Origin of the sequence: Klebsiella sp. RCJ4 (genome assembly GCF_009025755.1) — a bacterium.
In the GTDB taxonomy this organism is placed as follows: domain Bacteria; phylum Pseudomonadota; class Gammaproteobacteria; order Enterobacterales; family Enterobacteriaceae; genus Klebsiella; species Klebsiella michiganensis.
The window spans coordinates 1-99890 of record NZ_WCIN01000001.1 but is presented as its reverse complement, the minus strand read 5'-3'; the positions used below and the strand labels follow the sequence as shown (position 1 = coordinate 99890).

Genomic DNA, 99890 nt, shown 5'->3' with positions numbered 1-99890 from the left:
TCTGCGAACTGCTCCCGGGGGCGGCGCTTAACGCGCCTTGCCCGGGCTACAGGTTCACCGCCGACTTCAGGCCGGTAGCCCGGATAAGGCGCAGCAGCGCCGCAATCCGGGACAGACAACAGGAATATTATTCGATACCTTTGCTGCGCAGATAATCTTCGTAGTTACCGGTGAAGTCCACAACGCGCTCCGGCGTAATTTCAATCACTCGGGTCGCCAGCGAGCTCACAAACTCACGGTCGTGGGAAACAAAGATCAGGGTGCCCTGATACATCTCCAGCGCCATGTTCAGCGATTCGATCGATTCCATATCCAGGTGGTTGGTCGGTTCATCCATCACCAGGATATTCGGTTTTTGCATCATCAGCTTACCGAACAGCATGCGGCCTTTTTCGCCACCGGAGAGCACTTTCGCCGGCTTCTTGATATCGTCCTGGCTGAACAGCAGACGACCCAGGATGCTGCGCACCGCCTGCTCATCATCGCTTTCCTGCTTCCACTGGCTCATCCACTCGAATACCGTCAGATCGTTTTCAAATTCATATTCATGATCCTGCGCGTAGTAGCCAATCTGCGCGTTCTCAGACCATTTAACGGTACCGTTATCGGGCGTCAGATCGCCGACCAGGGTTTTCAGCATCGTGGATTTACCCACGCCGTTGGCGCCCAGAATGGCAAGCTTCTCCCCCACTTCCAGCAGCAGATTGACGTTTTTAAACAGCGGGCCGTTATCAAAGCCTTTCGCCAGCGCTTCCACTTCCAGGGCGTTACGGAACAGCTTCTTATCCTGCTCAAAGCGAATGAACGGGTTCTGACGGCTGGACGCTTTCACTTCGTCCAGCTTAATTTTGTCAATCTGACGGGCGCGCGAGGTCGCCTGGCGAGATTTAGAGGCGTTGGCGCTAAAGCGGCTGACGAAAGATTGCAGGTCGGCAATCTGCGCTTTTTTCTTGGCGTTGTCCGCCAGCAGACGTTCGCGCGCCTGGGTCGCCGCGGTCATGTACTCATCGTAGTTGCCCGGGTAAACGCGCAACTCGCCGTAATCCAGATCCGCCATGTGGGTACAGACCATATTCAGGAAGTGACGGTCGTGCGAAATGATGATCATGGTGCTGTCGCGATCGTTGAGGGTCTGCTCCAGCCAGCGGATGGTGTCGATGTCCAGGTTGTTCGTCGGTTCATCAAGCAGCAGAATGTCCGGGTTAGAGAACAGCGCCTGCGCCAGCAGCACGCGCAGCTTCCAGCCGGGAGCGACTTCGCTCATCGGGCCGTAATGCTGTTCAACCGGGATGCCGACGCCGAGCAGCAGTTCGCCGGCGCGCGCTTCAGCGGAGTAGCCGTCCATCTCGCCGTACAGCACTTCCAGGTCAGCCACTTTGTAGCCATCTTCTTCGCTCATCTCCGCCAGGGAGTAGATGCGATCGCGCTCCTGCTTCACTTCCCACAGCTCGCCGTGGCCCATAATGACCGTATCCAGCACGCTGAACTCTTCAAACGCAAACTGATCCTGACGCAGCTTACCGATACGCTCGTTCGGATCGAGGGAGACGTTGCCCAGCGTCGGCTCAAGATCGCCGCCGAGGATCTTCATAAAGGTGGATTTGCCGCTACCGTTGGCGCCAATCAGGCCGTAACGGTTGCCGCCGCCAAATTTGACGGAAATATTTTCGAACAGCGGCTTACTGCCGAACTGCATGGTGACGTTGCTGGATACTAGCACGGGGTTATCCTGAAAATAGAGAATGAGAAGTGTGATGAACCAGACATTATGCCAGCAAATGCTTCACTTTTCACGGGGCGTTATAAAATCATCAATGACGCCTGTGTTAGGGTCATGTCATATTGCGCGGTTACACTGCTTAATGCGTAATTTTTTACCTTAATCTGGAAGGAACCTATGACCACACTCTCCCGCCATCCGGCTTTCTTATCGCTGCAGGGCGGTATCAACTTTCGTGACCTGGGCGGCCAGCGTACCGCCGACGGCCGTCGCGTGCGTACCGGGAAGTTATTCCGCTCCGGCTCGCTGCATATGATGACGGCAGATGACCTCACCCATCTGGACGCGATCCCGCTTAGCCGGGTGATTGATTATCGCGACCCGGGCGAAGTGAATCGCAGCCCCGATAAGCTGAACGAAGCGGCTCACTACCTCAACGCCCCGGCGAATCCGCACGTTCGCGACGTCAACGCCAAAGTCACCGAGCTTAACGCCGCCACCCTGAACGCCCTTAATGGCGAGCAGTTTATGCTGGCGCTCTACCGCCAGCTGCCGTTCAATAACGCCGCTTATCGCCAGCTGGCCGGTTGGCTGATGGAGCCTTTCGACGGCGCGCTGCTGCAGCACTGCGCGGTGGGAAAAGACCGCACCGGCGTTGGCTGCGCGCTGACGCTGTTCGCCCTCGGCTGCGATCGTCATACGGTCATGGAGGAATATCTGCTTACCCAGGGCATGCTGACGCAGGTCGAAGATTTCATGCTCCAGTCCCTCGGTAATGCGCTGACCCCCCGCGGCCGGCAAAACCTGGCGGAAATGATGACGGTGCATGAGTCCTACCTTGCCGCCGCGCTTTTGCAAATCGACGAACGCTACGCCAGCGTCGATGCCTGGCTGGAGAAAGAGTATCAGCTCACGCCGCAGGCGCGAGAAGCGCTCCAGTCGCGGCTTCTGGAGGGGTAATCCCCTCCCGTTTTCAGGCTGCAGAGCCCGCGTTGACGGGCTACACTCAGGGTCACAGGAAAAAAATGTGATTTCGTACACATCTCATTTACCTGTTTGCCGGAAAGCACATATAATGCGCTCCCATCGACTTCCTGTTTAAACTGACAAAGGCCTGTGCGGCATTAACATCGCCCACGACATAAAGATTATGAAATTATCAACACTCTTCGCGGCAGCCTTCGCCATCGTGGGCTTTTGCAACACAGCTTCTGCTGTAACCTACCCTCTGCCCACCGACGGCAGCCGTCTGATTGGCCAGAACCAGGTGATCACCATTCCGGAAGGCAACAAGCAGCCGCTGGAATATTTCGCCGCTGAATACCAGATGGGTTTATCCAACATGCTGGAAGCCAACCCGGGCGTGGACACCTTCCTGCCGAAAGGCGGCACCGTGCTGAATATCCCGCAGCAGTTGATCCTGCCGGACACCGTGCATGAAGGTATCGTCATCAACAGCGCGGAAATGCGCCTCTACTACTATCCGAAAGGCACCAACACCGTCATCGTGCTGCCGATCGGCATCGGCCAGTTAGGCAAAGACACGCCGATCAACTGGGTGACGAAAGTTGAGCGTAAAAAAGCCGGTCCGACCTGGACGCCTACCGCCAAAATGCACGCTGAATATGCCGCAGCCGGTGAACCGCTGCCGGCCGTTGTTCCTGCCGGCCCTGATAACCCGATGGGCCTGTACGCGCTGTATATCGGCCGCCTGTACGCTATTCACGGTACCAACGCTAACTTCGGCATCGGCCTGCGCGTCAGCCACGGCTGCGTGCGTCTGCGTAATGACGATATCAAATTCCTGTTTGAAAACGTGCCGGTCGGCACCCGCGTTGAGTTTATCGATGAGCCGGTAAAAGCCACTACCGAGCCTGACGGCAGCCGCTTCATTGAAGTTCACAACCCGCTGTCCACCACGGAAGAGCAGTTCCAGGGCGGCGAAATCGTGCCGATTAACCTGACCAAATCAGTACAGGCGATTACCAGCCAGACTGACGTAGACCAGAGCGTGGTCGATCAGGCGATCCAGAACCGTTCCGGTATGCCGGTGCGTCTGAACTAAAACGCATCGCGCAGAGTGGCGGGCCCGGTGCCCGCCATTTTTTTATCCGTTATTGACCAGAATAATTCCGCCGTGGTCGTAGCGATAGTGGCAATGGGCATACTCCAGCGGCGTACCGTCCTCCAGATAGATCACCTGCTCCACCTCCAGCACCGGGTCGCTCGCTTCGCAGTTGAGATGCTCCCTGTCCAGCGCCTGCGGTTTCATCGCCCGCACCACCCGATACGATCCCATCATCTTCAGCCCCAGCGTCTCCTGCACGTAGCGAAATACCGAGCTTTCGAGATGCGTTTTATTCAGTCCGGGCACCAGCGCAACGGGCATCACGGTGAGGTCCAGCGACACGGGTTCCTCGTTGAGCAGCCGCAGGCGGACGAAATCATAGACCGGGGCATCGGCGTCAATCAGGAACGAGCTTTGCTCTTTTTCCGACGGAAAACGCAGCTCGAAGCGAATCACCCGGCTGGTCACTTCCCCTACATGCTCCCAGGTTTTGGTGGCGCCAAAATAGTCGCTGCCGGGCAGCTCCCACTGCGAAAGCTGGAGGAAGTTTTTGCGCACGAAGGTTCCCTGCCCCTTACGGGTGTAGATAAGGCCTTCGACAATCAGCTGGCGCATCGCCTGCTGGATGGTCATCCTGCTGGTGCTGAACTCCGCCGCTAAGGCGAACTGGTCGGGTAACGGCGCGCTGGCGGGATACTGCCGGCTGATAATACGTTTTTTGATTTCCCGCGCGATACTCAGATATTTGGCCGTCATTCCCGGATCCTTTTACGTGTCTGATAGTGGCTGGCGGGCAGAATATACCATCTGCCCGCGCGAGGCGCCGCTACATCTCTTCGCCGTGACTGCGGATGGCCCGCTTCAGCCAGGCATAGCTTTTCTTCGGGACGCGCTTAAGGTCCTTAAGGTCGTGGTTTTCACGGTTCACGTAGACAACCCCGTAGCGCTTGCGCATATCGCCCTGCGAACTGAGAATATCGATTAACCCCCAGCCCAGATAGCCAATCACCCGCGCGCCGTCCTCAAACATCGCCTCTTTCATGGCGTTGATATGGTCGCGATGATAGGCGATGCGGTAATCGTCAGCGACCGGATTTTCGCCATCCCAGGACTCAATCACCCCGATGCCGTTTTCAATCGGGAATACCGGCAGACGCCAGTCGTTGTAGTAGCGGGCAATGATGGTGCGAAAGCCCAGCGGGTCAATCTGCCAGCCCCACTCGGTGGCCTGCAGAAAGTCATTCTTTTTATCGCCAAACTGCATGTAGTGGTTCACCGGCGTGCCCGGCGGGATCGGGTCGCTATCCAGCGCCTTGCTGGCGTAGTAGCTAAAGGCCAGATAGTCGATTTTAACCTGCGCCATCAGCGCCAGATCCTCTGCGCGGTAGATATCCGCAAAGCCTTCACGGGCGACAACGTGCATGACCTCCGGGCTGTAGCCCTCTCCGGCGAAGGCGCGCAGCAGGTTCTGATTTAAAAACTCATCGAGCTGCTGGGCGCAAAGGATATCGCGCGGTTTGCAGGTCGCCGGATAGACCAGCGCGTGGGCCAGCATGCCGCCCATCAGGCACTGCGGCTTCGCCTGGTGCAGATACTGCGTCAGGTGCACGTGGGCCATCATCACGTGGTGCTGGATCTGATACAGCTCGCGCAGGGTCTTCTCGCCGCGCATATAGCCTGAAATCAGAAACGCGTCCGGCATGTGGTAGAGATTCTGTTCATTAAAGGTCAGCCACCAATTCACCTTGTCGCCAAAGCAGTCGATCATCTTCTGCCCGTAACGAATAAAGGCTTCCATCACCCGACGGTCGGTAAAACCGTTGTAGCGTTCAGCCAGCGACAGCGGCATATCGAAGTGATAGAGGCAGATCATCGGCTCAATGCCGCGGGCAAGCAGTTCATCGATAAACTGGTGATAAAAGGCGATACCTTCTTCATTGAACTCACCGTCGCCTTCCGGGCAAACGCGGCTCCAGGCAATCTGGAAGCGGTAGCAGTTCATGCCCAAATCCTGCATCAGGTCGAAGTCTTCCCGGTAGCGGTGGTACGAGTCGGTTGCCACCTTCCAGTCGGACGCAAATTCCGCCGGCTGGCGGATATCGTAAACCGACATCCCCTTCCCGCCCTCATTCCACGCCCCTTCGGTTTGCATACTGGAAACCGAGTTACCCCATAAAAAATCTGCCGGTAGTGTTCTGTTCATCGCTCGCACCTATGACTAGTCATATTAATTTCATGACTAGTCATATTAATTTCATGACTAGTCATATAAACGAAATTCTCCCGTCAGGCAAAGTCCAGGATCGCGTTTTGTGAGCGCAACGGATAAAAAACCGGATCGCGAAACAGACGATCCGGCGTGCAAGAGAGGAAGTTACTGCTAGGCGAGCTGGTCGCGGCGGTATTCGCCCTGGCGCTCCAGCATCCAGCCCGGATACTCTCGCGGCAGCGCGCTGACCGCGTCAAGCCGCGCCAGTTCATCATCATCCAGGGCAATGCTGGTCGCCGCGAGGTTATCGGCGAGCTGCTCAGCGCGCTTTGCGCCAATAATCACGCTGCTTACCGTCGGCTGATGCAGCAGCCAGGCCAGCGCGATTTGCGCCACCGAAACGCCCTTCGCATCGGCAATCTCGCGCATCACATCAATGCAGTCAAAAGCCCGAGCTTTATTCACCGGCGGGAAATCAAACTCCTGACGGCGGCCGCCGCTCGCCGAGTGCCCATCGCGATCGTACTTACCGCTGAGCAGCCCTCCCGCCAGCGGGCTCCAGACCATCAGGCCCAGGCCTTCGCTCTGCATCATCGGCACCAGCTCGCGCTCCAGATCCCGTCCGGCAAGGGTGTAGTAAGCCTGCAACGAGGCAAAACGCGCCAGCCCCAGACGTTCGGAAATGCCCAGCGCTTTGACTATCTGCCATGCCGCCCAGTTCGACACGCCGATATAGCGGACGTGCCCGTGCTGCACCAGGTTATCCAGCGCATACAGCGTCTCTTCGATCGGGGTTGCCGGATCGAAGCCATGGAGTTGATAGAGATCGATATGATCGAGCTGCAGGCGACGCAGGCTCTCCTTCACGCTGCCGATGATGTGATAGCGCGAACTGCCGCGCGAGTTCACGCCTGCGGTGCCGGTTTCGCCAAACACTTTGGTCGCCACGACGACGTTTTCACGCGGCACTTTCAGATTCTTCAGCGCCTGGCCGGTAATCTCTTCCGAGCGCCCTTCTGAATAGACGTCAGCGGTGTCGATGAAGTTGATGCCCGCATCCAGCGCGCTGCCCACCAGCTGCTCTGCCTCCGCCTGGCGCAGCTGCCCCACTTTCCCCCACAGGCCGCCTTCGCCGCCGAAGGTCATGGTGCCGAGGCACAGCTCAGAGACAAAAAGGCCGGTATGGCCCAGTTTTTGATAACGCATAGGACTCTCCTTCAATCAGGGTGATTCACCATCGTGAATAAAGTTATACCCCGGAAAAGGAGAGCGCGAATATGGCGTTTCTGTCCGTTTCTTGCCCAATTCTCTGAAAATCAGAGCTGCAGCAATCCGTACCCCACCAGCGCGGCCCACAGCAGCATGGGCAGAGAGTAGATATGGAAACGCCACCAGATACGGCGATCGCCAGCCATGCGCAGCGCAATCAGGTTTGCCAGAGAGCCTGGCAGCAGGCCGAACCCGCCGACGTTTACCGCCCAGGCCAGCAGCACCGATGGTGGAACGTAATTGAGCAGCAAAATGGTCGCCGGGACGTTGCTGATAAACTGCGACAGGCCAATCGACGTCAGCCACAATCCGCCTGCCGAGAGCTGGCCGACGCCGTTAAGCGCATGCTGGAGAGCCGGTAGCTGGGTCAACAGGTGAACGTCAATAAACATCGCCATGAAGACCAGCAGCAGCGTCCAGTCGACGTGGATAATGACCGCCCGCGCCAGCAGCAAAAAACCCAGCGCGATCAGCGCCAGTCCCCACAGCTCCTGCTTCAGCTCTAAGGCGGTCAAAAAGACCCCATAGAACGCCAGGCAGCTCCAGACCAGCTTTGGCCGCCAGGAGGGCGCCCTGTCGCTACTCTGATAGTCGAGACGCTTCGCGGGGAAACAGAACCAGCACAGCGCCAGCAGGGTGAGCATCATCGCTGCCGCCAGCGGCAGCATCTGGCCGATAAAGGCCGGAAAGGAGAGGCCCGAGCGCCCCCAGAGAAGAATGTTTTGCGGGTTACCGATGGGCGTTAACAACGACCCGGCGTTCACCGCCAGCGCTTCAAAAATGATGAGACGGCTTGTCGGGATGGCGCACCATTTTTTCAGAGTCAGCGTGAGCGGCACGACGATGAACAGCGCCACGTCGTTAGTTAAGAAGGTGGATAGCAGCGCGGCCGCCAGCACCATAAAGATGGCCAGCTGGCGCTCGGTCACAAAGCGGCGCGCCATTTTGCGACCTATTACGTCAAAATAGCCGCTCAGTTCAATACCTTTGGTCAGTAGCATCAGCCCGCTAAGGGTGATAATCGTATGCCAGTCAATGGCGTGTAGCCAGCCTGCAGGGGCAAACGGAACAAAAAAGCTTAAAACAACGCCGACGATCAGCAGCAGATGCAAAAAACGGTCGCGGATTAGCGACTGAACAAAGACGAGGTTCATTCTCCCGGTGACCCCTGCTTGAGGGTAAACTGTTTAAACATCGCCAGCGTCTCTTCGCTGACGTGGTGCTCCATGCCTTCGGCGTCGCGACGCGCAATTTCCGGGCTAACGCCGATCACCAGTAAAAAGTTCTCGACGATCTGGTGGCGTTCGCGGCTTTCATGCGCCAGCTTCTCACCTTCCGGGGTTAAAAAGATCCCCCGCCATGGGATCTGTTCGATCAGCCCGACGCTGGCCAGTCGTTTTAACATTTTCGCAACCGTTGGCTGCGACACCCCAAGACGCGCGGCCATGTCCACCTGACGGGCTTCCCCCACCTCCATAATCAGATCGGAGATCAGCTCCACGTAGTCATCAATCAGCTCCCGACGATGCGCCTCGCGCACCTGACGAAACCCCTCAACGTGTTCTTCGACATTCACTAGCTGCGTCACTTTTTTTGTTATTGGCTTACCTGCGCGACGGTTCATTGTGCTTCCTCATTCCTGTGACGCATCAAGCATCATATAAAAGGATCCCTATTGTAATGGATCGCGCACAGAGAACAAAAAATTAACGTTTTAGCCATAGCTATAAAATATAGCCTGTGCTATATCTGTATGTAATACACACATCCTTCAAGGAGTGAAGGACGAAGTTACAGGAGGTCGAGATGAATGAATTCAAGAGGTGTTTAAACGTGTTTACCCATTCTCCTTTTAAAGTACGGTTAATGCTTGTCGGTATGCTGTGCGATCTGATCAACGGCAAGCCCCAGCAGGATAAACCCAACAACTAATGCGGCGTCGCGGTACGCCGCTTCATTTTTCTGTCATAATTTCCCGTCAAACTGGCTGATTACTCAGCGCTTCAGCAACTTTTTTCAAGTTTTGTAAGCTTTCTCCCAAAACAATCCGTTATGGATAGTTGACCTTAACATTTGCAAGCCCTATCTTTTGTCAGCCCTGCCACTACTGCGGCTCGCAGAGACCCTCTTCACGCACTGTCCAGCAGGTTTTACCCCTTGATGCCAGGGGACGCACATGGCTCTTTTTTTGATTGTTTACTATGAATGTCACGCTGAAAGAAACGCTGGTCGCCCGCGGACTGGTACTGAACCCATGGACAGGATTCTACTTTTTACAATCGCTGTTTATTAACCTGGCGCTGGGCTACGACTTTAGCCTGCTCTATACCGTTGCTTTTACCTGCGTGCTGCATCTGCTGTGGCGCAGCTTTCCGCGCGCGCAAAAAGTGGCGATCGGCGCCTATTCGCTGCTGGCTGCCATGTACTATCCTTTCGGCCAGGCCTACGGCGCGCCCAATTTCAACACGCTGCTGGCGCTGCATGCCACAAACATCGAAGAGTCCACCGAGATCCTGACCATTTTCCCGTGGTACAACTATCTGCTGGCCGTGTTTATCTTTGCGCTCGGCGTGATTGCCGTACGGCGCAAGCCGGACGCGTCGGCGCGATGGGGGAAAATGGAGACGCTGGGGCTGCTGTTCTGCACCGCTATTTTCTTTCTCCAGCCGGTGCAAAACCTCGCCTGGGGCGGCGTCTTTAAGGTTATCGACACCGGCTACCCCGCCGTACGCTTCGTTAAAGATGTGGTGGTGAATAATAATGAAGTGCTGGATGAGCAGGCGCGAATGGCGCAGCTGGCGAATATGAAAGACAGCTGGCACGTGCTGGCGGTAAAGCCCAAATATCATCTGTATGTGGTGGTGATCGGTGAGAGCGCGCGTCGCGATGCGCTCGGCGCCTTTGGCGGCCACTGGGACAACACCCCGTTCGCCAGCTCGGTAAAAGGCTATCTGTTCAATGACTACGTTGCCGCCAGCGGTTCAACGCAGAAATCGCTCGGTTTAACCCTCAACCGGGTGGTCGATGATAAACCGCAGTTTCAGGATAACTTTGTCACCCTCGCCAACCGCGCCGGTTTTCAGACCTGGTGGTTCTCGAATCAGGGGCAAATTGGCGAATACGATACGGCAATTGCCAGCATCGCCAAACGCGCGGACGAAGTTCAGTTCCTCAAGAACGGCGATTTCGAGGCCAATAAAAACACTCAGGATGAGCAGCTATTAAAGTTGACCGCGCAGGTGCTTGCCACCCGTCGCACCCAGCCGCAGCTGATTGTCCTGCATTTGATGGGTTCGCATCCGCAGGCCTGCGACCGCACCAAAGGGAAATACGCGGTTTTTGTTCAGTCGAAAGAGACCTCCTGCTATCTCTACACCATGACGCAAACCGATACGCTGCTGAGCGATCTTTATACTCAGCTACAAAACTCGGGCGAAACCTTCTCGATGACCTATTTTTCCGATCACGGTCTGGCTTTTAAAGAGCGCGGGAAAGAGGTGCAGTATCTGGCGCACGACGATAAGTACCAGCAGAATTTCCAGGTCCCCTTTATGGTGATCTCCAGCGATGATAAAGCGCATAAGGTCATTAAAGCGCGGCGGTCCGCCAACGACTTCCTCAGCTTCTTTTCACAGTGGACCGGCATCAGCGCTCAGGAGATTGTCCCGCGCTATCGTTTTATCTCGGAACAGAAGGCCGGCCCCATCTACATCACTAACTTCCAGCTAAAGAAAGTGGACTATACCCATCTGGGTACCGACGCGTTTACCGTCAATTAACAGAGTCGCGTGAACCGCAGGCAAAAAAAATCCGCCCCTTGAGGCGGATTTTTTATATCACCGGAGTGATTAGAAGCGGTAACCTACGCCAGCAATCCAGGTGCCAACGTCAACGTTACGAATGCGAGACTGCTCGTAGGAGAAGTCCAGAGCAACGTTTTCGATCGGGTTGAACTGCAGACCAGCACCGTAAGAGAAACCGTAGTCGCTCATGTCAGATTTGTTCGGGTAGCTGTTGTCCTGGAATTTACCGTAACCAACACCCACTACGCCGTAGATGCTCGCCCAGTCATTCAGACGGTAAGCCGGACCTGCGGTGATGCCGTAGTACTGACCTTTTTTGTAAACGCCAGACTCAGAACGATCTTTTTCGGTGTAGGTGAAAGAACCGATAACACCCAGCGGGTTGTTGTCTTGCTCGTAGCGGTACTTCAGGTTAAAACCGCCTGCTTTGTTCGCTTCACCCTGCATGTCGCTCTGCGCGTAGCCACCGGTAACGGTAGAAGTCGCAGCGAAAGCAGTGGTACCTACGGATGCAGCCAGAACAACGGCCAGTGCTGAAAAACGTGCAATTTTATTCATAACCACCTCAAATGTGTTTCTAATAAGTCCTAAGCATTAAATATAACAAAAACTTTTGGGAAACTCTTTTCACTTTACATTGTCTAACGTACTTTTTCATGTAACTAAAGGTTTCTACGTTTCTATAACAAACTGGAAAACAAACCTTTTTTACAAATATACTCCTATTAAGGCTCATAAAGCGCCAGACGTGTATCCAGATTATTCCTAATCTTCTGGTGAAATTATCTTCAACCCCGCGCTATTGTACTGCTTTTACACCCCTTTTTTTCAACATTAGCTCAACCGGCGCGGGGTAATTCATTTACACTGGAACCTTTACCGCATTTGACAAAATTGACAGGAGAAAGGATGCCCGGCTCGTCCCGCAAAGTACCGGCATGGTTGCCGATACTGGTTATTTTAATTGCTATGATTTCGATCCAGAGTGGCGCCTCGCTGGCCAAGTCACTCTTCCCGCTGGTGGGTGCGCCAGGCGTTACCGCCCTGCGCCTCGCGCTCGGCACCTTCATCCTGGTGGTTATCTTCAAACCCTGGCGCCTGCGCTTTGCCCCGGAGCAGCGCCTGCCGCTGCTCTTCTACGGCCTGTCGCTCGGTGCGATGAACTACCTGTTCTATTTATCGATTCAACGCATTCCGCTAGGCGTCGCCGTCGCGCTGGAATTTACCGGCCCCCTGGCGGTGGCGCTCTTTGGCTCCCGTCGCCCCCTCGACTTCGTCTGGGTGGCGCTGGCGGTGCTCGGGCTCTGGTTTCTGCTGCCGCTGGGGCAAAGCGTGGCGCAGATCGATCCCATTGGCGCGCTGCTGGCCCTCGGCGCTGGCGCCTGCTGGGCGGTCTACATTCTGACCGGCCAGCGTGCCGGCGAAGAGCATGGCCCCGCAACGGTCGCTATGGGGTCGCTGATCGCTGCGGTGGTCTTCGTCCCGATGGGGATGATCCAGGCCAGCGATACGCTCTTTCAGTGGGGGCTATTGCTGCCGGGACTGGGGATCGCCATTTTATCGACCGCGCTGCCCTACTCTCTGGAAATGGTTGCCTTGACCCGCATGCCCAGCAAGACCTTTGGCACCCTGATGAGCATGGAGCCGGCTCTCGCCGCGCTTTCCGGAATGGTGTTTCTTGGCGAAACGCTAACCGCGACCCAAACGCTGGCGCTGGGGGCGATTATTCTTGCCTCGATGGGATCCACGCTGACGATGCGTCGGGAAACGAAGATACAAAAGGTCGACATCAGCTAGCGAAAAGGAGCTGATTGACGAGAAAATCAATCATCTCCTTAATTTATAGACTATTTTTCCTGACTAACAGCCCTGCGCTATCAGACCGATAGAGACTACCGCCGCTGCAAAGCTCAAATCCGTTGCTATACTTAATTCCGCAAGTTATTGGGATGAGACGCTCCGAATAATTCGAATTTGAAGTATGACGAGTACAAATATCAAGAGGATATGACACTATGAGTACCGCAAAACTGGTTAAAACTAAAGCAACGAATCTGCTCTATACCCGTAACGACGTCGCTGATAGCGCGAAGAAAGCGACCGTTGAGCTGCTGAATCGCCAGGTGATCCAGTTCATTGACCTGTCTTTGATTACCAAACAGGCTCACTGGAATATGCGCGGTGCAAACTTTATTGCCGTTCATGAGATGCTGGACGGCTTCCGCACTGCGCTCGTCGACCACCTTGATACGATGGCAGAACGTGCCGTACAGCTTGGTGGCGTAGCGCTGGGTACAACTCAGGTCATTAACAGCAAAAGCCCGCTGAAAAGCTACCCGCTGGATATCCATAGCGTCCAGGACCATCTGAAAGAGCTGGCCGACCGCTATGCGATCGTCGCCAACGATGTGCGTAAAGCCATCGATGAAGCCAAAGATGAAGATACCGCTGATATCTTTACCGCCGCTTCCCGCGACCTGGATAAATTCCTGTGGTTCATCGAAGCCAATATCGAGTAAGGCCAACTGCCGTCAGCCACGCTGGCGGCTTTTTTTTCTTTCCACTTCCCGCCGCGCACCACTTCAGTGCATGAGAATGTACAAAATACGCGCAAAAGTAAATCAATTGTAATAATCACCTCACACAATCGTTACGCCGAGATTGTTTTAACATCAGGGTTTGCGTTAAAAATGCTCTTGTTATGCGATGCCTTTATGACGCACCAAAACGGCGCCCCATATCGGTGCATTTAACGTTATCCGTTATCAAAATTGTGCAACAGGCGCCTTCCTGCTTGTTATAAAACAACAGGTTGTAAAAGTGGCATGATTTTTTCATAAGGCAACTCGTTCTCGCAGGGGATCGTCCCGTGGATATAAAAGGAAATGCTATGAAGTCTGTATTTAAAGTTTCACTGGCTGCACTGACCCTGGCTTTTGCGGTTTCTTCTCACGCCGCTGATAAAACACTGGTTGTCGCGACCGACACGGCGTTTGTACCGTTCGAATTTAAACAGGGCGATAAGTATGTCGGTTTCGACGTTGACCTGTGGGCTGCCATTGCGAAAGAGCTGAAGCTTGACTACACCCTGAAGCCAATGGACTTCAGCGGTATCATTCCGGCGCTGCAGACCAAAAACATCGATCTCGCGCTGGCGGGGATCACCATCACCGACGAACGTAAAAAAGCGATCGACTTCTCTGACGGCTACTACAAAAGCGGCCTGCTGGTCATGGTTAACGCGAATAATAACGATATTAAAGATGTCAAAGATCTGAACGGTAAAGTGGTTGCCGTGAAGGGCGGCACCGGCTCCGTTGATTACGCGAAAGCCAATATCAAAACCAAAGATCTGCGCCAGTTCCCGAACATCGATAACGCCTATATGGAACTGGGTACCGGTCGCGCTGATGCGGTTCTGCACGATACGCCAAACATCCTTTACTTCATCAAAACTGCGGGTAACGGCAAGTTCAAAGCGGTAGGCGACTCGCTGGAAGCGCAAAACTACGGTATCGCCTTCCCGAAAGGCAGCGACGAGCTGCGTGAAAAAGTGAACGGCGCGCTGAAAACGCTGCGTGAGAACGGCACTTACAACGAAATTTATAAAAAATGGTTCGGTACTGAACCCAAATAATAATTAGCGATACTCTCTTCCAGGCCTGCTGTGGTCTGGTAGACCTGGAGCTCTCCGGGCTACCCGTCAGCAGGCCTGAATAGTTTTCTCAGGGGGTTTTCCTCTGTTTTCGACACGGTAACAGGAACACATTATGCAGTTTGACTGGAGTGCCATCTGGCCCGCCATCCCAATTTTACTGGAAGGCGCCAAAATGACGCTGTGGATTTCGGTCCTCGGCCTGGTCGGCGGTCTGATAATCGGTCTGGTGGCCGGTTTCGCCCGCTGTTTCGGCGGCTGGATTGCCAACCACATCGCGCTGGTCTTTATCGAAATCATCCGCGGCACCCCAATTGTGGTGCAGGTCATGTTCATCTACTTCGCCCTGCCGATGGCGTTTAGCGATTTACGCATCGACCCGTTCTCGGCGGCGGTGGTGACTATTATGATCAACTCCGGCGCCTATATTGCGGAAATCACCCGCGGCGCGGTGCTGTCGATCCATAAAGGCTTCCGGGAAGCCGGCCTCGCGCTGGGCCTTTCTCGTCGGGAAACTATCCGCTACGTGATCCTGCCGCTGGCGCTGCGCCGTATGCTGCCGCCGCTGGGCAACCAGTGGATTATCAGCATCAAAGATACCTCGCTGTTTATCGTCATCGGCGTGGCCGAACTGACCCGTCAGGGCCAGGAAATTATTGCCGGTAACTTCCGCGCACTGGAGATCTGGAGCGCCGTTGCGGTTATCTACCTGATCATCACCCTGGTGCTGAGCTTTGTTCTGCGTCGTCTTGAAAGAAGGATGAAAATCCTGTGATTGAATTTAAAAACGTTTCCAAGCATTTTGGCCCAACCAAGGTGCTGCATGATATCGATCTGAAGATCAACCAGGGCGAAGTCGTGGTGATTATCGGGCCGTCCGGTTCCGGTAAATCGACCCTGCTGCGCTGTATTAACAAACTTGAAGAGATTACCAGCGGCGATTTGATCGTCGACGGTCTGAAGGTCAACGACCCGAAGGTTGACGAGCGGCTGATTCGCCAGGAAGCCGGGATGGTGTTCCAGCAGTTTTATCTGTTCCCGCACCTGACGGCGCTGGAAAACGTGATGTTCGGCCCGCTGCGCGTTCGCGGTGCCAATAAAGCGGCGGCGGAAAAACTGGCGAAAGACCTGCTGGAGAAAGTGGGCCTCGCGGAACGTGCGCACCACTATCCTTCTGAGCTTTCAGGCGGACAGCAGCAGCGCGTGGCCATTGCCCGGGCGCTGGCGGTTAAACCCAAAATGATGCTGTTTGATGAGCCGACTTCCGCGCTTGACCCTGAACTGCGTCATGAAGTGCTGAAAGTGATGCAGGATCTGGCCGAAGAAGGCATGACCATGGTTATCGTTACCCACGAAATCGGCTTCGCCGAAAAAGTGGCGTCGCGCCTGATTTTTATCGATAAAGGGCGTATTGCGGAAGATGGCGATCCGCAGATGCTGGTGAATAACCCGCCCAGCCCGCGCCTGCGCGAGTTTTTGCAGCACGTAGCCTGATGCCCCCCGGCTCTCCCTTCGCGGGAGAGCCGCTTTCCAGAATCACTGCGTTGAGAAAGTCTCCTCTCCTGTTAAGAAAGACAAACGTGCAAGGGATCAATTGATATTATTCTTATTAAACATAATAACCCGGAGTTATTAAAATCATCCACATCAAAAGTCATTGAATAGCTATTATCTACACCGTGGATATATGAAGTCTGCTCTTCGCCAATAATTATCCCTTTATAAACTTTTCACTCCTGCATTCTCCACCGACTCCCCCCTCTTCAGTTCAGCATGACGTAAAAGCATTCATATTCTTTTTGTGATGAGCATCAAAAACAAAATCATTTCACAATAAAAAGTAAAAATATCATGCTTCTATAGCTAAACAGCTTTTCTTAGCCGCACCGTTTATTAGGGAATGATGAACTATGAACCGAAGCTTTAATATCGTCTGGAGCGCTACACGTAATATGTTTGTCGTCGCGCCGGAATTTGCCAGCAGTAATGGACGCCTTCTCAGCCATACCCGAATCAACGTTCTGGCGGCATCATTTTTATGCGTGTCTGGCGTCGCCCTGGCGGAAGACCGCACTTTTACAACTTATAATTCTGGTGAATATAAATTAAGCGGAACCTATCTTTCCAGCAACCACGACCCCAATAGCAGAGGAACAACTGCAATCTCAGCATGGGGTTGGGGTAATGAGGAAATTGTTATCAGTGACGAGGGTGTAGTCACGATCAGGACCTCAGGTTCGCAAACTAATGGCATATACATTGACGGAGCCAATAGTAGCCTAACGCTTGATAATCAGGGTTGGTCAATACTCACCGCGGGCAATAGCTCATCGGCGGTGACCGCAGTTTCAGGAGCCCAGATATCCCTCAGCGGCGGTTCAATCGCTACCCAAGGTGAAAATTCGTTTGCAGTATCTACTTCTGATGCTAACAGCATAGCCACCCTCAATGATGTCACGATTACGACAGCAGGGGACCGGGCTGGCGGTCTGATTGCCTATGATGGTGGAAAAATTGCGCTGACGGACGGCAGTATCTTCACTGAAGGATATTCAGCAACCAGCGTCCTTGCATCTTCATCAGAAAGCATCATTGACCTCGATAACGTATCTGTTTCATCGGCAGGTGACTGGAGTACTGCGCTATCAGCCAACAAAGGCGCTCATGTTACAATGACAGGCGGTAGCGTAGCCACTGCAGGGATATATTCACATGGAGTGACATCCTATAACAACAGCGTAGTTACGCTGAAAGACGTGACGATTTTAACCTCGGGTAACAATTCTGACGGCTTGTCAGCAAGCTTCAATGGCTCTATCAATACTACAGGTGGCAGTATTACAACAACAGGTGATTATGCTAATGGTATCTATTCTGGGGATGTGGATAGCCCAATCGACCTGAACAGCGTCACAATATCTACCTCGGGTGAGTGGTCTTATGGATTATTCTCACGTGGAAATATCGTCATGAGTGATAGCAGCATACAGACTAGCGGAAACTACTCTGATGGTGTCAGAAACAGCAGCAATATTCTTTTGCAACTCAGCAATGTCAATATATCAACTAAAGGTGATAACGCTTTGGGACTGTTTACCAACAGTGGTGATATTCACTTAGTAAACAGTAAAGTGACCACGTCTGGCGATCATGGCTATGGAATTGCGTTGGATAACGCGAATGTCTATCTGGATAATATTGACGTACTGACTCACGGTGAATTTGCTTATGGATTAGAAGCTGACAATACAAGCCAAACCACCCTAAATAATTCTCACCTGGAAACCTCAGGTAACGAGGCTCATGCAACCTATGCATATTTTGCCAAAATATTACTTAATGATGTCGATATATTAACTTCAGGTTCTATTGCTGCCGGAATATACTCCCGGGAAGGCAGTCACATTACGGTAACGGGCGGAAGCATTAAAACCATTGGAAATAATGCTAACGGAATCGATGTTTACCATTCAGATGTTGAATTAAAACAGATATCGATAGAAACTCAGGGGAAATATGCCCATGGACTCAGAATCAGTGACAAAGGAACACTTACGGGTGATGATCTAAATGTGTTCAGTAATAGAGCATCTGGTGTATTACTGGACAAAAGCTGGAATTCGGCATCGGCATCATTAACGAATAGCCAGATAACTGGCGATAGCGCGGCCTATTATCTGGATTCGTCATATGCTTATTACGACGATGAGGTCAATTCGCTAAATATCACCGGCGGCAGCGTTACCGCCACAGCAAAGGACGGTAGTGCATTTTATGTCAATGCAGGTGCCGCAGATATTACCGTTGATAATCTGCAAAACGTCAGTGCGGCAAATCTGCTGACGGTTAATGATAACAACTGGAATAACGTTATATTCCGCGCCAAAAATGACAGTACCCTAAGCGGTGCCATTCAGGCCGGAAACAGCAATGTCACGGTCGACCTGGACAAAACCAGCCTCTGGAATGTTCGCGGTGATTCCGCTATCGGCAATCTTACCAACGCTGGCATCATTAATCTCAATACTGCTTCAGGTTCTCTTTATGCAGCGAAATTAATGCTCACCGACAGCAGCGTACTCAACATACAATTGGATCGCGGCGTTGGTGAACCGGTTATTGTCACAAGCTACAGCAGCCTTAATGGGGCGTTGAATATTAGTGGCATCGGTAATATTAATAATTCATTAATAACCACGCCGTACACATTTACGCTTATTAGCGCAGAAAATGAAATCAACGGAGACTTCAATAATTTCACCGTTGCCGGAATAGATGCGAAAGAAACCGACTTTTTAACCATAGATGGACGAATTAATCCTGACAATAAAGCGCAATATGAGTTAGTCACTGCACTTTCCTGGTATGCAGATAAACACAATGCCGCAACCGATGCGCACGGAACCTTTACGCTAAGTGCAGCGAACGGCGAATTTACAGTAAATAATCATCTCGATGATGTCACAAATACGCTAGCCTCAACCAATAGCAGCGGCTGGGATGGGAAATCACTGACTAAACTGGGCGACGGTACGTTGATTCTCTCCGCGGCCAATACCTACAGCGGTGATACTCACGTTAAAGAGGGCACCTTATGGCTGGAAAACAGCGGAATAATTGGAGCTGCTGGAAGTAAGCAAAAAATTAACATCGCATCAGCAGCTCGTTTCGGCGGCAGCGGCATTGTTAATGGTAACGTCTTTAATAGCGGCAATCTTGCCATGAGCAAAAGCGGAGAGGTTGGCAACAACCTGACCATCAATGGCGACTATACCGGCAATAACGGCAACCTCTTTTTCAATACCCGGTTAGGTGGCGATAACTCGTTAACCGATAAACTGACGATCTCCGGTGATTCAAACGGTAATTCTACCGTGTATATCACTAACGTGGATGGCAAGGGTGAATTGACGAATAAAGGTATTGAATTAATTGATATTTCAGGAAATTCAAACGGTGTCTTCACCCAGGGAAATCAGGTCCAAATTGGCTTGTATGAATACCGTTTGTACAAGGATACCGGAGACTGGTATCTACGCTCGCAATCAAACGCACCTGTAGATCCTAAACCTGATGACGGCAATGACGGCAACGTCGACCCGGTTAAGCCTGATGACGGCAATAACGGCAACGTCGACCCGGTTAAGCCTGATGACGGCAACAACGGCAACGTCGACCCGGTTAAGCCTGATGACGGCAACAACGGCAATATCGACCCGGTGAAACCCGATGAGGGTAACCATGGCGATACCACCCCATCAGGTTCGCATCAATATCGCGCTGATATAGGGGCATATCTTGGTAATCAGTGGATGGTGCGCAACTTGCAAATGCAAACGCTTTACGATCGCGAAGGCAGTCAGCTTCGTACCGCTAATGGCAATATGTGGATGCGGTTTAAAGCTGGACGTGCCGATTCCCAGGCCGTTAGCGGCAACGTTGATATTAACAACAACTACTCTCAAATCCAGATAGGCGGGGACATACTCGCCTGGGATAACGGTGAACAAAGCCTGGTCACAGGCATTATGGGCAGCTATATCAATGCCGATACTGACAGTACCGGTAATCGAGGTATGGATGGCAGTCAACTGTCAGCCAGCGGCAACGTTTCCGGGTACAACGTAGGCATTTACTCGACCTGGTTTGCCGATTCCCAAACGCACCGAGGGCTATACATTGACAGCTGGTACCAGTACGGGATGTATAGTAACACAGTGAAAAACGGGGATATTGGCTCAACGGACTATGATTCCCACACCCATACGGCCTCGCTGGAAGCGGGATATCGATACGACATCCCTCTGAAAGAGGGACAACAGATTAGCCTGACGCCACAGGCGCAAATCATCTGGCAGAATTATTCTGCTGATACCGTTATCGACAAAGGAAGAACGCGAATTGATGGGCAAAGCAGCAGCAGCTGGGCCTCCCGCCTCGGTCTGCGCGTGGATGGCAAGCTATATAAAAATCGCACCTCTGTCATTCAACCCTTTGCTGAAGTCAACTGGTTGCATACCAATGATGATATCTCCGTTGCATTTAATCATGCTGACGTTCAGATGGATTTACCGGCAAATCGCGCCGAACTCAAAGCGGGAATTGAGGTGAATCTCAATAATCAGTGGAGCGTAACAGGAATGGTGACGGGTCAGAAAGGCAGCAATCATTACGACGACCTTAACGGCAGCCTCAACGTCCGATACAGCTGGTAAAATACATCCCCCGGCTCTCCCTTCGCGGGAGAGCCGCTTTCCAGAATCATCCCAACCTCGCTCTGCGGATCTCATCTTCTATACTTATTGGTTTGAGATGCAATGGAGGTGCCTGTGCCGCGGATTTTGTTACTGCTTGCCCTACTCTTCACCGCTCCGCTATGGGCCGCGACGCTGCCCGGCGTTCCGGCAACCACAGCGGACCCGTCCAGCAGCAGTGAACCCGATGTGGCGCAGAAGAAAGCGGCCTACGGCGCGCTGGCCGACGTGCTTGAAAACGCCGACGCCCGTCAGGAGCTTATCGAGCAGCTGCGGAAAGCCGCCGCCACGCCGCCGCCGGACAGTACGCCGAAGCTGACGCCGCCGGAAATAAAAGACGAGACCACGGTGCTGGAGAACGTCACTCACATCAGCCGCGAATACGGAGAGCAGCTCTCTTCGCGCTTCTCCCAACTGTGGCGCAACATCACCGGTTCTCCGCACAAACCGTTTAATTCTCAGACTTTCACCAACGCCGCCTGGCATTTCCTGCTGCTGGCGGGCCTGGTCTTTGCGTTCTGGTGGCTGGTACGCCTGGCGGCCCTGCCGCTGTATCGCAAGATGGGCCACTGGGGACGGCATAAAAACCGCGACCGCAGCAACTGGCTTCAGCTACCTGCAACGATCGCCGGCGCGTTTATTTTTGACCTGCTTCTGCTGGCGCTCACGCTCTTCGTGGGCCAGCTTTTAAGCGACCGCCTGAACGGTAACAATCCCACCATCGCCTTTCAACAAAGCCTGTTTCTCAACGCCTTCGCGCTGATTGAATTTTTCAAGGCCATTCTGCGGCTTATTTTTTGCCCCCGCATCCCGGAGCTACGCCCGTTTAACCTCAGCGATGAAGCGGCGAAATACTGGAACCTGCGTCTCAGCGCGCTGAGCAGCCTGATTGGCTACGGGCTCATCGTCGCGGTGCCGATTATCTCCAACCAGGTCAACGTACAGTTCGGAGCGCTGGCCAACGTGGTGATTATGCTGTGCATTACGCTCTGGGCGCTGTACCTGATATTTCACAATAAGAAATTGATTACCCAGGGGCTTATCCATCTCGCCGACCGCTCGCTGGCCTTCTTTAGCCTGTTTATCCGCGCCTTTGCGCTGATCTGGCACTGGCTGGCCTGCGCCTATTTTATCGTGCTGTTTTTCTTCTCCCTGTTCGATCCCGGCAACAGCCTGAAATTTATGATGGGCGCGACGCTGCGCAGCCTGGCCATCATCGGCGCCGCCGCGCTGGTCTCCGGTATTCTGTCGCGCTGGATTGCGAAAACCATCACCCTGTCGCCGGAAACCCAGCGCAACTATCCCGAACTGCAAAAACGGCTGAACGGCTGGATCTCCGCGTCGCTGAAAGCCGCGCGTATCCTGACGGTCTGCGTGGCGATCATGCTGCTGCTCAGCGCGTGGGGGCTGTTCGATTTTTGGCAGTGGATGCATAACGGCAGCGGGCAAAAAGCGGTCGATGTGCTGATTCGTATCGCGCTGATCCTCTTCTTCTCGGCAATTGGCTGGACGCTGCTCGCCAGCCTGATTGAGAACCGGCTGGCATCGGATATTCACGGCCGCCCGCTGCCCAGCGCCCGCGCCCGAACGCTGCTGACGCTGTTTCGCAACGCGCTGGCGGTGGTCATTAGCACCATTACTATCATGATCCTGCTTTCGGAAGTGGGCGTGAACATTGCCCCGCTGCTGGCCGGCGCCGGCGCGCTGGGCCTGGCGATTTCGTTCGGCGCGCAAACCCTGGTTAAAGATATTATTACCGGGATTTTTATCCAGTTTGAGAACGGCATGAATACCGGCGATCTGGTGACCATCGGGCCGTTAACCGGGACGGTAGAACGCATGTCGATTCGCTCCGTCGGCGTACGCCAGGATACTGGCGCTTATCACATTATTCCGTGGTCTTCGATAACCACCTTCGCCAACTTCGTGCGCGGGATCGGCTCGGTGGTGGCCAACTATGACGTTGATCGACAGGAGGATCTGGATAAGGCCAACCAGGCGCTGAAAGACGCGGTCGCGGAAGTGATGGCGCAGGAAGAGATTCGCGGGCTGATCATTGGCGAGCCCTCTTTCGCTGGATTGGTGGGCTTAAGCAATACCGCCTTCACCCTGCGCGTCACCTTTACCACCCTGCCGTTGAAGCAGTGGACGGTAAGGTTCGCCCTCGACACTCAGGTGAAAAGGCATTTTGACCTCGCGGGCGTGCGGGCGCCGGTACAAACTTACCAGGTTCTGCCGATGCCGGCACCGGCGGGACCGCCGGCACCCGCCGAGCCCACGTTATAAAGCGCGGCGACGTTTGGCTTCGTCCATAAAGGTCCAGGCGATAAAGCGGCTCTGCTTATTCCCCTGGGCCATCTCTTTTTTCACCACTTTCACCGCGCCGACGTCGGTCAGCGCACGGTAGAGCGGCGGCAAATTGTCGCCGCGAGAAACCAGGGAGGTAAACCACTTCACCTGACGGCCAAACTGCTGGCTCTCCGCAATCATCTGCGTAATAAACGCAACCTCGCCCCCTTCGCACCACAGCTCCTGCTGCTGGCCGCCAAAGTTCAGCACGCTCTCCTCGCCCAGTCCCAGGTTGCGACGTTTACGCTCACCGCCCGCCTGCGCGCTGGCGGCGGAATCATGGAACGGCGGGTTGCACAGGGTCGCGTCGTAGGTCTCATTTTTATGAATAATGCCGGTCAGAATCGCTTTGGCGTCTTTTTGACGACGCAGGCGGATCTGGCGAGTCAGGCCGGGATTGCCGTTGACGATAGCCTGGGCGCTGGCGAACGCGTCGGCGTTCACTTCGCTGCCGGTAAAACGCCAGCCGTACTCGTGCACGCCAATGAGCGGATAGATGCAGTTTGCGCCAACGCCAATATCGAGAATGCTGGCGTTGGCCGGGATCGTCCCGCTATCCAGCGCCAGCAGATCGGCGAGATGATGGATGTAGTCCGCCCTGCCCGGCACCGGCGGGCAGAGAAAGCCGTCGGGAATATCCCAGTGTTTCACCGCGTAGAAGTGCGCCAGCAGCGCTTTATTCAGCGCCTTCACCGCCAGCGGATTGGCAAAGTCGATGGTCTGCTCACCCACCGGGTTAAGGGTGATAAAGCCCTGGAGCTCAGGGTGGGCCTGGCACAGCGCGGGCAGGTCGTAGCGTTGTTGGTGACGGTTACGCGGGTGTAACCCCGGTTTCTGGGCTTTCATGGCAATCTCCTTTGAACAGCCGCGTAAGATACCCGTTGACGGCGGCGCGGTAAATAAGTGAGTCTGGTTATCTCTTTTTTTGTCACGGGTGTCGTATGTATTTCTACCAACCTTCGCACGGACACGGGCTGCCGCACGACCCGCTTAACGCTATTATCGGGCCGCGCCCCATCGGCTGGATAGCCTCCCTTGATAACAGCGGCCAGCGTAACCTCGCGCCGTACAGTTTTTTCAACTGCTTTAACTATCGGCCGCCGATTATTGGTTTTGCCAGCAGCGGCTGGAAAGATAGCGTACAGAATATCGCTGAGACTAAAGAGTTCGTCTGGAATCTGGCCACCCGGCCTCTGGCGGTCGCGATGAACGAAACCTCCGCCACCCTTCCCCATAATGAAGATGAATTCATCCGCGCCGGGCTGACTGCCGCTCCCAGCCGCATCGTCAGCGCGCCGCGGGTCGCCGAAAGCCCGGTAAACTTCGAGTGTCGCCTTTCACAATGCATCCAGTTAACAACCGCAGAAGGACGAGCGGTTGACACCTGGCTGGTGCTGGGCGAAGTGGTGGCGGTGCATATCGATGAATCGCTGCTGGAAGACGGAATTTACCAGACCGCCAAAGCCCAGCCGATTCTGCGCGCCGGAGGCCCCAGCGCCTATTATGGCATTGATGAAAGCCTGCGCTTTGACCTCGTTCGTCCGGACGCCCGCTAACCCTCCCACCCGGCCTGTACTAGCGCCGTTTTCCAGGCCGGGTAGCTGAATGCCATTTTCGCGCAACAACCTCGCCTGCCCGGTGCGCCTTTATGTAGAAAAAATGCAGCCAATGTAAATAAATGTATTTATTTTTTTATAAATGAGTGATAGAAATTCGCCTGATGTTTGATAATGATTATCACAATCATTATCAAACTCATTGCTTTTGTAAAAAATCACCTGCAGTGGTCGGGGCGAAGCAACGCTTCGTCTGCGGTCGTTATGGCCTAATTAAAATTATAAGTCACTTATTGATATGGAAAAAAATAACAATTTGCCGTTCAGCAGTTTTCACTCGCTCACTCTCTTCACCGGCTTATGCCTGAGTCTTTCTCCGACCGGCCAGCTGCTTGCCGCGGATAGCACTGAAAAAAATAGCGGCGAAACGCTGGTGGTCGAAGCGCAGACGCCATCGCTGTACGCGCCGACCCGCTCCGCCGATCCTAAATTTTCACGCCCGATTGCCGACACAACGCGGACGGTTAGCGTGGTCTCTGAGCAGGTGATGAAGGACCAGGGCGTCACTAACCTCACCGACGCGCTGAAAAACGTTCCCGGCGTCGGCGCTTTCTTTGCCGGCGAAAACGGCAACTCGACGACCGGCGACGCGATTTACATGCGCGGAGCGGACACTTCCAACAGCATTTACGTCGACGGCATCCGCGATATCGGCAGCGTCAGCCGCGATACTTTTAATACCGAGCAGATCGAAGTCATCAAGGGACCTTCAGGCTCCGACTACGGACGCAGCGCGCCGACCGGCTCGATCAATATGATCAGCAAACAGCCGCGCCTCGATTCCGGCATCGACGCCTCCGCCAGCGCGGGCAGCGCCTGGTTCCGACGCGGCACCCTGGATATTAACGAGGCCATTGGCGAAACCAGCGCGGTGCGTCTGAATCTGATGGGCGAGAAAACCCACGATGCGGGCCGGGACAACGTGAAAAACGAGCGTTACGGCGTCGCGCCATCGGCCGCATTTGGCCTCGGCACCGAAAACCGCCTGTATCTTAACTATCTGCACGTAACCCAGCACAACACGCCCGACGGCGGCATTCCCACCATCGGTCTGCCGGGCTATTCCGCTCCCAACGCCGGCACCTCGGCGCTGAATCACTCCGGCAAGGTCGCCACCAGCAACTTCTACGGCACCGACTCCGACTACGATGATTCCACAACCGATACCGTGACGATGCGCTTCGAGCACGACCTGAGCGACACGACGACGATTCGCAACACCACCCGCTGGTCTCGCGTGAAGCAGGATTACCTGATGACTGCGGTGATGGGCGGCGCGTCAAACATCACTCAGCCAAACCCCAACGATGTCGGCACCTGGACCTGGTCGCGCCTGGCGAATACCAAAGACATTAGCAACAAGATCCTGACCAACCAGACTAACCTGACGTCGACGTTCTATACCGGGGCCATCGGTCATGACGTCAGCACCGGTGTGGAATTTACCCGCGAAACCCAGACCAACTACGGGGTATATCCGCTCACGCCTCCGGCGGTGAATATTTATCATCCGAACAGCGATATCTCCATCGGCGGCCTGAACCGCAGCGGCGCCAACGCTAACGGACAGACGGATACCTTCGGCGTCTATGCTTTCGATACGCTGCAGATAACCCAGGACGTCGAACTTAACGGCGGGATCCGTCTGGATAACTACCAGACCAAATACGATAGCGCCAGCCTGTGCGGCGGTACCGGACGCGGTGCCATCGCCTGCCCGACCGGGGTGGCGAAAAATACCCCCGTCACCACCGTCGATACCTCAACCAGCGGTAACCTGGTTAACTGGAAGGCCGGCGCGCTGTACCACCTGACCGATAACGGCAACCTCTACGTCAACTACGCTGTCTCCCAGCAGCCGCCGGGAGGGAGCAACTTCACCCTCGCGCAAAGCGGCACCGGCAGCAGCGCCAACCGAACCGACTTTAAACCGCAGAAGGCCAAAACCAGCGAAGTCGGCACCAAGTGGGAGCTGATGGATAAGCGCCTGCTGCTGACCGCCGCCCTCTTCCGCACCGATATTGAAAACGAAGTCGAGCAGAACGACGACGGCAGCTATTCGCAGTACGGTAAGAAGCGCGTTGAAGGCTATGAGATCTCTCTGGCCGGTAATATCACGCCCGACTGGCAGGTTATTGGCGGCTATACCCAACAGCACGCCAGCGTTCGTGAAGGCGCGAATACCGCCCAGGATGGCACCAGCGCGCTGCCGTATACGCCAGAGCACGCGTTCACCCTCTGGAGCCAGTATCAGGCCACCGATGCGATCGCCGTCGGCGCCGGCGCGCGATACGTCGGCAGCATGCATCGCGGCAGCGACGGTGCGGTTGGCACGCCTTCCTATACCGAAGGCTACTGGGTGGCTGATGCCAAAGTCGGCTATCGCATTAACCGTAATCTCGACCTGCAGCTGAACGTCTACAACCTGTTTGATACCGACTATGTCGCCTCGATTAACAAGAGCGGCTACCGTTATCACCCGGGCGAACCGCGAACCTTCGTGCTCACCGCCAATATGCACTTCTGATCCACCCCGGGGCGGCTACGCCCCGTTTTCTCCGGAGATAAAACGATGATGTATCATATTCCCGCCGTTCTCAGCTCTCAGGAAGTGGACGATTTTATCGCTCAGCTGCAGCAGGCGGAATGGGTCGACGGGCGCGTGACGACCGGCGATCTGGGCGCCCAGGTCAAAAATAACCAGCAGGTTGATACCCACAGCAATCTTTACGGCGAACTTCAGGGCAACGTACTGGCGGCGCTGAATCGCAGCTCGCTGTTTTTTGCCGCCGCGCTGCCGAAAGCGATTTCCAGCCCGCTGTTTAATCGTTATCAGCAGAGCGAAACTTATGGTTTCCACGTCGACGGCGCGGTACGCAGCCAGGCGCAGGGAGGCTGGATGCGCACCGATCTTTCCGCCACGCTCTTTTTAAGCCCCCCGGAGAGCTACGAAGGCGGTGAGCTGGTCGTGAACGATACCTACGGACAGCATTCGGTTAAGCTCCCTGCCGGGGACCTGGTGCTCTATCCTTCAAGCAGCCTGCACTGCGTCACTCCGGTGACCTCAGGCGTTCGCGTCGCCTCGTTCTTGTGGGTTCAGTCAATGATCCGCGACGATAAACGCCGCAGTATGCTGTTTGAACTGGATGGCAATATTCAGAAATTAAAAAGCCGCCACGGCGAAAGTGACGAAGTCCTGTCTCTGCTTAATCTGTACCATAACCTGCTGCGCGAATGGTCAGAGATCTGAGCCTTGTCTGGTCATTTTTTACCCCCATATTCTCTATACTAAAGAGATGCGAGATAGCGAGGTGAACTATGGCATCAGGCTGGGCGAATGATGACGCGGTGCAGGAACAGATCGACAGCACCATCAACGACGCGATAGCTCGGGCGCGAAACGAACTGTCATCGGGGGAAAGCAACAAATTTTGTGAAGAATGCGGGGAGCCGATTCCTGAGGCGCGCCGACGGGCGGTGGCGGGGGTGAAGTACTGCGTAAAATGCCAACAGGAGAAAGATTTACATAACAATACATTTTCAGGATATAATCGCAGAGGCTCCAAGGATAGCCAGCTTCGCTGACCAATATTTACCGTTCATTACGCACATCGCGTTATCTTTTCGCGCACGTTTTTTGGCAAACGGCGTGGCAAAATGTGCCCTTCCAGCCCCCCGTTCGCCGCCCCGACCTGTTTCGCCGCCGCCGGCTAAAATAATTTATTAATATTCAATAAATTAATAGTCGTTCAAAAAATTAGATGAAGACTGTTAATTTCCTTCGATTTTATCTCCCGCTAAAAACCGTGATACTTATCACATCGACGGAACATCGTCCCCTATACAGAACAACCTGCGAGAGATTAACTATGAAAAACATCAAATATGCTGCCGCCGCTATCGCCCTTTCCGCTCTGTCTTTCGGCGCGTTCGCCGCTCAGCCGGTGACATCGGCTCAGGCAGAGAGCATGAACAAAATTGGTGTGGTTTCCGCTGAAGGCGCGACGACGCTGGATGGACTGGAAGCTAAACTGGCTGAAAAAGCCGAGGCCGCTGGTGCAACCGGCTATAGCATTACCTCCGCTAACAGCAACAACAAACTGAGCGGTACTGCGGTTATCTATAAATAATCGTCAGTTATCCCTGTAGCAACAGCAACACCCTGTAATGCCACTGTTTTAACCCTGTAAGATCCTTTAATACCCTTGCCTTGCCCGTCCATGCCACTGGACGGGCTTTTTTTTGCCTGCGATCCTGCGATAGGGTTACCAGCTCTCAGCCACCTTCGCCAGCCCCTGCTCCAGAGACAAGACCACGCCGGTGGCCAAAAGACAGCAGGCCAGCTGAATTTTCAACGATGACGGCAGCGGTTCGCTCCCGACCATACAGCGCTCGATCCAGCGCGCGGTCACTTCGGGATCTTTTGACTCCGGCAGGGCAACTGCCTGCGCAGCGGCGCCATCCTGACGCTCGTTAACCACCCGCGTACCGGTCTCATCAATCAGGCTAATCTGCGGGCAGCGCTGCGGGTTAGCGTAAACCTCGCCTTCGGTACCGTGCATCAGCAGCGCCCGGCCGCCGATCCCGGCAAAAAATTTCGCGACCCGACCGACGTACTCAGGGTGCGAAACGCTCGACAGGCGCAGCGCCGCATCTTCGGCAAACGGCGTCGCCAGCTTGGCCAGGGTGTGTGCGCTGTTACGCACGCCCATGCGCCAGCGCATCGCCAGCTGTTTTTCCAGCGGCGGACAAAATACGCCGACCGGAACGTAAACCGGCTGGTGACTATCTAACCGCGCCTGTGCCTGGCCCGCGTGAAGCGTTGCCGGGATCCCCATCAGGTCAAAAATGGTTTCCGTCAGCACGCGGGTGGGATCGTGGCTCACGCCGTGAACGATAACCGGGAAGCCGAGCTTATGCAGCAGGACGGCCAGCAGCGGCGTCAGGTTAGCCTGTTTACGCGCGCCGTTATAACTGGGGATCACAATCGGCATCGGCTTGCCGACCGGCGGCGTCAGCTTAATGGTGTGCTCCTGCATCGCTTCATAGAAGCCCTTCATCTCCGCTTCACCTTCGCCCTTGATGCGCAGGGCAATAAGAATGCCGCCGAGCTCAAGGTCAGGCACCTCGCCGTTAAGCATCCGCGAGTAGAGCGCGCGGGCCGTTTCCACGTCCAGGTCGCGAGCGTGGTTTTTTCCGCGCCCGACTTCTTTAACGATCTTGCTGTACTCCATTGCAGGCTCCTCTGAGCGTCTCACCACGTCGACATTGCACCGCTAACGCCGTTTGCGACGCGTCTGTTTTGTTTTAGTTTTTACTATAACCTCAGGGACGGCTGGCTGCTCTATCGGAAATATGGGTAATGCATTCAATAAACGCTTACCGTAGTTTTTGGTCAACAGGCGTTTATCATAAATTACCACCTCTCCCCAGCAGCTATGGCTACGGATCAGGCGGCCAACCTGTTGAATCAGGTTGAATGACGCGCTGGGCAGGCTCTGAACTTCGAACGGATAGCGGTTGAGGCTTTTGAGCCATTCGCCTTCGGTGATCACCACCGGGCTGTCAATCGGCGGGAAAGCGATCTTGTGGATATGCACCTGGCTTAACAGTTCGCCTTTTAAATCCAGGCCTTCCGCGAAGGATTGCAGCCCAACCAGTACGCTGCGCTCGCCGCCTTCAACGCGTTTACGATGCAGCTCGACCAGCCGGTAGCGAGGCTTATCCCCCTGAACCAGCAGCAGCAGGCGCAGATCGGTAACCTGTTCGAGAAACCGCTGCATCGCTCTTCCGCTGGCGAAGAGTACCAGCATGCCGAGATGCTTTTTGCTCTCAACCTGTTCCCGGAAATAGGCGGCCATCTCGGCAATATGCTGCTCTTCGTTATCGATAAGCGGTTCATAATGCATCTGCGGAATGACGATTTTACCCTGTTCGACGTGATTAAAGGGCGAATCCAGCGCCACAAAGCGGTCTCCCGCTTTCTCTTTCAGCCCGCTCATCTCCTGCAGACGCGAAAAGCTATTAAGCGAGCGTAGCGTCGCAGAGGTAACGACGATATGCGGGACGCTGCGCCACAGCAGCCTCTCAAGCTGATCGCTGACGCGGATCCCCACGCAGTGGAACCAGATATGCATCTGGCCATCCCGCAGGTCGCGGGTGACCCATTTGGTCACCGGCGCGCCGGAGGACTGCGCCAGCGATGCCAGCCGCCACAGTTTACTTTGGCTTTCAAACATCCCCAGCGCTCGGTTCATCTGCAGCAGAACCCGGTGCAAACGCACCACGTCGTGACTGCCGGTTTTTTCGCCCAGATCGTTAAGGAACAGCTCCGCCAGACCGCGCAGCGTTTCGGTGAGCTTCGCCAGCCGCTGGCAAATCTCCATCACTTCCTGCGGCAGCTCCCCCATCGGGAAGCGGTGCTCCGCCTCCTGCCCGGCCGGCATGTACAGATTGAGGATATTATTCAGGGAGGAGATAAGCTCATAGAGCTCCTCGCAATGCCCATTCAGACGCTCGGGATTCGCCAGCGGCGGCGTGGTTTTAGGGCGAAACTGCTCCATGCAGGTCGCGACCAGCTTCGTAAAAAGATCCAGCTGCAGGCGGTACCAGGGGGCGGTGATTTCCGCGCTCATTTCCAGCGCATCGCGGGCCACCTCCGGAAGATGGTGGCCTTCATCCAGCACCAGCAGCAGATGCTTCGGTTCCGGCAGCACCGCTTCGCTTTCCATCGCCGCCATCACCAGCGCATGGTTCGCCACCACCACTTCTGCTTCCTGGATTTCCCGGCGGGCGACAAAAAACGGACATTCGCGATAATAGTGGCAGTTGCGGTTCAGGCAGCTGGCTTTATCGGTGCTCAGGCGGCTCCATAATGAATCATCCACATTTTTATCGGTATGATCGCGCAGGCCGTCCCATTTGTAGCTATCAAGGTCCGCTTTCAGCGTCGCGCACAGCTTCTGTTCCGCCTGGTTGTTAGGCGTGAGTTCGTCATCAAGAAAGGCCAGTAAATCCTGCTGCGTTGGCTCGGTGCTGGCAAGCGCGGCCAGGTTACGCGGGCAGACGTAGCGCCCGCGGCCAAAGGCGGCGGTAAATCGCAGGTCGGGAATGATTTTGCGCAGCAGCGGCAGGTCTTTACTGTAGATTTGGTCCTGCAGAGCAACGTTGGCGGTACTGACCACCAGCGTTTTTTGTTCTTCACGGGCAATGGCGATGCCGGGAATCAGGTATGACAAGGTTTTGCCGACGCCGGTCGGGGCTTCTATCGCCAGATGTCGCCCCTCTTCCCCGGCGAGCGTCTTCGCCACATCGGCAATCATCTGCCGCTGCGGAGGACGGGGAATAAAGTCAGGGATTTGTTCCTGAAGCGCCTTATACCAGGCGGCGATTTGCGCTTTCAGCGCTGCGGTCAAAGCCATGAGAAAACCTGAATACTGTATAAACAGCCACTATTGTGCCATTTTTTAGCCGTCGGAAGGAACGTCTTTCTGAGCAAACTGGAATCACGCTCGAGGTTATGCTGAGCGAAGCGCGTCCGGGTAAGGAGTCTTACCCGGACAACCCATCAGTGGCTTAGCCGCGCGATCGCGGCTCTCGCCACAGGAGTGACGGGATAGTGTTACTCCGCCGCGGCGGGTTTGCGCGGGCGACGACGGCGAGGAGGCTTACCGTCCTGAGTTCGCGCTTTCGGCGCTTCGCCATCGGTACGACGCGGAGCGGACTGCTGACCGCGACCTTGCCCCTGGCCACCGCGGCCCTGACTCTGGCCACCGCGACCGCCGCCGCGCTGCTGCTGACGACCGTTCTGAATCGGCTCGGCTTTAATCGATGGATCCGGCTCGTAGCCCGCCAGGGCAATACGCGGGATCTCTTTTTTCAGCAAGCGTTCGATATCATGCAGCAGTTTATGTTCATCAACGCAAACCAGCGACAGCGCTTCACCCGTGGCCGCGGCGCGCCCGGTACGACCGATACGGTGCACATAGTCTTCCGGTACGTTTGGCAGCTCGTAGTTCACCACGTGCGGCAGCTCTTCAATATCCAGACCGCGCGCGGCGATATCGGTGGCCACCAGTACGCGAATGCCGCCGGATTTAAAGTCAGCCAATGCGCGGGTACGCGCGCCCTGGCTCTTGTTGCCGTGAATAGCGGCGCTGCGGATGCCGTCTTTATTGAGCTGTTCCGCCAGATGGTTTGCGCCGTGCTTGGTGCGGGTAAAGACCAGCACCTGCTGCCAGTTACCTTCACCGATCATCTGCGACAGCAGCTCACGTTTGCGCTTTTTATCGACAAAATGCACCAGCTGGCTCACCTGCTCAGAGGCGGTGTTGCGGCGGGCGACTTCGATCTCCAGCGGGTTATGCAGCAGCTTTTCCGCCAGCGATTTAATGTCATCGGAGAAGGTTGCGGAGAACAGCAGGTTCTGACGTCTGGCCGGCAGCTTCGCCAGCACCCGGCGAATATCGTGAATAAAGCCCATATCCAGCATACGGTCGGCTTCGTCCAGCACCAGCACTTCGACTTTGTCGAGGCTCACGGCGTTCTGATGTTCAAGATCCAGCAGACGACCCGGCGTTGCCACCAGGATATCGACGCCGCTGCGCAGCTTCATCATCTGCGGATTAATGCTCACGCCGCCGAACACCACCAGCGAGCGAACGTTGAGGTATTTGCTGTAATCACGGACGTTCTCGCCAATTTGCGCCGCCAGCTCGCGCGTTGGGGTCAGGATCAGCGCACGCACCGGGCGACGCCCTTTAGCATGCGGCTCCTTTTGGATCAGATGCTGAAGCAGCGGCAGCGTAAATCCCGCCGTTTTGCCGGTACCGGTCTGAGCGCTGGCCATCAGATCGCGCCCCTGTAATACTGCCGGGATAGCCTGCTGCTGAATTGGGGTTGGCTCAACGTAGCCCTGCTCAGCGACGGCGCGCAGGATTTCAGGATTCAGGCCAAGGGAATCAAAAGACATAACAACTCCGAACCGCCCCGGCCCGTCACAGGCGTAGTTTTCAGGGAGATTATTGCGAAAGAGATGGCAAAAACCACAATGCCATGAAGCTGCGCAGTCTAGCAGATTTTGTGACGAACCGCATAAAATCTGCCGAAAAGAATCCTCCGGCTAACAAACCACTGCTCCCCGTCCTGTCGATGAGAAGCGGCGATGGCGCTTCGCGCCAGGCGTCCCCGAAATAGCCCGTTTAATGCCTCGACGGGGAAACCGCGAACAAAAGCAGAGAAACGCCGCCGCAGAACGCGGCGGCGAAGGCGATTAACGCAGGCGATACTTAATTTTTTCGACCATCTTCGCGGTGGAGATGCCGTAGCGGTCGTGCAGCGTCGGAAGCGCGCCGGCCAGCAGGAATTCGTCAGGCAAACCGACGGTATCCAGCTCGCAGCGTACGCCTTTACGCATCAGCAGCGCGGCAACCGCCTCCCCCAGCCCGCCGACCGACGTGTGGTTTTCCGCGGTCACCACCAGACGGCCGGGCTTCGAAGCCTGCGCAACGATCGTTTTTTCATCAAGCGGTTTGATGGTGGGGACATGCAGCACCGCCGCGCTGATATTATCGGCCCGCAGTTTTTCAACCGCCTCGAGGGCGCGCATGGTCATCAGCCCGGAAGAGATAATCAGTACATCGTTACCGTCCTCCAGCAGCTTCGCCTTGCCCAGCTCAAACTGATAATCATATTTATCGAGCACCAGCGGCACCTTACCGCGCAATAGACGCATATACACCGGACCGTCGTGGTCGGCAATCGCCGGTACCGCCTGCTCTATCTCCAGCGCATCGCAGGGATCGACGATGACCATGCCGGGAATGCCGCGCATAATCGCCAGATCTTCCGTTGCCTGATGGCTCGGCCCGTAGCCGGTGGTCAGGCCCGGCAGCGCCGCGCAGATCTTCACGTTCAGATGCTCTTCGGCGATGACCTGATGGATAAAATCATAGGCGCGACGGGTGGCAAAAGCGGCGTAGGTGGTGGCGAAGGGAATAAATCCCTCCTTCGCCATTCCCCCGGCGGCTCCCATCAGCAGCTGCTCCGCCATTCCCATCTGGAAGAAGCGATCCGGAAAGGCCTGGGCGAAAATATGCAGATCGGTATACTTTGACAGGTCCGCGGTCATACCGACGATTTCCGGGCGCTGGGCCGCCAGCTTCGAGAGCGCGACGCCAAACGGCGCGGAAACGGTCGCCTGACCTTCATCAGCAATGGAGGCGATCATCGCCGACGTTTTTAAGCGTGGTTTACTCTGGCTCATTACAGCACTCCTTCCGGTTTGTTGGCGTCCAGCACCGCAATCGCTTTTTGCCATTCGTCGGCATCGACGCGGATAAAATGGTTCTTATCGCGGGTTTCAAGGAACGGCACCCCTTTGCCCATCAGCGTGTCGCATAAAATGACCCGCGGCTGGTTGCCCGCATGATTTTTCGCGTTATCAAAGGCGGCCACCACCGCCGCCAGATCGTTACCGTCCACGCGCTGCACGTACCAGCCGAAGGCGGCCCATTTTTCATGCAGCGGCTCAAAGCCGAGAATTTTGCGCGAATCGCCGTCCGCCTGCTGTTTGTTAACGTCAACGAGGTTAATCAGGTTAGTCAGGCCGTAGTGGGCCGCCGACATCGCCGCTTCCCAGGTTGAACCTTCGTCCAGCTCCCCATCCGACATAGAGTTAAAAACCCAGGATGCGCTGCCCTTCTTCTTCAGACCGAGCGCCATCCCGACGGCGATGGAGAGCCCCTGCCCCAGCGAGCCGCCGGACATCTCCATTCCAGGCGTATAGGTCGCCATGCCCGACATCGGCAGGCGGCTGTCGTCGGAACCGTAGGTCTCCAGCTCCTCTTCCGGGATAATTCCCGCTTCCAGCAGCGCCGCATAATAGGCGATGGCGTAATGGCCGTGAGAGAGCAGAAAACGGTCACGCCCTTCCCACTGCGGATCTTCCGGACGGTAGCGCATCGCGTGGCTGAAGGCGGTGGCCAGCACATCCGCATAGCCTAATGCCTGGCCGATATAGCCCTGTCCCTGGACTTCGCCCATTTGCAGGGCATAGCGACGGATACGCCACGCCGCCGCGGCAACTTGTTGTGTTTCTGTCATCTTCATCTGCTTGCCTCGCTTAGTGGATTAACATGCCGCCGTTCACGTCCAGGGTGATACCGGTCGAGTAGGAAGAGAGATCGCTGCCGAGGAACAGGGCGGCACGCGCGATATCCACCGCATCGCCCAGACGGTTCATCGGGATCCCGGCGAGGATATTGGCCGTCATGTCGTCGGTCAGCTTGCCGGCGGTAATATCGGTCTGAATCAGCCCCGGCGTGATGCAGTTTACGCGGACGTTATCCGGGCCAAGCTCGCGCGCCATCGCCCGCGCCAGGCCGAGCACACCGGCTTTTGCCGCGCTGTAGTGCGGGCCGCCGAAGATACCGCCGCCGCGCTGGGCGGAAACCGATGAGATACAGACAATGCTGCCCGATTTTTGCGCCCGCATTGCCGGAATAACCGCCTGCGACATCAGCAGCGTGCCGCGCAGGCTGACGTCCAGCACCGCGTCATAGTTGGCACGCTTAATTTCCATCAGCTTCAGCGGCTGGGTAATGCCGGCGTTATTCACCAGCACATCGACCCGGCCATATTTCGCCAGAATCTGTTCGATTGCCGCCTGCACCTGAACTTCATCGGCGACGTTCGCTGCCAGACCAAGATGGCCTTCGCCCAGAGCCGCCGCAGCGGCTTTGCTGGCTTCGCCATTGAGGTCGATAATGACCACGCTGGCGCCGTTCTCGGCAAATAATTTGGCGGTGGCAAAACCCAAACCGCGTGCGGAGGCCGCGCCAGTAATAATGGCGACTTTATCTTTTAATAACATATTTTCACTCCATGACATGACGTCATATTAATTAACAGAAATATTGCCGTTATTGTGGCTCATCGAGGAAAAGAATCACCACCAGACCTATTGCGGCGCAGATACCAAAATAGGTAAATACAGAATTAAAGCTGCCGGTCTGATCAAGTAAAAAACCGGCGGCCATCGGGGCGACAAAGCCGCCAAGGTTGCCGCCGCTATTAATAATAGAAGAGGCAATTGGATAGGTTTTACTGTCCGAAACGGCCATTCCGTAGGCGGTAAAAGCCGGCCAGCCAATATTCAAACAAAAACCGACAAAGAATAATCCAATACATACCGCCCAGGTGCTTGCTGGAATGTTCAGCATAATGAGCATCATGACCACGGTTGAAATCGCGGTGAACATCATGGTGGGTTTACGCCGGCGGCCTAACACTTTATCCGAGATCCAACCTCCGCCAATCGCGCCAATAAAGCCGCCGATGCACGGCATACTCGCCACGAAGCCCATACTCATCACGTCAAAACCGCGCTCTTTCACTAAATACAGCGGGATCCACGTTAATAACCCGTACAGCACGCTGACCATCATAAAATAGGCCAGACAGTCACCAAGAATATTTTTCGAGGTAAATAATCCTTTCGCCGTATCGACAGGCGCCATCTTTTTCACCCGAATAATTTTATCCAGCCAGGTGAAGCGGTCGGCAATTAATATATTTTCGCGGACGGCGTTTTTATCAGTTTCACGCCCGGCATTAATCTCTTCCAGTTCGCGTTGCGAAACAAATCCGCTTTCCGCGGGCGTTGACTTAACCAACAGGTACCACGCGACCGCCGCCACAATCCCCGGTATCGCAAAGGAGAAAAAGACCCATCGCCAGCCCCAGGTAACCGCGATCCACACCGCCAGCGGCGGTACGATTATCGGCGCAAACATGGTGGCGGCGATGTAGACGCCCGTTGCCGTGGCTTTCTCTTTCGGCGGGAACCAGTTATTAATGGTTGAAGCCAGCCCCACCGGGCACGGCCCTTCGCTAAGCCCCAGCCCCAGTCGCACCATCTTCAGGCCAAACACCGAGCTCACGGTGCCCATCAGCCAGGTAAAAGCGGAAAAGCCGAAAATAGACAGCGAGACCAGTCCCCGGGTGCCGCGTCTGGCAATAAAAAAACCGGCCGGGATCTGGCTTACCGCATAGCCGAGGAAAAACATGCTGGCGATGGCCCCGGCCTCAAAGTTGTTGATATGAAACTCGTCAATGATAAACGGCAGTACCGCGCCGATATTCGTTCTGTCGGCGTAATTTATGGCATACACCAGGAAAATCATCGTCAATACCACGAAACGATATTTTGTTTTTCTGGCGTCAGTACAGACAACAGTATCTATACGTGACATAGGGTATCCTCTTTATTTTTTTATGTTTTTGTCGCGACCCTTACCGCATCGCGCCCTGTTATCAGGCCTGTAGTTGCAATATAACAATCCCAAAAAGAAAGGGTATTCAAAAAAGCTCAATTGCGCGTGAGAAAAATTTGCTTCGTGACTGCACTCAAATTCCTGTCAATTATTTTTTTCGAGAGTTGTGCATTTAAAACTGTTAACTTCATCACGGATTGTGCCATCACTTATTTTCCGGCTGTGCTATGCTGACCATCATTTTCTGGGATAACGGCTGGACGTCCTTCTTTCTGAGTAAAAAAATCGCCTTGCGTTATTCCCCCCCCGCCGGAGGAAATCATGAACCAGCCGCTGCAGAATAAAAGCTTGCCGATGCCATCCTTACGTAATATTCAGGCATTTATTGAAGTGGCCGATACCGGCAGCCTGAACCTGGCGGCAGAGAATCTTAATATTACGGCCTCCGCGGTAAGTCATCAGATAGCCAGCCTGGAACAGTATCTGGGGAAAAAGATATTTTCCCGTAGCAGTAAAGGGATGGTATTAACCACAATTGGCGAAAAATACCTTAAAGAGGTTTCCGGGGCGTTAAATATTATTGGTCAGGCCACTAACCAGGTGATTAATGATATCCACCAGGATTATTTACGGATTCATTCCGCGCCGAGCTTTGGATTATTGTGGCTGATGCCCCGTCTGAATAAATTTCGCCAGGCCTGGCCGGAGCTTAAAATTAGCCTGACCTGCTCTTATGAAAGCATCCAGTTCTCCCGCGATAATATTGATATCGATATTCGCCACGGGCTCTCACAGTGGCCAACCCTGGTGGTCAAGACCATAAAAAATGAACGCGTGCTCCCCTTTAGCTCATCGACTTATTTAGCCGGCCGCGACGTTCAGTCCATTGAAGACCTGCTGGCCTGCGACCTTATTCATTCCGATAGCACGCTGATCGGCTGGAGCAACTGGCTGTCGTGGCATAAGGTTCGCGGCTGGAATAAAAACTTTATTTTTAATTTCGACCGCTCCTATATGAGTATTGAGGCTGCCCGGATGGGAATGGGGATTATTCTTGAGAGTAATTTGCTGGCCGGGCAGAGCGTGAGCCAACGCCACCTGGAACCCGTCTTTACCCGCGACGTCAGCATGCCGGTTAACGCGCATCACTTCGTTTTACCGCACCCGAATGAACAAAAAGAGAAAGTGAAGATCTTCTTTGCCTGGGTTGCCGAAGAGCTGAGTCGCGAAGGATTTCATATCTAGCAGCAAACGGTGGACAAACCGCCAACCTGCGCCTAGAGTTAATCAATCGATTGATTAACTTTTCTCGCGCGATGACAACCACTCCCACGACCAGTAAGGGCGAGCAGGCGAAAAGCCAGCTTATCGCCGCCGCAATCGCCCAGTTTGGCGAATACGGCCTGCACGCCACAACCCGCGATATTGCCGCCCAGGCCGGGCAGAATATCGCCGCCATTACCTACTATTTTGGTTCCAAGGACGATCTCTATCTCGCCTGCGCCCAGTGGATTGCCGATTTTATCGAGCACAATTTCCGCCCCCACGCGCAGGCGGCGGAAGCGCTGTGCGCTGAGCCTGTTCCGGATAAAGCCGCCATGCGCACCCTGATACTGGGCGCCTGCCAGAATATGATTTTGCTGCTGACCCAGGACGACACCGTCAATTTGAGCAAATTTATCTCCCGCGAGCAGCTGTCGCCAACGCCGGCCTACCGGCTCATCCACGATCAGGTGATTGCTCCGCTACACTGCTACCTGACCCGCTTAATCGCCGCCTATACCGGCCTTAACGCTGACAGCACGGAAATGGTCCTCCACACCCACGCGCTGCTGGGCGAAGTTCTCGCTTTTCGCCTTGGTAGGGAAACGGTGTTGCGCCGCGCGGGCTGGGCTGAGTTCGATCGGGACAAAACCGCGCAAATTATTGAGGTTATCACCTGCCATATTGATTTCGTTCTGGAAGGATTATCGCAAAGGAGTCTGGAGTCATGAAAAAACCGCTCATCGTCGTTGTGCTGCTTCTCCTGCTGGCCGCTGTCATTGGCGGAGGCTGGTGGTGGTACCAGAGCAGCCAGCAGAAAGCGCTCACGCTGTATGGCAACGTGGATATTCGTACCGTCAACCTCAGCTTCCGCGTGGGCGGGCGGCTGGCGTCGCTCAGCGTCGACGAGGGCGATGCGATTAAAGCCGGGCAGACCCTGGGCGAGCTGGACCGAGCGCCCTACGAGAATGCCCTGCAGCAGGCTCAGGCCAACGTTTCCACCGCCCAGGCGCAGTACGACCTGATGATGGCGGGGTATCGCTCGGAAGAGATCGCTCAGGCCGCCGCCGCGGTCAACCAGGCGCAGGCCGCTTACGACTATGCGCAGAATTTTTACCAGCGCCAGCTGGGGCTGCGCAAAAGCAGCGCCATCTCCGCTAACGACCTGGAAAACGCCCGCTCATCGCGCGATCAGGCCCAGGCGACGCTGAAGTCCGCGCAGGATAAGCTGCGCCAGTACCGCGCCGGTAATCGTCCGCAGGAAATCGCCCAGGCCAAAGCCAGCCTTGAACAGGCGCAGGCCGCGCTGGCACAGGCGAAGCTGGATCTGCACGATACCACGCTGGCCTCGCCGTCCGACGGGACGCTGATGACCCGCGCCGTCGAGCCGGGCAGCATGCTCAGCGCTGGCGGCACGGTGATGACGTTATCGTTAACCCATCCGGTGTGGGTGCGCGCCTATATCGATGAAAAAAACCTCGGTCAGGCCCAGCCGGGTCGCGAAGTGCTGCTTTACACCGATAGTCGCCCGGATAAACCCTACCGCGGCAAAATCGGCTTCGTCTCCCCAACCGCTGAATTCACGCCGAAAACTGTGGAAACGCCGGACCTGCGCACCGATCTGGTTTATCGCCTGCGTATTGTGGTCACCGATGCCGACGACGCGCTGCGCCAGGGAATGCCGGTCACCGTCACCTTCAGTCACGGAAACGGCCAATGAGCGAGGACGTGATTACGCTGAGCGGCCTGACCCGGCGCTTTGCCGGCATGGATCGCCCGGCCGTCGCGCCGCTGGACTGCACCATTCACTCCGGCTATGTGACCGGTCTGGTGGGCCCGGATGGCGCCGGAAAAACCACCCTGATGCGCATGCTCGCCGGGCTGCTGAAGCCCGACGCAGGCAGCGCAAAAGTGATCGGCTTCGACCCGATTGCCGACGACAGCGCCCTGCATGCGGTGCTCGGCTATATGCCGCAGAAATTCGGCCTGTATGAAGATCTGACGGTGATGGAAAACCTGACGCTCTACGCCGATCTGCGCAGCGTGACCGGCGAGGCGCGGGAAAAAACCTTCGCCAGGCTGCTGGAATTTACCTCCCTCGGCCCCTTTACCGGCCGGCTGGCGGGCAAGCTTTCCGGCGGCATGAAGCAGAAACTGGGCCTGGCCTGCACCCTCGTCGGCGAACCGAAAGTCCTGCTGCTGGACGAACCCGGCGTCGGCGTCGACCCTATCTCGCGCCGTGAACTGTGGCAGATGGTGCACGAACTGGCGGGCGACGGAATGCTGATCCTCTGGAGCACCTCTTATCTTGATGAGGCCGAGCAGTGCCGGGACGTTCTGTTGATGAACGAGGGCCAGCTGCTCTACCAGGGGGCGCCAAAAGAGCTGACGCAGACCATGGCCGGACGCAGCTTTTTGGTTTCCAGCGCCCGGGAGAATAACCGCCGCCTCCTCCAGCGTACGCTGAAGCTGCCGCAGGTCAGCGATGGCGTGATTCAGGGTAAATCGGTACGCCTGATCCTTAAAAAAGAGGCCAGCATCAGCGATGTACAGAAGGCTGGCGCTATGCCGCCGCTGGAGGTCGCCGAAACCGCGCCGCGCTTCGAGGATGCCTTTATCGACCTGCTGGGCGGCGCCGGTACTGCCGAATCGCCGCTGGGCAACATTATCCACACCGTGGAAGGCTCCCGTGAGGACACGGTGATTGAAGCGCAGACCCTGACCAAGAAATTCGGCGATTTTGCCGCCACCGACCACGTCGATTTTCAGGTCAAACGCGGGGAGATTTTCGGCCTCCTCGGGCCTAACGGCGCAGGAAAGTCCACGACGTTTAAGATGATGTGCGGCCTGCTGGTCCCCACCTCCGGGAAAGCGCTGGTGCTGGGCATGGACCTGAAAGTCAGCTCCGGCAAGGCGCGTCAGCATTTGGGCTATATGGCACAGAAGTTCTCGCTCTACGGCAACCTTTCCGTTGAGCAGAACCTGCGCTTCTTCTCCGGCGTCTACGGCCTGCGCGGACGGGCGCAGAACGACAAAATCGCCAGCATGAGCGAGGCGTTTGGCCTGAAAAGCATCGCCCGGCAGGCCGCCGACGATCTGCCGCTCGGCTATAAACAGCGCCTGGCGCTGGCCTGCTCGCTGATGCACGAGCCGGATATCCTGTTTCTTGATGAACCCACTTCCGGAGTCGATCCCCTCACCCGCCGCGAATTCTGGCTGCATATCAATAGCATGGTGGATAAAGGCGTGACGGTGATGGTCACTACCCACTTTATGGATGAAGCGGAGTATTGCGATCGTATCGGCCTGGTCTATCGCGGCAAACTGATCGCCAGCGGCACGCCGGACGATCTGAAGGCGCTGGCGGCGGATGATGAACAGCCTGACCCGACGATGGAGCAGGCGTTTATCACCCTCATTCACGACTGGGATAAGGAGAACGCCGGTGAGCGCTAAACTGCTATCGTGGCGGCGCGTACGCGCCCTGTGCGTGAAAGAGACGCGGCAGATTGTCCGCGACCCCAGCAGCTGGCTGATTGCGGTGGTCATCCCCCTGCTGCTGCTGTTTATCTTTGGCTACGGGATTAACCTCGACTCCAGCAAGCTGCGGGTGGGCGTGCTGCTGGAGCAGCAGAGCGAAGAGGCGCTGGATTTTGTCCATACCATGACCGGCTCCCCTTATATTGACGCCACCATCAGCGATAACCGCCAGGAACTGGTGCAGATGATGCAGGCGGGACGCATTCGCGCCCTGGTCACCCTACCGGTGGACTTCGACCAGAAGATGGCCCGTCCCGGCGACGACGCGCCGATCCAGCTCATCACCGACGGCAGCGAACCCAATACCGCTAACTTCGCCCAGGGCTACGTCGAAGGCATCTGGCAAATCTGGCAGCAGCAGCGGGCGGAAGATCGCGGTGAAACCTTCGAGCCGCTGATCGACGTGCAGATGCGCTACTGGTTTAACCCGGCCGCCATCAGCCAGCATTTTATTATCCCCGGCGCGATTACCATCATTATGACGGTGGTCGGCGCGATCCTGACCTCGCTGGTGGTGGCCCGCGAGTGGGAACGCGGCACGATGGAAGCGCTGCTGTCGACCGAAATTACCCGCGCCGAGCTGCTGCTGTGCAAGCTGATCCCCTACTATTTCCTCGGCATGCTGGCGATGCTGCTGTGTATGCTGGTGGCGGTGTTTATTCTCGGCGTGCCGTTCCGCGGTTCGCTGGTGATTCTGTTTTTTATTACCAGCCTGTTTTTGCTGAGTACCCTGGGCATGGGGCTGCTGATTTCCACCATTACCCGCAACCAGTTTAACGCCGCGCAGGTCGCGCTGAATGCCGCGTTCCTGCCGTCAATCATGCTCTCCGGGTTTATTTTTCAGATAGACAGCATGCCGGCGATAATCCGCGCGGTGACCTACGTGATCCCGGCGCGCTATTTTGTCAGCACCCTGCAAAGCCTGTTTCTGGCGGGCAACATCCCGGTGGTGCTGCTGGTGAACGTGATGTTTTTAATCGCCTCGGCGGTGATGTTTATCGGCCTGACGTGGCTGAAAACCAAACGGCGTCTGGATTAATTTGCCTGCGTGCTCCCCGGTACAAGGGCTGGCAAACGGGTAGCCCGGATAAGCGCAGCGCAATCCGGGGATCACAAAGAGAGAATATAAGATGTTTCATCGCTTATGGACGTTAATCCGCAAAGAGCTACAGTCGCTGTTGCGCGAACCGCAGACGCGGGCGATTTTGATTATGCCGGTGCTCATTCAGGTGCTGCTGTTCCCCTTTGCCGCCACGCTGGAGGTAACGAACGCCACCATCGCCATCTATAACGAAGACAACGGCAAGCACGCCGTGGAGCTGACCCAGCGCTTTGCCCGCGCCAAAGCCTTCACCCACGTGCTGTTACTGAAAAGCCCTCAGGAAATAAGACCGACCATCGATGAACAAAAAGCGCTATTGGTCGTGCGTTTCCCGGCGGATTTTTCGCGCAACCTCGACACCAACCAGACCGCCCCGCTCCAGCTGCTGCTGGACGGGCGCAACTCCAACAGCGCACAAATTGCCGCCAACTACCTCCAGCAGATCGTCAAAAGCTATCAGCAGGACCTGCTGGAAGGCAAAGCCAAACCGAACAATAGCGAGCTGGTGGTACGCAACTGGTATAACCCGAATCTCGATTACAAATGGTTCGTGGTGCCGTCGCTGATCGCCATGATCACCACCATCGGCGTAATGATCGTCACCTCGCTCTCCGTTGCCCGCGAGCGCGAACAGGGAACGCTCGACCAGCTGCTGGTCTCGCCGCTGGCAACCTGGCAGATCTTTATCGGTAAAGCGGTCCCGGCGCTAATTGTCGCCACCCTGCAGGCGACCATCGTGCTGGGGATCGGTATCTGGGCCTATCAGATTCCCTTCGCTGGCTCACTGCTGCTGTTTTACTTCACGATGATCGTTTACGGTCTGTCGCTGGTAGGATTCGGACTGCTGATTTCGTCGCTGTGCTCCACGCAGCAGCAGGCGTTTATCGGCGTATTCGTCTTTATGATGCCGGCGATTTTACTCTCCGGCTACGTTTCGCCGGTGGAAAATATGCCGGTATGGCTACAAAACCTGACGTGGGTGAACCCGATTCGTCATTTCACCGATATCACCAAGCAGATCTATTTGAAGGATGCGAGTCTGGAAATCGTGTGGGGAAGTTTGTGGCCGCTACTGGTCATAGCGGCCACCACCGGCTCGGCGGCGTATGCGATGTTCCGAAGAAAGATCGCGTAATACTCGTCATCGTTCAAGCCACAACTGCGTTGGCTCGCCTTGCTCCCCCCAGTCACATAGTTATCTATGCTTCTGGGGATTCGCTGCGTTGCCGCCTTGTTGTAGCCCGAACGATTTAGCGTATCTGTTTTTATCTTTCGCCAGCAGTGAAACCACCGCCGGACCGGCCAGTATTGCCAGCCCGGCGAGGGCCAGCAGCAGGTTATTGTGCAGCACGCGCGACAGCAGCCACAGCACGATCACCGCGGTACCGAAGTACCAGGTGGTGGTGAGTTCCTCAAGGAAATCACCGACGTCGCGCCAGCGCTCATCGTGATGGCGCTGCAAAAACAGCATCGACACTAACGTGACGCCGTACAGCACGCACAAACCTAATCCGACGCGCACCAGCGCGCCGCTCATCCAACCCATCACCAGTACTGCCACGACCAGTAGATGCAACATAATCTGCCAGCAACTAAGACCCGTTGCGACGCGTACACGTTGTTGCCACTTCATGGCTTCTCTCCTGAAGGATTTTTCTCTGCTACTCAGAGTACCGCACTTTACGGAAAATTCCGTATCACCGCATCTTTTTGTGACCTCTACTACACTATTTCCTACAGGAAAGTGACATTGCCCAGAGAAATAAGGACAAACAAATGCCGCGATTTTCGTTAAACGTGCTGACAATTAACACCCATAAAGGGTTTACTGCGTTCAATCGCCGCTTTATTTTGCCCGAATTACGCGAAGCGGTGCGCAGCGTCAGCGCCGACATTGTTTGCCTGCAGGAGGTGATGGGGGCGCACGAAATTCATCCGCTGCATATCGAAAACTGGCCGGATACCACCCACTATGAGTTTCTGGCCGATACCATGTGGAGCGATTACGCCTACGGCCGCAACGCCGTTTACCCGGAAGGGCATCACGGTAACGCGGTCCTCTCCCGCTTTCCCATTGAACATTATCAAAATCTCGATGTTTCGGTCGGCAACAGCGAAAAGCGCGGCCTGCTCTACTGCCGCATCGTCCCGCCGGAAAGCGGCATCGCTATCCATTTATTCTGCGTGCACCTGGGACTGCGCGCTCATCAACGCCAGGCCCAGCTGACGATGCTGGCGGACTGGGTGAACGGTTTACCCGCGGGCGAACCGGTGGTGGTAGCCGGTGATTTTAACGACTGGCGGCAGCAGGCGAACCGCCAGCTTAAAGCCCAGGCCGGGCTGGAGGAGATTTTTACCCGCGCCAGAGGGCGCCCGGCGCGCACTTTCCCGGTCAGCTTTCCGCTGCTGCGACTTGACCGCATCTATGTAAAAAACGCCCACGCCAGCCAGCCCAGAGCGCTGGCGTTAAAACAGTGGCGTCATCTATCCGATCATGCACCGCTTAGCGTGGAGATACATCTGTGAAATGCAGCTGGCAGGAAGGAAACCGCATTCGGCTATTAGAAAATGGCGATAACTATTATCCGGCGCTGTTTGCCGCCATCGGCCGCGCGCAGCAGCGGGTGATCCTTGAGTCTTTTATCTGGTTTGAAGATGACGTCGGCAAACAGCTCCATGCCGTTCTGTTAAAAGCGGCCCAGCGCGGCGTGCGCGTCGAGGTCTTACTGGACGGCTACGGCTCGCCGGATTTAAGCGAAAGCTTTGTGGGCGAGCTGACGTCGGCTGGCGTGATTTTTCGCTATTACGATCCGCGCCCGCGCCTGCTCGGCATGCGCACCAATTTATTTCGCCGTATGCATCGCAAAATCGTGGTGATTGACGACGTTACCGCCTTTGTCGGCGGCATTAACTACTCCGCCGAGCACATGACCGATTACGGTCCGGAGGCCAAACAGGATTACGCCGTACAGGTCGAAGGGCCGGTGGTGCTCGATATTCTGCAATTTGAACTCGAAAACCTCCCCACCAGCGAAGCGACACGACGCTGGTGGCAGCGGCGTCGGCATAAGCCTGAAATCAACCGCAACCCCGGCGAAGCGCAGGCGCTGTTTATCTGGCGGGATAATCAGGATCATCGCGATGATATTGAGCGTCACTATCTGAAGATGCTGACCAGCGCCCGCCGGGAAGTGATTATCGCTAACGCCTACTTTTTCCCCGGCTATCGGCTGCTGCACGCTATGCGCAACGCTGCCCGCCGCGGCGTGCGCGTTAAGCTCATCGTTCAAGGTGAGCCGGATATTCCGATTGTCAAATTCGGCGCGCGCCTGCTCTACCACTATCTGGTAAAAGGCGGCGTGCAGATTTTCGAATATCGCCGCCGTCCGCTGCACGGCAAAGTGGCGCTGGCGGACGATCACTGGGCCACGGTGGGCTCCAGCAACCTCGACCCCCTGAGCCTGTCGCTGAATCTGGAAGCCAACCTGGTGATTCACGACCGCGAGTTTAACCAGACGCTGCGCGATAATCTCAATGGCTTAATCCTTAACGACTGCCGCGAGGTCGATAAGCGCATTTTGTCGAAACGAACCTGGTGGCGGCTCGGCATTAGCGTGCTGGCGTTCCACTTCCTGCGCCACTTCCCTGCCTGGGTCGGATGGCTACCGGCCCATACGCCGCTGCTGTCGCGGGTTCAGCCCCCGGTACAGCCAGAAATAGAAACCCAGGACCGCGTGGACCCGGAAAACCAGGAGGTGAAATCCTGATGGCGAAATCTCACCCTCGCTGGCGGATGGCGAAAAAAATCCTGACGGTGCTCTTTTTTATCGCCGTCGCCGTTCTGCTGGTGGTCTATGCGCAAAAAATCGACTGGCAGGACGTGTGGAAGGTCATTCGCGATTACAACCGTACGGCGCTGCTCAGCGCCATCGGGTTGGTTATCGCCAGCTACCTGATCTATGGCTGCTACGACCTGCTGGGGCGCGCTTACTGCGGCCACAAGCTGGCTAAACGCCAGGTGATGCTGGTGTCGTTTATCTGCTACGCCTTTAACCTGACGCTCAGCACCTGGGTGGGTGGGATTGGTATGCGCTATCGGCTCTACTCGCGCCTCGGCCTGAGCGGCGCAACCATTACCCGTATCTTCTCTCTGAGCATTACCACCAACTGGCTGGGCTATATTCTGCTCGGCGGCATTATTTTTAGCTCCGGCATGGTGAAGGTGCCCGAGCGCTGGTATATCAGCCAGTCGTCGCTGCAAATTCTGGGCGTCGTTTTACTGCTGATTTCCGCGTTTTACCTGTGGGCCTGCGCCTTTGCTAAAAAGCGCCATCTGACGATAAAAGGCCAGCGGCTGGTGCTGCCGTCCTGGCGCTTCGCGATATTGCAGATGGCGGTTTCCAGCCTGAACTGGATGGCGATGGGGGCGATTATCTGGCTGCTGCTGGGCCCGCAGGTGGACTATTTTCTCGTGCTCGGCGTGCTGCTGGTCAGCAGCATTGCGGGGGTTATCGTGCATATTCCGGCAGGCATTGGCGTGCTTGAGGCGGTATTTATCGCCATGCTTTCCGGGGAAGAGATTTCGCGCGGCGCGATTATTGCCGCCCTGCTTGCCTATCGCGCCCTGTACTACTTCCTGCCGCTGCTGCTGGCGACCATCGGCTACCTGATTCTGGAGAGTCGTGCGAAGCATCTGCGGGAGAAAAACCAGCGCAAGCTGGCGGGCGAGTAGTCAAAAAAGCCCCGGTCGCGCATGCTGACCGGGGCTACAGGTTTACCACCGTCTGAGATCCGGGAACGAGTTAACGACGGTTGCCGAAAATGCGCAGCAGCATCAGGAACAGGTTGATAAAGTCCAGATACAGCGTCAGCGCCCCAAGAATCGAGTATTTGCGCAGCGTTGACGCATCGCGAACGTCAATCTGCTCGCCGATGTTTTTCAGCTTCTGGGTGTCATAGGCGGTCAGGCCGACGAAGACGATCACCCCGATGTAGGTCACCGCCCACATCAGCGCTTCGCTCTTCAGCCAGAAGTTAACCAGCGACGCCAGCAGGATACCGATAAGCGCCATAAACAGCATATTGCCGAAGCCGCTCAGGTCGCGTTTAGTGGTATAGCCGTAAAGGCTCATCACGCCAAACATCCCGCCTGCCACCACGAAGGTACTGGCGATCGATGAGTAGGTATAGACGAGGAATATACTGGATAAGGTGAGCCCGGTTAGCGCCGAATAGAGCATAAACAGGGTGGTCGCCATTCCCGCGCTCAGCCGCTGCACCATGCCGGAGAGCACGAATACCAGCCCCAGCTGGGCGATGATCAGGCCGAAAAAGGTTATTTTGCTGGAAAAGACAAACATCATCACCGCAGGGGTGTTGGCCGCAAACCACGCGATAAACGCCGTGAGCAGCAGCCCGACCGTCATCCAGCCGTACACCTGCGCCATATAAGTTTGAAGTCCGCTGCGACCCTGTACGATCGCCCCGGAACGAGGATATCTATCCATGACTGTCTCCTGATTAACGAAATTTATCTTCTAAGCGTACCACACTACCAGCGTTCTGCCGCTTCACGGTCGCTATCTCGCGCATCGACCCAGCGCTCGCCTTCCGGCGTCGCCTCCCGCTTCCAGAACGGCGCGCGGGTCTTCAGGTAATCCATAATAAACTCCCCCGCCGCAAACGCGCTACCGCGGTGGGCGCTGGTGACGCCGACAAAGACAATCTCCTCCCCGGGCCACATCTCGCCGATACGGTGAATCACCGTCACCCGGCCCAGCGGCCAGCGCTCGCGCGCCTGTTCCACAATCTCCGCCAGCGACTTTTCCGTCATCCCCGGATAGTGTTCGAGGGTCAGCGCTTTGACGCTGTCGCCAAGGTTGTGGTTGCGGACCTTGCCGGTAAACGTCACTACCGCGCCGTCTTCATCGCGCTCGGCCAGCCAGGGGTATTCGTCGCCGACCTTAAAGCGGTCATGGCTGACTATAATACGCGTCTGCGTCATGTTATCCCCCGGTAACCGGCGGGAAAAACGCCACTTCATCACCGGCCGCCAGCGGGTGATCAAACGTCGTCAGCGTCTGGTTTACCGCCGCCAGCAGCTTGCCCTCCTCCAGCGCCAGCGCCCAGCGGTCGCCGCGGGCGATCAGCTGCTGGCGAACGGCTTCAACCGTGGTCAGGCCTTGCGGATCGAGCTTCAGGGAGTCGGTGCCGAGCAGTTCGCGCACCTGGGCAAAAAAAAGAACCTTAATCATGGCTATCTTCCACTCTGAAATCGCCGGACTTGCCGCCGCTTTTCGCCAGCAGGCGCACCGGACCTATCACCATATCTTTCTGCACCGCTTTGCACATATCGTAAATCGTCAGCGCGGCGACGGAAGCGGCGGTCAGGGCTTCCATCTCAACGCCGGTTTTCCCGGTCAGACGGCACAGGGATTCGATACGCACCCGGTTATGCTCGGGCTGCGCCTGCAGATTGACTTCGACTTTGCTCAGCATCAGCGGATGGCAAAGCGGAATCAGCTCCCAGGTGCGTTTTGCCGCCTGGATCCCGGCAATGCGCGCGGTGGCAAAGACATCGCCTTTGTGATGGCTACCGTCGATAATCATCGCCAGCGTCGTGGCCTGCATTTCAACATAGGCCTCGGCGCGCGCTTCGCGAACCGTCTCCGCTTTCCCTGAGACATCGACCATGTGCGCTTCGCCGGCGGCGTTAATATGGGTCAACTGCGTCATAAATTACTTCTTAAGATGAGAGATAAAGTTGCACGGGCGCGTGCGCGCATCGAGCTGCGGCGCAATAATATTGTCCCATGCGGTACGACAGGCTTTGGTTGAGCCGGGCATCGCAAAAATCAGCGTGCGGTTCGCCACCCCGGCAACGGCGCGGGACTGCAGGGTCGAGGTACCGATCTCTTCGAAGGAGAGCATGCGGAACACCTCGCCGAAACCTTCCACTTCGCGGTCAAACAGCGGCAGCAGCGCTTCCGGCGCCTGGTCGCCGTCGGTAAAACCGGTGCCGCCGGTAATCAGCACCACCTGCACCTCATCGCCGGCAATCCACGCCGACACCTGGGCGCGAATGGCGTAGCGGTTCTCTTTCACAATCGCCTTATCGACGATGACGTGCCCCGCCTCCTCAGCCGCGTCGCGCAGCCAGTGTCCGGAGGTGTCGTCTTCTTCGCCACGTCGGCTGGAGACGGTGAGAATAGCAATACGGGTCGGGATAAACTCAGCGCTGGCCTGGCTCATCTGATCGCTCCTTAAAATGAATTATCCGCCAATATAGGACAGGTTCTGGGTAATACCGGTGTTGCCCTGATGCAGGAAGTGGGTCTGTTTTTTGTGCGTTAACGCCTCGGATATGCGCGCCTCCAGCGCCGGCTGCTGCTGCTCATCGGCGAGCAGATCGCGCAGATCGACGCCGCCTTCGCCAAACAGGCACAGGTGCAATTTACCCACGGAAGAGACGCGCAGACGGTTACAGGTGGCGCAGAAGTCTTTTTCATAAGGCATAATCAGACCGATTTCCCCGGCATAATCCGGATGGCAAAACACCTGCGCCGGGCCGTCGCTACGCTGGCGGATCTGATGGATCCAGCCGCGACGCAGCAGCTCATCGCGCAGCACCATGCCCGAGATATGATGGCGGCGGAACAGATCGCTGCCTTCGCCGGTTTCCATCAATTCAATAAAACGCAGCTGAATGCGGCGCGGCTGGATCCACGCCAGAAAAGTGTCGAGCTGGTGATGGTTAACGTCGCGCATCAGCACGGTATTGACCTTCACTTTTTCGAAGCCAGCGGCAAATGCGGCATCGATGCCGTCCATCACCTGATGAAACTTGTCCTGGCCGGTGATGGCGTGAAACTGACGCGCATCGAGGCTGTCCACGCTGACGTTAATCGCCGTCAGCCCGGCATCGCGCCAGCTTTCAACGTCGCGCGCCAGCCGGTAGCCGTTGGTGGTGACCGCAATCTGGCGAATAGAAGGGTTTTCCCGCACCGCGGCGATGATGTCGGTAAAATCGCGACGAAGCGAGGGTTCGCCGCCGGTCAGGCGCACCTTTTCCGTCCCCAGGGCGGAGAACGCGCGCGTCACGCGGCGAACTTCATCAACGCTGAGAAAGCCTTTATTGGTGACGGCGCCGGGCTTATAGCCATCGGGGAGACAGTAGGTACAACGAAAGTTGCATACGTCGGTAATTGATAAACGCAGATAGTAAAACTTCCGCGCAAATGCATCGGTAAGCTGTGAAGCCATAGACACCTTTCCAAATACGGGAGACGCGGTCATTTCTTTTCGCGCCCTGGTGGCAACCGAAGTTGTCACGGCCAAAGCACCATATCTTTCGACACAGGCACAGAGGCTAGAGTGTTAGTGGGTTACGCCGAATAGTAGCGCTTTAATAACGGTTATGCTATTTCCAGTTTCGTTATATAATCATGTACATATCGATACGATCGCGTATTTTCGCTACAGAATAGCTAAAAACCACGCTTTTGCATTGATGTCGGTCAGTTTGTCAGATTCAGCCCATCGTCTTTTAGGGGTAGATCGGTTACTGTGAGCCCGATAAATGGTTATAAGGGATTTTTATGCGCAATCGCACTTTCGCCGATCTGGATCGCGTGGTGGCACTCGGCGGCGGGCACGGGCTGGGCCGGGTAATGTCATCCCTCTCTTCGCTCGGTTCACGCCTCACCGGCATCGTCACCACGACCGATAACGGCGGCTCTACGGGGCGCATTCGTCGCGCGGAAGGCGGCATCGCCTGGGGCGATATGCGCAACTGTATTAATCAGCTCATCGCCGAACCCAGCGTGGCCTCGGCGATGTTTGAGTACCGTTTTAGCGGCAACGGCGAGCTTTCCGGGCATAACCTCGGCAATTTGATGCTTAAGGCGCTGGATCACCTGAGCGTACGCCCGCTTGAAGCGATCAATTTGATCAGGAATCTTCTTAAGGTCGACGCGTTTCTGATCCCGATGTCGGAACAACCGGTCGATCTTATGGCCATCGACCATGAAGGGCACGAAGTTTACGGTGAAGTGAATATCGATCAGCTTGCCAGCGTGCCGCGCGAGCTTATGCTCTCCCCGCCGGTGCCCACCACCCGTGAAGCGATAGAAGCCATCGCCGAAGCCGATTTAATCCTGATTGGCCCCGGCAGCTTCTATACCAGCCTGATGCCGATTCTGCTGCTTGATGAGATGGCGAAGGCGCTGCGCCGTACGCCCGCGCCAATGGTGTTTATCGATAACCTCGGCAAAGAGCATAGCCCGGCAGCCAGCCTGACGCTGGCGGACAGGGTCGCCATTATGGAGCAGCAGATTGGTAAACGGGTGATTGACGCGCTGGTTGTCGGCCCGAAAGCCGATATCGCAGGGGTTAAGGATCGGGTCGTCATTCAGACGCCGCTGGACGCCAGCGATGTGCCCTATCGTCACGATCGCCAGCTGTTGCGCCGCGCGCTGGATAAAGCGATTCAGGCCTTAGGTTAATCCTCAACGCGGCCTTATCCTCACGACAAAAACAGGCAGGCTTAAAATCTTAAGGTTGTCTTAAAAAAAAACGGGCAGCATAGCGAACATCTCTTTATGTGGACTTCGCTATGTCGTTATTTTCTTTACGTCGGCCAATGCTTAACCGTACGGTCTATTTGATTCTGTTCGCCTGCTATATTGGCCTGGCGCTGAACATCGCTTTCTATCGCCAGGCGTTTACCCTGCTGCCGGTCAACGGCCTGCATAACTGGCTGGTGTTCCTCAGTATGCCGATAGTGGCTATCAGCGTGATGAATATCATCACCACGCTAGCGTCATTTCTTAAGCTTGACCGCCTCGTTATCAGCCTGTTTATTCTGCTTAGCGCCTCGGCCCAGTATTTTATCTGGACCTTTGGCGTGGTTATCGATCGGGCGATGATCACCAATATTCTCGATACCACTCCCGCCGAAAGCTTTGCGCTACTCTCTGGAAAAATGGTCCTGATCCTGGGACTCTCCGGCATTCTGGCGGTGGTCGTGGCCTGGTGGGTTAAAATCCGCAAACCGGCAACCCTGTGGCGCAGCGTGGCGGTAAGGCTGTTGAGCATCGTGGTTTCAGCGCTGCTGATTATTCTGGTCGCGGCATTTTTCTATAAAGATTACGCCTCGCTGTTTCGCAATAACAAAGAGCTGGTTAAGTCCCTGAGCCCGTCAAACAGCATTGTGGCCGTGAACTCCTGGTATGCGCATAACAGGATGGATAATCTTCCGCTGGTCAAAATTGGCGAAGACGCGGTTCAGAAGCCGGAGATGCGCAGCGGACCGCGGAAAAACCTGACTATCGTGGTGTTAGGCGAAACCTCAAGGGCGGCAAACTTTTCCCTGAACGGCTACGCCCGCGAGACCAACCCGCGCCTGAAACAGGATAATGTTATCTATTTCCCCGACACCACGTCCTGCGGCACCGCGACCGCGGTTTCTGTACCGTGCATGTTCTCTAATATGCCGCGGGCCCACTATGATGAAGAGCTGGCGCACCATCAGGAAGGCGTGCTGGATATCCTGCAGCGCGCGGGAATTCTGGTTCAGTGGAATGATAACGACGGCGGCTGTAAAGGAGCCTGCGACCGGGTACCGCACCAGAACGTCACCGATCTCAAGCTTAGCGGCCAGTGCATCGACGGAGAATGCTACGATGAGGTGCTGTTCCATAACCTGGAGAACTATATCGATAATCTGCAGCAGGACGGGATTATCGTGCTGCACACTATCGGCAGCCACGGCCCAACCTACTACAATCGTTATCCGGCGCAGTTTAAACAGTTTACGCCCACCTGCGACACCAACGAGATTCAGAGCTGCACCCAGCAGCAGCTCACCAATACCTACGATAATACGATTTTGTATGTCGATTATGTGGTCGACAAAGCGATAAAATTACTGCAGTCAAAGCAGGATAAATTTACCACCAGCCTGGTGTATCTCTCGGATCACGGCGAGTCGCTTGGCGAGGATGGGGTGTATTTACACGGGCTACCGTGGTCCATCGCCCCGGAGACGCAAAAACACGTCCCGATGCTGCTGTGGCTGTCAGCGGATTATCAACAGCGCTATGGCGTGTCCAGCCAGTGTTTGCAGCAAAAAGCGAAAACGCAAGCGTATTCGCAGGATAATCTTTTCTCCACCCTGCTCGGTCTGCTCGGGGTCAGCACCCGCGAGTACCAGGCAACAGACGATATTTTAACGCCATGTAGAGAGGCAGGCCGATGAAAATTTTAGTCATTGAAGACGATGCGCTCCTGTTACAAGGGTTAATTCTGGCGATGCAAAGCGAAGGCTACGTTTGCGACGGCGTATCAACCGCCCACGAAGCCGCCCTCTCTCTGGCCAGCAACCACTACAGCCTGGTGGTTCTCGACCTCGGCCTGCCGGATGAAGACGGTCTGCACTTCCTGGCGCGCATGCGACGGGAGAAGTTCAGCCAGCCGGTGCTGATCCTCACCGCCCGCGATACCGTTGATGACCGCATCAGCGGCCTGGATACCGGCGCGGATGACTACCTGGTTAAGCCGTTTGCGCTGGAAGAGCTGAACGCGCGCATTCGCGCCCTGCTGCGTCGTCACAATAATCAGGGCGATAACGAACTGTCCGTCGGCAATCTGCGCCTGAACGTCACCCGGCGGCTGGTCTGGCTCGGCGAGCAGTCCCTGGATTTAACGCCCAAAGAGTACGCTCTGCTTTCACGCCTGATGATGAAAGCGGGCAGCCCGGTGCATCGCGAAATTCTCTACAACGACATTTACAGCTGGGACAACGAACCGGCCACCAATACGCTGGAGGTGCATATCCATAATCTGCGCGATAAAGTCGGCAAATCACGCATCCGCACCGTCCGGGGCTTTGGCTATATGCTGGTTGATAACGCGGAGACCGAATAACGCTATGGCTTTTTTTGTCAGTGAAAACTGGACTATGCGTCATCGGCTGCTGCTGACAATTGGCGCTATTCTGGCCGTTTGTCAGCTCATCAGCGTGTTCTGGCTGTGGCATGAAAGTCAGGAGCAGATTCAGCTGCTGGTCGCCAGCGCCATTGAAGGGCATAACAATCAGAAGCATATAGAGCATGAGGTTCGCGAAGCGGTAGCCAGTCTGCTGATCCCAAGCCTGCTGATTATCGGCCTGGCGCTGTATATCTCCCTGCTGGCGGTGAAAAAAATCACAAAGCCGCTTTCCAGACTGCAGCTCGAGCTGGAAAGCCGCACCCCGGACAATCTGCAGCCTATCACGCTGAAGGAATCGGTTCCTGAAGTCACCGCGGTGACCACCGCGATTAATCAGCTGGTGTCCCGCCTGAATTTAACCCTCGATCGCGAGCGTCTGTTTACCGCCGATGTCGCCCATGAGCTGCGCACGCCGCTGGCCGGGCTGCGTCTGCACCTGGAGCTTCTGGCGAAAGTGCATGGCGTTAGCGTGGACCCGCTAATTCAGCGTCTCGATCAAATGACCAATAGCATTACCCAACTGCTTCAGCTGGCGCGCGTTGGCCAGTCATTCTCCGCCGGAAGCTATCAGCAGGTTGCGCTGAAAGAGGATGTAATCGAACCGCTGCAGAGCGAGCTTGAGACAATGCTGCAGCAGCGCCAGCAGACGCTGGCGATCAACGTCAAGGATGGAGAGGCAATCGTGTCGGGCGACGCCACGCTGGTGCAGGTTATTTTACGTAACCTGGTCGAAAACGCGCATCGTTATAGCCCGACGGGGTCGACGATTAAAGTGTCGATAGCGCCTGGCCCAACGCCCATTCTGGCCGTTGAGGATGAAGGCCCGGGAATTGATGAGGCTAAAAGCGGTGAGTTAAGCAAAGCGTTCGTCCGCATGGACAGCCGCTATGGCGGTATTGGTCTCGGGTTAAGCATCGTCACCCGCATCGCGCAGCTGCACGACGCGCAGTTCTTTTTACATAACCGACAGCCCGGGCCCGGCGTTCGCGCCTGGGTACTCTTCCCTAAAGCTTCGCGTCAGAACGTCAGCACCCACTGATGGAAAAAGGCAACGACGATAACAAACGCGCAGGTGACTGCCAGGTATTCGCGGAAGGTTAATTTTTGCATGGCGCTATCCTCAGTAAAGTGAGGATAGTTTCGCCAAACAAGATTAAGCCAACATTAAGCATCACGGAAAATCGCGACAGAGGGGCAACAAATAACCAAAGCGTTTCGGCCACCTCGTTTTGGCTCATATGTCCGCTTTTCTGTCGGGTGGCGGCTGGCGTCTTACCCGGCCTACGAAAAACACATTCCGTCCATCGCCCGAAGACCCGGTAAGGCCCGGGCGATATTTAGCTGGCAACGCCGCTACGAAGCGGCGATAAACAGCTCGCGCAGCTGGTGAAGCTGGTCGCGAATTTGCGCCGCCTCTTCGAACTCCAGGTTCTGCGCGTGCTGCATCATCTGCCCTTCCAGCTCGTGAATCTTCTGCTGGAGCGCCTTCGGCGTTAGCACGACGACATCCGCCTCAACCGGTGAGCGAGACTTGCCGCGCCCCTTGGTTTTGGTTTTCGCGATATTCTGACCGAGGGCCAGAATGTCGACCACTTTCTTATTCAGACCCTGCGGAACGATACCGTGCTCTTCGTTGTACGCCTGCTGCTTCTCGCGGCGGCGCTCGGTTTCCCCGATCGCTTTCGCCATCGATGGAGTGATTTTATCGCCGTAGAGAATCGCTTTGCCGTTGATATTTCGCGCCGCGCGGCCAATGGTCTGAATCAGCGAGCGTTCAGAGCGCAGGAAGCCTTCTTTATCGGCATCCAGGATCGCCACCAGCGAAACTTCCGGCATATCCAAACCTTCACGCAGCAGGTTGATCCCCACCAGCACGTCAAACTCGCCGAGGCGCAGGTCGCGGATAATCTCCATGCGCTCCACGGTGTCGATGTCCGAGTGCAGGTAACGCACCCGCTCGCCGTGCTCTTCCAGATATTCGGTTAAATCTTCCGCCATGCGTTTGGTCAGCGTCGTGACCAGCACGCGCTCGTTGATCGCGGTGCGGATGCGAATCTCCGAGAGCAGATCGTCGACCTGGGTGCCTACCGGACGCACTTCGATGACCGGATCCAGCAGCCCCGTAGGACGGACGACCTGGTCCACCACCTCGTCGCCGGATTTATCCAGCTCATAGGCTCCCGGCGTCGCCGAAACATAGATGGTTTGCGGCGCCAGGGCCTCAAACTCTTCAAACTTGAGCGGACGGTTATCGAGCGCCGACGGCAGGCGGAAACCGTACTCCACCAGCGTCTCTTTGCGCGCCCGGTCCCCGCGGTACATACCGCCGATCTGCGGGATCGTGACGTGGGACTCATCGATGACCAGCAGACCATCGGCCGGCAGGTAGTCAAACAGCGTCGGCGGCGGTTCGCCCGGCCCGCGGCCCGACAGATAGCGCGAGTAGTTTTCAATCCCCGAGCAGTAGCCCAGCTCGTTCATCATTTCGAGGTCGAACTGCGTACGCTGGCTCAGACGCTGCTCTTCCAGCAGCTTGTTGTTCTCCAGCAATCGCTTACGCCGCTCCGACAGTTCAACTTTAATCTCTTCCATCGCCTGGACGATACGCTCGCGCGGGGTGACGTAGTGGGTTTTGGGATAAACGGTGAAGCGCGGGATCGTCGACTCAATATGACCGGTCAGCGGATCGAACAGCGACAGGCGCTCAACTTCCTCATCGAACAGCTCAACGCGCAGCGCGATATCGTCAGACTCCGCCGGGAAGATATCAATCACCTCGCCGCGCACGCGGAAGGTACCGCGCTGGAAGGCCTGATCGTTGCGGGTGTACTGCAGCTCGGCCAGGCGGCGCAAAATAGCGCGCTGGTCGATAATCATGCCGACCGTCAGATGCAGCATCATTTTCAGATACAGATCCGGATCGCCCAGACCGTAGATAGCGGAGACCGAGGCCACCACCACCACGTCGCGACGCTCCAGCAGCGCTTTGGTCGCCGACAGACGCATCTGTTCAATATGTTCGTTCACCGACGCATCTTTCTCGATGAAGGTGTCCGAGCTTGGCACGTAGGCTTCCGGCTGGTAGTAGTCGTAGTACGAGACGAAATACTCCACCGCGTTCTCCGGGAAGAACTCTTTCATTTCGCCGTATAGCTGCGCCGCCAGGGTTTTGTTTGGCGCCAGCACCATCGTCGGACGCTGCAGGTCAGCAATGACGTTGGCGATGGTAAACGTTTTACCTGAGCCGGTGACCCCGAGCAGAGTTTGATGCGCCAGGCCATCTTCCAGCCCCTCTTCCAGGCGACGAATGGCTTCCGGCTGATCGCCGGAGGGACGGAAAGCAGAATGCAGCTTGAACGGTTTACTCATCAATCAGAACCTGAAGAAGGGTTGAACGGCAGGTGTTTAATTCTACTCGCCGGCTCAGCTTTTGCCAATAAAAAATACTGGATATAAAAACAGTGTCGTATTATCGTAGTCGGACTAATTAGCGCTTTTTACCGCCAACATGGACGAATAAAAACCGCTTTACGGGATAATCGACCACGCTTCAGGGTTATCCCCAAAAAGTATGGCCATTTAACATTTGTCAAGCGAGGGGATGAATGTTTTATGGCAGTCGGTGACACTTTTCTTACAGGCATTGATTTTATTTAAATAATTGATATTTAATAGAATTTAATAAAAGACGGGTTTCGCGCCAATTCGGCCGCAGGCCGCGTACTCTCTAGCTTACCGCAAGTTTTCTAACTCTAATACACAAGGTTATCCACAGGAATAGTGGATAACTGTCTGCAGCCCATGACCCGAGCCACCCGAACAAAACCCGTCGCCCCGGCCAAACCCGCCGCGAAAAAAATTAATTGAATTTTTTTTGCTGTTTATTGGCGAAGAGTGGCTAGATTTTTTGTTATTTTTTGCACCACATTTCAGCGCGCGGGCACCGGGAAAGTGCAAGGTCGGTCCGCTTGTGCCCGGTCGCACCTGTATTGACCAGCAAATACCGAGAGTTCTTTTTCCTGGCAAGAGATTTGCAGAATCTTCTCGTCGCCTGCTATCCCAGGAAAGGAGAAAACGTCTATGTTGAGTCTACGCGCCGTGAACCACTATTACGGAAGCCAGCACACGCTGTGGAATGTTGACCTTGAGCTCAAACCCGGTAAATGCACTTGCGTCATGGGGCGCCAGGGAATGGGGAAAACCACGCTCGTCAACTGTATTACCGGTCATCTACCGGTGGCCAGCGGCACTATCACCTGGCAGGACGGAGGATCGGCGCCCTATGACCTGATGCCGCTCTCCGCGCAGTCGCGCAGCGCCATCGGCATTGGCTATGTACCGCAGGATAAACGGATTTTTTCGCAGCTGAGCGTGGAGGAAAATTTGCACATTGCCCTTGCGGCGGGCGGCGAACCGGCGTCAGCGGTCGCCGGAGAGATTTACGATCTGTTCCCCGAGCTGTACGCTCTGCGCCAAAGTAAAGGGATTACCCTGAGCGCCGACGATCAGTACCAGCTGGCGCTGGCCAGGGCGCTGATAACCCGTCCGCGCCTGCTGATCCTCGACGAACCTTCGCGCGGCGGCGGCCAGCGCTTCCTGCACAAACTCGGGGATTTACTGATGCGCCTGAACCGCGATATTGGCCTGACGGTGCTGATCGCCGAACAGCACCTGCCGTTTATTCGTCGGGTGGCGGATCGTTTCTGTCTGCTGCACTGTGGACGCAGCGTAGCTCAGGGCGACGTTATCCAGCTGGATGCCCCGCTGCTGGCGAAGTGGATGACGCCCGATCCAGCGCGCTGAGGTCGAGATACTGACCGAGATCCTCGCGCTGAGCCGCCTCCGCCAGCCACGGGATCTCGCCAAGAAACGGCGCGGGCAGCACGCGTTTCAGCGTTGCCAGATATTCAGGGTGGCGCCTGGCGGGCGGCTGGATATCGTTGGCTATCCAGCCCGCCAGCTGCAGCCCGGCCTGCAGCACCGCCTGAGCGGTCAGCATGGCATGGTTGATGCACCCCAGCTTAACGCCGACCACTAAAATCACCGGCAGCCGCTCTTCCTCTACCCAATCGGCAAAGGTCAGCGTTTCTGACAGCGGCGTAAACCAGCCCCCCGCCCCTTCCACCAGTAGCCAGTCGGACAGCGCTTCCAGCTCGCGCAGTCCAGCAGAAATCGCGGCGGCGTCAATCGGTCTCCCTTCATCGGCGCTGATAATATGCGGTGACGTCGGTTCAGCAAAGGTGAACGGATTGACCTGCTCGTAGCGCAGCGCCACGCGGCTATTGCGCTGTAAAGCCAGCGCATCCTCATTACGTAATCCCTGGGCCGTATAGTCGCTGCCGGAAGCCACCGGTTTGTAGCCAGCGCTCTTAAATCCCTCGCGATTGGCCGCCTGCAGCAGCGCGCAGCTGGCGACGGTTTTCCCCACCTCGGTGTCGGTGCCGGTAACGAAGAAACGTTTAGTCACGTTCGATAACTCCTGTAAAAAGATGATACGTCAGCGGGCACTGGCCCTGCTGCTGCGGCCAGGCGAGCTGGAGCTGCCGCAGCTTGCCGCGGCTGAGCGGCGCAGGGCTGCGTCCGTGGTGCAGATGGGTCGCGCCAATGCCTTTAAGCGAGCGCATCGCGCTGAGCGCGTCGGGAAACGGCAGCGTGATGGCGTGGACGTGGCCGCTGGCGCGGCGACCGGCCAGCGCCTGACGCACCGCCTGCTCGCTGAGAAAACGGTTGGCGTGCGGCCGCTCATCGATGGCTCGCCAGGCCTGATTGAGCTCAGGTAACGAACCTGACAGCAGCGTACTAAACGCCACGCGGCCGCCGGGCCGCACGACCCGGGACAGCTCATCAATGGCGGTCACGAGATTGCCGCACCACTGAACCGCAAGGTTGCTCCACGCCAGATCAACGCAGCCGTCCGCCAGCGGCAGCGCTTCGATGTCGCCCTCGACGTAGCGGTGCGCGCAGTTTCCGCGGCGGGCCTCCGCCAGCATGTCGACGGAAAGATCCAGCGCCGTCACCCGGCTCCCTGCATCGCGCCAGAAGCGGCTTATGCTGCCGGGGCCGCAGCCCGCGTCCAGCACCTCAGGAAAGGTCTTGATATCGAGCTGTTCCAGCAGCAGAGAGGCGCTAAGACGCTGTAATTCGTCGTGCTGAGCGTAATGTCCCGCCGCGCGGCCAAACGCCGCCGCGACGGCGCGCTTATTCACCGCCGTCATGCAGCACCTCCAGCAGGCGGGCGATATCGGCAGACTCGTGCGCGGCGGTCAGCGTCAGGCGCAGCCGCGCGCTGCCGACGGGGACCGTCGGCGGGCGAATGGCCGTCGCCCAGCAGCCTTCCTCACGCAGACGTGCCGCCAGCCGCAGCGCGCGGGCGTTGTCGCCGACGATCAGCGGTTGGATCGCGCTGCCGGAATCAGTGAGCTCCCCGGGATAGTGGGACATTCCCCGGCGAAAGTCGGCGATATGGCCGGCCAGCGTTTCCCGCCGCTGCTGACCCTCGTCGCTGCGAATCACGGCCAGCGCGGCGCTCAGCGCCACCGCCTGCGCCGGCGGCATGGCGGTGCTGTAAATCAGATGGCGGGCAAACTGCAGCAGATAATCCGCCAGCGCCTCGCTGCACAGCACCGCCGCGCCGCTGACGCCAAACGCTTTACCGAAGGTGACGATAAGCAGATCCGGGCGTACCTGCTGCGCGTAGCAGCTGCCGCGCCCCTCTTCGCCGAGCGCGCCGATACCGTGCGCGTCGTCAACCAGCAGAAGCGCACCGGCCGCCCGCGCCGCCTGATAAACCTCAGCCAGCGGCGCGCTATCGCCGTCCATGCTAAAAATGCCTTCGGTCACCACCAGCTGCTGGCCGGATAGCGGTTTCGCCAGCAAATCGTCGAGATGGCGGCTGTCGTTGTGCTGAAAACGCCGCAGCTGCGCCGGGCTTAGGCTGGCGGCTTCCAGCAGCGAAGCGTGGCTGAGACGGTCGGCGACAATCCGATCCTCTTTGCCCGCCAGCGCGGCAATCACCGCCTGATTCGCGGCAAAGCCGGAAATAAACAGCAGCGCGCGCGGATAGCCCAGCCAGCCGGCCAGCTGCTCCTCCAGCGCGCGGTGCGCCTCGCTATAGCCGCTGACGTGGCCGGAGCCGCCGCTGCCGACGCCGTAGCGATCCGCACCCTGCTGCCAGGCCTTGACGATAGCCGGATGCTGGCTGAGGCCAAGATAATCGTTGCTGGAAAAATTGAGCCAGCGCCGCCCTTCGCGGCTGAGCCAGCGTCCTGCGCCCAGCGTCACCGGCAGGCGACTGCGCAAGGCATCCGCCGCCTGCCGTTCCGCCAGCGCCAGCTCGATGCGGTGCTGCCAGCTCATAGCGCCGCCGCGTTGTAATATTCCTCGGTATCCGGGTTCATCAACGCCTGCTCCAGGCGCTGCTGCTGGGCGTTATCGCCTTCAAGTACCTCGGTCTGCTGCGGATTAATCCCCAGCTTGCGGAACAGCTGCAGGTCTTTGTCCTCTTCCGGGTTTGGCGTGGTCAGCAGCTTGCAGCCGTAGAAAATCGAGTTCGCCCCGGCCATAAAGCACATCGCCTGGGTCTGTTCGTTCATCTGTTCACGACCGGCGGAGAGGCGCACGTGCGAGGTCGGCATCATGATGCGCGCGATGGCGATAGTACGAATAAAATCAAAGGCGTCCACGTCGTCGTTATCCGCCAGCGGCGTGCCTTTGACCTTCACCAGCATGTTAATCGGCACGCTTTCCGGCGGCGTCGGCAGATTGGCCAGCTGTAGCAGCAGCCCGGCGCGGTCTTTGACCGTTTCCCCCAGCCCGACAATACCGCCGGAGCACACTTTAATTCCGGCATCGCGCACTTTATCGAGGGTATCGAGGCGCTCCTGATAGGTGCGGGTGGTGATGATATTGCCGTAGAATTCCGGCGAGGTATCGAGGTTGTGGTTGTAGTAATCCAGACCGGCGCCGGCCAGACGCTGGGCCTGGCTATCGTTGAGCGTGCCAAGGGTCATGCACGCTTCCAGCCCTAGCGCTTTCACCCCTTTCACCATCTGCTCAAGATACGGCATATCGCGATCGTTCGGATTCTTCCACGCCGCCCCCATACAGAAGCGGGTTGAACCGGCTTGTTTCGCCTGTCGCGCCGACTCAAGCACCTGTTCAACCTCCATCAGGCGTTCGGATTCCAGACCGGTTTTATAGCGAGCGCTTTGCGGGCAGTATTTGCAGTCTTCCGGGCAGGCGCCGGTCTTAATCGACAGCAGCGTGCTGACCTGAACCTGGCGCGGGTCGAAGTGCTGGCGATGGATCTGTTGCGCTTCAAACAGCAGTTCCAGAAAGGGTTTATTAAATAACTCAGTAACTTGCGACATTGTCCAGCGGGGGGGGTGAGCCATTAGCCTCTCCAAAGGGTTTTGTTAATTGTTGGTTCGGTTTATACTCGTAAACCTAAATGTTTTCAAAATGGTTTACAAGTCGATTATGACAACGGACGATCTCGCTTTCGATCGGCGCCACATCTGGCACCCTTACACTTCAATGACTTCGCCGCTGCCGGTCTATCCGGTCGTGGCCGCCCACGGCTGTGAGCTGACCCTCGCCGACGGCGGGCAGCTGGTTGACGGCATGTCGTCCTGGTGGGCGGCCATTCATGGCTACAATCACCCGCGCCTGAACGCGGCGATGAAAGCGCAGATTGACCAGATGTCGCACGTCATGTTCGGTGGGATTACCCACCCTTCCGCGGTCGCCCTGTGCCGCCAGCTGGTGGCGATGACCCCGGAAAGCCTCGAATGCGTGTTCCTCGCCGATTCCGGCTCCGTCGCCGTCGAAGTGGCGATGAAAATGGCGCTGCAGTACTGGCAGGCGAAAGGCGACCCGCGCCAGCGCTTTCTCACCTTCCGCAACGGCTATCACGGCGATACCTTCGGCGCGATGTCGGTCTGCGATCCGACGAACTCAATGCACAGCCTGTGGCAGGGCTATCTGCCGGATAACCTCTTCGCCCCGGCGCCGCAGAGCCGCTTCGATGGCGACTGGGATGAGCGGGATATGGTGCCGTTCGCCCGCCTGATGGCCGCCCACCGCCATGAAATCGCCGCGGTGATCCTCGAGCCGATTGTTCAGGGCGCGGGCGGAATGCGGATGTACCACCCCGAGTGGCTCAGGCGGATCCGCAGGATGTGCGATCGCGAGGGCATCCTGCTGATCGCCGATGAGATCGCCACCGGCTTTGGTCGAACCGGTAAGCTGTTCGCCTGCGAGCACGCGGGGATTGCGGCGGATATTCTGTGCCTCGGCAAAGCGCTGACCGGCGGCACCATGACCCTCTCCGCCACCCTCACCACCCGTCAGGTGGCAGAAACTATCAGCGACGGGCAAGCCGGCTGCTTTATGCACGGCCCGACCTTTATGGGCAACCCGCTGGCCTGCGCGGCGGCGACCGAGAGCCTGCGCCTGCTGGAAAGCGGCGAATGGCAGCAGCAGGTGGCAGCCATTGAAGCGCAGCTCAGCGCCGAGCTGGCGCCGGCGCGCGAATCCACGCAGGTTGCCGATGTGCGGGTGCTGGGAGCGATTGGCGTGATCGAGACGCATCGGCCGGTGAATATGGCCGCCCTGCAGCGCTTTTTCGTCGAACAAGGCGTGTGGATCCGCCCGTTCGGTCGCCTGATTTACCTGATGCCGCCGTACATCATTACGCCGGATCAGCTGAGCCGCCTGACGCGGGCGGTAAACGCTGCGGTTCAGGAAGAAACATTTTTTAGCGAATAAGCGACGGTAATGGCGCCTCTCTCGCGCTACACTTTCTGGCTAATCAGCGGATGACTACGAGGAGAGACGATGAAATTAATCAGTCATGATTTACAGGATGGTGAGAAGCTGCCCAATCGTCATGTCTTTAACGGCATGGGCTACGATGGCGATAATATCTCGCCGCATCTGGCGTGGGACGATGTGCCGGCCGGAACCAAAAGCTTTGTGGTGACCTGCTTCGATCCCGATGCGCCAACCGGCTCCGGCTGGTGGCACTGGCTGGTAGCCAATCTTCCGGCCGATACCCGCGTGTTACCGCAGGGAGCCGGCTCCGGACAGGCGGAACTGCCCGAAGAAGCGATTCAGACCCGTACCGATTTTGGCCAGGCCGGATACGGCGGCGCGGCGCCGCCAAAAGGCGAGACCCATCGCTATATCTTTACCGTCCACGCGCTGGACGTCGAAAAAATTGCGGTCGATGAGGGCGCGAGCGGCGCGATGGTCGGCTTTAACGTCCATTTCCACAGCCTCGGCAGCGCGTCGATTACCGCCCTGTTTAGCTAAGCCCCGGATGGCGGCGTAAACGCCTTATCCGGGCTACAGGTGAGTGCGATTAGGTAGCCCGGGTAAGGCGTCAGCCGCAACCCGGGTAAACCAAAACAATCACGACTCCGTCACCGCCTGCACGGCGTTTTTGCGCACCCGCGCAAACCACACCGCCGTCAGCAGCCCGAGCCATACCAGACCGGCGATAAGCGCAATCCGCGTCTCCTCCACCATCCCCAGCACCGCGATGACCAGTCCCATAAACAGCAGCGTCAGCAGCGGCGCCACCGGCCAGAACGGCACCGGGAACGCGATATTGCCGCGCTCTTCAGCGGACAGGCCGCGACGCATCGCAAAGTGGGCCAGCAGGATCATCAGCCAGACCCACACCGTCGCGAAGGCCGCCAGCGAGGCAATCAGCACAAACACCTGCTCCGGCATCAGGTAGTTCAGCACCACCGCCGCCAGCAGCGCTACGCCCATCACCACCACCGTCATCCACGGCACCCCGTTGCTGGCGATGCGCTGGAAGCTCTTCGGCGCCAGCCCCTCTTTCGCCATGCCGTACATCATGCGCCCCGCGCCAAAAATATCGCTGTTAATCGCCGAAATACTGGCGCTGATCACGATGATATTCAGGATGGTGGCCGCCGCCGGAATCCCCAGACCATCAAAAATCAGCACGAACGGACTGCCCCGCTCGCCGAAGCTGTTCCACGGGAAAATCGCCATCAGAATCGCCAGGGTGCAGACATAGAACAGCACGATTCGCAGCGGGATAGTATTGATCGCCTGCGGGATCACCTTCTGCGGATTCTTCGCTTCCGCCGCGGTCACGCCGATAATCTCGACGCCGCCAAAGGCAAACATCACGATACCGAGCGAGGCTATAATCCCCTCCCAGCCGTTAGGGGCAAAGCCGCCGTGGCTCCACAAATTCTCCAGCCCGGTTGCCGGAAAGGCGTTACCGAATCCAAAGAAAATGATGCTGCCGCCCGCCACAATCATGGCAATAATCGCCACCACTTTGATCAGCGACAGCCAGAACTCCATCTCGCCGAAAACGCGCACGCTGCACAGGTTCATGGCGCCGATAAAAAAGATAATGCTCAGCACCCAGATCCAGCGGGGAACATCGGGATACCACAGCCCCATATAGATGCCGAACGCGGTAACGTCCGCGAGGGCGACGATCACCATCTCAAAGGTGTAGGTCCAGCCGGTAATAAAACCCGCCAGCGGGCCAAGATACTGGCGCGCGTAGCTGCTGAAGGAGCCGGAAACGGGGTTGCGTACCGCCATTTCCCCCAGCGCCCGCATCACGATAAACACCGCCGCGCCGCCGATCAGATAGGCCAGCAGTACCGCCGGGCCCGCGGCCTTGATCGCCGATGCCGAGCCGTAGAACAGCCCGGTACCGATGGCGGAGCCGAGGGCGATAAAACGAATGTGCCGGGCATTCAGCCCGCGCAGCAGGTGTGGCTTGTTTTGTTGTTGCATATGCAAGTGTCCTGATAGTTTTTATACGACGACAAATATGCGTGTAGGGTGGCCGGGAGGAAGAGATCCTCCCGGCGCAGGTACAGAGAACAGCGATGGTTTAGCGTTGGTCTCAAAGCACGGCAGGCAGCAGCCGCGTCAGATGACGCGCCGCCAGGAGCGCAATGGCGTTTTCGATGTCCGGGGCGAAGAAGCGGTCCTCGGTGTAATGGGTCACCCGTTCGCGCAGCAGGTGGCGCGCCTCTTCCAGCAGCGGGCTGCTGCTCAGGCCTTCGCGCATATCCAGACCCTGCACGGCGGCCAGCCACTCAACGGCCAGTACGCCGCGGGTATTTTCCGCCATCGCCCACAGGCGGCGGCCGGCGGCCGGGGCCATCGAGACGTGGTCTTCCTGGTTAGCGGAGGTTGGCAGACTGTCCACGCTGTGCGGGTGCGACAGCGCTTTGTTCTCGCTGGCCAGCGCCGCCGCCGTCACCTGGGCAATCATAAACCCGGAGTTGACGCCGCCGTTTTTGACCAGGAAAGGGGGCAGCTGCGACATATGGCTGTCCATCATCAGCGCGATACGGCGCTCCGACAGCGATCCGATTTCGGCAATCGCCAGCGCGATATTATCCGCCGCCATCGCCACCGGTTCGGCGTGGAAGTTACCTCCGGAAATCACGTCGTTCTCGCTGGCGAACACCAGCGGGTTATCGGATACCGCGTTGGCTTCAACCAGCAGCACTTCCGCCGCCTGGCGAAGCTGGGTCAGGCAGGCACCCATCACCTGCGGCTGGCAGCGCAGAGAGTACGGATCCTGCACCTTGGTGCAGTTATGGTGCGACTGGGAAATCGCGCTGTCGTCGGTCAGCAGATGGCGATAGTGCGCCGCGGCGTCAATCTGCCCGCGCTGACCGCGCGCTTCGTGAATGCGCGGATCAAACGGACGACGCGAACCGAGCGCCGCTTCGGTGGTTAACGACCCGCAAACTACCGCGGAAGCGAACAGGTCTTCGGCTTCGAACAGGCCGCGCAGGGCAAACGCCGTCGACGCCTGCGTGCCGTTGAGCAGCGCCAGCCCCTCTTTCGCCGCCAGAGTAATCGGCTCAAGCCCCGCCTGACGCAGCGCTTCCGTCGCCGGCAGCCACTCCCCGCCGCGCACGCGCGCTTTCCCTTCGCCAAGCAGGGTCAAAGACATATGCGCCAGCGGCGCGAGGTCGCCGGAGGCGCCGACCGATCCCTTCGCCGGGATCCACGGCGTCACGCCCGCGTTGACCAGGCCAATCAGCGCCTGAATCACGCTCAGGCGAATGCCGGAAAAGCCGCGCGACAGGCTGTTAATTTTCAGCACCATAATCAGACGCGCGAGGTCATCATCCAGCGGTTCGCCAATCCCCGCCGCGTGCGACAGCACCAGCGATCGCTGAAGGTTTTCCAGATCTTCGGTTGAGATGCGCGTCTGCGCCAGCAGGCCAAAACCGGTGTTGATACCGTAGGCGGTGCGGCCTTCCGCCAGAATCGCGTTGACGCAGGCAACGCTGTCATCAATCGCCGCGAACGCGCTTTCGTCTAGCGTAATGTTCAGCGGCTGGCTGTAGACGTCGCGCAGCTGCGACAGGCTGAGTTGACCCGGAATCAGTGTTAAAGCGTTCATTTAGCGTGCCCCTGCGTTGCTGCCACCATCGGAAGATTCAAACCTTGTTCTGTCGCGCACTCAATCGCGATATCGTAGCCCGCGTCGGCATGACGCATCACGCCGGTCGCCGGGTCGTTGTGCAGGACGCGGGCAATGCGCGCCGCCGCTTCATCGGTACCGTCGCAGACGATAACCATGCCGGAGTGCTGCGAAAAGCCCATCCCGACGCCGCCGCCGTGATGCAGCGACACCCAGGTCGCCCCGCTGGCGGTATTCAGTAAGGCGTTGAGCAGCGGCCAGTCGGAGACGGCGTCGGAACCATCGCGCATCGCTTCCGTCTCGCGGTTCGGGCTGGCAACGGAGCCGGAGTCAAGATGGTCGCGGCCAATGACGATCGGCGCGGAGACCTCGCCGCTGCGGACCATTTCGTTAAACGCCAGCCCCAGCTTCTGCCGCCATTCGAGGCCTACCCAGCAGATACGCGCCGGTAGCCCCTGGAAACTGATACGCTCGCGGGCCATATCCAGCCAGTGATGCAGGTGCTTATCGTCTTTAACGATCTCTTTCACTTTCGCGTCGGTTTTATAGATGTCCTGCGGGTCGCCGGACAGGGCAACCCAGCGGAACGGGCCGATGCCGCGGCAGAATAGCGGGCGGATATAGGCGGGAACGAAGCCTGGGAAAGCAAACGCGTTGCCAACGCCCATCTCCTGGGCCATCTGGCGAATGTTGTTGCCGTAGTCAAACGTCGGCACGCCCATTTCGTGGAATGCCAGCATCGCCTGCACGTGGTCGGCCATTGCGCGTTTCGCCGCCAGGATAGTGCCCTGCGGGTCCGACTCGGCCTTAGCCTGGTACTCTTCCCAGCTCCAGCCTTTCGGCAGATAGCCGTGCAGCGGATCGTGGGCGCTGGTCTGATCGGTCACCATATCCGGGCGCACGCCGCGTTTGACCATTTCCGGTACGATCTCTGCCGCATTGCCGCACAGTGCGATAGAGATTGCCCGGCCCTCGGCGGTGTATTTTTTGATGCGCGCCAGCGCGTCATCCAGCGACGTCGCCTGTTCATCAACGTAGCGGGTACGCAGGCGGAAATCGATGCGGCTCTGCTGGCATTCGATATTCAACGAGCAGGCGCCCGCTAAGGTCGCGGCCAGCGGCTGCGCGCCGCCCATGCCGCCCAGACCGGCGGTCAACACCCAGCGCCCCTTCAGGCTGCCCTGGTAGTGCTGGCGGCCTGCCTCAACGAAGGTTTCATAGGTGCCCTGCACGATGCCCTGGCTGCCAATGTAGATCCAGCTGCCGGCGGTCATCTGGCCGTACATCGCCAGCCCTTTGGCATCCAGCTCGTTAAAGTGTTCCCAGGTTGCCCAGTGCGGCACCAGGTTGGAGTTGGCGATCAGCACCCGCGGCGAGTTTTCATGGGTTTTGAATACGCCCACCGGCTTACCGGACTGGACCAGCAGCGTTTCGTCGCTCTCGAGGTTTTTCAGCGCCTTCACGATAGCGTCATAGCATTCCCAGTTGCGCGCCGCGCGTCCGATGCCGCCATACACCACCAGCTCATGCGGGTTTTCGGCGACATCCGGGTCGAGGTTATTCATGAGCATACGCAGCGGAGCTTCGGTCAGCCAGCTCTTCGCATTTAACGTTGTGCCACGCGGTGCACGTACGTCCTGCTGGCGGTATTTGCTTTGCGACATCGGGGGTTTCTCCTGACAATTAACGTTGTGTACATAGATACATATACTTGTCTATACAAGCATACGCAAGCCAGGATTTAACACAAAAGATACATTTTTGTTATATTGCGTCAGCAATCACGTTTTGCCGACGCGCAGGAAGATCAGGAACCAAAATGGCCCTGCAGACGGTAGCGGCTGCCGGGGAAAATCAGGCGCGCGTGGGAAACGATATGGGTGGTGGACCAGGTGCGGCGGCGGATCAGCAGACACGGGTCGTGCGCGTGAATATGCAGCAGCGCGCACTCCTCCGCCGTTGCCTGCACCGCCTCAACAATGTGCTCCCCTTCGGTCAGAGGGGCGATCAGCGACAGATAGTCGTGGGGCGTGGTCGCGGTATAGTCCTGACGCAGATAGTCCGGCACCACGGCGGCGTTGACGCAGCGGTCCTCAATCTGTACCGGTACCTCATTTTCAAAATGCACCATCAGCGAATGGAAAATCCGCGTACCGGCGGCCACGTTGAGCGCCGCGGCCTGAATCAGATCCGCCTGCGTTTCCTCCAGCAGCACCACCTCGCAGCGGTGCTGATGATGACGAGAGGTAATTTCCTCCGCGATGCTGCGCACTTCAAACAGCGCCAACTGCCCTTTCGGCTCCGCGACAAACGTCCCCACCCCCTGTAATCGCACCAGCCGGCCTTCATCGGTCAGCTCGCGCAGCGCCCGATTGATGGTCATCCGGCTAAAGCCAAACTGCGCCACCAGCTCCGCCTCCGAAGGAATGCGATCGTGTGGACGCCAGACGCCGCTGTGGATCTTTTCGCTAATAGCCTGTTTCACCTTTTCATAGAAAGGCGCAGGCGCGGAACGAGGTTGCGATGAGAACATGGCCGGGCTTCCTTGTGCGAATGGGCGGCGAAACGTCCAGAATATACTGAATCGCTACTGCCACCAATGGGCGATTTGCCGCGCCTCCGCGCTGTGGTCGCGTCCCTGCCAAATCCCGGCGGCCGTCGGTTGTCATAGCTTCATGCGATTTCTCCTCGCACCACGCGCTGCCAGAGCGGGCTGCGCCCCGGCTCGTAAACCATCTCAACCGGATGCTCCGCGTCCCAGATAGCAAAATCAGCAACGAAGCCCGGCGCCAGCTGACCGTGGCTCGCCTGGCGGCCCAGCGCCTGAGCCGCATGACGGGTTACGCCTGCCCACGCCTCCTCCGGCGTTAAGCCAAATTTCACGCAGGCCATATTCATCGCCAGATGCAGGCTGGCGAAGGGGCTGGTGCCGGGGTTGTAGTCCGTCGCCACCGCCATCGGAACCTGATATTCGCGCAGCAGTTCAACCGGCGGCCTGCGGGTTTCGTTAAGGAAATAGAACGCGCCGGGCAGGAGCACCGCCACGGTGCCGCTGCGGCTCATCGCCGCCACGCCCTCTGGGGTCAGGTATTCAATATGGTCGGCGGACAGGCCTTTATAGCGGCTCACTAATTCGGCGCCGCCCAGCGAAGAGAGCTGCTCAACGTGACCTTTTACCGGGATACCTAATGCCTGGGCCGTGCTGTAAACCCGTTCAGTTTGCGCGGGGGTAAAGCCGACGTTTTCGCAGAAGGCATCGACGCTTTCAAATAGCCCCTCTTCCCACAGCGTGGGCAGAATGGTTTCGCATACCAGATTGATATAGCCTTCCGGGTCGCCTTTATATTCCGGCGGCGTGGCGTGGGCGGAGAGTAGAGTGGGGGAAATCTCAACGGTATGCGTTGCGGCAAGCTGTTGTACAACCCGCAGCATTTTACGTTCGTTTGCGAGATCCAGCCCGTAGCCGGACTTGATCTCCAGGGTGGTGACCCCTTCGCGCAGCAGACGAGCCAGCCGCTGCCGGGCCAGCGCCAGCAGCTCCGTTTCGCTGCTTTCCCGGGTGGCGCGCACGGTCGCGTTAATGCCGCCGCCGTTGGCGCTAATGGTCTGGTAGGAGACGCCGTTGAGGCGCTGCTCCCACTCCTGCGCCCGGCTGCCGCCGAAGACCAGGTGCGTGTGGCAATCAATCAGCCCCGGCGTGAGCAGCCTGCCGCCGAGGTCAATACTCTGCCCTGCGGGCGCCTCGCTTTCGGGCACAATGGCTTCAATGCGTCCATCGCGCACCAGCAGCGCATGATGCTCCACGAGTCCATACGGCTGAGAGAAACGCGGATCGAGCGTGGCCAGACGGACGTTTCGCCAGATTAGGCGTTCGGAAGGTGTGTGTGTCATAGCGGTCAACTTGTCATGGGTTGTATAGACATTTATTTTGATTCCGCGAGAAATGTCAACTCAGCCCCCGGCAAATGTTATCTATTTGTGATCAAAAGCGGCACGTTTCCGGCTCTTATTATGTAAAGAAGCAACTTTTTTGCGCTACGTCTTCCCGTTTCGCTTAAGTTGGTATAAAACAGCAGGCTTTAAAGGACCTATACCCTTAATTTATTCTTGCCCGGAGCAACATGAACACATATTCCGTTTCCCGCCTGGCGCTGGCGCTGGCCTTTGGCGTGACGTTGTCCGCCTGTAGTTCGACGCCTGCCGACCAACAGCCCTCAACGCAAACAGCGCCGGGCACGGCCTCTCGTCCAGTTTTAACCGCCGATGAGGCGAAAAACTTCTTACCGGCGAGCTATTTCCAGTCCCTCGATCCTAACGCCGCTGCGTGGAGCCCGTCCGCCATCAGCCTCCCGGCGCAGCCGGATTTTGTCGTGGGTCCTGCGGGTACCCAGGGGGTAACCCACACCACGATTCAGGCCGCGGTGGATGCAGCGATTACCCGCCACTCCAATCGTCGTCAGTTTATCGCCATCATGCCGGGTGAATATGCGGGCACCGTATACGTTCCGGCGGCGCCTGGCGCGCTGACCCTGTACGGCACCGGTGAGAAGCCGATTGATGTAAAAATCAGCGCAGCGATTGATTCAGAAATGGATCCGGTCTCCTGGCGTCACCAGGTTAATCCGGGCGGCAAATATATGCCGGGCAAACCGGCCTGGTATATGTACGACAGCTGCCAGAGCAGACGTGCCGCCACCGTTGGCGTGATGTGCTCAGCGGTATTCTGGTCGCAGAATAACGATCTCCAGCTACAGAACCTGACTATCGCCAACAACCTCGGCGACAGCGTAGACGCGGGCACCCATCAGGCCGTGGCGCTGCGTAGCGATGGCGATCGGGTACAGATTAACAAGGTGAATATCCTCGGTCGCCAGAACACCTTTTTCGTGACCAACAGCGGCGTACAAAACCGCCTGCAGGATAACCGTCAGACCCGAACCCTGGTCAGCAACAGCTATATTGAAGGCGACGTCGATATCGTTTCCGGTCGTGGGGCGGTCGTGTTCGACAATACCGACTTCCGTGTGGTCAATTCGCGCACCCAGAAAGAGGGCTACGTCTTTGCGCCAGCGACCCTGAAGAGCGTGACCTACGGCTTCCTGGCGATCAACAGCCGCTTTACCGCTTCCGGCGATAACGTCGCGCAGCTGGGCCGCTCTCTGGACGTTGACGGCAACACCAATGGCCAGGTCGTTATTCGCGATAGCGTCATTAATGAAGGCTTTAATATTGCCAAACCGTGGGCTGATGCCGTCGGTTCAAACCGTCCGTTTAGCGGCAACACCGGTACTGCGGATGCCAAAGGCAACCCGCAGCGTAACCTGAATGACGCTAACTTCAACCGCATGTGGGAATACAACAACCGCGGCGTGGGAAGCTTTGTCGTCGCTGAACCGAAGCAGTAACGCTTACGCCAAAAGGGGGAAGCTATTCCCCCTTTGTCTCTTTCTCTTCCCGCTGTGCCCTTCCCGCTTCTTCACCGCTATCCCCTCATCCTGTAGGTTATCCCTGTACAGACGCCGTCCTGTACAACTTTTTCACATTACCTTTACAAAAAATAACTATACAAAGCAATATGTTATAAGTAAATGTTAAAAAAACCAACTAAATGTACAAAATTAATTCGGAAAAATTGTACATCCTGAAGATCGTGACTATAGTTATTACGTAAGTTTTAAATTCTGCATTACAGCATTCTTATGATTTAAAAAAATGCACACCATTTCCTTTGAAATGGTGAAGAACCGTAGAGCAAAGATGATTTTTATCCCGCATCTTTGTTTGTTGATTTATTGTCTAACATAACCCGAGATATACCATGCAGATTAAAAATACTATTCCTGCAGAGTTTATTTCTAACTCTGCTTTGCTGAAAAATATCGAACACATGGTGCAGACCCAGACGGAGAGCGAAGCCGTTAGCCATGAGCGTTTAATCGTTGAGGTTCAGCGGCGCCTGAATCTTGAGAAAAATGAAATACTCGCCGATTTATATATCCAAACGCTGCATGTGCTACGTGGTAAAAACCATCACTAAGCATGATATGTGATTTGTTAAATTAAGCCATTATTAACACTTCTACCTCGGAGGACAAATGAATAACGACAAGCAAGGTCACTTTTTTAATCATTACGATCTTTGGATTAACAATAACCTTCTTCGTCAAGGATTACAGCTTGTACTCGATTCATTATCACCAGGCTGTTTTCATGGAAAATATGTCTTTTTCACCAGCGATAACTATTATGCGGTGCTTAATCATCATTACGATCGCAAAAGAGTTCGTTTTGTCCTGCTCACCGACGGTAATGATTTGAACTTCCTGAGCGAAATACCAATGTACAGAATCCCGGCGCGCTCAACGCCCGCTGAGATAAAATCGTTTATTCTCCGCCCCACCTTGTTCGGTAAGAAGCCGGACCGGGAATCTGAAAGTATCGTTTTTACCAATCGCGAAAAAGAAGTGATTCGCCTGATGAACGATGGTGAAGCGATGGCAAATATAGGGAAGTCGCTGAATTTACATATTAAAACAATTTATCAAATTCGCCTGACCTTAATCAAAAAGCTCGGCTGCTCGGGTCGGACAGATTTTTTTAATATTAGCCGCAGCGAAACGTTTAAAGCCTGGACCCAGCTCAATTTCTGATAATTTACCTGCCAGCGCATGTTGCCATGCTTCAGGAAGACAAGCGGCGGAATAACATCTCTAAAAATGTTCCGCTGCTAACCCTCTAAGACGCTTACTCTCCGTGAAACTCAATGGTGAAGCCCTGGCTTTGCCAGTGGCTAAGTAATTCTGCCTGCAAGGGGGTCAGCGCGCGGCCGGTCCAGACAAAAATATGCTGACCAGGAAACAGTTCCGGGCGAGGAGAATCTAGCGGCTCCGCCAGCACGTTGACGTGCCAGGCGCGCTGCGATAAACGCCACGCTTCCAGCCACAGACGGGTACGGTCTTCATTACCCCACCCCACCAACAGCGTCTCTTTCCCCACCTTTTTGCGCGATTCCGCAAGAATGGACGCTACGCAATCAATCAGGATACCGTCCAGCATACTGATAATCGCCATGGAGGTATTCGGATCGAGATTGAGCTTACTGCGGACGGGGACAAAGAGCCGGTCAATCAGTTTATCTACGGGATATTCATGGCTGAGGGACATGATGCGGGTGCGTAATTTTGAGGGCTGGACACCTCGCAGAAGCGTCATCATCTCTTCCTGGAGCAGGACGGCAGCGTCTTGCGTTTCAGGTTGATGGCCTTCCAGAAGCGCCTTAACCTTGCCCACGGAGACCCCGCGATCGATCCAGCGTTTGATTTCCTCAATGCGCTGAACGTCCTCCTCGTCAAACTGGCGGTGGCCTCCCTCGCTTCTCTGCGGCTTTAGCAAACCATATCTTCGCTGCCATGCACGCAAAGTCACGGGGTTGATTCCGCAACGTTCGGCAACCTCACCGATGCTGTAATATGCCATTAGCGCCCTCTAACCTGATAATACTTTACCGACTAAATTAACGAATTTAGCCTGGTTGTACAATTAACTTTTCTTGTACAGCTAAAATAAACAGGTCGGGCGCCGATATACCGGGCAAAAAACAGGGCTTATTTTACCGTTATACACCGCTTTTTAACCGACACGCTGCGCTGAGCCGGAGTCAAAATTTAAAGAAGCTCACACGCTATTTTTTTCTCTGGCCATGCTACCGGCGGAATGCCTCCCAGACACGGACTGGCAAATAAATTTCCCTGGAAATGCGTAATCCCCGCTGACTCCAGCCACATCCACTCCTCCGCCTGCTCGATACCCACCGCAGAAATGGCGATTTCCAGGGAGTGACAGCATTTAATAATCGCCTGAACGATTGCCTGTTTTGGGCCGTGCTTATGGATATCTTTGACCAGTTGGCGATTAATCTTGATGCGGTCCGGCTGAAACTGAGCCAGCAGCAACAGCCCGGCAAACCCGGCGCCAAAATGATCGATAGCCACGCGAATTCCCGCAGACTTGAGCTTACGCACGGAATCGGTGAATTCATCAAGACGGGAAATGGCTTCGCTTTCGGTAAATTCCACAATAATTTGCTCAGGGATCAAACCGCTGGCTTCAATTTCCGCTAACAGAAATTCGACAGCGTTGGGAACATTCACCAGCGTCATGGGCAGCAGATTAATCGACAACGTGCGTCCACGGAGGTGCAAAAGTCCCGCCATGGCGAAGGCAATGCGCTTGCTGTGGAGATCCGTCCAGTAGATTTCCTCTCGCGAAAGTCCGTCAAAATAGACCGCTGGCGAATCACCGGAAGTCGTGCGCAGCAGCGCTTCGTAGGAGACGACCTCTTTGGCAAACGGATCGATGACCGGCTGAAAAGCAAAGCTGCATTCGGCCTCTTGCAGCGGAGTTTCAGGGTAGCAGGCAGCGTCTTCTATCACAAACTCCCAGCTTTCAGCCGCAGGAATTTCGTAATAGTTTTCCTTTTCCGTGGCTTCGACGAAGGTACGGAAAAAATGGAGCGCTCTGTCGTCATAGGTGAGCTGATATTTTGTGGTCCCTTTATCCAGCACAGCCTGCAGCACTTCATCGCGGTCAAACTCTCGTAAATCAAAGAGTTCCATGCCAATTTTACCAAAGCGCCGCATCGGTCCATGATCCCTGAGCAGCTCCACGAGGTTATGGTGCCGCGGGTCTGCGCAGATACGGCGGTAAATTTCCTCGACCTTCTCTTCAGGTCCTTCTAATAGCTGAAAAAAGTGGGTGCCGTTAAAAAGCAGAATACCCGACACGTTTTCCTGACTATTCTTGACATTTGCTTCAGCAACCATGCTTTCGAGCGATTTAATTGACACGTTGTCGCAGATATGGCTGCGATAAATGATGGTAGTGAGCATGAAGTTTCCGACAGAAGAGATGAAAGCCAATAAGATATTACAGTAGCAGGTCTACCCGCATAAGTCCTGTAAAAGAGCCCGAGTCATTAACAAATAAATCACATTAACACCCTCTTTTCGCTGGCGTTCTTGCCTTCCTGCATACCTGTACAACTCGTACATCTCCACTCGATGTTTACCTTAAGATTTGTACAATTTTAAAACCATATAAATCAATATGTTACGAAAAACATTAAGAAAATTAACATATTTTTTCCATTTTCTATGTACAAGTTGATAAACATTGTATAACTTTAATCGCAACTTCACTGATAATTGAACTGACAGGAGCACATATGCAGCAGAACGGTTACATTCCTGACACGGCTAACGCTATTGCCCACTACTTCAATAAAGCGTCGTTACCTTCGCAGCAGGAGACGTTAGGGCAGATTGTAATGGATATCCTTAATGAAGGACGCAACCTGAATCGCAAATCCCTGTGTACGAAACTGCTGGGTCGCCTTGAAGTGGCTTCAGAACCTGAAGAAGAAAACCATTATCAAACGTTGATTGGTCTCTTGTTTGAGCATCAGTGATAAAAGTGGCTTCAGCTATCTGGTGATTTAAGTCGTTACTGAATGAGGAAATATAAGGGATGGGCCAGTATCTGACACGGATTACCGGCTTGCTACTAAATTCCCAGTCAAGGAGATGACAATGATCAGAGATACCGTTATGAATCGCAATGATTATGATCCACTAACCGATTTATTGATTGGAGAGGCTGTCCTCTCTCTACTCAAAAATAAGGGGCCTATTAGTAAACAAGCACTGATCGGGAAACTCCAGGCCATGCAGGCTGGGGAACAGGATAAAAAGCGGCGGAATGCAATTGGGCGTATTATCGATGAAATCAGTAATATGGTAGCTCGCCGTGGAAAAAACAATACCGTGGGTACTTCAGGCGCTAAGCATAATTGGGATGAGCCGAATTCGTTATTAGGTTCCCCTCAGCAGCCAGGTACGAATAAAATACACTGACCACTACTGGTCTAATGTTTAACTTACAAAGTAGAGAATATGATGAGACAGACTATGCATCAGCAACCGGATATTTACGCAGGCCTGAACGATACCGCACTCTCTGAATATTTCCGCAACGCAGGCGACAGACTGATCGATGAATCAGCGGTGATGTCGCTGGCTATCAGCAGCATCCTTGAGTCTGAGGGTCATCTCAGCAACAAGGCGATTATTTTGTGGTTAATTACGGCGCTGGAAACCACCAGCGATGTCGTAACTGCAGACGTTATCCGCAAAACCCTGGAAATCGTCGTCAGCTACACCATGGATGATATCTGATTTATTAACCGGCTGTAATTAAACAGGGAAGTCACATATCGCTAAGCGAATGGTTATATTATTACAGAAGCCGTGGATATACTTTAAATCCAGGCGCGGTATCTCTCTTTTTAAAACGCTGCCCCTATTGTCAGATGAATAATCAGGACGGGGCAGGTTTTCCAAAAAGATAATCTTTGTCTGCAATATAACCCGGCAATGAATGCCATTAATCCCCTGCAAAATATTTCCCGTATTGCTGAGCTAAAACATCGCAGCCAGGCGGCGAATTCCCTCGGTCAAAACCGCTGGGGGATGGTTTGCAAAACCGAATAAAACTCCTTCGCGCGACATCGGCCGCTGACAATAGCGCTCAAACGTCTGCACGCCGAAACCTGGCTGGCGCGCCTTAGCGACGACCTCTTCTGCCTTTAAACCCGCTGATAGCCAGCAGACTATGTGAATACCCGAATCCGTTGGATGTACGACCATGCGCCCGGCAAAGTAGCGTGCAATCGCCGCCTCCAGCGCGCTTTTACGCTCAAAACAGGCTTTGCGAATACGACGGACGTGGCTGGCATAGTGCCCCTCGCTGATGAAACGAGCCAGGACGGCCTGTTCGAGATATCCACTACAGAGATCGGTGTAATATTTCGTCATGGCAAACTGTTCACGCAAATGCTCGGGGACCACTAAAAAGCCCAGCCGGAACTCCGGATACATCATCTTAGAAAATGTGCCCGCGTAGATGACGCGCTGATGATTATCTAACCCCTGCAACGCCTGCAGAGAGCGGGCGGCATAGCGGAATTCGCTATTGTAATCGTCTTCAAATATCCACGCCCGATGGGCTTCCGCCCATTCCAGTAAGGCGAGCCTTCTGGGCAGGCTAAGCGTTCCACTGAGCGGGAACTGGTGCGACGGCGCGGTATAGACCAGCTTAGCTTGCGGGTAATGGCGAATGCCATCCTGAATATCCATGCCCTCCTCGTCAACCCGAACGGGCCGGACCACCGCTCCCCTGGCGGCGAATGCGCCGCGGGCGCCGTTGTATCCGGGATCGTCGAGCCAGACCTCATCGCCCTTTTCCAGTAAAGCCTGAGCGGTGATGGAAAGCGCTTGCTGAATACCGTTGACAATGATCACCCGATCTTCGTGGCAATTGACGCCGCGCGTCGCCTGAATATAGCGACTAATCGCCTGGCGTAGAGGTTGATATCCATAGGGCGTGGCGTGCGCTCCCAGCTCACGACGCGATTGCCGCCAGACGCGCCCCAGCAGCCGCCCCCATAAAGCATGAGGGAAGAGATCGGTACAGCCGATACCGACGGCAAAAACCTGACGCATTTCGCCGCTGTCCTCTCTTTCTGACCATGATGACACCAGTGCGGCGACCTCAGGATTAAGCGGCCCTGCGGCGGCTATTGCCGTTTCGGGCGGCGTCGACGCGTCATACTCGCTAATGAGGTTATCCGGGATATGCTCGCAGACAAAGGTGCCCGCCCCCTTGCGAGTGACCAGGTACCCCTCATCCATCAGGCGGTCAAAACCGGCAATAACCGAGTTTCGCGAGATCGCCATCATCTCAGCCAGCGCCCGGCTGGAGGGGATTTTTGAACCCGCCGACAATCGGCCATCCAGAATCGCCTGACGCAGGGCGTGGTAGACCTGATCTTTAATCACGCCGCGGGCTAATAACAGTTCCTGAAACAGAGGGGCAATGGGTTTTGGCATGAGCGGCAGCGGGCATCGACGGCATAAAAGTGGATCCTATAAATATACAGAAAGTGTCACTTTTTAGGAACCAGAACAGCACCTACCATAGCGCCAGGTCAAACCATCCGGTTGATAAAAATAAGGAACAGCCATGAATAGCAACAAAACCGACGTTAACCTCGCGCAGGTAACCCTCCACCCCGCGGCTGAAAGCGACTTTGCCCAGTGGCTGCCGCTGTGGAAAAGCTACCAGACGTTTTATCGCGTCGACATCCCGGAAACCATCACGCAGCTCACCTGGAAGCGCTTTTTCCATCCCGCCGAACCGATGTTCTGCGCAGTGGCAAAACAGGAAGGCAGGATAGTGGGTTTCGTACATTATCTCTTCCACCGCTCCACCTGGGCCGAAAGCGACTACTGCTATCTGGAGGACCTCTTCGTTGACCCGGCCGTTCGCGGTCAGCATATCGGCAAACAGCTGATTGAGTATGTTCAGCTGCAGGCGCGCAAACGTCACGCAGCCAGCCTGTACTGGCACACGCATGAGACCAACCTTCGGGGCCAGCGTCTGTATAACTGGGTCGCGGAGAAAAGCGGCATGATTGAGTATCGTATGCGGGTGAAGTAGCCCCTGCGCAGGCGTAAAAAAACCTCGCCGCGGCGAGGTTTCGTCACTGACAGAGAACTTAGCGAGCGTTGACCACGACCCACATCGGGCCCTGGCCTACGGCATAGCGCCCTTTTTCCTGGAGCAGTCCCTGCTCGCCTTTGATTTCATACACCGCGATATGATGCGATTTCTGACCGGCGGCGATCAGATATTTGCCGCTATGATCGAGGTTAAAGCCGCGCGGCTGGGTCTCGGTATTCTGATAGCCTTCGATGGACAGCACGCTGCCGTCTTCCGAGACGCTGAAGATAGTGATAATGCTGGCGGTACGATCGCAGGCGTAGAGATGACGGCCATCCGGGGTCAGATGGATATCCGCCGCCCAGCGCACGCCGGCAAAATCAGTCGGCATCATGTCCAGCGTCTGCACGCATTCGATTTTTCCGTACGGATCTTTCAGCTCCCAGACGTCAACGGAGCTGTTCAGTTCGTTGACGCAGTAGCCGTATTGCTGATTCGGATGGAAAACCATGTGACGCGGGCCCGCGCCTTCAACGGTGGTCACTTCAGCCGGCTCCTGCTCTGCGAGGAAACCGTCGTCGCTCAGGGTAAACAGGCAGATACGATCCTGCTTCAGCGCCGGTACCCACAGGGTGCGATTATCCGGAGAGATATTTGCCGAGTGGCAGCCTTCCAGACCTTCAACCACCGCCACCGCTTCTCGCGGCAGGCCGTCCACCAGCGGCGTAACGCTCACGCAGCCCGCGTTATAGGAAGCGCTGAACACAAAGCGCCCCTGACGATCGGTAGAAATATGCGTTGGGCTACCCGGCAGCGCGGCTTCACCGGCGAAAGTCAGGGCGCCATTATCGGGCGCAATGCGGTAGGCCAGTACGCGAAACTCCGGACGCACGCCGACGTAGAGAAACTCTTTGTTCGGGCTCACCACCATCGGCTGCACCTGGCCCGGGGCATCAACAACCTGCACCAGGGTCAGTTTCCCCTCAAGATCCAGATCCCAGACGTGAATCTGCTGGCTTTCCGGGCTGGCGGTATAAACGGTTTGTTTCATGAATACTCCTTCCTCACTGCACGTGGAAATTTCATTTTTCAGACTAACGACACCCTGAAAAACACAATATGCATACACAACGCTCTGCAGGTTGCCTCCTGGCAGCCTGAAAGATCAAGTGTATCGGCTCTTTAGCGGTAGATGCTGAAAAGTTTGCCGGAATGGCACAGCGGTGTACCATCATAGCCTGCTAACTTTTCATCATTAACCGGAAACAACCCATGACCTCACGCGTGATTGCCCTCGATTTAGACGGCACGCTCTTAACCGGCAAAAAGACCATCCTCCCCGCCTCGCTCGATGCGCTGGCTCGCGCCAAAGACGCGGGATATCAGATCATCGTCGTCACCGGCCGACATCACGTCGCTATCCATCCTTTTTATCAGGCGCTGGCGCTGGATACACCTGCAATTTGCTGCAATGGCACTTATTTGTATGATTATCATGCAAAAAAGGTGCTTGAATCCGACCCGATGCCGGTAGATAAAGCCCTGAGCCTGACGGAAATGCTGAACGAGCATGATATTCACGGCCTGATGTACGTCGATGACGCCATGCTGTACGAGCAGCCGACCGGGCACGTTATCCGCACCGCCAGCTGGGCGCAGTCGCTGCCCGTCGAGCAGCGTCCGGTATTCACTCAGGTCGATTCTCTGGCGCAGGCGGCCCGCGAAGTTAACGCCGTGTGGAAATTCGCCCTGACCGATGAAGATACCGCCAAACTGCAGCGCTTTGCCCAACACGTTGGCCAGACGCTGGGTCTGGAGTGCGAATGGTCGTGGCACGATCAGGTGGACATTGCCCGGGAAGGCAACAGCAAAGGCAAACGCCTGGCGCAGTGGGTCGCGTCGCAGGGCCTGTCGATGCAGGATGTTATCGCCTTCGGCGACAACTATAACGACCTCAGCATGCTGGAAGCCGCCGGTACCGGCGTGGCGATGGGCAACGCGGTGGAGGAGGTCAAAGCGCGCGCCAACGTGGTGATCGGTGAAAACGAAACCACCAGCATCGCCGACTACATCTATCGCCACCTGCTGTAATCAGGCGGCTATCGACACGCTTTTTATCTGCGCATACAGCCGCTGGCCCGGGGTCACCCCCAGCTCATCGCGCGCCCAGGGGCTGATGCGCGCCCACAGGGTACGGCCGCTTATCTCCAGCCTGACCTCAACCTGCCCATGACTTTCAATACACTGCATGACCTGCGCGGGTAAAATATTGCGGATACTGGTTTGCTGAGCGGGCTGCAGTACCAGAGAAACGTCCGAGGCCTGAATGCGGATCCGCGCGCTTTCGCCCTGCGGCCTGTCAAGACGGTTAACCCATATCTGCCGATCCCCCAGCGCCAGCGCGGTCATGGCATACTGCGGATGCTGAGCGGCAACGGTCACGTTCAGGATCGTGCTTTGCTGCTCCTGGGGAAGCCAGGGGTGCATCACGCTGCTGCTCCACACCTCTTCCAGACAGCCAAAGGCTTTCACTTTCCCCTCTTCCAGCACCAGCACGTTATCCGCCAGATGCTGGATTTCATCCAGAGAGTGGCTGACGTACAGCATCGGGATCTTGATTTCACGCGCCAGACGCTGCAGATAGGGCAACAGCTCGCGCTTGCGCGGAATATCCAGCGATGCCAGCGGCTCGTCCAGCAGCAGCAGCTCCGGCGCGGTAAGCAGCGCCCGGCCAATCGCCACCCGCTGCTTCTCCCCACCGGAGAGGCCGCCCGGCAGGCGGTCAAGCAGCGGCGCAATGCCGAGCAGCGCCACCAGCTTGTCAAACTGCGCCGCCATAGACTTCGCCATGCCATATTGCAGATTGCCGCGCACTTTATAGTGCGGAAACAGGCGCGCGTCCTGAAAAACGTAGCCAATGCGGCGCTTTTCCGGCGCCAGGCAGATACCTTTATCAACGTCGTTCAGCACTCTGCCGTTGAGGACGATGCGCCCCTGCTGCGGGCGCGTCAGGCCGCTAATGGCGTTAATCAGCGAGGTTTTACCCGCGCCGGAGACGCCGAACACTGCCGTAATGCCGCTGGCGGGAAGCGTCTCGCAAATTTGCAGACAGTGGGTACCCAGCGTCTGGGTAAAATCGAGCTCAAGCATGTTTATTTCCCCATCCGCTGACGGCTGAGGCGGGCCAGCCATTCGGAAATCAGCAGCGATACCAGCGCCAGCGCAATCGAAATCAAGCATAAACGCGCGGCCGCGCCTTCTCCCCCGGGGGTCTGGATCAGGGTATACATGGCCGAAGGGATGGTGCGCGTTTCGCCGGGAATATTGGAAACAAACGTGATGGTGGCGCCAAATTCGCCCAGCGAGCGGGCGAAAGCCAGCACGGTGCCAACGATAATGCCGGGTAGCGTCAACGGTAATGTAATAGTGAAAAACACCCGCCAGCGGCCAGCGCCGAGGGTACGCGCCGCCTGCTCGAGCTTAATGTCCACCCCTTCCAGCGCGAGGCGAATGGCCCGCACCATCAGCGGAAAGGACATCACCGCCGCCGCCAGTACCGCGCCGCGCCAGCTAAACGCGAAGCTCAGACCAAACCAGTCATACAGCCAGCTGCCGATAAAACCGCGTCGCCCCATCGCGATCAGCAAGAGATACCCTACCACCACCGGTGGCAGTACCAGCGGCAGGTGGAGAATGCTATCGAGCAGCGCTTTACCGGGAAAATCTCGTCGCACCAGCAGCCAGGAGAAAAAGATGCCAAAAGGCAAGCTCAGTACCACCGCCAGGGAGGAGACTTTCAGGCTCAGCAGTACCGCCTGCCATTCAGGATCGCTTAAGAACATTAGTGGGTAGTAAATCCGTAACGTTTAAAGATAGCGGACGCTTCCGGCCCTTTTAAATAGTCATAAAACGCGCTGACCGTGGCATTTTTATGGCCGTCGACGATTGCCAGCGGATATTCCACTTTCTTATGCGAATCTTCCGGGAAGGTACCGACAACTTTTACTCCCTTGCTGGCGACCGCATCGGAGCCGTAAACGATCCCCAGCGGCGCTTCGCTGCGTTCAACCAGGGCCAGCGCGCCGCGCACGTCTTCTGCCGGCGCCAGCTTCGGCGACAGGGTTTCCCAAGCTCCCAGCTTTTGCAGCGCCTCTTTCGCATAGATGCCAGCCGGCACGTGTTCCGGGTCACCTACGGCCAGGCGGCCGCCCTTCAGCAGGCTGGTCCAGTCGGTTTTATCACTGATGTTTATCTCGCCCTGCGCGCTGGCTTTTGGCGCCACGACAACCAGGCTGTTACCGAGAAGGGTCGCGCGCGAGGCGGTATCAATGCTCTTTTTCTCGACCGCGTAATCCATCCATTTTTGATCGGCGGAGATAAACAGATCCGCCGGCGCCCCCGCTTCAATCTGCCGTGCCAGGGTCGATGAAGAGGCAAATGAAGAAACCACCTCCACGCCCTTCTCTTTTTTATACTCTTTGGCGATATCCTGCATGGCGTTGGTGAGCGATGCCGCGGCAAAAACCGTCACTTTGCCCTCTTCCGCCAGCGCGTGGCCCGCAATGGAGAGCGTTAACGTTGCTCCGGCAAAAAAGCGTAACCATTGACCTGTCATCTGAATCTCCCGTCAGTTCGTTATGTAGTAGACAATATAACGATAGCGCCAGGTTTTTCCCAGCGAAAATTAGGGGTAATCAGCGTTCGAAAAATGGAGGGGGGGGGAAGAAATAAGAACGCCCGGCAGAACCGGGCGCGGGGGAAATCAGTGATTTTGCGGTCTGCTGTCTTTATGACCGGCTCCGGAGAAGAGGTTAAACACTTCGCCCAGCCCGTAAATCAGGCCCAGAATGACCGCCATCACCACAGGGACCATGACTACGGCAAAAACCAGACTTTTCAATAGCTCTAACATGGTTGGCTCCAGAAAGTACGAATAGTTTATTGTAACCAATTCAGCCGGAAAAACACGCCCCATTTGTGCGGTGCCCCGCTGGCCACCGTGAGAGATGCATCTTGCAAGATGACCGCTATCGGTCACAATACCCTTTTTCATCAGGATATGATTATGCAGGCTGAAATTCTTCTTACCCTCAAATTACAGCAGCGCCTGTTCGCCGATCCTCGCCGTATCGCCCTGCTGAAACAGATTGAACAGACCGGCTCGATTAGCCAGGGGGCAAAAAACGCGGGCATTAGCTATAAAAGCGCCTGGGATGCGATTAATGAAATGAATCAGCTCAGCGAGCAGACCCTGGTTGACCGGGCGACCGGCGGCAAAGGCGGCGGCGGCGCGGTCCTCACCCGCTACGGGCAGCGGCTGATTCAGCTCTACGACCTGCTGGCGCAGATTCAGCAGAAAGCGTTCGATGTCCTGAGCGATGATGACGCCCTTCCCCTCGACAGCCTGCTGGCTGCCATTTCGCGATTCTCTCTGCAGACCAGCGCGCGCAACCAGTGGTTCGGCACCATTACCGGCCGCGACCATCAGCAGGTCCAGCAGCACGTTGACGTTCTGCTGGCCGACGGCCAAACCCGCTTTAAGGTCGCGATTACCGCCCAAAGCGCCGATCGTCTGGGCCTTGAGGAAGGCCAGGAAGTACTAGTGCTGCTGAAAGCGCCGTGGGTTGGCATTACTCAGGATGCCGCACAGGCGGAACGGGCCGACAACCAGCTGGCCGGACGTATCAACCACATCGAACGCGGGCCGGAACAGTGTGAAGTGCTGATGGCGCTCCCGGATGGGCAGAGCCTTTGCGCCACCCTGCCGGTGGAACAGACGCGCGATCTGGCGGAAGGGGCGGAGGTGATAGCATATTTTAATGCCGATCGCATCATTCTTGCCACGTTGTGCTAACGGCATTGACATTGCGCTCGCGAAGACGTATCCCTGAAGCAAATCGCTGCAAAAAGTGGGATACACAATGTCATTGTTGCAAATTTCGCAAGGCACGTTTCGTCTTAGCGATACAAAAACGTTAAATATTGAACACCTCCGCGTGCAGGCTGGCGAGAGCTGGGCTTTCGTCGGCAGCAACGGCAGCGGGAAATCGGCGCTTGCGCGGGCGCTCTCCGGCGAGCTGACCCTGCTAAGCGGGCAGCGTGAGTGCACCTTCTCGCGCATCACCCGTCTCTCTTTTGAGCAGCTGCAAAAGCTGGTCAGCGATGAGTGGCAGCGCAATAACACCGATTTGCTCAGCCCGGGAGAAGAAGACACCGGCCGCACGACGGCGGAAATTATCCAGGATGAGTTTAAAGACCCCTCCCGCTGCGCCCGCCTTGCTGAACAGTTTGCAATTAGCCACCTGCTCGAACGCCGTTTTAAATATCTCTCAACCGGCGAAACGCGCAAGACCCTGCTGTGCCAGGCGCTGATGGGCGATCCCGACCTGCTTATTCTTGATGAGCCGTTCGACGGTCTTGATGTCGCCTCGCGCCAGCAGCTCGCCGGGATGTTGGCCGCGCTGAACGGCGAAGGTATCACCCTGGTGCTGGTCCTCAATCGTTTTGACGAGATCCCGGCGTTCGTTCAGTATGCCGGGGTACTGGCGGACTGCGTGCTGAGCGAAACCGGCGAAAAGCAGGCCCTGCTGCAGCAGGCGCTTATTGCCCAGCTCGCGCATAGCGAAAAGCTTGACGGCATGACGCTGCCGGAGCCGGACGCACCGGCAGCGCGTCTTGCGCTGGACGCCGAAGCGCCGCTCATCGTGCTGAACGACGGCATGGTTTCGTACAACGATCGTCCGATCATTAACCGCCTGAGCTGGACGGTGAACCCTGGCGAACACTGGCAGATAGTCGGCCCCAACGGCGCCGGTAAATCCACGCTGCTCAGCCTGATCGCCGGCGACCATCCTCAGGGATACAGTAACGACCTGACCCTGTTTGGCCGCCGCCGCGGCAGCGGTGAAACCATCTGGGATATCAAAAAGCATATTGGCTACGTCAGCAGCAGCCTGCACCTTGAATACCGCGTCAGCACCAACGTGCGTAACGTGATTCTCTCCGGCTACTTCGACTCAATCGGCATCTATCAGGCCGTTTCCGACAAGCAGCATAAGCTGGTGCAGAACTGGCTGGATATTCTGGGTATCGACAAACGCACCGCCGATGCGCCGTTCCATAGCCTCTCCTGGGGGCAGCAGCGGCTGGCGCTGATCGTCCGCGCCCTGGTCAAACACCCCACTCTGCTGATCCTTGACGAACCGCTGCAGGGGCTGGACCCGCTCAACCGCCAGCTGGTGCGCCGCTTCGTTGATGTGCTGATTGGCGAAGGGGCGACGCAGCTGCTGTTTGTCTCTCATCACGCCGAAGACGCCCCGGACTGTATCACCCACCGACTGGCCTTTGTGAGTAGTGGAGACGGTTACACTTACCAGCTGGATCCGCTGTAAAATTAAGCCTCTACAGGGGTCTGCTGATCCCTGTTTTTTTCAGAATAATAGCTACCAGACATAACATCACCCTGTTTTTAAAACAAAAAAACTCAAATGGGCTGTTTAAAAATTTTAGTGTAAACGATTCCACCAATTTGGCCTGTGTCACACTTTTGGCTTCTTTGGTATGCTATCTTCTTCTCACACGATAAGCCTATTGGAGCGAATCATGAAAGTACTGGTTACAGGTGGTAGCGGTTACATTGGAAGTCACACCTGCGTTCAACTGCTACTGCAGGGACACGAAGTGATTATTCTCGACAATCTCTGCAACAGTAAGCGCAGCGTATTGCCAATCATTGAACGTCTCGGCGGGAAAAGCGCCACCTTTGTCGAAGGCGACATTCGTAACGAAGCGCTGATGACGGAAATTCTCCACGATCACGCCATTGAAGCGGTGATCCATTTCGCCGGCCTGAAAGCCGTCGGGGAATCCGTCGCTAAGCCGCTGGAGTACTACGACAACAACGTAACTGGCACACTGAAACTCGTTTCCGCCATGCGCGCCGCGGGCGTGAAAAACTTTATTTTCAGCTCCTCCGCGACCGTCTACGGCGACCAGCCCAAAATCCCTTACGTCGAAAGCTTCCCGACCGGTACGCCTCAGAGCCCTTACGGTAAAAGCAAGCTGATGGTTGAGCAGATCCTGACCGACCTGCAAAAAGCGCAGCCGGACTGGAGCATCGCGCTGCTGCGCTACTTCAATCCGGTCGGCGCGCATCCGTCGGGCGATATGGGGGAAGATCCGCAGGGTATTCCGAACAACCTGATGCCGTATATCGCGCAGGTCGCGGTTGGCCGTCGTGAATCGCTGGCGGTATTCGGCAACGACTACCCAACCGAAGATGGCACCGGCGTACGCGACTACATTCACGTGATGGACCTGGCAGACGGCCACGTCGCGGCGATGGAAAAACTGGCCGATAAAGCCGGCGTGCATATCTATAACCTTGGCGCAGGCGTCGGCAGCAGCGTGCTCGACGTGGTCAACGCATTTAGCAAAGCCTGCGGCAAACCGATTAACTACCACTTCGCACCGCGCCGCGAAGGCGACCTCCCGGCCTACTGGGCGGACGCTGAAAAGGCCGATCGCGAGCTGAACTGGCGCGTGACGCGCAACCTTGACGAAATGGCGCAGGACACCTGGCACTGGCAGTCCCGTCATCCGCAGGGTTATCCCGACTAAGGAACCTTCATGAGCGTATTTAACCCCGTCGACCATCCACATCGTCGTTATAACCCGTTAACCGGGCAGTGGATTCTGGTTTCTCCGCATCGCGCCAAGCGCCCCTGGCAGGGGGCGCAGGAAACGCCGGCAAAACAGACCTTGCCCGCGCACGACCCGGACTGTTTCCTGTGCCCGGGTAATACCCGCGTCACCGGCGACAAAAACCCGAACTACACCGGTACGTTTGTTTTTACCAATGACTTTGCGGCTTTGATGACCGATACCCCTGACGCCCCGGAAAGCGACGACCCGCTTATGCGCTGTCAGAGCGCCCGCGGTACCAGCCGGGTCATCTGCTTCTCGCCAGCCCACAGCAAAACGCTGCCGGAACTGAGCGTGGAGGCGCTGGAAGGCGTGGTTAAAACGTGGCAGAAGCAGACCGCCGACCTCGGAAAAACCTACCCGTGGGTGCAGGTCTTTGAAAATAAAGGCGCGGCAATGGGCTGCTCCAACCCACATCCGCATGGTCAGGTGTGGGCAAACAGCTTTCTGCCTAACGAGGCGGAACGCGAAGATCGTCTGCAAAAAGCGTACTTCACCGAGCACGGCGCGCCGATGCTGGTGGATTACGCGCAGCGCGAATTAGCCGACGGTAGCCGCACCGTCGTCGAGACCGAACACTGGCTCGCGGTGGTCCCTTACTGGGCAGCGTGGCCCTTCGAGACGCTGCTGTTGCCGAAAGCGCACGTACAGCGCCTGACTGATTTAACCGATGACCAGCGCAGCGACCTCGCGCTGGCGCTGAAAAAGCTGACCAGCCGTTACGACAATCTGTTTCAGTGCTCATTCCCCTACTCTATGGGCTGGCACGGCGCGCCGTTTAACGATGAAGAGAATAATCACTGGCAGCTGCACGCGCATTTTTATCCGCCGCTGCTGCGCTCCGCGACGGTGCGTAAATTTATGGTCGGCTATGAAATGCTGGCTGAAACCCAGCGTGACCTGACGGCCGAGCAGGCCGCCGAACGTCTGCGCGCTGTGAGCGACGTCCATTTTCGCGAATCCGGAGTATAACCATGAGTCTGAAAGAGAAAACCCAAGCCCTGTTTGCTGAGAAATTTGGCTATCCGGCCAGCCATGTTATCCAGGCCCCTGGCCGCGTTAACCTGATCGGCGAGCATACCGACTATAACGATGGGTTCGTGCTGCCCTGCGCCATTGATTACCAGACGGTCATCGCCTGTGCGCCGCGCGACGATCGTACCGTGCGGGTGATTGCCGCCGATTACGACAATCAGACCGATGAATTCTCTCTCGACTCGCCGATTACCAGCCACGATGCCCAGCAGTGGTCAAACTATGTCCGCGGCGTGGTGAAGCATCTCCAGCAGCGGAATAACGCTTTCGGCGGCGCGGATCTGGTCATCAGCGGCAACGTGCCGCAGGGCGCGGGGTTAAGCTCTTCGGCTTCGCTGGAAGTCGCCGTCGGCACCGTGTTCCAGCAGCTGTACCATCTGCCGCTCGACGGCGCGCAAATCGCGCTGAACGGCCAGGAAGCGGAAAACCAGTTCGTCGGCTGCAACTGCGGCATTATGGACCAGCTGATCTCCGCGCTCGGTAAAAAAGATCACGCGCTGCTGATCGACTGCCGCTCCTTGGGGACCAAAGCGGTCTCGATGCCGAAAGGCGTCGCGGTGGTGATTATTAACAGTAACTTTAAGCGCACTCTGGTCGGCAGCGAATACAACACTCGCCGCGAACAGTGTGAAACCGGCGCGCGTTTCTTCCAGCAGCCGGCCCTGCGCGACGTCACGTTGCAAGAGTTCAACGCCGTCGCCCATGAGCTTGACCCGGTGGTCGCCAAACGCGTTCGCCACGTGCTGACTGAAAACGCCCGCACCGTAGAAGCCGCCGCGGCGCTGGAAAAAGGCGACCTGCTGCGGATGGGCGAGCTGATGGCGGAATCCCACGCCTCCATGCGCGATGATTTTGAAATCACCGTCCCGCAGATTGATACCCTGGTGGACATCGTCAAGGCGACCATCGGCGATAAAGGCGGCGTTCGCATGACCGGCGGCGGTTTCGGCGGCTGTATCGTCGCCCTGGTGCCGGAAGATCTGGTCGAGACCGTACAGCAGGCCGTTGCCAAAGAGTATGAAGCGAAAACCGGTATCAAAGAGACCTTTTACGTCTGCAAACCGTCGCAGGGAGCTGGACAATGCTAAACCCAACAACGGAGCTGGCGCCGGACGGCCAGCCGTGGAATCTCCTCACCCTGCGTAACGACGCAGGCATGACGGTCACCGTAATGGACTGGGGCGCGACGCTGCTCTCCGCGCGCGTGACGCTGGCCGACGGCAGCGTACGCGAAGCGCTGCTCGGCTGCGCGACCCCTGGCGACTATACGCGCCAGGCCGCCTATCTCGGCGCTTCCGTAGGCCGTTACGCGAACCGTATCGCCAACAGCCGCTTTTCCCTTGATGGCCATAGCGTTAATCTGACGCCCTCCAACGAGGCCGGCCATCAGCTGCACGGCGGTCCTGAAGGATTTGATAAGCGCCGCTGGCAGATTGTCAGCGCCGACGATCGTCACGCGCTGTTTTCACTCTCCTCCCACGATGGCGATCAGGGGTTCCCCGGCAATCTGACGGCTACGGCGCACTACCGCCTGACCGACGATAATCGTATCGCCATCGAGTATCGCGCCACCGTTGATCAGCCCTGCCCGGTAAACCTGACCAACCACGTCTATTTCAATCTTGATGGCGTGCAGAGCGACGTGCGTAGCCATAGGCTGCAAATCTTTGCCGATGCGTATCTGCCCGTTGAGAGCGACGGTATTCCGGGAGGCGATTTGCAAAACGTCACCCTGACCAGCTTCGATTTCCGCACGCCGAAGATGCTGGCGGACGATTTCCTGCGCGATGAAGACCAGCAAAAGGTCAAAGGTTACGACCACGCCTTTCTGCTCCAGGCGCTGGGCGATGCCAAAAGCCCGGCGGCTCACGTCTGGTCGCAGGACGAAAAGCTGCAGATGACGGTCTATACCTCCGCTCCGGCGCTGCAGTTCTACTCCGGCAACTATTTGGCCGGCACGCCGTCGCGCACGGCGCAGCCTTACGCTGACTGGCAAGGTCTGGCTCTGGAGAGCGAGTTCCTGCCGGATTCACCGAACCATCCGGAATGGCCGCAGCCGGATTGCGTACTGCGCCCCGGCGAAGAGTACGTCAGCCTGACGGAATATCAGTTTATTGCGAAATAATATCCAGCCCTCCTGATGGAGGGCTTTTTTTATCCTTTCGCTGAAAAATACGCCACTTACAGACAAAAACATAACCTCTGTTTTACAAGCACCTTACACTGAGCGACTATTTTCGCTATGGTTAGGGATAAGCATTGCCGTGAGGTAAGTCGCGGCAATATAATGAGAATAGTTATCAATCAATAAATATACACACTACAGATTTCGGGTCGCATCAAGGCGGCGAGAAAGATGACGTGTATTGAGGAGTAAGTGTATGGCTGTAACTAAGCTGGTACTCGTTCGTCACGGCGAAAGCCAATGGAACAACGAAAACCGTTTCACCGGTTGGTATGACGTTGACCTGTCTGAAAAAGGCGTGGGTGAAGCAAAAGCGGCCGGTAAGCTGCTGAAAGAAGAAGGCTTCAGCTTCGACTTTGCTTATACCTCTGTGCTGAAACGTGCCATCCACACCCTGTGGAACGTGCTGGACGAACTGGATCAGGCCTGGCTGCCGGTAGAAAAGTCATGGAAACTGAACGAGCGTCACTACGGTGCGCTGCAGGGCCTCAACAAAGCGGAAACCGCTGAAAAATACGGTGACGAGCAGGTTAAGCAGTGGCGTCGCGGCTTTGCGGTAACGCCGCCGGAGCTGACCAAAGACGACGAGCGCTACCCGGGTCACGATCCGCGCTATGCAAAACTGACCGACGCTGAGCTGCCTACCACCGAGAGCCTGGCGCTGACCATCGACCGCGTCGTACCGTACTGGAATGAAACCATTCTGCCGCGTCTGAAAAGCGGTGAGCGCGTGATTATCGCCGCTCACGGTAACTCCCTGCGCGCGCTGGTGAAATACCTCGACAACATGGGCGAAGCAGAGATCCTCGAACTGAACATCCCGACCGGCGTACCGCTGGTGTATGAGTTCGACGAGAACTTCAAGCCTATTAAACATTACTATCTGGGTAACGCCGACGAGATCGCCGCGAAAGCCGCTGCCGTAGCGAACCAGGGTAAAGCGAAGTAATTTTCGCGGGATGTAAAAAAAGCGTGGAGCCCTCCACGCTTTTTTATTTTGAGACTCGTCGTAAAACCTAACCGCGGCGCGCTTTTACCGCATTCGCCAGCTGGCGAAGCAGCGTATCGGTATCTTCCCACCCGATACAGGCATCAGTAATGCTTTTACCGTAGGCCAGCGGCTCACCGCTGTCGAGGCTCTGATTGCCTTCCACCAGATGGCTTTCGATCATCACGCCCATAATCGCCCGCTCGCCGCCGGCAACCTGCTGGCATACGTCTGTGCCGACATCCATCTGCTTTTTAAACTGTTTGCTGGAGTTGGCATGGCTGAAATCGATCATGATCTGAGCGGGCAGGCCTGCTTTCGCCAGACCCACCTTCACTTCTGCCACGTGCTGCACGCTGTAGTTCGGCTCTTTACCGCCACGCAGGATAATATGGCAATCGCTATTGCCGCTGGTGTTCACAATCGCCGAATGTCCCCATTTGGTCACCGACAGGAAACAGTGCGGCGCGCCGGCGGCATTGATGGCGTCGATAGCGACTTTAATGGTGCCATCTGTGCCGTTTTTAAAGCCTACCGGGCAGGAGAGGCCGGAAGAGAGTTCGCGGTGCACCTGTGACTCGGTGGTACGCGCGCCAATCGCGCCCCAGCTCATCAGGTCGGCAAGATACTGCGGGGTGATCATATCGAGGAACTCCCCGGCCGCTGGCAGTCCGCTGTCGTTAATATCAAGCAGCAGCTTGCGCGCGATCCGCAGACCATCGTTGATGCGGAAGCTGTTATCCATATGCGGATCGTTGATCAGCCCTTTCCAGCCCACGGTGGTGCGCGGTTTTTCAAAATACACGCGCATCACGATTTCCAGCTCGCCTTTAAGCTCTTCGCGAAGCGCGAGCAGACGCTCGGCATACTCTTTTGCCGCCGCCGGATCGTGAATGGAGCATGGACCGATCACGACCAGCAGCCGATCGTCATGACCTTTAAGGATCTGGTGGATCGCTTTGCGCGCATGCGCAACGGTGTTGGCGGCGTTTTCGGTAGCGGGGAATTTTTCCAGGAGCGCAACGGGAGGTAATAATTCGTTGATCTCTTTAATGCGTAAATCGTCGTTCTGATAATTCATCTTATTTCCAGCGTTGCCATACTTATCTAGTTAAATGCAATCCCTCCAATCTATCTCTTCGCTCAAAAAGTGTAAACGTGATTTTACAGTAGCGGCAGAATATTCCTGGAAATAGGCTAAAAAACGCCATAAAGTCGCGGAATAGTGGCCACAAGCTATAATTTTTAACTGTTAGAACTTAATTTTCTTTAGCATTCAGCATTATATATTAATGCCGATCGCTAACAGCGAAGCTTTAACCACAACGAGTAGAACCTCCGGCAATGCACCGTTGGAAGAGGTAATTCGGTAAATCGATATAACAGGAGCATCCAATGAAAATGAACAAGCTAACCAGTCTTCTCCTCGCAGCAACTCTGGGCCTGGCCAGCGGCGCGGCGCTGGCCGCCGATACCGGCGCGCAGTCGAACAACGGGCAGGCCAATTCGGCAGCCGACGCGGGTCAGGTCGCCCCCGACGCGCGTGAAAACGTGGCGCCAAACAACGTGGACAACGGTAACATTAACGCCGGTTCCACCGATACCGGCGGCACCATGCTCCACCCCAACGGCTCGACCATGAACCACGACGGGATGTCGAGCGATGAAGTCCACAAAAACTCAATGTGCAAAGATGGCCGCTGCCCGGATACCGATAAAAAGGTCGGCCAGGACGAGGCGACGAAAACCGACGGTACCACCCAATAATCTGCGCGGTATCCGCCCGGAAGGAGAGCTAAGGCTCTCCTTTTTTCATTTTATTCACCCCAAGAGGTGAATCATGTCATAAAGTAATCATCAAAATAATAATGTAGGGATGGCACCATGGGGCAATCACACTCGCATAATTCTCCGCAATCCACCGAAGATAATAATGCCCGTCGGCTGCTGCTGGCGTTCTGCGTCACGGCCGGATTCATGTTGGTTGAGGTTGCAGGCGGACTCATTTCAGGTTCGCTGGCGCTGCTGGCCGATGCCGGGCATATGCTGACGGACGCCGCAGCGCTGCTGTTCGCCTTTCTGGCCGTGCGTTTCGCCAGTCGCCCGCCTAATGCTCAACACACCTTTGGCTGGCTGCGGCTGACCACGCTGGCGGCCTTTCTCAATGCTATCGCCCTGGTGGTCATTACGATATTAATCGTCTGGGAGGCCATTCAGCGTTTTCATCATCCGCAACCGGTAGCCGGTAAAACCATGATGATCATCGCCGTTGCCGGCCTGCTGGCCAATATTCTGGCCTTCTGGATCCTCCATCGCGGCAGTGAAGAGCGTAACCTCAACGTGCGGGCCGCCGCTCTGCATGTGCTGGGGGATCTACTCGGTTCGGTTGGGGCCATTATTGCCGCAATCGTGATCATCACCACCGGCTGGACGCCTATCGATCCTATTCTGTCCGTGCTGGTATCGTGCCTGGTTCTGCGCAGCGCATGGCGTTTGCTGCAGGAGAGCGTTAATGAGCTGCTGGAGGGCGCGCCGCGTTCGCTTGACGTCGACGCCTTAAAGCGCGATTTGCGCCGCTCGATACCGGAAGTTCGCGACGTACACCACGTTCATGCGTGGCTGGTTGGAGAAAAAACGGTGATGACGCTGCACGTGCAGGTGGTACCGCCGCACGATCACGACGGCCTGCTTGAACGAATCCAGGGCTTCTTACAGCATAAGTATGAAATTGAACACATTACGGTTCAGATGGAGTATCAGCCCTGCAGCGGCCCGGAGTGCCGTCTGAACATGACGCACGCCGGGCATGGACATCATCATCACCATTAACGGGAAAACGCGTGAGAGCCGCGCTCACGCGCGCTGTTAATCCACATACGGCTGCCGTTGAGGGCGATGAAGGTCAGCAGCAGATATTCGAGCGACATCGCATAAACGCCCTGCAGGGCGAAAATAACCACGCTGATGACGTTGATAATCACCCACAGCAGCCAGTTTTCGACGTATTTGCGCGTCATCAGGATCATCGCCGCAACCGAGAGAACCATCATGCAGGAGTCCCAGAACGGGAACGCGTCTGGCTGCAGCGCCGGCATAGCAACCTGCAGGCCCAGGGTGTGCATCAGCGCGACGGCAATCCTGGTGAGAAACGCAAAAACCGGATCGATAAATACCGTCATCAGGCCAATCGCCACCACGCAGGCCGCCAGCCAGCCTAACGCTTTCGGCAGCGGCAGCCAGCGGATTTGCAGTTCCGCCTGGTTATCGCTGGTTTGTCGTGACCAGGCGTACCAGCCGTAGACGTTGGCCGCGAAGAAAAAGATCTGCAGCAGAAGGCTGGCGTAGAGCTGGATCTGAAAGAAGATAATGGCAAACAGCGTGACGTTGATCAGCCCAAAGGCATAGTTGGCAATCTTCTCCAGGCTCGCCAGCCAGATGCACAGCAATCCTGCGACGGTGCCGACCGCTTCAATCCACGACAGGTCATATCCCCCGGCGCCAATGGGTATATGCACTAATATGTTCTGCGTACTAAAAAAATCCATCTTATCCCCAGAGCGTTCTGTAACGCAGTAATGAGCTATCCCCGAAGTGTAGCCGCAAAATCGAGCATTCTGTTTAGCGGAACCAGCGCCCCGGTTCGCAGCTGTTCATCAACGTGAATTTCATGTTCAACGCCTCCCTTTTCCAGCCCTTCCGCAATCGCCTGCAGGCCGTTAATCGCCATCCACGGACAGTGGGCGCAGCTGCGACAGGTTGCCCCTTCGCCTGCCGTAGGCGCTTCCAGCAGCTCTTTTTCCGGTACCGCCTGCTGCATTTTGTAGAAAATGCCGCGGTCGGTGGCGACGATGAGCTGCTTGTGCGGCAGCGTTTTAGCGGCATTGATCAACTGGCTGGTTGACCCCACCGCGTCAGCCATATCGACAATCGCCTGCGGTGATTCCGGGTGAACCAGAACCGCGGCCTGCGGATAAAGCGCCCGCATTCTCGCCAGCGCTTGAGTTTTGAATTCATCATGAACGATGCAGGCGCCCTGCCAGCACAGTACGTCGGCGCCGGTCTGTTTCTGCACATAGCTGCCTAAATGGCGGTCCGGCGCCCAGATGATTTTTTCACCCATGCTATCAAGATGCTCAATGAGTTCCACGGCGATGCTCGACGTCACAACCCAGTCGGCGCGCGCCTTTACCGCCGCTGAAGTATTGGCGTAGACCACGACCGTACGATCCGGATGCGCATCGCAGAAAGCGCTAAACTCCTCGATCGGGCAGCCCAGATCGAGCGAGCACTCCGCGTGGAGCGTGGGCATCAGGATGGTTTTTTCCGGGCTGAGAATTTTCGCCGTTTCTCCCATAAAGCGCACGCCGGCGACCAACAGCGTCGAGGCAGAATGTCGGGCGCCGAAGCGCGCCATCTCCAGAGAATCGGAGATACAGCCGCCGGTCTCTTCGGCCAGCTGCTGAATTTCGGGGTCGGTATAGTAATGGGCCACCATCACCGCATCGCGCTCGCGCAGCAGGCGTTTAATTTTTTCGCGATAAAAGTGCTTCTCATCGCGGTTTAACGGCATGGGCTTCGGAGGAAAAGGATAAATCGCCGCTTCCGGGTCAAACATTACGCTCATCTTGCAGTCTCGTTTCACTGGCTTAACTTTCAGACCGTAATAATGCCTGAAGAAAGGTATTAACCGGTCATGGTGTTTTATATGCTAAACAAGATAGCCGATTGTGCAGAAAATGTCGTGAGGAATTTTTCCCACAGGGAGCATTTCCCGGAGGCGATGCTGCGCATCTGTCCAGGCTGCCAAACCTGCAGAACGCACGAATCTGTAGCCCGGGCAAGGCGCGTCAAGCGCCGC

92 protein-coding genes and 1 riboswitch are annotated in these 99890 nt (G+C 56.4%); of the genes, 49 read left to right on the top strand and 43 right to left on the bottom strand.

Annotated features, from left to right (window positions below):
• Window positions 1-127: 127 nt before the first annotated feature.
• Window positions 128-1720 carry an ABC-F family ATPase gene (locus F8562_RS00475; protein ID WP_004849135.1) on the bottom strand — a complete coding sequence of 531 codons (1593 nt, stop codon included), beginning with the start codon at window positions 1718-1720 and terminating at the stop codon, window positions 128-130.
• Window positions 1721-1897: 177 nt separating this feature from the next.
• Between F8562_RS00475 and F8562_RS00470 the strand changes: the two genes are divergently transcribed.
• Together F8562_RS00470 and ldtB are read left to right on the top strand one after the other, a co-directional pair.
• On the top strand, window positions 1898-2680 hold the full coding sequence (locus tag F8562_RS00470) for a tyrosine-protein phosphatase (RefSeq protein ID WP_014837879.1): 783 nt from the start codon (window positions 1898-1900) through the stop codon (window positions 2678-2680).
• A gap of 190 nt (window positions 2681-2870) precedes the next feature.
• Window positions 2871-3785: a L,D-transpeptidase gene (gene ldtB / locus F8562_RS00465; protein WP_004130773.1), complete on the top strand. Its 915-nt coding sequence runs from the start codon at window positions 2871-2873 to the stop codon at window positions 3783-3785.
• 42 nt (window positions 3786-3827) lie between these two features.
• On the opposite strand, the gene F8562_RS00460 is transcribed toward ldtB, so the two are convergent.
• From F8562_RS00460 to mntR, 5 genes are all read right to left on the bottom strand, one after another.
• Window positions 3828-4544, bottom strand: coding sequence for a GntR family transcriptional regulator (locus F8562_RS00460; RefSeq protein ID WP_094909284.1), 717 nt, complete (start codon window positions 4542-4544; stop codon window positions 3828-3830).
• A 70-nt stretch (window positions 4545-4614) separates the two neighbouring features.
• Complete coding sequence (locus tag F8562_RS00455) at window positions 4615-5991, bottom strand: glycoside hydrolase family 1 protein (protein ID WP_014837878.1); 1377 nt, start codon at window positions 5989-5991, stop codon at window positions 4615-4617.
• Window positions 5992-6168: 177 nt separating this feature from the next.
• The gene (locus tag F8562_RS00450) at window positions 6169-7203 is read right to left on the bottom strand and encodes an aldo/keto reductase (RefSeq protein WP_014228519.1); all 1035 of its coding nucleotides are present in this window, start codon (window positions 7201-7203) and stop codon (window positions 6169-6171) included.
• 110 nt (window positions 7204-7313) lie between these two features.
• Window positions 7314-8420 (bottom strand): anion transporter, encoded by a 1107-nt coding sequence (locus F8562_RS00445; protein ID WP_014837877.1) that lies wholly within the window; start codon window positions 8418-8420, stop codon window positions 7314-7316.
• The gene (gene mntR, locus F8562_RS00440) at window positions 8417-8890 is read right to left on the bottom strand and encodes a manganese-binding transcriptional regulator MntR (RefSeq protein WP_014228517.1); all 474 of its coding nucleotides are present in this window, start codon (window positions 8888-8890) and stop codon (window positions 8417-8419) included. Before mntR ends, F8562_RS00445 begins: the two co-directional genes overlap by 4 nt.
• 182 nt (window positions 8891-9072) lie before the next feature.
• On the opposite strand from mntR, the gene mntS reads away from it, so the two are divergent.
• Together mntS and F8562_RS00430 are read left to right on the top strand one after the other, a co-directional pair.
• A complete protein-coding gene (gene mntS, locus F8562_RS00435) occupies window positions 9073-9198 on the top strand; it encodes a manganase accumulation protein MntS (protein WP_004100500.1) in 126 nt (41 codons plus the stop codon).
• A gap of 269 nt (window positions 9199-9467) precedes the next feature.
• Window positions 9468-11045, top strand: a complete 1578-nt coding sequence (locus F8562_RS00430; RefSeq protein ID WP_014837876.1) for a phosphoethanolamine transferase — start codon at window positions 9468-9470, stop codon at window positions 11043-11045.
• A 69-nt stretch (window positions 11046-11114) separates the two neighbouring features.
• Here F8562_RS00430 and ompX read toward each other — a convergent pair whose 3' ends face one another.
• Window positions 11115-11627: an outer membrane protein OmpX gene (gene ompX, locus F8562_RS00425; RefSeq protein WP_004130755.1), complete on the bottom strand. Its 513-nt coding sequence runs from the start codon at window positions 11625-11627 to the stop codon at window positions 11115-11117.
• Window positions 11628-11978: 351 nt separating this feature from the next.
• Here ompX and rhtA point away from each other — a divergent pair, with 351 nt between their 5' ends.
• The 7 genes from rhtA to ybiO all read left to right on the top strand — a co-directional run bounded on the left by rhtA (window position 11979) and on the right by ybiO (window position 23264).
• Complete coding sequence (rhtA, locus tag F8562_RS00420; protein WP_004100495.1) at window positions 11979-12866, top strand: threonine/homoserine exporter RhtA; 888 nt, start codon at window positions 11979-11981, stop codon at window positions 12864-12866.
• A 218-nt stretch (window positions 12867-13084) separates the two neighbouring features.
• Window positions 13085-13588, top strand: coding sequence for a DNA starvation/stationary phase protection protein Dps (gene dps / locus F8562_RS00415; RefSeq protein WP_004130751.1), 504 nt, complete (start codon window positions 13085-13087; stop codon window positions 13586-13588).
• Between the two features lie 371 nt (window positions 13589-13959).
• Complete coding sequence (gene glnH / locus F8562_RS00410) at window positions 13960-14706, top strand: glutamine ABC transporter substrate-binding protein GlnH (protein ID WP_004849110.1); 747 nt, start codon at window positions 13960-13962, stop codon at window positions 14704-14706.
• A gap of 133 nt (window positions 14707-14839) precedes the next feature.
• Window positions 14840-15499, top strand: a complete 660-nt coding sequence (gene glnP / locus F8562_RS00405) for a glutamine ABC transporter permease GlnP (protein ID WP_004100490.1) — start codon at window positions 14840-14842, stop codon at window positions 15497-15499.
• Entirely contained in the window at window positions 15496-16218 is a 723-nt protein-coding gene (glnQ, locus tag F8562_RS00400; RefSeq protein WP_004849106.1) for a glutamine ABC transporter ATP-binding protein GlnQ, read from the top strand. The genes glnP and glnQ overlap by 4 nt, the downstream gene beginning before the upstream one ends.
• Window positions 16219-16634: 416 nt before the next feature.
• Window positions 16635-20939: an autotransporter outer membrane beta-barrel domain-containing protein gene (locus F8562_RS00395; RefSeq protein WP_014837875.1), complete on the top strand. Its 4305-nt coding sequence runs from the start codon at window positions 16635-16637 to the stop codon at window positions 20937-20939.
• 114 nt (window positions 20940-21053) lie between these two features.
• Window positions 21054-23264: a mechanosensitive channel protein gene (gene ybiO, locus F8562_RS00390; RefSeq protein ID WP_014228515.1), complete on the top strand. Its 2211-nt coding sequence runs from the start codon at window positions 21054-21056 to the stop codon at window positions 23262-23264.
• On the opposite strand, the gene rlmF is transcribed toward ybiO, so the two are convergent.
• Complete coding sequence (rlmF, locus tag F8562_RS00385; protein ID WP_014228514.1) at window positions 23259-24173, bottom strand: 23S rRNA (adenine(1618)-N(6))-methyltransferase RlmF; 915 nt, start codon at window positions 24171-24173, stop codon at window positions 23259-23261. The two genes, ybiO and rlmF, sit on opposite strands and share 6 nt — an antisense overlap.
• 95 nt (window positions 24174-24268) lie before the next feature.
• Between rlmF and F8562_RS00380 the strand changes: the two genes are divergently transcribed.
• The 5 genes from F8562_RS00380 to ybiJ all read left to right on the top strand — a co-directional run bounded on the left by F8562_RS00380 (window position 24269) and on the right by ybiJ (window position 29073).
• Entirely contained in the window at window positions 24269-24883 is a 615-nt protein-coding gene (locus F8562_RS00380) for a flavin reductase family protein (RefSeq protein WP_014228513.1), read from the top strand.
• A gap of 298 nt (window positions 24884-25181) precedes the next feature.
• Window positions 25182-27470, top strand: coding sequence for a catecholate siderophore receptor Fiu (locus F8562_RS00375; RefSeq protein ID WP_014228512.1), 2289 nt, complete (start codon window positions 25182-25184; stop codon window positions 27468-27470).
• A gap of 45 nt (window positions 27471-27515) precedes the next feature.
• Window positions 27516-28193, top strand: a complete 678-nt coding sequence (gene ybiX / locus F8562_RS00370; protein WP_004849092.1) for a PKHD-type hydroxylase YbiX — start codon at window positions 27516-27518, stop codon at window positions 28191-28193.
• A 68-nt stretch (window positions 28194-28261) separates the two neighbouring features.
• A complete protein-coding gene (locus F8562_RS00365; protein ID WP_004130731.1) occupies window positions 28262-28528 on the top strand; it encodes a DksA/TraR family C4-type zinc finger protein in 267 nt (88 codons plus the stop codon).
• Between the two features lie 284 nt (window positions 28529-28812).
• The gene (gene ybiJ / locus F8562_RS00360) at window positions 28813-29073 is read left to right on the top strand and encodes a DUF1471 family protein YbiJ (protein ID WP_004130722.1); all 261 of its coding nucleotides are present in this window, start codon (window positions 28813-28815) and stop codon (window positions 29071-29073) included.
• A gap of 135 nt (window positions 29074-29208) precedes the next feature.
• Here the strand turns inward: ybiJ and ybiB are convergent, their stop codons facing one another.
• The 7 genes from ybiB to F8562_RS00325 all read right to left on the bottom strand — a co-directional run bounded on the left by ybiB (window position 29209) and on the right by F8562_RS00325 (window position 38196).
• Window positions 29209-30177 (bottom strand): DNA-binding protein YbiB, encoded by a 969-nt coding sequence (gene ybiB / locus F8562_RS00355; RefSeq protein WP_014837874.1) that lies wholly within the window; start codon window positions 30175-30177, stop codon window positions 29209-29211.
• Window positions 30178-30219: 42 nt separating this feature from the next.
• Window positions 30220-32364 (bottom strand): ATP-dependent DNA helicase DinG, encoded by a 2145-nt coding sequence (dinG, locus tag F8562_RS00350; protein ID WP_014228509.1) that lies wholly within the window; start codon window positions 32362-32364, stop codon window positions 30220-30222.
• Window positions 32365-32564: 200 nt separating this feature from the next.
• Window positions 32565-33914, bottom strand: a complete 1350-nt coding sequence (gene rhlE / locus F8562_RS00345) for an ATP-dependent RNA helicase RhlE (protein WP_004849082.1) — start codon at window positions 33912-33914, stop codon at window positions 32565-32567.
• Between the two features lie 300 nt (window positions 33915-34214).
• Complete coding sequence (locus tag F8562_RS00340) at window positions 34215-35207, bottom strand: transketolase family protein (RefSeq protein WP_014837873.1); 993 nt, start codon at window positions 35205-35207, stop codon at window positions 34215-34217.
• Entirely contained in the window at window positions 35207-36052 is an 846-nt protein-coding gene (locus F8562_RS00335) for a transketolase (protein WP_014228507.1), read from the bottom strand. The genes F8562_RS00340 and F8562_RS00335 overlap by 1 nt, the downstream gene beginning before the upstream one ends.
• A 13-nt stretch (window positions 36053-36065) precedes the next feature.
• Window positions 36066-36815 carry an SDR family NAD(P)-dependent oxidoreductase gene (locus tag F8562_RS00330; RefSeq protein WP_014228506.1) on the bottom strand — a complete coding sequence of 250 codons (750 nt, stop codon included), beginning with the start codon at window positions 36813-36815 and terminating at the stop codon, window positions 36066-36068.
• A 49-nt stretch (window positions 36816-36864) separates the two neighbouring features.
• Window positions 36865-38196 carry an MFS transporter gene (locus F8562_RS00325; protein WP_014228505.1) on the bottom strand — a complete coding sequence of 444 codons (1332 nt, stop codon included), beginning with the start codon at window positions 38194-38196 and terminating at the stop codon, window positions 36865-36867.
• A 342-nt stretch (window positions 38197-38538) separates the two neighbouring features.
• Here F8562_RS00325 and F8562_RS00315 point away from each other — a divergent pair, with 342 nt between their 5' ends.
• From F8562_RS00315 to F8562_RS00290, 6 genes are all read left to right on the top strand, one after another.
• Complete coding sequence (locus F8562_RS00315) at window positions 38539-39462, top strand: LysR substrate-binding domain-containing protein (RefSeq protein WP_014837871.1); 924 nt, start codon at window positions 38539-38541, stop codon at window positions 39460-39462.
• 71 nt (window positions 39463-39533) lie between these two features.
• Window positions 39534-40211, top strand: a complete 678-nt coding sequence (cecR, locus tag F8562_RS00310) for a transcriptional regulator CecR (protein ID WP_014228503.1) — start codon at window positions 39534-39536, stop codon at window positions 40209-40211.
• Window positions 40208-41200 (top strand): secretion protein HlyD, encoded by a 993-nt coding sequence (hlyD, locus tag F8562_RS00305; RefSeq protein ID WP_014228502.1) that lies wholly within the window; start codon window positions 40208-40210, stop codon window positions 41198-41200. Before cecR ends, hlyD begins: the two co-directional genes overlap by 4 nt.
• The gene (locus F8562_RS00300) at window positions 41197-42936 is read left to right on the top strand and encodes an ATP-binding cassette domain-containing protein (protein ID WP_014837869.1); all 1740 of its coding nucleotides are present in this window, start codon (window positions 41197-41199) and stop codon (window positions 42934-42936) included. Before hlyD ends, F8562_RS00300 begins: the two co-directional genes overlap by 4 nt.
• Window positions 42926-44059, top strand: a complete 1134-nt coding sequence (locus F8562_RS00295; RefSeq protein ID WP_014837868.1) for an ABC transporter permease — start codon at window positions 42926-42928, stop codon at window positions 44057-44059. The genes F8562_RS00300 and F8562_RS00295 overlap by 11 nt, the downstream gene beginning before the upstream one ends.
• Window positions 44060-44150: 91 nt before the next feature.
• Window positions 44151-45257 (top strand): ABC transporter permease, encoded by a 1107-nt coding sequence (locus tag F8562_RS00290; RefSeq protein WP_004849064.1) that lies wholly within the window; start codon window positions 44151-44153, stop codon window positions 45255-45257.
• Between the two features lie 60 nt (window positions 45258-45317).
• Here the strand turns inward: F8562_RS00290 and F8562_RS00285 are convergent, their stop codons facing one another.
• Window positions 45318-45755 (bottom strand): YbhQ family protein, encoded by a 438-nt coding sequence (locus F8562_RS00285; RefSeq protein WP_004130686.1) that lies wholly within the window; start codon window positions 45753-45755, stop codon window positions 45318-45320.
• A gap of 143 nt (window positions 45756-45898) precedes the next feature.
• Between F8562_RS00285 and F8562_RS00280 the strand changes: the two genes are divergently transcribed.
• The 3 genes from F8562_RS00280 to F8562_RS00270 are packed head-to-tail and all read left to right on the top strand — an operon-like array spanning window position 45899 to window position 48854.
• Window positions 45899-46648, top strand: coding sequence for an endonuclease/exonuclease/phosphatase family protein (locus F8562_RS00280; protein ID WP_014228498.1), 750 nt, complete (start codon window positions 45899-45901; stop codon window positions 46646-46648).
• Window positions 46645-47889, top strand: coding sequence for a cardiolipin synthase ClsB (gene clsB, locus F8562_RS00275; protein WP_014837867.1), 1245 nt, complete (start codon window positions 46645-46647; stop codon window positions 47887-47889). Before F8562_RS00280 ends, clsB begins: the two co-directional genes overlap by 4 nt.
• Window positions 47889-48854, top strand: coding sequence for a lysylphosphatidylglycerol synthase domain-containing protein (locus F8562_RS00270; RefSeq protein WP_014837866.1), 966 nt, complete (start codon window positions 47889-47891; stop codon window positions 48852-48854). Before clsB ends, F8562_RS00270 begins: the two co-directional genes overlap by 1 nt.
• A 70-nt stretch (window positions 48855-48924) precedes the next feature.
• Here F8562_RS00270 and F8562_RS00265 read toward each other — a convergent pair whose 3' ends face one another.
• From F8562_RS00265 to moaA, 6 genes are all read right to left on the bottom strand, one after another.
• Window positions 48925-49629, bottom strand: a complete 705-nt coding sequence (locus tag F8562_RS00265; protein ID WP_004849060.1) for a Bax inhibitor-1 family protein — start codon at window positions 49627-49629, stop codon at window positions 48925-48927.
• Window positions 49630-49673: 44 nt separating this feature from the next.
• Window positions 49674-50126 (bottom strand): molybdopterin synthase catalytic subunit MoaE, encoded by a 453-nt coding sequence (gene moaE / locus F8562_RS00260; RefSeq protein ID WP_004849058.1) that lies wholly within the window; start codon window positions 50124-50126, stop codon window positions 49674-49676.
• Window position 50127: 1 nt separating this feature from the next.
• Window positions 50128-50376, bottom strand: a complete 249-nt coding sequence (moaD, locus tag F8562_RS00255) for a molybdopterin synthase sulfur carrier subunit (protein WP_014837865.1) — start codon at window positions 50374-50376, stop codon at window positions 50128-50130.
• Window positions 50369-50857, bottom strand: coding sequence for a cyclic pyranopterin monophosphate synthase MoaC (gene moaC / locus F8562_RS00250; protein WP_014228494.1), 489 nt, complete (start codon window positions 50855-50857; stop codon window positions 50369-50371). The genes moaD and moaC overlap by 8 nt, the downstream gene beginning before the upstream one ends.
• Window positions 50858-50860: 3 nt before the next feature.
• On the bottom strand, window positions 50861-51373 hold the full coding sequence (gene moaB, locus F8562_RS00245) for a molybdenum cofactor biosynthesis protein B (RefSeq protein WP_009653795.1): 513 nt from the start codon (window positions 51371-51373) through the stop codon (window positions 50861-50863).
• Between the two features lie 21 nt (window positions 51374-51394).
• A complete protein-coding gene (gene moaA / locus F8562_RS00240; RefSeq protein ID WP_014837864.1) occupies window positions 51395-52384 on the bottom strand; it encodes a GTP 3',8-cyclase MoaA in 990 nt (329 codons plus the stop codon).
• Window positions 52372-52510, bottom strand: a riboswitch (molybdenum cofactor riboswitch). Its footprint overlaps the gene before it by 13 nt.
• A 209-nt stretch (window positions 52511-52719) precedes the next feature.
• On the opposite strand from moaA, the gene yvcK reads away from it, so the two are divergent.
• The 4 genes from yvcK to pmrB all read left to right on the top strand — a co-directional run bounded on the left by yvcK (window position 52720) and on the right by pmrB (window position 57149).
• A complete protein-coding gene (yvcK, locus tag F8562_RS00235) occupies window positions 52720-53625 on the top strand; it encodes a uridine diphosphate-N-acetylglucosamine-binding protein YvcK (RefSeq protein ID WP_014228492.1) in 906 nt (301 codons plus the stop codon).
• A gap of 110 nt (window positions 53626-53735) precedes the next feature.
• Window positions 53736-55379 (top strand): phosphoethanolamine transferase EptA, encoded by a 1644-nt coding sequence (eptA, locus tag F8562_RS00230; RefSeq protein ID WP_014837863.1) that lies wholly within the window; start codon window positions 53736-53738, stop codon window positions 55377-55379.
• Entirely contained in the window at window positions 55376-56047 is a 672-nt protein-coding gene (gene pmrA / locus F8562_RS00225; RefSeq protein WP_004849045.1) for a two-component system response regulator PmrA, read from the top strand. Before eptA ends, pmrA begins: the two co-directional genes overlap by 4 nt.
• Before the next feature lie 4 nt (window positions 56048-56051).
• On the top strand, window positions 56052-57149 hold the full coding sequence (gene pmrB, locus F8562_RS00220; protein WP_014228490.1) for a two-component system sensor histidine kinase PmrB: 1098 nt from the start codon (window positions 56052-56054) through the stop codon (window positions 57147-57149).
• 314 nt (window positions 57150-57463) lie between these two features.
• Here pmrB and uvrB read toward each other — a convergent pair whose 3' ends face one another.
• Window positions 57464-59479 carry an excinuclease ABC subunit UvrB gene (gene uvrB, locus F8562_RS00210; RefSeq protein ID WP_014837862.1) on the bottom strand — a complete coding sequence of 672 codons (2016 nt, stop codon included), beginning with the start codon at window positions 59477-59479 and terminating at the stop codon, window positions 57464-57466.
• 711 nt (window positions 59480-60190) lie between these two features.
• On the opposite strand from uvrB, the gene F8562_RS00200 reads away from it, so the two are divergent.
• On the top strand, window positions 60191-60913 hold the full coding sequence (locus F8562_RS00200) for an ABC transporter ATP-binding protein (RefSeq protein WP_014228488.1): 723 nt from the start codon (window positions 60191-60193) through the stop codon (window positions 60911-60913).
• Here the strand turns inward: F8562_RS00200 and bioD are convergent.
• Genes bioD through bioB form a run of 4 tightly spaced genes read right to left on the bottom strand, consistent with a single transcriptional unit; the run spans window position 60855 to window position 64503 of the window.
• On the bottom strand, window positions 60855-61577 hold the full coding sequence (bioD, locus tag F8562_RS00195; RefSeq protein ID WP_014837861.1) for a dethiobiotin synthase: 723 nt from the start codon (window positions 61575-61577) through the stop codon (window positions 60855-60857). The two genes, F8562_RS00200 and bioD, sit on opposite strands and share 59 nt — an antisense overlap.
• Window positions 61570-62325, bottom strand: coding sequence for a malonyl-ACP O-methyltransferase BioC (bioC, locus tag F8562_RS00190; protein WP_014837860.1), 756 nt, complete (start codon window positions 62323-62325; stop codon window positions 61570-61572). Before bioC ends, bioD begins: the two co-directional genes overlap by 8 nt.
• Window positions 62309-63466 carry an 8-amino-7-oxononanoate synthase gene (gene bioF / locus F8562_RS00185; protein ID WP_014228485.1) on the bottom strand — a complete coding sequence of 386 codons (1158 nt, stop codon included), beginning with the start codon at window positions 63464-63466 and terminating at the stop codon, window positions 62309-62311. The genes bioC and bioF overlap by 17 nt, the downstream gene beginning before the upstream one ends.
• Window positions 63463-64503 (bottom strand): biotin synthase BioB, encoded by a 1041-nt coding sequence (gene bioB / locus F8562_RS00180; protein WP_042934044.1) that lies wholly within the window; start codon window positions 64501-64503, stop codon window positions 63463-63465. Before bioB ends, bioF begins: the two co-directional genes overlap by 4 nt.
• Window positions 64504-64588: 85 nt before the next feature.
• On the opposite strand from bioB, the gene bioA reads away from it, so the two are divergent.
• Together bioA and F8562_RS00170 are read left to right on the top strand one after the other, a co-directional pair.
• Window positions 64589-65878 (top strand): adenosylmethionine--8-amino-7-oxononanoate transaminase, encoded by a 1290-nt coding sequence (bioA, locus tag F8562_RS00175; RefSeq protein WP_032694541.1) that lies wholly within the window; start codon window positions 64589-64591, stop codon window positions 65876-65878.
• Between the two features lie 69 nt (window positions 65879-65947).
• Entirely contained in the window at window positions 65948-66424 is a 477-nt protein-coding gene (locus F8562_RS00170) for a kinase inhibitor (RefSeq protein WP_009653774.1), read from the top strand.
• Window positions 66425-66523: 99 nt separating this feature from the next.
• Here F8562_RS00170 and F8562_RS00165 read toward each other — a convergent pair whose 3' ends face one another.
• From F8562_RS00165 to hutI, 5 genes are all read right to left on the bottom strand, one after another.
• Window positions 66524-67906, bottom strand: a complete 1383-nt coding sequence (locus F8562_RS00165; RefSeq protein ID WP_004849033.1) for an amino acid permease — start codon at window positions 67904-67906, stop codon at window positions 66524-66526.
• Window positions 67907-68018: 112 nt separating this feature from the next.
• Window positions 68019-69542 carry a histidine ammonia-lyase gene (gene hutH / locus F8562_RS00160; RefSeq protein WP_014228482.1) on the bottom strand — a complete coding sequence of 508 codons (1524 nt, stop codon included), beginning with the start codon at window positions 69540-69542 and terminating at the stop codon, window positions 68019-68021.
• Window positions 69539-71227 (bottom strand): urocanate hydratase, encoded by a 1689-nt coding sequence (gene hutU / locus F8562_RS29400; RefSeq protein ID WP_004849031.1) that lies wholly within the window; start codon window positions 71225-71227, stop codon window positions 69539-69541. The genes hutH and hutU overlap by 4 nt, the downstream gene beginning before the upstream one ends.
• A 143-nt stretch (window positions 71228-71370) precedes the next feature.
• Entirely contained in the window at window positions 71371-72096 is a 726-nt protein-coding gene (locus F8562_RS00150) for a histidine utilization repressor (protein WP_094909286.1), read from the bottom strand.
• Window positions 72097-72236: 140 nt separating this feature from the next.
• Window positions 72237-73454, bottom strand: coding sequence for an imidazolonepropionase (gene hutI, locus F8562_RS00145; RefSeq protein WP_032718701.1), 1218 nt, complete (start codon window positions 73452-73454; stop codon window positions 72237-72239).
• 230 nt (window positions 73455-73684) lie between these two features.
• Between hutI and F8562_RS00140 the strand changes: the two genes are divergently transcribed.
• From F8562_RS00140 to F8562_RS00130, 3 genes are all read left to right on the top strand, one after another.
• Window positions 73685-74968 carry a putative acyl-CoA thioester hydrolase gene (locus F8562_RS00140; RefSeq protein WP_014228478.1) on the top strand — a complete coding sequence of 428 codons (1284 nt, stop codon included), beginning with the start codon at window positions 73685-73687 and terminating at the stop codon, window positions 74966-74968.
• 413 nt (window positions 74969-75381) lie between these two features.
• On the top strand, window positions 75382-75600 hold the full coding sequence (locus tag F8562_RS00135; RefSeq protein ID WP_014228477.1) for a hypothetical protein: 219 nt from the start codon (window positions 75382-75384) through the stop codon (window positions 75598-75600).
• A 58-nt stretch (window positions 75601-75658) separates the two neighbouring features.
• Window positions 75659-76213, top strand: a complete 555-nt coding sequence (locus F8562_RS00130) for a LuxR C-terminal-related transcriptional regulator (RefSeq protein ID WP_004849021.1) — start codon at window positions 75659-75661, stop codon at window positions 76211-76213.
• Between the two features lie 94 nt (window positions 76214-76307).
• Here F8562_RS00130 and F8562_RS00125 read toward each other — a convergent pair whose 3' ends face one another.
• Both F8562_RS00125 and F8562_RS00120 read right to left on the bottom strand, forming a co-directional pair.
• Entirely contained in the window at window positions 76308-77039 is a 732-nt protein-coding gene (locus F8562_RS00125) for a MerR family transcriptional regulator (RefSeq protein WP_014228475.1), read from the bottom strand.
• Between the two features lie 188 nt (window positions 77040-77227).
• A complete protein-coding gene (locus F8562_RS00120) occupies window positions 77228-78451 on the bottom strand; it encodes a diguanylate phosphodiesterase (RefSeq protein WP_014837855.1) in 1224 nt (407 codons plus the stop codon).
• Window positions 78452-78786: 335 nt separating this feature from the next.
• Between F8562_RS00120 and ycgZ the strand changes: the two genes are divergently transcribed.
• The 3 genes from ycgZ (at window position 78787) to F8562_RS00105 (ending at window position 79795) form a co-directional block, all read left to right on the top strand.
• Window positions 78787-79029 (top strand): regulatory protein YcgZ, encoded by a 243-nt coding sequence (gene ycgZ / locus F8562_RS00115; protein ID WP_004849015.1) that lies wholly within the window; start codon window positions 78787-78789, stop codon window positions 79027-79029.
• 121 nt (window positions 79030-79150) lie between these two features.
• Window positions 79151-79474, top strand: coding sequence for a hypothetical protein (locus F8562_RS00110; RefSeq protein ID WP_032694536.1), 324 nt, complete (start codon window positions 79151-79153; stop codon window positions 79472-79474).
• A gap of 54 nt (window positions 79475-79528) precedes the next feature.
• Entirely contained in the window at window positions 79529-79795 is a 267-nt protein-coding gene (locus F8562_RS00105; protein ID WP_004849010.1) for a biofilm development regulator YmgB/AriR family protein, read from the top strand.
• Window positions 79796-80038: 243 nt separating this feature from the next.
• On the opposite strand, the gene F8562_RS00100 is transcribed toward F8562_RS00105, so the two are convergent.
• Entirely contained in the window at window positions 80039-81508 is a 1470-nt protein-coding gene (locus F8562_RS00100) for a PLP-dependent aminotransferase family protein (protein WP_014837854.1), read from the bottom strand.
• 133 nt (window positions 81509-81641) lie between these two features.
• On the opposite strand from F8562_RS00100, the gene F8562_RS00095 reads away from it, so the two are divergent.
• The gene (locus F8562_RS00095) at window positions 81642-82118 is read left to right on the top strand and encodes a GNAT family N-acetyltransferase (protein WP_014228471.1); all 477 of its coding nucleotides are present in this window, start codon (window positions 81642-81644) and stop codon (window positions 82116-82118) included.
• A gap of 58 nt (window positions 82119-82176) precedes the next feature.
• Here F8562_RS00095 and pgl read toward each other — a convergent pair whose 3' ends face one another.
• The gene (pgl, locus tag F8562_RS00090) at window positions 82177-83172 is read right to left on the bottom strand and encodes a 6-phosphogluconolactonase (RefSeq protein WP_014837853.1); all 996 of its coding nucleotides are present in this window, start codon (window positions 83170-83172) and stop codon (window positions 82177-82179) included.
• A gap of 221 nt (window positions 83173-83393) precedes the next feature.
• On the opposite strand from pgl, the gene F8562_RS00085 reads away from it, so the two are divergent.
• Window positions 83394-84212: a pyridoxal phosphatase gene (locus tag F8562_RS00085; protein WP_014228469.1), complete on the top strand. Its 819-nt coding sequence runs from the start codon at window positions 83394-83396 to the stop codon at window positions 84210-84212.
• On the opposite strand, the gene modC is transcribed toward F8562_RS00085, so the two are convergent.
• The 4 genes from modC to F8562_RS00065 all read right to left on the bottom strand — a co-directional run bounded on the left by modC (window position 84213) and on the right by F8562_RS00065 (window position 87033).
• Window positions 84213-85271 (bottom strand): molybdenum ABC transporter ATP-binding protein ModC, encoded by a 1059-nt coding sequence (gene modC / locus F8562_RS00080; RefSeq protein WP_014228468.1) that lies wholly within the window; start codon window positions 85269-85271, stop codon window positions 84213-84215.
• Between the two features lie 2 nt (window positions 85272-85273).
• On the bottom strand, window positions 85274-85963 hold the full coding sequence (modB, locus tag F8562_RS00075; protein WP_004848997.1) for a molybdate ABC transporter permease subunit: 690 nt from the start codon (window positions 85961-85963) through the stop codon (window positions 85274-85276).
• The gene (gene modA / locus F8562_RS00070; RefSeq protein ID WP_014228467.1) at window positions 85963-86736 is read right to left on the bottom strand and encodes a molybdate ABC transporter substrate-binding protein; all 774 of its coding nucleotides are present in this window, start codon (window positions 86734-86736) and stop codon (window positions 85963-85965) included. Before modA ends, modB begins: the two co-directional genes overlap by 1 nt.
• A gap of 147 nt (window positions 86737-86883) precedes the next feature.
• Entirely contained in the window at window positions 86884-87033 is a 150-nt protein-coding gene (locus F8562_RS00065) for an AcrZ family multidrug efflux pump-associated protein (RefSeq protein ID WP_004848993.1), read from the bottom strand.
• 153 nt (window positions 87034-87186) lie between these two features.
• On the opposite strand from F8562_RS00065, the gene modE reads away from it, so the two are divergent.
• The 7 genes from modE to gpmA all read left to right on the top strand — a co-directional run bounded on the left by modE (window position 87187) and on the right by gpmA (window position 94993).
• Entirely contained in the window at window positions 87187-87975 is a 789-nt protein-coding gene (gene modE, locus F8562_RS00060) for a molybdenum-dependent transcriptional regulator (protein WP_004848991.1), read from the top strand.
• A gap of 67 nt (window positions 87976-88042) precedes the next feature.
• Window positions 88043-89512 (top strand): molybdate ABC transporter ATP-binding protein ModF, encoded by a 1470-nt coding sequence (gene modF, locus F8562_RS00055; RefSeq protein WP_014837851.1) that lies wholly within the window; start codon window positions 88043-88045, stop codon window positions 89510-89512.
• Window positions 89513-89723: 211 nt separating this feature from the next.
• Window positions 89724-90740, top strand: a complete 1017-nt coding sequence (gene galE, locus F8562_RS00050; RefSeq protein WP_004130603.1) for a UDP-glucose 4-epimerase GalE — start codon at window positions 89724-89726, stop codon at window positions 90738-90740.
• A 9-nt stretch (window positions 90741-90749) separates the two neighbouring features.
• Complete coding sequence (gene galT, locus F8562_RS00045; protein WP_094909287.1) at window positions 90750-91796, top strand: galactose-1-phosphate uridylyltransferase; 1047 nt, start codon at window positions 90750-90752, stop codon at window positions 91794-91796.
• 2 nt (window positions 91797-91798) lie between these two features.
• Complete coding sequence (galK, locus tag F8562_RS00040) at window positions 91799-92947, top strand: galactokinase (protein ID WP_014228464.1); 1149 nt, start codon at window positions 91799-91801, stop codon at window positions 92945-92947.
• Window positions 92941-93984, top strand: coding sequence for a galactose-1-epimerase (gene galM, locus F8562_RS00035; protein WP_014228463.1), 1044 nt, complete (start codon window positions 92941-92943; stop codon window positions 93982-93984). The genes galK and galM overlap by 7 nt, the downstream gene beginning before the upstream one ends.
• Window positions 93985-94240: 256 nt before the next feature.
• Complete coding sequence (gene gpmA / locus F8562_RS00030; RefSeq protein ID WP_004100351.1) at window positions 94241-94993, top strand: 2,3-diphosphoglycerate-dependent phosphoglycerate mutase; 753 nt, start codon at window positions 94241-94243, stop codon at window positions 94991-94993.
• A 67-nt stretch (window positions 94994-95060) separates the two neighbouring features.
• Here the strand turns inward: gpmA and aroG are convergent, their stop codons facing one another.
• Window positions 95061-96113, bottom strand: a complete 1053-nt coding sequence (gene aroG / locus F8562_RS00025; protein WP_094909288.1) for a 3-deoxy-7-phosphoheptulonate synthase AroG — start codon at window positions 96111-96113, stop codon at window positions 95061-95063.
• A 314-nt stretch (window positions 96114-96427) separates the two neighbouring features.
• On the opposite strand from aroG, the gene F8562_RS00020 reads away from it, so the two are divergent.
• The gene (locus tag F8562_RS00020; protein WP_014228461.1) at window positions 96428-96799 is read left to right on the top strand and encodes a YbgS-like family protein; all 372 of its coding nucleotides are present in this window, start codon (window positions 96428-96430) and stop codon (window positions 96797-96799) included.
• A gap of 117 nt (window positions 96800-96916) precedes the next feature.
• Complete coding sequence (gene zitB, locus F8562_RS00015; protein WP_014228460.1) at window positions 96917-97861, top strand: CDF family zinc transporter ZitB; 945 nt, start codon at window positions 96917-96919, stop codon at window positions 97859-97861.
• Here the strand turns inward: zitB and pnuC are convergent.
• Together pnuC and nadA are read right to left on the bottom strand one after the other, a co-directional pair.
• On the bottom strand, window positions 97858-98577 hold the full coding sequence (gene pnuC, locus F8562_RS00010) for a nicotinamide riboside transporter PnuC (RefSeq protein ID WP_014228459.1): 720 nt from the start codon (window positions 98575-98577) through the stop codon (window positions 97858-97860). The genes zitB and pnuC overlap by 4 nt on opposite strands.
• A 35-nt stretch (window positions 98578-98612) precedes the next feature.
• Window positions 98613-99656 carry a quinolinate synthase NadA gene (gene nadA, locus F8562_RS00005; protein WP_151891878.1) on the bottom strand — a complete coding sequence of 348 codons (1044 nt, stop codon included), beginning with the start codon at window positions 99654-99656 and terminating at the stop codon, window positions 98613-98615.
• Window positions 99657-99890 lie beyond the last annotated feature (234 nt).

Coding starts and splice junctions, on each gene's coding strand:
- F8562_RS00470 (WP_014837879.1), top strand. CDS start 1,898: ATGACCACACTCTCCCGCCATCCGGCTTTCTTATCGCTGCAGGGCGGT.
- ldtB (WP_004130773.1), top strand. CDS start 2,871: ATGAAATTATCAACACTCTTCGCGGCAGCCTTCGCCATCGTGGGCTTT.
- F8562_RS00460 (WP_094909284.1), bottom strand. CDS start 4,544: ATGACGGCCAAATATCTGAGTATCGCGCGGGAAATCAAAAAACGTATT.
- F8562_RS00455 (WP_014837878.1), bottom strand. CDS start 5,991: ATGAACAGAACACTACCGGCAGATTTTTTATGGGGTAACTCGGTTTCC.
- F8562_RS00450 (WP_014228519.1), bottom strand. CDS start 7,203: ATGCGTTATCAAAAACTGGGCCATACCGGCCTTTTTGTCTCTGAGCTG.
- F8562_RS00445 (WP_014837877.1), bottom strand. CDS start 8,420: ATGAACCTCGTCTTTGTTCAGTCGCTAATCCGCGACCGTTTTTTGCAT.
- mntR (WP_014228517.1), bottom strand. CDS start 8,890: ATGAACCGTCGCGCAGGTAAGCCAATAACAAAAAAAGTGACGCAGCTA.
- mntS (WP_004100500.1), top strand. CDS start 9,073: ATGAATGAATTCAAGAGGTGTTTAAACGTGTTTACCCATTCTCCTTTT.
- F8562_RS00430 (WP_014837876.1), top strand. CDS start 9,468: ATGAATGTCACGCTGAAAGAAACGCTGGTCGCCCGCGGACTGGTACTG.
- ompX (WP_004130755.1), bottom strand. CDS start 11,627: ATGAATAAAATTGCACGTTTTTCAGCACTGGCCGTTGTTCTGGCTGCA.
- rhtA (WP_004100495.1), top strand. CDS start 11,979: ATGCCCGGCTCGTCCCGCAAAGTACCGGCATGGTTGCCGATACTGGTT.
- dps (WP_004130751.1), top strand. CDS start 13,085: ATGAGTACCGCAAAACTGGTTAAAACTAAAGCAACGAATCTGCTCTAT.
- glnH (WP_004849110.1), top strand. CDS start 13,960: ATGAAGTCTGTATTTAAAGTTTCACTGGCTGCACTGACCCTGGCTTTT.
- glnP (WP_004100490.1), top strand. CDS start 14,840: ATGCAGTTTGACTGGAGTGCCATCTGGCCCGCCATCCCAATTTTACTG.
- F8562_RS00395 (WP_014837875.1), top strand. CDS start 16,635: ATGAACCGAAGCTTTAATATCGTCTGGAGCGCTACACGTAATATGTTT.
- rlmF (WP_014228514.1), bottom strand. CDS start 24,173: ATGAAAGCCCAGAAACCGGGGTTACACCCGCGTAACCGTCACCAACAA.
- F8562_RS00380 (WP_014228513.1), top strand. CDS start 24,269: ATGTATTTCTACCAACCTTCGCACGGACACGGGCTGCCGCACGACCCG.
- F8562_RS00375 (WP_014228512.1), top strand. CDS start 25,182: ATGGAAAAAAATAACAATTTGCCGTTCAGCAGTTTTCACTCGCTCACT.
- ybiX (WP_004849092.1), top strand. CDS start 27,516: ATGATGTATCATATTCCCGCCGTTCTCAGCTCTCAGGAAGTGGACGAT.
- F8562_RS00365 (WP_004130731.1), top strand. CDS start 28,262: ATGGCATCAGGCTGGGCGAATGATGACGCGGTGCAGGAACAGATCGAC.
- ybiJ (WP_004130722.1), top strand. CDS start 28,813: ATGAAAAACATCAAATATGCTGCCGCCGCTATCGCCCTTTCCGCTCTG.
- ybiB (WP_014837874.1), bottom strand. CDS start 30,177: ATGGAGTACAGCAAGATCGTTAAAGAAGTCGGGCGCGGAAAAAACCAC.
- dinG (WP_014228509.1), bottom strand. CDS start 32,364: ATGGCTTTGACCGCAGCGCTGAAAGCGCAAATCGCCGCCTGGTATAAG.
- rhlE (WP_004849082.1), bottom strand. CDS start 33,914: ATGTCTTTTGATTCCCTTGGCCTGAATCCTGAAATCCTGCGCGCCGTC.
- F8562_RS00340 (WP_014837873.1), bottom strand. CDS start 35,207: ATGAGCCAGAGTAAACCACGCTTAAAAACGTCGGCGATGATCGCCTCC.
- F8562_RS00335 (WP_014228507.1), bottom strand. CDS start 36,052: ATGAAGATGACAGAAACACAACAAGTTGCCGCGGCGGCGTGGCGTATC.
- F8562_RS00330 (WP_014228506.1), bottom strand. CDS start 36,815: ATGTTATTAAAAGATAAAGTCGCCATTATTACTGGCGCGGCCTCCGCA.
- F8562_RS00325 (WP_014228505.1), bottom strand. CDS start 38,196: ATGTCACGTATAGATACTGTTGTCTGTACTGACGCCAGAAAAACAAAA.
- F8562_RS00315 (WP_014837871.1), top strand. CDS start 38,539: ATGAACCAGCCGCTGCAGAATAAAAGCTTGCCGATGCCATCCTTACGT.
- cecR (WP_014228503.1), top strand. CDS start 39,534: ATGACAACCACTCCCACGACCAGTAAGGGCGAGCAGGCGAAAAGCCAG.
- hlyD (WP_014228502.1), top strand. CDS start 40,208: ATGAAAAAACCGCTCATCGTCGTTGTGCTGCTTCTCCTGCTGGCCGCT.
- F8562_RS00300 (WP_014837869.1), top strand. CDS start 41,197: ATGAGCGAGGACGTGATTACGCTGAGCGGCCTGACCCGGCGCTTTGCC.
- F8562_RS00290 (WP_004849064.1), top strand. CDS start 44,151: ATGTTTCATCGCTTATGGACGTTAATCCGCAAAGAGCTACAGTCGCTG.
- F8562_RS00285 (WP_004130686.1), bottom strand. CDS start 45,755: ATGAAGTGGCAACAACGTGTACGCGTCGCAACGGGTCTTAGTTGCTGG.
- F8562_RS00280 (WP_014228498.1), top strand. CDS start 45,899: ATGCCGCGATTTTCGTTAAACGTGCTGACAATTAACACCCATAAAGGG.
- F8562_RS00270 (WP_014837866.1), top strand. CDS start 47,889: ATGGCGAAATCTCACCCTCGCTGGCGGATGGCGAAAAAAATCCTGACG.
- F8562_RS00265 (WP_004849060.1), bottom strand. CDS start 49,629: ATGGATAGATATCCTCGTTCCGGGGCGATCGTACAGGGTCGCAGCGGA.
- moaE (WP_004849058.1), bottom strand. CDS start 50,126: ATGACGCAGACGCGTATTATAGTCAGCCATGACCGCTTTAAGGTCGGC.
- moaD (WP_014837865.1), bottom strand. CDS start 50,376: ATGATTAAGGTTCTTTTTTTTGCCCAGGTGCGCGAACTGCTCGGCACC.
- moaC (WP_014228494.1), bottom strand. CDS start 50,857: ATGACGCAGTTGACCCATATTAACGCCGCCGGCGAAGCGCACATGGTC.
- moaB (WP_009653795.1), bottom strand. CDS start 51,373: ATGAGCCAGGCCAGCGCTGAGTTTATCCCGACCCGTATTGCTATTCTC.
- moaA (WP_014837864.1), bottom strand. CDS start 52,384: ATGGCTTCACAGCTTACCGATGCATTTGCGCGGAAGTTTTACTATCTG.
- yvcK (WP_014228492.1), top strand. CDS start 52,720: ATGCGCAATCGCACTTTCGCCGATCTGGATCGCGTGGTGGCACTCGGC.
- eptA (WP_014837863.1), top strand. CDS start 53,736: ATGTCGTTATTTTCTTTACGTCGGCCAATGCTTAACCGTACGGTCTAT.
- pmrA (WP_004849045.1), top strand. CDS start 55,376: ATGAAAATTTTAGTCATTGAAGACGATGCGCTCCTGTTACAAGGGTTA.
- pmrB (WP_014228490.1), top strand. CDS start 56,052: ATGGCTTTTTTTGTCAGTGAAAACTGGACTATGCGTCATCGGCTGCTG.
- uvrB (WP_014837862.1), bottom strand. CDS start 59,479: ATGAGTAAACCGTTCAAGCTGCATTCTGCTTTCCGTCCCTCCGGCGAT.
- F8562_RS00200 (WP_014228488.1), top strand. CDS start 60,191: ATGTTGAGTCTACGCGCCGTGAACCACTATTACGGAAGCCAGCACACG.
- bioC (WP_014837860.1), bottom strand. CDS start 62,325: ATGACGGCGGTGAATAAGCGCGCCGTCGCGGCGGCGTTTGGCCGCGCG.
- bioF (WP_014228485.1), bottom strand. CDS start 63,466: ATGAGCTGGCAGCACCGCATCGAGCTGGCGCTGGCGGAACGGCAGGCG.
- bioB (WP_042934044.1), bottom strand. CDS start 64,503: ATGGCTCACCCCCCCCGCTGGACAATGTCGCAAGTTACTGAGTTATTT.
- bioA (WP_032694541.1), top strand. CDS start 64,589: ATGACAACGGACGATCTCGCTTTCGATCGGCGCCACATCTGGCACCCT.
- F8562_RS00170 (WP_009653774.1), top strand. CDS start 65,948: ATGAAATTAATCAGTCATGATTTACAGGATGGTGAGAAGCTGCCCAAT.
- F8562_RS00165 (WP_004849033.1), bottom strand. CDS start 67,906: ATGCAACAACAAAACAAGCCACACCTGCTGCGCGGGCTGAATGCCCGG.
- hutH (WP_014228482.1), bottom strand. CDS start 69,542: ATGAACGCTTTAACACTGATTCCGGGTCAACTCAGCCTGTCGCAGCTG.
- hutU (WP_004849031.1), bottom strand. CDS start 71,227: ATGTCGCAAAGCAAATACCGCCAGCAGGACGTACGTGCACCGCGTGGC.
- F8562_RS00150 (WP_094909286.1), bottom strand. CDS start 72,096: ATGTTCTCATCGCAACCTCGTTCCGCGCCTGCGCCTTTCTATGAAAAG.
- hutI (WP_032718701.1), bottom strand. CDS start 73,454: ATGACACACACACCTTCCGAACGCCTAATCTGGCGAAACGTCCGTCTG.
- F8562_RS00140 (WP_014228478.1), top strand. CDS start 73,685: ATGAACACATATTCCGTTTCCCGCCTGGCGCTGGCGCTGGCCTTTGGC.
- F8562_RS00135 (WP_014228477.1), top strand. CDS start 75,382: ATGCAGATTAAAAATACTATTCCTGCAGAGTTTATTTCTAACTCTGCT.
- F8562_RS00130 (WP_004849021.1), top strand. CDS start 75,659: ATGAATAACGACAAGCAAGGTCACTTTTTTAATCATTACGATCTTTGG.
- F8562_RS00125 (WP_014228475.1), bottom strand. CDS start 77,039: ATGGCATATTACAGCATCGGTGAGGTTGCCGAACGTTGCGGAATCAAC.
- F8562_RS00120 (WP_014837855.1), bottom strand. CDS start 78,451: ATGCTCACTACCATCATTTATCGCAGCCATATCTGCGACAACGTGTCA.
- ycgZ (WP_004849015.1), top strand. CDS start 78,787: ATGCAGCAGAACGGTTACATTCCTGACACGGCTAACGCTATTGCCCAC.
- F8562_RS00110 (WP_032694536.1), top strand. CDS start 79,151: ATGATCAGAGATACCGTTATGAATCGCAATGATTATGATCCACTAACC.
- F8562_RS00105 (WP_004849010.1), top strand. CDS start 79,529: ATGCATCAGCAACCGGATATTTACGCAGGCCTGAACGATACCGCACTC.
- F8562_RS00100 (WP_014837854.1), bottom strand. CDS start 81,508: ATGCCAAAACCCATTGCCCCTCTGTTTCAGGAACTGTTATTAGCCCGC.
- F8562_RS00095 (WP_014228471.1), top strand. CDS start 81,642: ATGAATAGCAACAAAACCGACGTTAACCTCGCGCAGGTAACCCTCCAC.
- pgl (WP_014837853.1), bottom strand. CDS start 83,172: ATGAAACAAACCGTTTATACCGCCAGCCCGGAAAGCCAGCAGATTCAC.
- F8562_RS00085 (WP_014228469.1), top strand. CDS start 83,394: ATGACCTCACGCGTGATTGCCCTCGATTTAGACGGCACGCTCTTAACC.
- modC (WP_014228468.1), bottom strand. CDS start 85,271: ATGCTTGAGCTCGATTTTACCCAGACGCTGGGTACCCACTGTCTGCAA.
- modB (WP_004848997.1), bottom strand. CDS start 85,963: ATGTTCTTAAGCGATCCTGAATGGCAGGCGGTACTGCTGAGCCTGAAA.
- modA (WP_014228467.1), bottom strand. CDS start 86,736: ATGACAGGTCAATGGTTACGCTTTTTTGCCGGAGCAACGTTAACGCTC.
- F8562_RS00065 (WP_004848993.1), bottom strand. CDS start 87,033: ATGTTAGAGCTATTGAAAAGTCTGGTTTTTGCCGTAGTCATGGTCCCT.
- modE (WP_004848991.1), top strand. CDS start 87,187: ATGCAGGCTGAAATTCTTCTTACCCTCAAATTACAGCAGCGCCTGTTC.
- modF (WP_014837851.1), top strand. CDS start 88,043: ATGTCATTGTTGCAAATTTCGCAAGGCACGTTTCGTCTTAGCGATACA.
- galE (WP_004130603.1), top strand. CDS start 89,724: ATGAAAGTACTGGTTACAGGTGGTAGCGGTTACATTGGAAGTCACACC.
- galT (WP_094909287.1), top strand. CDS start 90,750: ATGAGCGTATTTAACCCCGTCGACCATCCACATCGTCGTTATAACCCG.
- galK (WP_014228464.1), top strand. CDS start 91,799: ATGAGTCTGAAAGAGAAAACCCAAGCCCTGTTTGCTGAGAAATTTGGC.
- galM (WP_014228463.1), top strand. CDS start 92,941: ATGCTAAACCCAACAACGGAGCTGGCGCCGGACGGCCAGCCGTGGAAT.
- gpmA (WP_004100351.1), top strand. CDS start 94,241: ATGGCTGTAACTAAGCTGGTACTCGTTCGTCACGGCGAAAGCCAATGG.
- aroG (WP_094909288.1), bottom strand. CDS start 96,113: ATGAATTATCAGAACGACGATTTACGCATTAAAGAGATCAACGAATTA.
- F8562_RS00020 (WP_014228461.1), top strand. CDS start 96,428: ATGAAAATGAACAAGCTAACCAGTCTTCTCCTCGCAGCAACTCTGGGC.
- zitB (WP_014228460.1), top strand. CDS start 96,917: ATGGGGCAATCACACTCGCATAATTCTCCGCAATCCACCGAAGATAAT.
- pnuC (WP_014228459.1), bottom strand. CDS start 98,577: ATGGATTTTTTTAGTACGCAGAACATATTAGTGCATATACCCATTGGC.
- nadA (WP_151891878.1), bottom strand. CDS start 99,656: ATGAGCGTAATGTTTGACCCGGAAGCGGCGATTTATCCTTTTCCTCCG.